Origin of the sequence: Thermus brockianus (assembly GCF_021462505.1) — a bacterium.
GTDB lineage: Bacteria > Deinococcota > Deinococci > Deinococcales > Thermaceae > Thermus > Thermus hydrothermalis.
In genome coordinates, this window is sequence record NZ_JAKEDV010000001.1 from 1 (window position 1) to 108,916 (window position 108,916).

Annotated in this window: 109 protein-coding genes, 2 tRNA genes, 1 rRNA gene, 1 pseudogene and 1 riboswitch (1 of these 114 cut by a window edge); of the genes and pseudogenes, 51 read left to right on the forward strand and 62 right to left on the reverse strand. The window is 67.5% G+C overall.

From position 1 onward, the window contains the following. Positions 1-63: ribosomal RNA gene (locus tag LXN00_RS00005) — 16S ribosomal RNA — on the forward strand; the annotation flags it as partial. A 128-nt stretch (positions 64-191) separates the two neighbouring features. Further along, positions 192-1,676 carry an IMP dehydrogenase gene (guaB, locus tag LXN00_RS00010; RefSeq protein ID WP_234502918.1) on the forward strand — a complete coding sequence of 495 codons (1,485 nt, stop codon included), beginning with the start codon at positions 192-194 and terminating at the stop codon, positions 1,674-1,676. Here guaB and LXN00_RS00015 read toward each other — a convergent pair. Then, positions 1,673-1,903 carry a hypothetical protein gene (locus LXN00_RS00015; RefSeq protein ID WP_234502920.1) on the reverse strand — a complete coding sequence of 77 codons (231 nt, stop codon included), beginning with the start codon at positions 1,901-1,903 and terminating at the stop codon, positions 1,673-1,675. The two genes, guaB and LXN00_RS00015, sit on opposite strands and share 4 nt — an antisense overlap. A gap of 39 nt (positions 1,904-1,942) precedes the next feature. Between LXN00_RS00015 and LXN00_RS00020 the strand changes: the two genes are divergently transcribed. The 3 genes from LXN00_RS00020 to LXN00_RS00030 all read left to right on the forward strand — a co-directional run bounded on the left by LXN00_RS00020 (position 1,943) and on the right by LXN00_RS00030 (position 7,640). After that, a complete protein-coding gene (locus tag LXN00_RS00020; RefSeq protein WP_234502924.1) occupies positions 1,943-2,404 on the forward strand; it encodes a hypothetical protein in 462 nt (153 codons plus the stop codon). Positions 2,405-2,515: 111 nt separating this feature from the next. Continuing rightward, positions 2,516-6,994: a glutamate synthase-related protein gene (locus LXN00_RS00025; RefSeq protein WP_234502928.1), complete on the forward strand. Its 4,479-nt coding sequence runs from the start codon at positions 2,516-2,518 to the stop codon at positions 6,992-6,994. A 100-nt stretch (positions 6,995-7,094) separates the two neighbouring features. Next, positions 7,095-7,640, forward strand: a complete 546-nt coding sequence (locus LXN00_RS00030) for a protoglobin domain-containing protein (protein WP_234502931.1) — start codon at positions 7,095-7,097, stop codon at positions 7,638-7,640. On the opposite strand, the gene dnaB is transcribed toward LXN00_RS00030, so the two are convergent. Beyond that, on the reverse strand, positions 7,637-8,992 hold the full coding sequence (dnaB, locus tag LXN00_RS00035) for a replicative DNA helicase (protein ID WP_234502934.1): 1,356 nt from the start codon (positions 8,990-8,992) through the stop codon (positions 7,637-7,639). The two genes, LXN00_RS00030 and dnaB, sit on opposite strands and share 4 nt — an antisense overlap. A gap of 107 nt (positions 8,993-9,099) precedes the next feature. Here dnaB and LXN00_RS00040 point away from each other — a divergent pair, with 107 nt between their 5' ends. After that, on the forward strand, positions 9,100-10,713 hold the full coding sequence (locus LXN00_RS00040) for a transglycosylase SLT domain-containing protein (RefSeq protein ID WP_234502937.1): 1,614 nt from the start codon (positions 9,100-9,102) through the stop codon (positions 10,711-10,713). On the opposite strand, the gene LXN00_RS00045 is transcribed toward LXN00_RS00040, so the two are convergent. The 19 genes from LXN00_RS00045 to dnaK form a co-directional block, all read right to left on the reverse strand. After that, positions 10,703-11,866 (reverse strand): cation:proton antiporter, encoded by a 1,164-nt coding sequence (locus LXN00_RS00045; RefSeq protein WP_234502940.1) that lies wholly within the window; start codon positions 11,864-11,866, stop codon positions 10,703-10,705. The two genes, LXN00_RS00040 and LXN00_RS00045, sit on opposite strands and share 11 nt — an antisense overlap. After that, positions 11,866-12,318 (reverse strand): HPP family protein, encoded by a 453-nt coding sequence (locus LXN00_RS00050; protein ID WP_234502942.1) that lies wholly within the window; start codon positions 12,316-12,318, stop codon positions 11,866-11,868. Before LXN00_RS00050 ends, LXN00_RS00045 begins: the two co-directional genes overlap by 1 nt. A gap of 10 nt (positions 12,319-12,328) precedes the next feature. After that, entirely contained in the window at positions 12,329-12,961 is a 633-nt protein-coding gene (locus LXN00_RS00055) for a rhomboid family intramembrane serine protease (protein WP_234502945.1), read from the reverse strand. Positions 12,962-12,963: 2 nt separating this feature from the next. Then, entirely contained in the window at positions 12,964-13,800 is an 837-nt protein-coding gene (locus tag LXN00_RS00060) for an SDH family Clp fold serine proteinase (protein ID WP_234502947.1), read from the reverse strand. 59 nt (positions 13,801-13,859) lie between these two features. Next, positions 13,860-14,987: a cation:proton antiporter gene (locus LXN00_RS00065; protein WP_234502949.1), complete on the reverse strand. Its 1,128-nt coding sequence runs from the start codon at positions 14,985-14,987 to the stop codon at positions 13,860-13,862. Then, positions 14,987-15,460 (reverse strand): cation:proton antiporter regulatory subunit, encoded by a 474-nt coding sequence (locus tag LXN00_RS00070; RefSeq protein ID WP_234502953.1) that lies wholly within the window; start codon positions 15,458-15,460, stop codon positions 14,987-14,989. The genes LXN00_RS00065 and LXN00_RS00070 overlap by 1 nt, the downstream gene beginning before the upstream one ends. Next, complete coding sequence (locus LXN00_RS00075; RefSeq protein WP_234502956.1) at positions 15,457-15,873, reverse strand: phosphate-starvation-inducible PsiE family protein; 417 nt, start codon at positions 15,871-15,873, stop codon at positions 15,457-15,459. Before LXN00_RS00075 ends, LXN00_RS00070 begins: the two co-directional genes overlap by 4 nt. Before the next feature lie 2 nt (positions 15,874-15,875). After that, positions 15,876-16,322 carry a DUF1931 family protein gene (locus LXN00_RS00080; RefSeq protein WP_326491112.1) on the reverse strand — a complete coding sequence of 149 codons (447 nt, stop codon included), beginning with the start codon at positions 16,320-16,322 and terminating at the stop codon, positions 15,876-15,878. Positions 16,323-16,416: 94 nt separating this feature from the next. Continuing rightward, positions 16,417-16,827: an Hsp20/alpha crystallin family protein gene (locus LXN00_RS00085; RefSeq protein WP_234502960.1), complete on the reverse strand. Its 411-nt coding sequence runs from the start codon at positions 16,825-16,827 to the stop codon at positions 16,417-16,419. A 12-nt stretch (positions 16,828-16,839) separates the two neighbouring features. Further along, positions 16,840-17,262, reverse strand: a complete 423-nt coding sequence (gene trxA / locus LXN00_RS00090) for a thioredoxin (protein ID WP_234502962.1) — start codon at positions 17,260-17,262, stop codon at positions 16,840-16,842. After that, positions 17,262-17,948, reverse strand: a complete 687-nt coding sequence (locus tag LXN00_RS00095) for a metallophosphoesterase (RefSeq protein ID WP_234502964.1) — start codon at positions 17,946-17,948, stop codon at positions 17,262-17,264. The genes trxA and LXN00_RS00095 overlap by 1 nt, the downstream gene beginning before the upstream one ends. 11 nt (positions 17,949-17,959) lie before the next feature. Then, positions 17,960-18,376 (reverse strand): Hsp20/alpha crystallin family protein, encoded by a 417-nt coding sequence (locus LXN00_RS00100; RefSeq protein WP_234502966.1) that lies wholly within the window; start codon positions 18,374-18,376, stop codon positions 17,960-17,962. Between the two features lie 14 nt (positions 18,377-18,390). After that, positions 18,391-19,575: a VLRF1 family aeRF1-type release factor gene (locus LXN00_RS00105; protein WP_234502968.1), complete on the reverse strand. Its 1,185-nt coding sequence runs from the start codon at positions 19,573-19,575 to the stop codon at positions 18,391-18,393. Further along, positions 19,572-19,961 carry a ferritin family protein gene (locus LXN00_RS00110; RefSeq protein ID WP_234502970.1) on the reverse strand — a complete coding sequence of 130 codons (390 nt, stop codon included), beginning with the start codon at positions 19,959-19,961 and terminating at the stop codon, positions 19,572-19,574. The genes LXN00_RS00105 and LXN00_RS00110 overlap by 4 nt, the downstream gene beginning before the upstream one ends. A gap of 12 nt (positions 19,962-19,973) precedes the next feature. After that, the gene (clpB, locus tag LXN00_RS00115; protein WP_234502971.1) at positions 19,974-22,538 is read right to left on the reverse strand and encodes an ATP-dependent chaperone ClpB; all 2,565 of its coding nucleotides are present in this window, start codon (positions 22,536-22,538) and stop codon (positions 19,974-19,976) included. A gap of 168 nt (positions 22,539-22,706) precedes the next feature. Further along, a complete protein-coding gene (locus tag LXN00_RS00120; RefSeq protein ID WP_234502973.1) occupies positions 22,707-22,943 on the reverse strand; it encodes a chaperone modulator CbpM in 237 nt (78 codons plus the stop codon). Continuing rightward, positions 22,930-23,757 (reverse strand): DnaJ C-terminal domain-containing protein, encoded by an 828-nt coding sequence (locus LXN00_RS00125; protein WP_234502975.1) that lies wholly within the window; start codon positions 23,755-23,757, stop codon positions 22,930-22,932. The genes LXN00_RS00120 and LXN00_RS00125 overlap by 14 nt, the downstream gene beginning before the upstream one ends. Before the next feature lie 3 nt (positions 23,758-23,760). Then, positions 23,761-24,294, reverse strand: coding sequence for a nucleotide exchange factor GrpE (gprE, locus tag LXN00_RS00130; RefSeq protein ID WP_234502977.1), 534 nt, complete (start codon positions 24,292-24,294; stop codon positions 23,761-23,763). Between the two features lie 57 nt (positions 24,295-24,351). Beyond that, the gene (gene dnaK / locus LXN00_RS00135) at positions 24,352-26,199 is read right to left on the reverse strand and encodes a molecular chaperone DnaK (protein WP_234502980.1); all 1,848 of its coding nucleotides are present in this window, start codon (positions 26,197-26,199) and stop codon (positions 24,352-24,354) included. 124 nt (positions 26,200-26,323) lie between these two features. Here dnaK and ftsH point away from each other — a divergent pair, with 124 nt between their 5' ends. Next, the gene (ftsH, locus tag LXN00_RS00140; protein ID WP_234502982.1) at positions 26,324-28,201 is read left to right on the forward strand and encodes an ATP-dependent zinc metalloprotease FtsH; all 1,878 of its coding nucleotides are present in this window, start codon (positions 26,324-26,326) and stop codon (positions 28,199-28,201) included. Between the two features lie 44 nt (positions 28,202-28,245). Here ftsH and LXN00_RS00145 read toward each other — a convergent pair whose 3' ends face one another. From LXN00_RS00145 to LXN00_RS00160, 4 genes are all read right to left on the reverse strand, one after another. After that, positions 28,246-28,539 (reverse strand): HU family DNA-binding protein, encoded by a 294-nt coding sequence (locus LXN00_RS00145; RefSeq protein ID WP_039456547.1) that lies wholly within the window; start codon positions 28,537-28,539, stop codon positions 28,246-28,248. Positions 28,540-28,661: 122 nt separating this feature from the next. Then, positions 28,662-29,297: a lysophospholipid acyltransferase family protein gene (locus LXN00_RS00150; RefSeq protein ID WP_234502983.1), complete on the reverse strand. Its 636-nt coding sequence runs from the start codon at positions 29,295-29,297 to the stop codon at positions 28,662-28,664. A gap of 6 nt (positions 29,298-29,303) precedes the next feature. Then, positions 29,304-29,984, reverse strand: coding sequence for an endonuclease V (locus LXN00_RS00155; protein WP_234502985.1), 681 nt, complete (start codon positions 29,982-29,984; stop codon positions 29,304-29,306). Further along, positions 29,984-30,856 carry an SIS domain-containing protein gene (locus LXN00_RS00160; protein ID WP_234502987.1) on the reverse strand — a complete coding sequence of 291 codons (873 nt, stop codon included), beginning with the start codon at positions 30,854-30,856 and terminating at the stop codon, positions 29,984-29,986. The genes LXN00_RS00155 and LXN00_RS00160 overlap by 1 nt, the downstream gene beginning before the upstream one ends. A gap of 19 nt (positions 30,857-30,875) precedes the next feature. Here LXN00_RS00160 and LXN00_RS00165 point away from each other — a divergent pair, with 19 nt between their 5' ends. After that, a complete protein-coding gene (locus LXN00_RS00165) occupies positions 30,876-31,637 on the forward strand; it encodes a class I mannose-6-phosphate isomerase (RefSeq protein ID WP_234502990.1) in 762 nt (253 codons plus the stop codon). Here LXN00_RS00165 and LXN00_RS00170 read toward each other — a convergent pair. Next, a complete protein-coding gene (locus LXN00_RS00170) occupies positions 31,618-34,224 on the reverse strand; it encodes a BTAD domain-containing putative transcriptional regulator (RefSeq protein WP_234502992.1) in 2,607 nt (868 codons plus the stop codon). The two genes, LXN00_RS00165 and LXN00_RS00170, sit on opposite strands and share 20 nt — an antisense overlap. Positions 34,225-34,304: 80 nt before the next feature. On the opposite strand from LXN00_RS00170, the gene aroA reads away from it, so the two are divergent. The 6 genes from aroA to LXN00_RS00200 are packed head-to-tail and all read left to right on the forward strand — an operon-like array spanning position 34,305 to position 39,041. After that, complete coding sequence (gene aroA, locus LXN00_RS00175) at positions 34,305-35,594, forward strand: 3-phosphoshikimate 1-carboxyvinyltransferase (protein WP_234502993.1); 1,290 nt, start codon at positions 34,305-34,307, stop codon at positions 35,592-35,594. After that, complete coding sequence (gene cmk / locus LXN00_RS00180; protein WP_234502996.1) at positions 35,579-36,202, forward strand: (d)CMP kinase; 624 nt, start codon at positions 35,579-35,581, stop codon at positions 36,200-36,202. Before aroA ends, cmk begins: the two co-directional genes overlap by 16 nt. A gap of 2 nt (positions 36,203-36,204) precedes the next feature. Next, entirely contained in the window at positions 36,205-36,987 is a 783-nt protein-coding gene (locus LXN00_RS00185) for a CDP-alcohol phosphatidyltransferase family protein (protein WP_234502998.1), read from the forward strand. Further along, positions 36,942-37,358, forward strand: a complete 417-nt coding sequence (locus tag LXN00_RS00190; RefSeq protein WP_234503001.1) for an NUDIX domain-containing protein — start codon at positions 36,942-36,944, stop codon at positions 37,356-37,358. The genes LXN00_RS00185 and LXN00_RS00190 overlap by 46 nt, the downstream gene beginning before the upstream one ends. Then, positions 37,349-38,053, forward strand: coding sequence for a bifunctional dihydropteridine reductase/dihydrofolate reductase TmpR (gene tmpR / locus LXN00_RS00195; RefSeq protein ID WP_234503004.1), 705 nt, complete (start codon positions 37,349-37,351; stop codon positions 38,051-38,053). Before LXN00_RS00190 ends, tmpR begins: the two co-directional genes overlap by 10 nt. Before the next feature lie 10 nt (positions 38,054-38,063). Then, entirely contained in the window at positions 38,064-39,041 is a 978-nt protein-coding gene (locus LXN00_RS00200; RefSeq protein ID WP_234504103.1) for a DHH family phosphoesterase, read from the forward strand. Here LXN00_RS00200 and LXN00_RS00205 read toward each other — a convergent pair. Together LXN00_RS00205 and LXN00_RS00210 are read right to left on the reverse strand one after the other, a co-directional pair. Then, on the reverse strand, positions 39,019-39,567 hold the full coding sequence (locus tag LXN00_RS00205) for a Uma2 family endonuclease (protein ID WP_234503013.1): 549 nt from the start codon (positions 39,565-39,567) through the stop codon (positions 39,019-39,021). The genes LXN00_RS00200 and LXN00_RS00205 overlap by 23 nt on opposite strands. A 9-nt stretch (positions 39,568-39,576) precedes the next feature. Then, positions 39,577-40,733, reverse strand: a pseudogene (locus LXN00_RS00210) (phosphoglycerate mutase). Between the two features lie 32 nt (positions 40,734-40,765). Between LXN00_RS00210 and proS the strand changes: the two are divergent. Both proS and LXN00_RS00220 read left to right on the forward strand, forming a co-directional pair. Next, positions 40,766-42,199: a proline--tRNA ligase gene (gene proS / locus LXN00_RS00215; RefSeq protein WP_234503016.1), complete on the forward strand. Its 1,434-nt coding sequence runs from the start codon at positions 40,766-40,768 to the stop codon at positions 42,197-42,199. Position 42,200: 1 nt separating this feature from the next. Beyond that, positions 42,201-43,937 carry a GNAT family N-acetyltransferase gene (locus LXN00_RS00220; RefSeq protein ID WP_234503019.1) on the forward strand — a complete coding sequence of 579 codons (1,737 nt, stop codon included), beginning with the start codon at positions 42,201-42,203 and terminating at the stop codon, positions 43,935-43,937. On the opposite strand, the gene LXN00_RS00225 is transcribed toward LXN00_RS00220, so the two are convergent. Further along, positions 43,903-44,268: an ASCH domain-containing protein gene (locus LXN00_RS00225; protein ID WP_234503022.1), complete on the reverse strand. Its 366-nt coding sequence runs from the start codon at positions 44,266-44,268 to the stop codon at positions 43,903-43,905. The two genes, LXN00_RS00220 and LXN00_RS00225, sit on opposite strands and share 35 nt — an antisense overlap. 23 nt (positions 44,269-44,291) lie before the next feature. Here LXN00_RS00225 and nth point away from each other — a divergent pair, with 23 nt between their 5' ends. Together nth and LXN00_RS00235 are read left to right on the forward strand one after the other, a co-directional pair. Then, positions 44,292-44,945 carry an endonuclease III gene (gene nth / locus LXN00_RS00230; RefSeq protein ID WP_234503024.1) on the forward strand — a complete coding sequence of 218 codons (654 nt, stop codon included), beginning with the start codon at positions 44,292-44,294 and terminating at the stop codon, positions 44,943-44,945. A 16-nt stretch (positions 44,946-44,961) separates the two neighbouring features. Then, on the forward strand, positions 44,962-46,104 hold the full coding sequence (locus LXN00_RS00235; RefSeq protein WP_234503027.1) for an MFS transporter: 1,143 nt from the start codon (positions 44,962-44,964) through the stop codon (positions 46,102-46,104). 13 nt (positions 46,105-46,117) lie between these two features. Here the strand turns inward: LXN00_RS00235 and LXN00_RS00240 are convergent, their stop codons facing one another. Next, the gene (locus LXN00_RS00240) at positions 46,118-47,269 is read right to left on the reverse strand and encodes a hypothetical protein (RefSeq protein ID WP_234503030.1); all 1,152 of its coding nucleotides are present in this window, start codon (positions 47,267-47,269) and stop codon (positions 46,118-46,120) included. A 183-nt stretch (positions 47,270-47,452) separates the two neighbouring features. On the opposite strand from LXN00_RS00240, the gene LXN00_RS00245 reads away from it, so the two are divergent. From LXN00_RS00245 to LXN00_RS00265, 5 genes are all read left to right on the forward strand, one after another. Continuing rightward, on the forward strand, positions 47,453-49,117 hold the full coding sequence (locus LXN00_RS00245) for a tetratricopeptide repeat protein (RefSeq protein WP_234503032.1): 1,665 nt from the start codon (positions 47,453-47,455) through the stop codon (positions 49,115-49,117). Positions 49,118-49,126: 9 nt separating this feature from the next. Continuing rightward, positions 49,127-50,476 (forward strand): S8 family peptidase, encoded by a 1,350-nt coding sequence (locus LXN00_RS00250; protein ID WP_234503035.1) that lies wholly within the window; start codon positions 49,127-49,129, stop codon positions 50,474-50,476. 10 nt (positions 50,477-50,486) lie between these two features. Beyond that, positions 50,487-51,707 carry a gephyrin-like molybdotransferase Glp gene (gene glp / locus LXN00_RS00255; protein WP_234503038.1) on the forward strand — a complete coding sequence of 407 codons (1,221 nt, stop codon included), beginning with the start codon at positions 50,487-50,489 and terminating at the stop codon, positions 51,705-51,707. Positions 51,708-51,783: 76 nt separating this feature from the next. After that, positions 51,784-53,319 carry a DEAD/DEAH box helicase gene (locus tag LXN00_RS00260; RefSeq protein WP_234503041.1) on the forward strand — a complete coding sequence of 512 codons (1,536 nt, stop codon included), beginning with the start codon at positions 51,784-51,786 and terminating at the stop codon, positions 53,317-53,319. A gap of 56 nt (positions 53,320-53,375) precedes the next feature. Then, positions 53,376-54,419 (forward strand): LLM class flavin-dependent oxidoreductase, encoded by a 1,044-nt coding sequence (locus LXN00_RS00265; protein WP_234503045.1) that lies wholly within the window; start codon positions 53,376-53,378, stop codon positions 54,417-54,419. Here LXN00_RS00265 and LXN00_RS00270 read toward each other — a convergent pair. Genes LXN00_RS00270 through LXN00_RS00300 form a run of 7 tightly spaced genes read right to left on the reverse strand, consistent with a single transcriptional unit; the run spans position 54,397 to position 60,711 of the window. Continuing rightward, the gene (locus tag LXN00_RS00270; RefSeq protein WP_234503048.1) at positions 54,397-55,446 is read right to left on the reverse strand and encodes a sulfate adenylyltransferase; all 1,050 of its coding nucleotides are present in this window, start codon (positions 55,444-55,446) and stop codon (positions 54,397-54,399) included. The two genes, LXN00_RS00265 and LXN00_RS00270, sit on opposite strands and share 23 nt — an antisense overlap. A gap of 3 nt (positions 55,447-55,449) precedes the next feature. Then, positions 55,450-56,169, reverse strand: coding sequence for a uroporphyrinogen-III C-methyltransferase (gene cobA / locus LXN00_RS00275; RefSeq protein ID WP_234503051.1), 720 nt, complete (start codon positions 56,167-56,169; stop codon positions 55,450-55,452). Next, positions 56,162-56,902 (reverse strand): sulfite exporter TauE/SafE family protein, encoded by a 741-nt coding sequence (locus LXN00_RS00280; RefSeq protein WP_234503053.1) that lies wholly within the window; start codon positions 56,900-56,902, stop codon positions 56,162-56,164. Before LXN00_RS00280 ends, cobA begins: the two co-directional genes overlap by 8 nt. A 1-nt stretch (position 56,903) precedes the next feature. Continuing rightward, positions 56,904-57,572: a phosphoadenylyl-sulfate reductase gene (locus LXN00_RS00285; protein WP_234503056.1), complete on the reverse strand. Its 669-nt coding sequence runs from the start codon at positions 57,570-57,572 to the stop codon at positions 56,904-56,906. Then, on the reverse strand, positions 57,560-58,204 hold the full coding sequence (locus LXN00_RS00290; RefSeq protein WP_234503058.1) for a precorrin-2 dehydrogenase/sirohydrochlorin ferrochelatase family protein: 645 nt from the start codon (positions 58,202-58,204) through the stop codon (positions 57,560-57,562). Before LXN00_RS00290 ends, LXN00_RS00285 begins: the two co-directional genes overlap by 13 nt. Beyond that, positions 58,201-58,962 (reverse strand): uroporphyrinogen-III synthase, encoded by a 762-nt coding sequence (locus LXN00_RS00295; protein ID WP_234503062.1) that lies wholly within the window; start codon positions 58,960-58,962, stop codon positions 58,201-58,203. Before LXN00_RS00295 ends, LXN00_RS00290 begins: the two co-directional genes overlap by 4 nt. A gap of 18 nt (positions 58,963-58,980) precedes the next feature. Beyond that, positions 58,981-60,711, reverse strand: coding sequence for a nitrite/sulfite reductase (locus tag LXN00_RS00300; RefSeq protein WP_234503066.1), 1,731 nt, complete (start codon positions 60,709-60,711; stop codon positions 58,981-58,983). Between the two features lie 132 nt (positions 60,712-60,843). After that, positions 60,844-60,953, forward strand: a riboswitch (TPP riboswitch). A 69-nt stretch (positions 60,954-61,022) separates the two neighbouring features. Between LXN00_RS00300 and thiE the strand changes: the two genes are divergently transcribed. From thiE to thiD, 7 genes are read left to right on the forward strand one after another with little or no spacing between them, the layout of a single operon-like run. Further along, positions 61,023-61,643: a thiamine phosphate synthase gene (gene thiE / locus LXN00_RS00305; protein WP_234503069.1), complete on the forward strand. Its 621-nt coding sequence runs from the start codon at positions 61,023-61,025 to the stop codon at positions 61,641-61,643. After that, positions 61,630-61,824, forward strand: a complete 195-nt coding sequence (gene thiS / locus LXN00_RS00310) for a sulfur carrier protein ThiS (RefSeq protein WP_234503072.1) — start codon at positions 61,630-61,632, stop codon at positions 61,822-61,824. The genes thiE and thiS overlap by 14 nt, the downstream gene beginning before the upstream one ends. Positions 61,825-61,843: 19 nt before the next feature. Next, entirely contained in the window at positions 61,844-62,626 is a 783-nt protein-coding gene (locus LXN00_RS00315; protein WP_234503075.1) for a thiazole synthase, read from the forward strand. Further along, entirely contained in the window at positions 62,623-63,552 is a 930-nt protein-coding gene (locus tag LXN00_RS00320; RefSeq protein ID WP_234503078.1) for an NAD(P)/FAD-dependent oxidoreductase, read from the forward strand. The genes LXN00_RS00315 and LXN00_RS00320 overlap by 4 nt, the downstream gene beginning before the upstream one ends. Continuing rightward, a complete protein-coding gene (gene thiC / locus LXN00_RS00325) occupies positions 63,549-64,856 on the forward strand; it encodes a phosphomethylpyrimidine synthase ThiC (protein WP_234503081.1) in 1,308 nt (435 codons plus the stop codon). Before LXN00_RS00320 ends, thiC begins: the two co-directional genes overlap by 4 nt. A gap of 4 nt (positions 64,857-64,860) precedes the next feature. Next, positions 64,861-66,162, forward strand: a complete 1,302-nt coding sequence (locus LXN00_RS00330) for an MFS transporter (RefSeq protein WP_234503083.1) — start codon at positions 64,861-64,863, stop codon at positions 66,160-66,162. Further along, positions 66,159-66,935, forward strand: coding sequence for a bifunctional hydroxymethylpyrimidine kinase/phosphomethylpyrimidine kinase (thiD, locus tag LXN00_RS00335; protein WP_234503086.1), 777 nt, complete (start codon positions 66,159-66,161; stop codon positions 66,933-66,935). The genes LXN00_RS00330 and thiD overlap by 4 nt, the downstream gene beginning before the upstream one ends. 34 nt (positions 66,936-66,969) lie before the next feature. Here the strand turns inward: thiD and LXN00_RS00340 are convergent. Next, positions 66,970-67,046 (reverse strand) — tRNA-Arg (locus LXN00_RS00340). 164 nt (positions 67,047-67,210) lie between these two features. On the opposite strand from LXN00_RS00340, the gene tkt reads away from it, so the two are divergent. Genes tkt through rpe form a run of 3 tightly spaced genes read left to right on the forward strand, consistent with a single transcriptional unit; the run spans position 67,211 to position 70,324 of the window. After that, positions 67,211-69,166, forward strand: a complete 1,956-nt coding sequence (gene tkt, locus LXN00_RS00345) for a transketolase (protein ID WP_234503088.1) — start codon at positions 67,211-67,213, stop codon at positions 69,164-69,166. Between the two features lie 55 nt (positions 69,167-69,221). Further along, a complete protein-coding gene (locus LXN00_RS00350) occupies positions 69,222-69,653 on the forward strand; it encodes a phosphate-starvation-inducible PsiE family protein (RefSeq protein ID WP_234503090.1) in 432 nt (143 codons plus the stop codon). Positions 69,654-69,673: 20 nt separating this feature from the next. Next, positions 69,674-70,324: a ribulose-phosphate 3-epimerase gene (rpe, locus tag LXN00_RS00355; RefSeq protein WP_234503093.1), complete on the forward strand. Its 651-nt coding sequence runs from the start codon at positions 69,674-69,676 to the stop codon at positions 70,322-70,324. Between the two features lie 30 nt (positions 70,325-70,354). On the opposite strand, the gene LXN00_RS00360 is transcribed toward rpe, so the two are convergent. Next, positions 70,355-70,431 (reverse strand) — tRNA-Pro (locus tag LXN00_RS00360). Positions 70,432-70,677: 246 nt separating this feature from the next. Here LXN00_RS00360 and LXN00_RS00365 point away from each other — a divergent pair. From LXN00_RS00365 to LXN00_RS00375, 3 genes are read left to right on the forward strand one after another with little or no spacing between them, the layout of a single operon-like run. Next, positions 70,678-71,832, forward strand: a complete 1,155-nt coding sequence (locus LXN00_RS00365) for a thiolase family protein (RefSeq protein ID WP_234503096.1) — start codon at positions 70,678-70,680, stop codon at positions 71,830-71,832. A 9-nt stretch (positions 71,833-71,841) separates the two neighbouring features. After that, on the forward strand, positions 71,842-72,570 hold the full coding sequence (locus LXN00_RS00370) for an SDR family NAD(P)-dependent oxidoreductase (protein ID WP_234503099.1): 729 nt from the start codon (positions 71,842-71,844) through the stop codon (positions 72,568-72,570). After that, positions 72,542-73,375 carry a CoA transferase gene (locus LXN00_RS00375; protein WP_234503102.1) on the forward strand — a complete coding sequence of 278 codons (834 nt, stop codon included), beginning with the start codon at positions 72,542-72,544 and terminating at the stop codon, positions 73,373-73,375. Before LXN00_RS00370 ends, LXN00_RS00375 begins: the two co-directional genes overlap by 29 nt. Here LXN00_RS00375 and LXN00_RS00380 read toward each other — a convergent pair. Further along, positions 73,372-73,893 carry a Uma2 family endonuclease gene (locus LXN00_RS00380; protein ID WP_234503105.1) on the reverse strand — a complete coding sequence of 174 codons (522 nt, stop codon included), beginning with the start codon at positions 73,891-73,893 and terminating at the stop codon, positions 73,372-73,374. The two genes, LXN00_RS00375 and LXN00_RS00380, sit on opposite strands and share 4 nt — an antisense overlap. Positions 73,894-73,915: 22 nt before the next feature. Between LXN00_RS00380 and LXN00_RS00385 the strand changes: the two genes are divergently transcribed. From LXN00_RS00385 to greA, 3 genes are read left to right on the forward strand one after another with little or no spacing between them, the layout of a single operon-like run. Then, entirely contained in the window at positions 73,916-75,766 is a 1,851-nt protein-coding gene (locus LXN00_RS00385) for a chorismate-binding protein (protein ID WP_234503108.1), read from the forward strand. Continuing rightward, positions 75,763-76,503, forward strand: a complete 741-nt coding sequence (locus LXN00_RS00390; RefSeq protein WP_234503112.1) for an aminotransferase class IV — start codon at positions 75,763-75,765, stop codon at positions 76,501-76,503. The genes LXN00_RS00385 and LXN00_RS00390 overlap by 4 nt, the downstream gene beginning before the upstream one ends. A 57-nt stretch (positions 76,504-76,560) precedes the next feature. Next, complete coding sequence (greA, locus tag LXN00_RS00395) at positions 76,561-77,028, forward strand: transcription elongation factor GreA (RefSeq protein ID WP_234503114.1); 468 nt, start codon at positions 76,561-76,563, stop codon at positions 77,026-77,028. On the opposite strand, the gene recO is transcribed toward greA, so the two are convergent. Next, positions 77,023-77,682 (reverse strand): DNA repair protein RecO, encoded by a 660-nt coding sequence (gene recO / locus LXN00_RS00400; protein WP_234503117.1) that lies wholly within the window; start codon positions 77,680-77,682, stop codon positions 77,023-77,025. The two genes, greA and recO, sit on opposite strands and share 6 nt — an antisense overlap. 22 nt (positions 77,683-77,704) lie before the next feature. On the opposite strand from recO, the gene LXN00_RS00405 reads away from it, so the two are divergent. From LXN00_RS00405 to queA, 5 genes are all read left to right on the forward strand, one after another. Next, positions 77,705-77,938 carry a hypothetical protein gene (locus tag LXN00_RS00405; protein WP_234503120.1) on the forward strand — a complete coding sequence of 78 codons (234 nt, stop codon included), beginning with the start codon at positions 77,705-77,707 and terminating at the stop codon, positions 77,936-77,938. A gap of 104 nt (positions 77,939-78,042) precedes the next feature. Then, positions 78,043-78,801, forward strand: a complete 759-nt coding sequence (locus LXN00_RS00410) for a TIGR00282 family metallophosphoesterase (RefSeq protein ID WP_234503123.1) — start codon at positions 78,043-78,045, stop codon at positions 78,799-78,801. Next, positions 78,798-81,371, forward strand: a complete 2,574-nt coding sequence (locus LXN00_RS00415; RefSeq protein ID WP_234503127.1) for a phosphoenolpyruvate carboxylase — start codon at positions 78,798-78,800, stop codon at positions 81,369-81,371. Before LXN00_RS00410 ends, LXN00_RS00415 begins: the two co-directional genes overlap by 4 nt. A gap of 14 nt (positions 81,372-81,385) precedes the next feature. After that, positions 81,386-81,922, forward strand: coding sequence for an NYN domain-containing protein (locus tag LXN00_RS00420; protein WP_234503130.1), 537 nt, complete (start codon positions 81,386-81,388; stop codon positions 81,920-81,922). Further along, positions 81,919-82,968 carry a tRNA preQ1(34) S-adenosylmethionine ribosyltransferase-isomerase QueA gene (queA, locus tag LXN00_RS00425; protein WP_234503133.1) on the forward strand — a complete coding sequence of 350 codons (1,050 nt, stop codon included), beginning with the start codon at positions 81,919-81,921 and terminating at the stop codon, positions 82,966-82,968. Before LXN00_RS00420 ends, queA begins: the two co-directional genes overlap by 4 nt. On the opposite strand, the gene LXN00_RS00430 is transcribed toward queA, so the two are convergent. Then, entirely contained in the window at positions 82,946-83,338 is a 393-nt protein-coding gene (locus LXN00_RS00430; protein WP_234503136.1) for an inorganic diphosphatase, read from the reverse strand. The two genes, queA and LXN00_RS00430, sit on opposite strands and share 23 nt — an antisense overlap. Next, positions 83,335-84,684 (reverse strand): magnesium transporter, encoded by a 1,350-nt coding sequence (mgtE, locus tag LXN00_RS00435; RefSeq protein WP_234503138.1) that lies wholly within the window; start codon positions 84,682-84,684, stop codon positions 83,335-83,337. The genes LXN00_RS00430 and mgtE overlap by 4 nt, the downstream gene beginning before the upstream one ends. 207 nt (positions 84,685-84,891) lie before the next feature. On the opposite strand from mgtE, the gene ffh reads away from it, so the two are divergent. From ffh to rimM, 4 genes are read left to right on the forward strand one after another with little or no spacing between them, the layout of a single operon-like run. Continuing rightward, positions 84,892-86,196: a signal recognition particle protein gene (ffh, locus tag LXN00_RS00440; RefSeq protein WP_234504106.1), complete on the forward strand. Its 1,305-nt coding sequence runs from the start codon at positions 84,892-84,894 to the stop codon at positions 86,194-86,196. A gap of 7 nt (positions 86,197-86,203) precedes the next feature. Further along, positions 86,204-86,458, forward strand: a complete 255-nt coding sequence (gene rpsP, locus LXN00_RS00445; protein WP_071676349.1) for a 30S ribosomal protein S16 — start codon at positions 86,204-86,206, stop codon at positions 86,456-86,458. A 56-nt stretch (positions 86,459-86,514) separates the two neighbouring features. Then, positions 86,515-86,733: a KH domain-containing protein gene (locus LXN00_RS00450; protein WP_071676348.1), complete on the forward strand. Its 219-nt coding sequence runs from the start codon at positions 86,515-86,517 to the stop codon at positions 86,731-86,733. 9 nt (positions 86,734-86,742) lie between these two features. Then, positions 86,743-87,240, forward strand: a complete 498-nt coding sequence (rimM, locus tag LXN00_RS00455; protein ID WP_234503140.1) for a ribosome maturation factor RimM — start codon at positions 86,743-86,745, stop codon at positions 87,238-87,240. A 5-nt stretch (positions 87,241-87,245) separates the two neighbouring features. Here rimM and LXN00_RS00460 read toward each other — a convergent pair whose 3' ends face one another. The 6 genes from LXN00_RS00460 to LXN00_RS00485 all read right to left on the reverse strand — a co-directional run bounded on the left by LXN00_RS00460 (position 87,246) and on the right by LXN00_RS00485 (position 93,860). After that, positions 87,246-88,136, reverse strand: coding sequence for a DUF72 domain-containing protein (locus LXN00_RS00460; RefSeq protein WP_234503142.1), 891 nt, complete (start codon positions 88,134-88,136; stop codon positions 87,246-87,248). Between the two features lie 147 nt (positions 88,137-88,283). Continuing rightward, entirely contained in the window at positions 88,284-88,838 is a 555-nt protein-coding gene (locus tag LXN00_RS00465) for a DOMON domain-containing protein (RefSeq protein WP_234503143.1), read from the reverse strand. Positions 88,839-88,850: 12 nt separating this feature from the next. After that, positions 88,851-89,294: a hypothetical protein gene (locus LXN00_RS00470; protein WP_234503145.1), complete on the reverse strand. Its 444-nt coding sequence runs from the start codon at positions 89,292-89,294 to the stop codon at positions 88,851-88,853. Positions 89,295-89,304: 10 nt separating this feature from the next. Beyond that, positions 89,305-89,676 (reverse strand): hypothetical protein, encoded by a 372-nt coding sequence (locus tag LXN00_RS00475; RefSeq protein ID WP_234503146.1) that lies wholly within the window; start codon positions 89,674-89,676, stop codon positions 89,305-89,307. A gap of 148 nt (positions 89,677-89,824) precedes the next feature. Continuing rightward, positions 89,825-93,010 carry a molybdopterin-dependent oxidoreductase gene (locus LXN00_RS00480; RefSeq protein ID WP_234503160.1) on the reverse strand — a complete coding sequence of 1,062 codons (3,186 nt, stop codon included), beginning with the start codon at positions 93,008-93,010 and terminating at the stop codon, positions 89,825-89,827. Between the two features lie 10 nt (positions 93,011-93,020). Continuing rightward, a complete protein-coding gene (locus LXN00_RS00485) occupies positions 93,021-93,860 on the reverse strand; it encodes a 4Fe-4S dicluster domain-containing protein (protein WP_234503163.1) in 840 nt (279 codons plus the stop codon). 141 nt (positions 93,861-94,001) lie between these two features. On the opposite strand from LXN00_RS00485, the gene LXN00_RS00490 reads away from it, so the two are divergent. The 3 genes from LXN00_RS00490 to LXN00_RS00500 are packed head-to-tail and all read left to right on the forward strand — an operon-like array spanning position 94,002 to position 97,140. Further along, positions 94,002-94,829 carry a PhnD/SsuA/transferrin family substrate-binding protein gene (locus LXN00_RS00490; RefSeq protein ID WP_234503165.1) on the forward strand — a complete coding sequence of 276 codons (828 nt, stop codon included), beginning with the start codon at positions 94,002-94,004 and terminating at the stop codon, positions 94,827-94,829. Then, the gene (locus LXN00_RS00495; protein ID WP_234503167.1) at positions 94,826-96,514 is read left to right on the forward strand and encodes a sensor histidine kinase; all 1,689 of its coding nucleotides are present in this window, start codon (positions 94,826-94,828) and stop codon (positions 96,512-96,514) included. The genes LXN00_RS00490 and LXN00_RS00495 overlap by 4 nt, the downstream gene beginning before the upstream one ends. Then, positions 96,511-97,140, forward strand: a complete 630-nt coding sequence (locus LXN00_RS00500) for a response regulator transcription factor (RefSeq protein WP_234503169.1) — start codon at positions 96,511-96,513, stop codon at positions 97,138-97,140. The genes LXN00_RS00495 and LXN00_RS00500 overlap by 4 nt, the downstream gene beginning before the upstream one ends. Here LXN00_RS00500 and LXN00_RS00505 read toward each other — a convergent pair. The 13 genes in view from LXN00_RS00505 to LXN00_RS00565 are tightly spaced (at most 33 nt apart) and all read right to left on the reverse strand, a layout consistent with a single transcriptional unit that may run on beyond the window. Continuing rightward, positions 97,137-97,637, reverse strand: coding sequence for a crossover junction endodeoxyribonuclease RuvC (locus LXN00_RS00505; RefSeq protein ID WP_234503172.1), 501 nt, complete (start codon positions 97,635-97,637; stop codon positions 97,137-97,139). The two genes, LXN00_RS00500 and LXN00_RS00505, sit on opposite strands and share 4 nt — an antisense overlap. A 1-nt stretch (position 97,638) precedes the next feature. Beyond that, a complete protein-coding gene (gene ftsZ / locus LXN00_RS00510) occupies positions 97,639-98,694 on the reverse strand; it encodes a cell division protein FtsZ (RefSeq protein ID WP_234503182.1) in 1,056 nt (351 codons plus the stop codon). Between the two features lie 26 nt (positions 98,695-98,720). After that, on the reverse strand, positions 98,721-99,962 hold the full coding sequence (gene ftsA, locus LXN00_RS00515; protein WP_234503184.1) for a cell division protein FtsA: 1,242 nt from the start codon (positions 99,960-99,962) through the stop codon (positions 98,721-98,723). Then, positions 99,959-100,543, reverse strand: a complete 585-nt coding sequence (locus LXN00_RS00520) for an FtsQ-type POTRA domain-containing protein (RefSeq protein WP_234503186.1) — start codon at positions 100,541-100,543, stop codon at positions 99,959-99,961. The genes ftsA and LXN00_RS00520 overlap by 4 nt, the downstream gene beginning before the upstream one ends. A 33-nt stretch (positions 100,544-100,576) precedes the next feature. Then, positions 100,577-101,374, reverse strand: coding sequence for a UDP-N-acetylmuramate dehydrogenase (locus LXN00_RS00525; protein WP_234503188.1), 798 nt, complete (start codon positions 101,372-101,374; stop codon positions 100,577-100,579). Then, positions 101,364-102,704, reverse strand: coding sequence for a UDP-N-acetylmuramate--L-alanine ligase (murC, locus tag LXN00_RS00530; RefSeq protein WP_234503198.1), 1,341 nt, complete (start codon positions 102,702-102,704; stop codon positions 101,364-101,366). The genes LXN00_RS00525 and murC overlap by 11 nt, the downstream gene beginning before the upstream one ends. After that, on the reverse strand, positions 102,701-103,720 hold the full coding sequence (locus LXN00_RS00535; protein ID WP_234503200.1) for a UDP-N-acetylglucosamine--N-acetylmuramyl-(pentapeptide) pyrophosphoryl-undecaprenol N-acetylglucosamine transferase: 1,020 nt from the start codon (positions 103,718-103,720) through the stop codon (positions 102,701-102,703). Before LXN00_RS00535 ends, murC begins: the two co-directional genes overlap by 4 nt. Continuing rightward, entirely contained in the window at positions 103,708-104,766 is a 1,059-nt protein-coding gene (locus LXN00_RS00540; protein WP_234503203.1) for an FtsW/RodA/SpoVE family cell cycle protein, read from the reverse strand. Before LXN00_RS00540 ends, LXN00_RS00535 begins: the two co-directional genes overlap by 13 nt. After that, positions 104,745-105,998 (reverse strand): Mur ligase family protein, encoded by a 1,254-nt coding sequence (locus LXN00_RS00545; protein ID WP_234503205.1) that lies wholly within the window; start codon positions 105,996-105,998, stop codon positions 104,745-104,747. Before LXN00_RS00545 ends, LXN00_RS00540 begins: the two co-directional genes overlap by 22 nt. After that, positions 105,995-106,852, reverse strand: coding sequence for a phospho-N-acetylmuramoyl-pentapeptide-transferase (locus tag LXN00_RS00550; protein ID WP_234503208.1), 858 nt, complete (start codon positions 106,850-106,852; stop codon positions 105,995-105,997). The genes LXN00_RS00545 and LXN00_RS00550 overlap by 4 nt, the downstream gene beginning before the upstream one ends. After that, positions 106,843-107,538 (reverse strand): hypothetical protein, encoded by a 696-nt coding sequence (locus LXN00_RS00555; RefSeq protein WP_234503211.1) that lies wholly within the window; start codon positions 107,536-107,538, stop codon positions 106,843-106,845. The genes LXN00_RS00550 and LXN00_RS00555 overlap by 10 nt, the downstream gene beginning before the upstream one ends. Further along, complete coding sequence (locus LXN00_RS00560) at positions 107,526-108,836, reverse strand: UDP-N-acetylmuramoyl-tripeptide--D-alanyl-D-alanine ligase (RefSeq protein WP_234503214.1); 1,311 nt, start codon at positions 108,834-108,836, stop codon at positions 107,526-107,528. Before LXN00_RS00560 ends, LXN00_RS00555 begins: the two co-directional genes overlap by 13 nt. After that, on the reverse strand, positions 108,820-108,916 hold the final stretch of the coding sequence (locus tag LXN00_RS00565; protein ID WP_234504109.1) for a peptidoglycan D,D-transpeptidase FtsI family protein. The gene runs 1,223 nt beyond the window's last position; only the last 97 of its 1,320 coding nucleotides appear in the window; its start codon lies off the right edge, out of view — the gene reads right to left on this strand; it ends in the stop codon at positions 108,820-108,822. Before LXN00_RS00565 ends, LXN00_RS00560 begins: the two co-directional genes overlap by 17 nt.

Here is a 108,916-nt window from a genome sequence, read left to right on the forward strand (position 1 = left end):
GTGACTGGGGCGAAGTCGTAACAAGGTAGCTGTACCGGAAGGTGCGGCTGGATCACCTCCTTTCTAAGGAGCAAAGATGCCTGTTCCCGCGCTCCTCCCCACCTGCGCACCCCCCTTTTAGGGGGGTTATTTTTTTGCGCCTTTTCCCCTACCTCTGGACCAATGCCCTTAAAGGGTATACCCTGGGAAGGATGTACGAGGGGAAGATCGTGTACGAGGGGTTAACCTTTGACGACGTCCTCCTCTTGCCGGACTACTCCGAGGTCCTGCCCAAGGAGGTTTCCGTCAAGACCCGGCTCACCAAAAGGCTCACGCTCAACATCCCCATCCTCTCCGCCGCCATGGACACGGTGACGGAGGCGGAGATGGCCATCGCCATGGCCCGGGAGGGGGGGCTTGGGGTCATCCACAAGAACCTCTCCATAGAGGCCCAGGCGGCCATGGTGCGCAAGGTGAAGCGCTCCGAGGCGGGCATGATCCAGGACCCCGTGACCCTGCCCCCCACGGCCACCCTCGAGGACGCCGAACGCCTCATGCGGGAGTACCGCATCGGGGGGCTTCCCGTGGTGGACCTTTACGGGAAGCTCTTGGGCCTCGTGACCAACCGCGACCTCCGCTTTGAGCGGGACCTCAAGCGCCCCGTCACCGAGGTCATGACCCCCTTGGAGCGCCTCATCACCGCCCCGCCCGGTACCACCTTGGAGGAGGCGGAGGAGATCTTGCGCCGCCATAAGGTGGAGAAGCTTCCCCTGGTGGACGAGGCGGGGAGGCTTAAGGGGCTTCTCACCCTCAAGGACATCGTGAAGCGCAAGCAGTACCCGAACGCCGCCAAGGACGCCCTGGGCCGGCTTCTGGTGGGGGCGGCGGTGGGGGCGAGCAGGGACCTTCCGGAAAGGGCTCAGGCTCTGGTGGAGGCGGGGGTGGACGTGCTGGTCCTGGACTCGGCCCACGGGCACTCCAAGGGGATCCTGGAAGCCCTCCTATACCTGAAAGAGACCTTCGGGGACAAGGTGGAGGTCATCGCCGGGAACGTGGCCACCCGGGAAGGGGCCCGGGCGTTGGCGGAGCGGGGGGCGGATGCGGTGAAGGTGGGCATCGGCCCCGGTTCCATCTGCACCACCCGGGTGGTGACGGGGGTGGGGGTGCCGCAGATCTCCGCCATCCTCGAGGCGGTGGCCGGGGTGGAGGGTTTGGACGTCCCCATCATCGCCGATGGCGGCATCAAGTACACGGGGGACGTGGCCAAGGCCATCGCCGCCGGGGCCCACACGGTGATGCTCGGGAGCATGCTGGCGGGCACCGACGAGGCCCCGGGGGAGGAGGTGCTCAAGGACGGCCGGCGCTACAAGCTCTACCGGGGGATGGGCTCCCTGGGGGCCATGCGCCAAGGGTCCGCCGACCGCTACTTCCAAGACCCCGGCAAGGGCGGGGAGACGGAGGCCAAGAAGCTCGTCCCCGAGGGGATTGAGGGCATGGTGCCCTACAAGGGACCGGTGGCGGACGTGCTTTACCAGATCGTGGGGGGGTTGAGGAGCGCCATGGGCTACGTGGGCGCCCCGGACATAGAAACCTTCCGCAAAAAGGCCCGCTTCGTGCGCATGACCATGGCCGGCCTCATTGAGAGCCACCCCCACGACGTGGTGGTCATCAAGGAGGCCCCCAACTACTCCCGCTAGTCGCCGAAGAGCCTCTTCAAGGCCTCGGCGCCCCCCTTTTTGCGGGCCAGGCGGTAGGTGCCCTCTTTTTCCTCCAAAAGGCCCTTGGCCACCAGGGCTTTGAGGGTGTCCTCCAACTCCTTCTTGGAAAAGGGCTCGCCTTCCTCGTCCAGGTAGCGCTGGATGTCCTTGAAGCTGGCGAAGCGCAACGCCTCCACCGCCCGCATGACCCAGGCCTCGCGGTCCATGGCACCATCCTACCCCGGCCCGCGTGGCATCCTGGGCGCATGGACCCTTACCGGGAGTACCAGGACTACGTGGTGGCCTCGAGGCTCCTCATCGCCCGGGGTCTTTCCCGGGAGGTGCTCGGCCTCGCCCAGTACGCCAGGCTCCGCTTGAAGCGCCTAGAGCTTGCCGCCTCGGGGAGGCTTTTGGCCCTGGAGCACCTGGACCAGAGGCTCCGCTTTGGCTTCTGGAGCAACCCCTTGCGCCTCAAGGAGGCCCTGCGCTGGCTTGGCGATGCCCCCTACCTGGAGGGCCCCTTGGCCTTTGAGGCCCTCCTTTACCCCGAGGAGCGGGGGAGGCTTCGGTACCCGGGCCAGGCGGGGGCCTACTACCTGGGCTGGCTCCGTCTGCCCGCCCTCCTCATGGACCCCGTGGCCTTTGAGGAAGCCCTAAAGGAGCAGGAGGAGCGGCAAAGGGAGCTTCCCCTCTTCCTCAACGCCTTCCACCGGGTGCCCGGGGTCTAGTGCCGCGTTTCCCAAGATCCTTGACCCTCTCGCCTAGGGCGTGTATAATCCGGGGAACGACGTGCATATCTTTGCCTACACCGTTTCCCCAGTCCAATGAAGGAGCCGAAGATGACCTGGAAGGAAGCTTACCCGGATATCCCCCTAGGCCAGGACGCCTGTGGCATCATCGCCATGGTGGAGAAGAGCGGCAAGCCTTCCCACCGCATCGTGCGGCGGACCCTAGAGAGCCTCTACCGCATGGCCCACCGGGCGGGGGCCATCCGAGGAGAAGGGGACGGCACGGGCATCCAGACCGATATCCCCCGGGAGCTTTGGGCCCGCTTCCTGGAGGAGGCGGGGCTAGAGCCCGAGCTTGCCTTCAACCCCCGCTTCTTCGTGGGCCACTTCTTCCTCCCCAAGGGGGAAGAGGCCCGGGTGGAGGAGTTTTTCGCCCTCCTAAAGCGGGAAGGGCAACGGCTTGGCGTGCGCCCCGTGCACTTCCGCCGAGGGGAGGTGGTGAGCGGGGTCCTGGGCCCCGTGGGGCGGCGCACCGAGCCCATCTTCCTCCAGGTGGCGGGGCTCAGCCCGGACGGGGATGGCCCTTTGTGGGAGCTCGGGCTTCGCCTCGAGGCCCTCTTCCCCGTGCACGTGGTCTCCCTTTCCACCCATAGCGTGGTCTACAAGGTGCGGGGGGCGGCGGAGCTTCTGAAGCGCTACTACCCCGAGCTTTCCCGTCCCGAGTTCAAGAGCACCATCGCCCTAGGGCACAACCGCTACTCCACCAACACCCTCTCCACCTTTGAACAGGTGCAGCCCTTTGGCCTCTTGGGCCACAACGGCGAGATCAACACCATTGAGCGCCTGAGGCGGGAGATGGACTACCTGGGCATCCCCCGCACCGGGGGCTCGGACTCCCAGGACCTGAACCGCATGCTGGAGGGGCTCATCTACCGCTACGGCCTCTCCCTGCCCGAGGCCATGGACCTGGTCTTCCCCCCGGTTCTAGGGGAGGTAAAGGCCCTGCCGGAGGAGCTCCAGGACCTCTACCTGGCCCTGAGGCAACGCTTCGGCCCCTTGGCCCAAGGGCCCGCCGCCATCGTGAGCCGCCACCGGGACGAGGCCGTCTTCGCCACGGACGCCATGGGCCTGAGGCCCCTTTGGCAGTTTGAAACCCCTTACGAGATCGTCTTCTCCTCGGAGCGGGGCGTTTTCAACGCCGAGGAGTTCGTGAGCGAGCCCAAGCCCTTGGCCCCGGGCGAGAAGGTCTACCTCCGCCTCACCCCGGAAGGCCCCAAGGTCCTGCCCTTTGACCGCCACCAGCGCCAGGTCCTGGAGAGGACCCTGGCCCGCACCCCGGTGCAGGGCTACCGGGTTCACCTCAAGGGGCCCATCCGCCAGGCACCCCCCCCGGTGGCGGGGGGAAGCGGGGTGGAGGTGGAGGAGAAGCCCGCCCCGCCCCCCTTGGGCCTGGAGAGGGCCTTCGGCTGGGACCGCTGGGACGGGGCCTACCTGGAGGCCCTGGCCAAAACGGGCAACGAGCCCATCGGCTCCTTGGGCTACGATGGCCCCTTGGCCGCCCTCAACCCGGAGAAACCCAACCTCTCCGAGTTCTTCAAGGAGACCGTGGCGGTGGTGACCAACCCCGCCATTGACCGGGAGCGGGAGATTGAGCACTTCTCCACCCGCACCCTCCTGGGCCGCCGCCCCTTGCCCGATGGGCGGGGCGGGGGAGAGGTGGTGGAGCTCCTCCTTCCTATCGTCCTGGAGTCCGACCCCGGCCTGGCGGAGGCCTTTGGCACCCTGACCCTGGCGGAGGTGCGCGCCCGCTTTAAGACCCGGACCCTGGTGCCCCAGTTCACCGTGGAGGAGGGGCTCCTCGCCGGGCTCAAGCGCTTGGAGGAGGAGGCGGTGAAGGCGGTGGAGGAGGGGGCCGAGGTCCTCATCCTCTCCGACCGGGAGGCCTTCCAGGGGGGGGTGTGGATTGACATCGGCCTGGCGGTGGCGGCGGTGAACCGGGCCCTCCTCAAGCGGGACGCCGAGGGCATCGCCTTAAGGCGGCGCACCTCCCTCCTCGTCCACTCCGGGGGCGTGCGCAACCTGCACGACGTGGCCTTCCTCCTGGGCCTGGGGGCGGAGGCGGTGGCGCCTTGGCTTCTTGAGGAAAAGGCGAGGGCCCTGGAGGGGCGCAAGGGGGTGGCGAACGCCCTCGAGGCCCTCCGCAAGGGCCTGGAGAAGGTCATTTCCACCATGGGCATCCACGAGCTCCGGGGCTACGGGAGGATCTTCAGCTCCATCGGGCTTAAGCCTGAGCTGGCGGAGTACTTCGGCACCCGCAACTTCCTGGGCTCGGAGGCCGCAGGCTACGGCTTTTTGGAGCTGGAGCGCACCCTTTTGGAGCGGGAAGGCTTCCTGCGGGCGGAAAAGGTCCTGCCCGCCAAGGACTTCCGCTTCAACCCGAGGATTTACAAAGCGGCCCAGGAGGTGGCCTCGGGCCAGGCCCCCTACAGCCATTTCCAGGAAAAGGTTCGCTCCTTGGAGCGGGAAAGCCCCGTGGCCGCCCGGCAACTCTTGGAGGTGCGCTTCCCCGAAAGGAGCGAGGTCTCCCCGGAGGAGGTGGACCTCTCCGTGGGGGGGCATTCCCTGCCCTTCCTCATCAGCGCCATGAGCTTTGGCTCCCAGGGGGAGGCCTCCTTCCGCGCGTACGTGGAGGCGGCCAAACGCCTCAACATGCTTTGCATCAACGGGGAAGGTGGAGAGATCCCGGACATGCTGGGCAAGTACACCCACTGGCGGGGGCAACAGGTGGCCTCGGGCCGCTTTGGCGTCCACGCCTACATGCTGAACTCCGCCAGCGTCATTGAGATCAAGATCGGCCAGGGGGCCAAGCCCGGGGAAGGGGGCCACCTGCCCGGCAAGAAGGTCTCCCCCAAGGTGGCGGCCGCCCGCAACGCCGTGCCCGGGGTGGACCTCATCAGCCCCTCCAACAACCACGACCTCTACTCCATTGAGGACCTGGCCCAGCTCATTGAGGAGCTCAAGACGGTGAACCCCAAGGCCCTCGTTTCCGTGAAGGTGCCCGTTATTCCGGGCATCGGCACCATCGCCGTGGGCATCGCCAAGGCGGGGGCGGACGTCATCACCCTCTCCGGCTTTGAAGGGGGCACGGGGGCGGCAAGGCTCCACGCCCTCAAGTACGCTGGCCTTCCCGTGGAGCTCGGGGTGCGCCGGGCCCACCGGGCCTTGGTGCGGGCGGGCCTAAGGGACAAGGTGGAGATCTGGGCCGACGGCGGGCTTAAGACCGCCTACGATGTGCTCCGGATGGTCCTCCTGGGGGCGGACCGGGTGGGCATGGCCACCATGGCCATGGTGGCCATCGGCTGCACCATCTGCCGCGGCTGCCAGCTGGACACCTGCCACGTGGGCATCACCACGCAGATAGAGACGGTGGAGGAGGCCCTGGCCCACGGCCTCAAGCGCTTCGTGCCCCAGGACCTGGAGCGGGCGGTGGAGCAACTCACCCGCTTCTTCGGGGCCATGGGGGAGGCCCTTAGGGAGATGGTGGCCGCCTTGGGGGCCCGTTCCCTGAGGGAGCTTCGGGGGCGCTCGGACCTCCTCTACCAGCGGGACCACCTGGAGGAGCTGGACCTGAGCTACTTCTTCGCCCCTGTGGAGGAGCCCGAGTGGCTCAAGGACACCTCGGCCCACGTGCTCAGGAAGCCTCTCAACCAGCTCACCCGCACCATCACCGAGGTGGTCATGGGGGCCTATGCGGAAGGGGGCAGGCGGCTTTTGTTCCAGGAGGGTCCCGTGGACTCCACGGACCGGGCCTTGGGCGCCCATTTGGCCGGGGAGATCGCCCGCAGGCGGCTTTACGGCAAGGGCTTTGAGGCGGAGGTGGAGCTCCGCTTTGACGCCGGGAGCATCGCCGGAAACGGCCTGGCCGCCTTCAACGTGGATGGGATGAAGGTGGTGGTGGAGGGCGGGGCCCAAGACGGGGTGGCCAAGAGCGCCTTTGGCGGCACCGTGGCCGTCCTGAAGGGGCGCAACCCCTACGGGGCCTACGTGGACGGTTCCGTGGGCAAGAGCTTCGCCTACGGGGCCATTGGCGGCCTCCTTATCGTGGAGGGGGTGGCCGATAGCCGCTTCTGTATCCGCCTTTCCGGGGCGGACGTGATCCTGGGTGGGGAGCCCGAGCGCCCCTTGAGGGACGATCTCGGCAACCTGGCCGCTCGGGCGCAGGCCAAGGGCTTCGCCTTTGAGTACATGACCCGGGGTCGGGCCTTGGTCCTGGGGGACCCGGGGCCTTGGATCTGCTCGGGGATGACGGGGGGAAGGGTCTATCTGCGCCACTGGCCGGAGATGGGCCTTACCGAGGAGGCCATGAAGCGCCGCTTGGCCAAGGGGGCCAAGGTGGCGGTGAAGCCCTTGGACGCTAGGGGCGTGGAGGACGTGCGGGAACTCCTTTCCGCCTACATCGCCGTGCTTCGGGAAGCCAAGCGGGAGGAGAAGGCCAAGCGGTTGGAGAAGCTCTTGGAAGACCCGGCGGCCCACTTCCGCATGGTGGAGCCGGTGAGCCAGCAGGTGGAGCAAGGGGTGAGCACGGAGTAGCGCGCTTCTGGGCTTCCGTCCCGGAAAAGCAAGGGCCCCCGGGAACCCCGGGGGCCTCGCCTTATGGACAGGGGGGCCCCCAAGGAGGTACATTTGTCCCGTGCATCCTGGGGCGCTCTTGGACCTCCTGAAACGCCGCACCGGCTTTACCGAGGCCCATGCCCGGCTCCTCGCTGACCTGGGCCAGGTGATGACCCCCATCGCCCCCGAGGTGGCCCTGGCCTTTTACGATTACCTAGGGCGGGACCCCGAGCTTTCGGAGATCCTCCATGCGGTGCCGGGGAGGGTGGAAAGGCTTTACGGCACCTTCGCCCGTTGGTATGGCGACCTCTTCTCGGGGGTGTACGACGGGGCCTATGCGGAAAGGCGTCGGCGCATCGGCCTGGTGCACGCCCGGCTGGGGATTGGGCCCCGGGCCATGATCCCCGCCATGGGCATCGTGCAGGAGCTTTCCCTGGAGCACCTGCGCACCGCCCTTAGGGGCCCTGAGATTTTTAGCGCCGTGGAGGCCTTTGAGAAGATTATCGCCATAGAGATCGGGCTCATTGAGGAAAGCTACCTCGAGGCCCTCTCCCTGGGGCTTTCCCTGGGCTACCGGGACCTCAAGGAGGCTCTTTCCCAAGGGGCGGCGGCCCTGCTCTCCTAGGGCTCCTTGGCCAGGTCGTTGAAGCGCACGTGCTGGGCGTGGAACTGGAGCTCCACCGTGCCCGTGGGGCCGTTTCTTTGCTTGCCCACGATGATCTCTGCCACCCCCGCTTTCTCCGAGTGGGGGTTATAGTACTCGTCCCGGTAGATGAACATCACCAGGTCGGCGTCCTGCTCAATGGAGCCCGACTCCCGGAGGTCCGAGAGCATGGGGCGCTTGTTGGGCCTGGCCTCTACTGCCCGGGAAAGCTGGCTTAGGGCGATGACGGGCACGTTGAGCTCCCGGGCCAGGGCCTTGAGCCCCCGGGAGATGGCGGCGATTTCCTGCTGGCGGTTTTCCCCCTGCTTGCCGCCCCCGGGCCCGGCCATGAGTTGCAGATAGTCAATGATGAGAAGGCCCACCCCGTACTGGCTCTTAAGCCGCCGGGCGCGGGCGCGGAGTTCCATCAGGGTCAGGTCGGGGGTGTCGTCAATGTAGATGGGGGCTTCGGAAAGGCGGCCCGCCACGTCCACCAGGCGGGAGAAGTCCCGGTCGGAAAGCTGCCCAAGGCGCACCCGGTTCATGTCAATGCGGGCCTCGGAGCACATCATGCGCAGGGTGAGTTGGGCGGCGGGCATCTCCAGGGAGTAGATGCCCACCCCCACCCCCTCCTTCAGGGCGGCGTGTTGGGCGATGGTGAGGGCGAAGGCGGTTTTGCCCATGGCGGGGCGGGCGGCGATGATGTTTAGGGAGCCCGGGGAGAGGGTGCCGATGAGCTGGTCCAGCTCCTTGAAGCCCGTGCGCACCCCCGCCACCTCGCCCTTGTTCTGGAAGAGGGCCTCAATGTGCTCAAAGGTTTCGTGGACCAGTTCCCGCATAGCCCGGGCCTCGGTGTCCGTCTGGGTGAGGGCCACCTCGAGGATCTTCTTCCCGGCGGTGTCCAGGATCTCGTCCAGGCTCCCCGCCTCCTCATAGGCCAGGCGCATGGCCTCCCCCGCCGCCTGGATGAGCTTGCGCAGGGTCCACTTCTCCGCCACGATGCGGGCGTAGTGCTCGGCGTAGGCGGCGGTGGGGGTGGCCTCGGAAAGCTGCACCAGGTAGCTCAGCCCCCCCACCCCCTCCAGCTCGTTCCTGCGGGAGAGTTCCTCGGCCAGGGTGACCAGGTCCACGGGCTTCCCCTGGCCCCTTAGGGCCTGCATGGCGGCGTAGATCTTGCGGTGGGCCTCGGTGTAGAAGGCCTCGGGGGAGGGGAGGAGGCCTTCCAGTTCGTCCAGGACGTCCGAATCCAGGAGGATGGCCCCAAGGACGCTCTGCTCCGCCTCGAGGCTATGGGGTGGAATACGTCCTTCGGGATAACCCGGCAACTGGGCCATAAGCCTTCCTAGGCTACGCCTAACCCCCCGCCGGATGCCAGGGGGCTTTCCTTGGGGGAAGGATTGCCTCTTTTCCGCCTCTCAGGGGGGTGGGGTAGGGTAGGGACGTGCGCTGGCTTGCCCTCTTCTTCCTCCTCGCCGCCTGCCAAGCCCAGGGGCTTCCCCCGGACTACGCCCGCTTGGAGAGGGGAAGCCTGGCCGAGCTCCGGCAGGTGGCCCTAGCGGGGGAAGGGTATGCCCGGATGCTCGCCGGCTGGCAGCTGGTGGAACGGGAAGAGGTGCCCTTGGCGGAAAGGGCGGAGTACGCCTGGCGCTACGCCCTCTTCTTGGAGGGGGTGAGGGCCTTTGAGCCGGGCTGGGAGGCCAAGGCCGCCTGGCGGGTGGCGGCGCCCCTTTTGGAGGCGGCAAGGGATCCCAGGGCCTTTTCCGCTTGGGAAAGGCTTCTGCCCGAGGAGGAGGCGGTGGCGGCCCTCTTGCGCCTTGGGGAGGGAGAGAGGCTTTGGGAGGCCCTCTTCCGGGGCCGGGCCTACGAGGCGCTCCTCCAGGTCCTTCCCCCGGGGGCGAGGCCGGACCTGCGGGCCCAGGCCCTTTACCGCCTAGGGCGCTACCGGGAGGCGTTGCCCCATTACCGGGCCTGGGCGGAGGCGGAGCCTCGAGGGCTATTGGGGCTCGGCTACGCCCTTTGGCGCCTGGGGCGGCGGGAAGAGGCTTTAGAGGCCTTTTCCCGCTATCCCCACCCGGAGGCCCGGTACGCCCAGGGAAGGGTTCTGGAGGAAATGGGCCGGGTGGAGGAGGCCTTGGCCCTCTATGAGGAGAGCACCCCTGAGGGCCTTTGGCGGGCCACGGCCCTCCTGGAGCGGCTTGGGCGCAAGGGGGAGGCCCTTGTCCGCTACCTAAAGCTTGCCCGCACGGAAAGCCCCTACGCCGACGACGCCGCCCTGCGGGCCTATTTCCTCGCGGGAACCCTGGGGGACGTGGGGGTGCAGGAGGCGGCCTTGGCCCTTCTCCAAGGGGGCTTGGGGCTCCTCTTGGGCAAGCGCCCAAGCCCGCCCCCTCCTCCACCCCCTGCGCCCCCCGTGCCGGAGGCCTCCCGGGTGGAGGCCCTCCTCATGGGGGGCCGGGAGGCCTGGGCCCGGGGGGAGGCCCGCTACCTCCTTTGGCAACGGCCCGAGGCCTGGCCCGAGCTCGTTCCCCTCTTCTACCGCCTCGGGATGTACCGGGAGGGGATCCGCGCCGCCTGGCCCACCGCCTTGGCCTACCCCCGGGCCTACCGGGACTGGGTGGAGGCCTACGCCCAGAGGGAGGGATTGGACCCCAACCTACTTTTCGCCCTCCTCCACGTGGAAAGCCGCTTTGACCCCCGGGCGGTGAGCCCCACGGGGGCCCTGGGCCTGGCCCAGTTTCTACGGAGCACCTGGGCGGACGTGGCCCGGATGCTCGGGGAGCCCCCCGCCGACCCCTTTGACCCGGAAAGCGCCATCCGCTACGCCGCCCGTTACCTGCGCTGGCTTGGGGAACGGTGCGAGGCTTTGGGCCTAAAGGACAGGGAAGGGCTCGTCTGCGTCCTCACCGCCTACAACGGGGGCATCGGCTACACCGCCCGGGGCATCGCCCGGGAGGGCAACCTTTGGGCCTTCCTCCGCTTCCAGGAGCGGGACGAGCCCCGGGAGTACCTGGGCCAGGTCCTTTCCGCCTACGCCGCCTACCAGGCTATTCCTTAGCCTGGCGGAGCCCCCGCTCCGTCCAGGCGATGAGGGGCTTCAGGGCGAAGGGGGCGAAGAGGGTGGTGAAGACCACCATGAAGAGCACGATGGCGTACTCCTCCTCGTTCACCGCTCCCGCTGCCAGGCCCAAGGCGGCCACGATGAGGCCCACCTCCCCCCGGGGGGCCATGCCCACCCCCACGGTGAGGGCGCTCCGGACCCCCTGGGTGAGGGCCCCCAGGAACCCCCCGAGAACCTTGCCCAGGATGGCGATGACCGTGACCACGCTTCCCGCCACCAAAACGGCGGGGGAGAAGAGGGCGGAAAGCTCCAGCCGCACCCCCACCATGGCGAAGAAGAGGGGGGCGAGGAAGCTTTCCACGGCGAAGATGGGCTCCTCCAGGCGGTACTTCTCCCGAACCTCGGAAAGGAGCATCCCCCCCAGGAAGGCCCCCACAATGGGGGCCAGGCCGATGCTGGCGGCCAGGGCGGCCATGCCCACCCCGAGGGCCAGGGCGAAGCCCAAGGGGCTTCCCACCGGCAGGCGCTCCAGGGGGAGCCGGACGAAGAGGGTGGAGAGGAGGATGGCAGCCCCCACGAAAAGGACGGAGAGGAGGATGAGTTCTAGGATGGCCCCCGTTTCCACCTGCCCGGTCTTGGCCACCCCGTTCACCACCGCCAGAACGATGAGGCCTAGAACGTCGTCAATCACCGCTGCCCCCAGGATGATGCGGGCGTAGGGGCGGGAAAGCACCCCAAGCTCCTGGAGCACGCGGGCGGTGATGCCCACGCTGGTGGCCACCAGGGCGGTGCCCAGGAAGAGGGAGGGGAGGGTGGCGAAGCCGATTTGAAGGCCAAAGAGGTAGCCCCCCACAAAGGGAAAGGCCACGCCCAAGACGGCCACCAAAAAGGCCTCCTTGCCCACGGCCAGGATGTCCCTTAGCCGGGTTTCCAGTCCCACCATGAAGAGGAGGAAGATGGCCCCGAGTTCGGCCAAAAACTCCAGGATCTCCCCCTCGTGTACCAGGCCCAAGAGGGAAGGTCCCACCAGTACCCCCGCCAGGACCTCCCCGATGACCACGGGCTGGTTGAGCCGCCGGAAGAGGAAGGCCATGACCTGGGCGGCGAGGAGGAGGTAGAAGACCTCGAGCAGGTGCCCTGCCCCGTGCATCAGCCCCTCCTTAGGAAAAGCTTGAGGAAATCGCTCCGGGTGAGGATGCCCACCACCTTGTTCTCCCGGTCCACCACGGGGAGGTGGCGCACCTCGGTGGTGAGGAGGACCCCTAGGGCTTTACCGGCGGGGTCCTCCGGGTGGACGCGGGGGATATCCGTGCGCATGACCGCCTTTACCGGGGTTTTTTGGTAACGGCGGTAGATGTCTTCCAGGAAGCTTTCATCTACCCACTCCCCAAAGAGTTGCAAAGCCTCCACGTCGGAGAAGGGGATGTTCTCGGGCCGGGGTAGGAGCTCCTCCACCTGGAGAAGCCCCAGGAGGTATCCTTCCCGGTCCACCACGGGAAGGCTCCCGTAGCGCTTTTCCAGGATGCGCCGGGCGGCTTCCTCGAGGGTGGCCTCGGGCCCGATGGTATCCGGGCTTGGGGTCATGAGCTCGGCTACCTTCATGGGCCAGAGTTTACCAGCGCCGCCACCTCCGGGCCAAGCGCGGGGCCAGGAGGACCCCGTAGAGGAAGCCTCCCAGGTGGGCCCACCAGGCCACCCCGGGGAGGCCCAAAAGCCCCTGGATGAGCTGGAGGAAGGCCCAGTACCCCAGGTAAAACCCGGCGGGGAAGGTGACGAACAAGGGGAAGATGAAGAGGACCAGGGAAACCACGTACGCCCTGGGGAAGAGGGCGTAGTAGGCGCCGAGCACCGCGGAAACGGCCCCGCTCGCCCCTATCATGGGTACGGGGGAGAAGGGGGTGAGAAGCCCCTGGGCCAGGGCAGCGGCCACCCCGCCCAGAAGGTAGAAGAGGAGGAAGCGCCCGTGGCCCATGCGGTCTTCCACGTTGTCCCCGAAGACCCAGAGGAACCACATGTTGGAAAGAATGTGGAAAAAGCTCCCATGGAGGAACATGCTGGTGAGAAGGTGGTACCCTTCCCCCAGGGGGTCGGCGAAGAAGCGGGCGGGGATGAAGCCTAGGGCGTAGGCGCTTTCCTCTAGACCCACGGAGAGCTGCCAAAGGAAGACCAGGGCGTTGGCCAAAACTAGCCCCTTAACCACCAGGGCGGGCCTGCGGGCCTGGTTCAGGTCGTAAAGGGGAAACAAGCTTAGGACCTCCCGGCTTTGGGCTCCTGGCGGTAGGGGAGGGGCACGTACTGGACGCTGGGCTTGCCGCCTTGGGCCTGAGGGTAGAGGTCCATGAGCTCGTAGACCTCCAGGGGCATGTCCGTGGAAACGTTGAGCCCCAAGCCCCTGGCCTGGGCCACGTCAATGGGGTAGTCGTGGGTCCAGGTCCCTTGGGATAGGAGGTGGGCCACTTCCTCCGCCTTCTCCTCGGGCATGTGCTTGAGGAGGAGGTTCTTCACCGTGGCCTTCACCTGCTTGAGGGCCTTTTCCGCTATGTCCGCCAGGATGAGGGTCTGGTCGTCAATCTCCGAGAGGGGCTTCTTTTCCAGGACCTTGAGGACGCTCGCCGCCGGGTACTGGCCGAGCTGGGGGTCCACGGGGCCTAGTACGGCGTTTTCGTCCATGACGATCTCGTCGGCGGCCAGGGCGATGAGGGTACCCCCCGACATGGCGTAGTGGGGGACGAAGACGGTTACCTTGGCCGGGTGGCGCAGAAGGGCCTCGGCGATCTGCTCCGCCGCCAGGACCAGGCCCCCTGGGGTGTGGAGGATGAGGTCAATGGGCATGTTCTTGTCCGTGAGGCGGATGGCCCGGAGGACCTGCTCGGAGTCGTCAATGTTGATGAAGCGGCTGATGGGGATGCCCAAGAAGCTCACCGCCTCCTGGCGGTGGATGAGGGTGATGACCCGGCTACCCCGCTTCCTCTCCAGCTCGGCGATCTTGCGGGCCCTGGCCCCCAAGAGCATCTGCTGTTGGAAGTAGGGGGAGAGGGCCGAGAGGATAAAGAAGAGCCAGAAAAGCTGGAAGAAAATGTCCATAGGTGACCTCCAAGGAGGAGTTTACCAGTCTAAGCCTTTCCCAAGGCCCCTATCCGGGCCTAGGAGCTTACCCGCCTGGGCCTGGGGGCCCTTGGGTAGAGGCGTTCGCCCAGCTCCGGGGCGTAGCGGATGAGGAGGGCCCCCAAGGGGATGGAGAGAAGCACCAAAAGCACCGCCACCTGGGCCACCAAGGGGTAGCCTTGGGCCAGGGCCAGGCTTCCCAGGACCAGGTTGAACTCGCCCCGGGGCACCAGGTAAAGGGCGCTATAGAGCCGCCGCTTGCGGCCAAGCCCGGCCTGGGCCCCGCCCAGGTGGTTGAGGGGGAGCTTGAGGAAAAGCCCCAGGACCACAAGCCCCACCGCCAAGGGGCTAAGCCCCTTAAGGAGCTTCAGGGCCTCGGCCCCCACCACCAGGAAGAAAAGGGCCACCCCCAGGTCCCTCACGGGGCCAAAGAGGTGCTCTAGCCTTTCCCTAAGGCCAAGGCCAGCGGCGATGACCCCGGAGAGGAAGGCCCCCACGCCTTCGGAAGCGCCCACGGCGTGGAAGAGAAGGGCGGTGCCGGCGGTGAAGGCGGCGCCCAGGAGGAGGACCAGCTCATCGGAAAGCCCCTCCATAAACCGGACAAGCCTCGGGCCCAAGTACCGGGCGAAGAGGAGGTAAAGGGTGGCGAGGGCGATCCCGCCCAGGAAGCCCGCTGCCCCGTGTCCGCCCAAGAGGGCGAGGAGGAAGGCCACCACCAGGTCCTCCAGCACCAAGACCCCCAGGACCACCTCGCTTTCCGGGTTGGCGGCCCGGCGCAGGTCAATGATGAGCTTGACGATGACGGCGCTGGAGCTTATGTAAATGACCCCCGCCAAAAGGGCGGCCCCCCGCAGGTCAAGCCCGGCGAGAAGCCCCAGGAGAAACCCCAGGGGCAGGGCCAAGGCGTCGTAAAGCCCGGCCCGGGTGGCCTTGCCGGAAAGCTCCCTAAGGCGGTCTGGTCCAAACTCCAAGCCCACGGAGAAGAGGAGGAGCAATAGCCCCAAGGAGGGCAGGGGCTCTAGCTCCTCCACGGGAAGCCCTTCCCCCACCGCAAGCCCTGTGAGGAGGTAGACGGGAAGGGGAGGAAAGCCAAAGCGGTGCACCAGGGCTGCCCCCAGGGCGAGAAGCCCTGCGGCTAGGGCGAAGGCCTCCACCGAGGGGTGCATCAGAGGCTCCTCTTCAAGGCTTCCACCGCCTCGCGGCTTCCCGCTACCACCAGGGTGTCCCCCACCTCCAACATCACTTCGGGGTCCGGGTTGGGGATCAAGGGAGCCCCGGGCCGGTCCACGGCCAGGAGGTGGGCTCCGGGCGGCAAGGGAAGCTCTCCCACCTTGCGACCGGCAAGCTTCGAGCCGGGGAGGACCTTGATCCACTCAATGACCTTGGCCCCCAGCTTGCTCTGGGTATCCCCCACCGCCTCGGGGTGGAAGAGGACCCCGGCCAGGATGGCCCCGAGTTCCCGGGCCTCCTCGTCGGTGAGGTCCAGGGTGGCGGTGGGCTCGTCCTCCTCCCCGGCCTCAAAGTACTGGAGTTCCCGCTTGCCCGAGTGGTGGACCACGATGACGAGCCGGTCCCCACTGCCCACGGTGACGGTGAACTTGCGCCCTACGCCAGGAAGCACCACTTCTTCCACCTTCATCGCGCCCTCCTTGGGGAAAACTGGACGGCCAGGGTGCGCCCCGCCACCAGGGCGAGGATTCCCAGGGCCCAGAGGAAGAGGTCTAGCCCCCCTATCTTCTCCGCAAAGAGCAGGAGGAGGAGCTCCCTTAGGGCTAGGGCCACGCCGATCTCCAGGAGGACCTCGAGGCGCACCCGCTCAAACTCAAAATATTCCACAAAAACCCGGACTAGCTCCAGAACGATAATCAGGCTTAGGACGTTGGTAACGAGCTCTTTCAGGCCCAGGCGCACCGTGGGCTCGCTGAGGGTGAGCCCAAGCTCCAAGAAGGTGCGCCCTACCCCCACGAAGAGGCCCACCAGGAGGGCCACCACCACCAGGTTGAAGACCAGGCGGGTGGCCCTCCGGTAAAGGGCGAGGAGGGCTTCCTGCATGGCTAGAGGAGGAGGTTGAAGACCCGCTCCGCCCGTTCGTGGTGGGAGGTTTCCGGGTTCTTGAGGGCGGGGTCCAGCTCCTTGAGCACCCGGGCGTAGGCCACCACCAAGGCCCCGGCGAGCTCGGGGAGGAGGTTTTGCACGTCCTCCGACACCGCTAGGTCCAGAGGCGGCAAAGCGGCTAGGGCGTCCAGGACGGGCTTGAGCTCCAGCTGGGTGTCCATTTGGCGGAACGCCCTAAGGGTTTCCTGGAGGCCCTTGGTCACGGGCAGGTCGGGTTCAAAGATGATGTCCCGCCCGTTGTACTTGGCGTTCCTTTCGGCCACCACCAAGAGGTCGTAGAGCTTGTTCCTGAGGAAATCGGAAAGCCGCTTGAGGTCGTTTTTGTCCACGTCCAGGCCTGCGGCCAGGCGGAAAAGCTTCTCAAACTCGGCTACTTTCATCAGCATAGCCATCCCTCCGTGTGTCATGGTAAAGAATTGCGCATGTGCTTGTCAAGTTAGTTGATAAAAGAAGGCCCCGCCGTGGGAGGCGGGGCACCCTCTAGGCCTCCTTCACGGGGATCTTCACCGGGGGCTCGGCGGGGCGCTTTTCCCGCGGGATCCTCACCTCCAACACCCCCTTGCGGAGGCGGGCCTCAATGCCCTCCTTCTTGGCGTCCTTGGGCAGGAGGTAAGCGCGGTAGATCCTGCCGTAGACGATTTCCGCCAGGTGCTTGGTGCGCTTTTCCTCCCGCTTCTCCCCCTCCACCACGAGCTGGTCCCCCTCCAGGCGCACCTCGAGGTTCTCGGGGCCGAGCCCGGGCACCTCCACCCGGAGGAGGTAGTGGTCCTCGTGCTCCTCCAGCTCGGAGAGGGGTTCCAAAACCTCGGTTTCCTGGAAGGCCTTCTCCAGGGCCTCTTCAAAGGCCTTGCGCACCCGGTTCTTGCCAAAGGGCCAAAGCTTTTCCAGCATCTTCCACCTCCTTCAGGCCAGGTAGGGCTTAAGGCGCTCCACCAGGACCCGCTTGGGGCTTGCCCCCACCCAGGTGGCCACCGGGTGGCCTCGTTGGAAGAGCACCAGGGTGGGGATGCTCCTCACCCCGTACCGGGCGGCAAGCCCCGGGTTAAAGTCGGTGTTCACCTTCACCACCTTGAGCTTGCCGGCGTGCTCCTGGGCCAGGGCTTCCAAAAGGGGGGCCACCATCCGGCAGGGTCCGCACCAGGGCGCCCAGAAGTCCACCAGCACCAGGGGCGCCCCCGCCACCTCCTCCGGGAAGCTCCGCTCGTCCGCCTCCACGATCCAGGGCAGGGGAGACTTGCAGGCCCCGCAAACAGGTACCTGGCCGGGCGGGGGCGTCCCAAGCCGGTTCTTGGCGCCGCAGTTGGGGCAGACCACCACCTTGTCCATCAGCGCACGTTGCCCGTTTCCAGCTTGCGGGCGCGGAGGTCTAGGAGGCTATACTCTCCTTCGGAAAGGTCCCCGGGGACCACCACCCAGCTTGCGCCCAGCATTTCGTGCTTCTGGCCCCTACCGGCCACGATGGCGAGGAGGGGGTTGTGGGTCTTGATGAGGTGGGCCACCTCGTGGGAGCCCCCCTCGCCCAGGCCCTTGTGGTAGGGGGCGGTGTGGAAGAGGAAGATCCGGGGGTAGTCCTTAAGCTCCCAAAGGGCCTTCAGGTGGTACTCCGCCACCCAGGCAGGGTAGCGCAGGGCCTCGTGCTCCTCGGGCTCCCCGTCCTCGGTGATGGTACCGCCTAGCCCCGCCACCAGGTAGGGGCCTTTCCAGAAGGTGAAGGTTTCGTGGACGCTCCGCATCTCGGGCCGGACCAGCTCAATGTTGGCCGCCTCCCGCAGGTACTCCCAGATGGGGGCGTCCTCGGGGCCGGGGATGTAGACGGTGGGGAGGTGCGCCTCGGACAGGATGCGGAAGAAGGCAGCGTAGTCGCGGCTTTTGGCCGTCTTGGGCATGAGGTTGCCGATGACGGCGATGGCGTCCGCCCCCGTGTCCGGGGCCACCTTGACGAACTTCTCCAGGGCCTCGAGGTCTCCCATGGGGTTAGAGGTGGCCAGGATGTACCTTACCGTGCGCCGCATACCTCACCTCCTTACTCCACCTGGACCTGGATCTTTTTGGGCTTCGTGGCCTCCGCCTTGGGCACGAGAAGGTGCAAGACGCCGTGGCGGAACCGGGCCTGTACCCGGGAGAGGTCGTAGGTGCTGGGCACGTTGAAGCTCCGGGCGAAGGTGCCGTAGGGGCCCTCGAGCCGGTGGTACGCCACCCCCTCTTGCTTCTCCAGGGGCCGCTCCGCCTTCACGGAGAGGACGCCCTCTTCCGCCACCACCTCCACCTTGGCAGGATCCACCCCCGGGAGGTAGACGAGGAGGTGGAGCCCTTCGGCGTCCTCCATCACATCCACCGGCGGGGCGTAGACCCGGGGGCCCTGCTGGGCCTGGGGAACGAAGGCCCGCGCCAGCCTTTCCTGAAGCTCCTCCAGCTCCCTAAAAGGATCAAACCGCAACATCTCCCATCACCTCCTTACCACCTCAAGAGCGCGGCCATCCCCCCGCGCTCAAGAAGCCTTTTTTCCGCCTCGCCGCGCACGAACTCCAGCTTGGTGGCGTAGCCTGCGGCGAGCTCGGGCAGCACCACGGCCAAGGGCTTGGCCTCGGGGCGCTCGCAGAAGGCCAGGACCTTGGCTTCCTCGGCGAAGTAGAGGCCATCGCAGGCGTAAACCCCCTGGTCCAGGGTCCAGGGCAGGACCCAGACCTCCACCCGCCCTTCCTGCACCCTCTCCAGCACCTCAGGGCCGAAGACCGCCTTGGGGTAGGCCTCTTCCAGGCTCTTGAGAAGCTCCACCTCCTTGGCCCGCTCAATGGCGGAAAGCTCCGGCTCCAGGCGCTTTAGCACCTGGCCGGGGGTGGCCCCGGGGTGGGGGAGGGAGGGGAGGAGGGCCACCACCTTCTCCTTCAGGCGCTTGGGCAGGTAGCCCAAGAAAAGCTTGGTGTGCTCCTCGGGGCCCATGAGGACAAGGCGGGTGAAGCCCCGGCCCTCCACGAGCTTTTCCAGGTCATGGGCCAAGGCCTTGTAAAACCGCTCTTCCCAGGCCTCGAGGCGCTTGGCGAAGAGGTCTTGCCCCGCCCCGCCCCGGGCGATGCCCCCCAGGTTGAAGCGGCGGCCAGGGGCGTCCAGGCTGAGGCGGCGCCAGGCCTCGGTGTCCAGGGCCAAGAAGGCGTCCTGGACCTCCTCAATCTCCCCCAGGAAGACCTCAAAGACCCGCCAGCGCTCCTGGTCCACGTAGACCACCCCGTAGCGCTCGTACTCGTCCAGGGCGTAGACCAGGGGGAGGAGGAAGGGAGGGCCGTAGTGGGCCAGGACGCCGCCGCTAAGGAGGCGGCTTTCCTTTTCGTCCAGGAAGTGGGTCTTCAGAGCGCTCACCAAGGGGAGTTCCACCTGCAGGAGAAGGACCTCAAAGAGGTCTTCCCCGGCGAAGAAGACGGCGGTCTTGGCCTCGAGGACCTGGTTCTTAAGGACCTCCAGCACCTTCTCCGCCAGGTCCTCGGGGACCTTAAGGGCCTTCATGGCGTCCTTGGCCCTCAGGGCGTAGGCCCTGGAAGCGTTTTCCGGCTTGGCCGGGTTCACGTCCAGGTACAGGGAGAGCACGGGACCTTCCGCCTTGCCGATGGCCTCGCGTAGCCGTTTGACTTCTTCCTTAGAGATCATAGGTTACCTCCGATAAGCGCCACCGCTTTCCGTACCGCTTCCTGGTTCAACCGCTCCTCCTGGCCGAGGCGGGTGAAAAGGCTTTCCAGCTCGGGGTCGGGGAAGGTGCTCTCCAGGTAATAGGCCCGGTCAAACCCCTCCTCGGAGAGGAGGCGGAGCATGGCCTCCCAACCCTCCTCCCCGGCCTTGGGGGCGGGGGGCAGGGAGGCCCCCCGCTTCCGCAGGGCCTCGGCCAGGGCCTCCGCGTGGGCCCGCTCCCGGGAAGCCACCTCCTGGAGGAGGGCCCGGACGTGGGGGTAGGGCACCCCTTCCGCCGCCCGCTCGGCCCTTAGGGCGTCCAGGAGCTCGTCCTGGTAAGCCTGCCGCAACACCTCCAGCACGTCCATCTTCTCCCTCCTTTAGGCCTCTACCCGGGTGGCGGTGTGGAACACCAGGCCTTGGGGCGTGGCGTCCACCACCACCCGGTCCCCCTCCTTCACCTCCCCGGCCAGGATCTTCTTGGCCAAGGGGGTTTCCAGCTCCCGTTGGATCACGCGCTTCAGGGGCCGGGCGCCGAAGACGGGGTCGTAGCCCCTTTGGGCCAGGAAGTCCTTGGCCGCCTCGGTGAGCTCCAGGGTGATGCGCTTTTCCGCAAGCCGGGCCCGGAGGTTCCCAAGCTGGATCTCCACGATGGCCCGAATTTGCTCCTGCGAGAGGGGCCGGAAGACCACGATCTCGTCCAAGCGGTTCAGGAACTCGGGGCGGAAGTGCTTCTGCAAGACCCCGAAGACCTCCTCCCGGATCCTCTCGTAGGGCAGGCCCTTCTGGATGCCCTCGAGGATGAGGGGGCTACCCAGGTTGGAGGTGAGGATGATGACCGTGTTGCGGAAATCCACGGTGCGCCCGTGGCTGTCCGTGAGGCGGCCATCGTCCAGGATTTGCAGGAGGATGTTGAAGACGTCGGGGTGGGCCTTCTCAATCTCGTCAAAGAGGATGACGGTGTAAGGCCTGCGCCGCACCGCCTCGGTGAGCTGGCCCCCCTCCTCGTAGCCCACGTAGCCCGGCGGGGCCCCGATGAGGCGGGAGACGGCGTGCTTTTCCATGTACTCGGTCATGTCAATGCGCACCATGGCCTCCTCGGTGTCAAAGAGGGTGGCGGCCAGGGTCTTGGCCAGCTCCGTCTTGCCCACCCCCGTGGGGCCCAGGAAGAGGAAGCTCCCGATGGGGCGGTTCGGGTCCTTGAGCCCGGCCCGGGCGCGGCGGATGGCGTCGGCCACGGCCCGTATGGCCTCCTCCTGGCCCACCACCCGCTTGTGGAGCTCCTCTTCAAGCCGCAAAAGCTTTTCCCGCTCGCCCTCCAGGAGCTTGGCCACGGGGATGCCGGTCCAGCGGGAGACGATCTCGGCGATGTCCTCCTCCGTGACCTCCAGGCGGACGAACCTGGCGCCCCTTAGCTTCTCGGAAAGCGCCTCCACCTCGGCCTCGAGGCGGGGCAACTCCCCGTAGCGGAGCTCCGCCGCCCGGTTCAGGTCGTACTGCCTTTCCGCAAGCTCTATCTGCCGCCGCACCTCGTCCAGGCGTTGCTGCGCTTCGCGGAGCTTCTTCAGGATTTCCCGCTCCGCCTCCCACTCCGCCCGGAGCTTTTCTATCTCCTTGGTGAGCTCGGCGATCTCCGCCTCAATGGCCTTAAGGCGCTCCAGGGAGTCGGGGTCCTTCTCCTTTTTCAAGGCCTCCCTTTCAATCTCCAGCTGGAGCTTCTTCCGCTCCAGGGTGTCTATCTCCTCCGGGGCGCTTTCCAAAGCCATGCGGAGCCTCGCCGCCGCCTCGTCAATGAGGTCAATGGCCTTGTCCGGGAGGCGCCTTTCCGTGATGTAGCGGTGGGAGAGGACGGCCGCCGCCACGATGGCGGGGTCGGAGATGCGCACCCCGTGGTGCACCTCGTACTTCTCCTTGATGCCCCGGAGGATGGAGATGGTGTCCTCCACGCTGGGCTCGTCCACGTATACGGGCTGGAAGCGCCGCTCCAGGGCGGGGTCCTTCTCAATCTCCCGGTACTCGTCCAAGGTGGTGGCCCCGATGAGCCTGAGTTCGCCCCGGGCCAAGGCGGGTTTGAGCATGTTCCCGGCGTCCACGGCGCCCTCCGCCTTGCCCGCCCCCACCACGGTGTGGAGCTCGTCAATGAAGAGGATGATCTCCCCTTGGGACTGCACCACCTCCTGGATCACCGCCTTCAGGCGCTCCTCAAACTCGCCCCGGTACTTGGCCCCGGCCAGGAGGGAGCCCATCTGCAAGGAGATGATGCGCTTGCCCTTGAGGCCTTCGGGCACGTCCCCCTTGACGATGCGCTGGGCTAACCCCTCCACGATGGCGGTCTTCCCCACGCCGGGCTCGCCGATGAGGACCGGGTTGTTCTTGGTGCGCCGGAGGAGGATCTGGATGACCCGCCGGATCTCCTCGTCCCGGCCGATCACGGGGTCCAGTTTCCCCTCGGCGGCCATCTGGGTCAGGTCAATGCCGTACTGCTCCAAAGCGTTGTAGGTGCTTTCTGCGTGTTCCGTCTGCACGGTCTTCCCTCCTCTTAGGTCTTGTAAGGCTTTTTTCAGGGGCTCTAGGCCGGGAAGCCCCGGGGTGGCCTCGCTCAAGGCCAGGACCAGGGTGTCCAGGGCCACGAAGCGGTCCTTGAGCTCCGCCATCAGGGCCTCGGCCCGGTGGAAGGCGCCCGAGAGGCGGCTCGTGAGGTACTGCCCCCCTTCCGCCCCTTCCACCTTGGGTAGCCGGGCGAGCTCCCTTTCCTGGAGTTCCTTAAGGGCCTTGGGGTCGGCCCCCGCCTTTTCCAGGAGGCGCCAAGCCAGGCCCTTGGGGTCTTTGAGGAGAACCACCCAGAGATGGGGCAGGTCAATGGCCTGGTGCTTCATCTCCCGGGCCAGGACCTGCGCCTGGGCCAGGGCTTCGCGGGCAGCTTGCGTCCAGCGTTCCAGGTTCATGCCCCTTACCTCCTGCTAAGCTAAGCATATCACTTGACATAAATTGTGTCAAGAAGATTGAGAAGCGAAAACCCAAACCCGATCGGGCCGGCGTCGGGGATACGGAGAGAAGGGAGCGCTTTGTCTGGAGTTTAGCAGGAAAAGGGGGGTAAGGATGTCCCAGCGGACCTACCGCCTCTCTAGGATCTCCACCACCAGGGCGGCCCCGATGAGGTTGGCCCCGAGGTCCTTACGGATGCGCTCAGCCTTGGCCATGCGCTGGAGGTCTTCTTGGCGGAAGTACCAGGTATCCCCCACCACCAAAGGCTCCACGAAGCCGATCTCCACGTAGGCCTGCACGGCGCTTAGGGTGAGGCCGTACTCCGCCAAGGCGTCCAGGGAAATCCACCCGCTACGCACGAGCATAGTACGCCTCCGCGAGCTTTTTCCAGAGGGCTTCTTCCTCGGGGGTGAGGCGCTCGGGGATGGTGAGGCGCACCTCCAGGTAGAGGTCGCCCCGGCCTGAAGGTCCGGGGAAGCCCTTGCCCCTTAGCCGTAGCTTCCGCCCCGCCTGGGTCCTTGGGGGGATGGTGACCTCCACGGGGCCTTCCAAGGTCTTTGCCCGCACCTTGCCCCCCACCACGGCGATGGGGGCGGGCACGTCCAAGGTGGCGTAGAGGTCTTGGCCCTCGAGGCGGAAGTAGGGGTGGGGGAGAAGGCGCACGTGGAGGAGGAGGTCCCCCGGGGGCTCCCCAGGGCCGCCCATCCCCGGCAGGCGGATCACGCTTCCCTCCTGCACCCCGGGGGGGATGCGCACGGAAACCCGGCGCCCCCCCACCTCCAAGACCTTTTCCCCCCCGTGGAAGGCCTCTTCCAGGGTGAGGGGAAGCTCGGCCCGCACGTCCCGGCCCCGCCTGCGTCCCCTACGGCCGAAAAGCCCCCCGCCGAAGAGCTCTTGGAAGAAGTCGGAGAAGTCCTCCACGTCAAAGCCCGAGAAATCGTATCCGCCGGGGGGTGGGGGTGGGGGGGCTTGGGTGGTGCCATAGGTATCGTAAAGCTTCCGCTTTTCCGGGTCGGAGAGGACGGCGTAGGCCTCGTTGATCTCCTTGAACTTCTCCTCCGCCTCGGGGCTCTTGTTGACGTCGGGGTGGTACTGGCGGGCCAGGCGCTTGTAGGCCCTCTTGATCTCCTCCTGCGTGGCGTTTCTCGGGACGCCCAAAATGGCGTAGTAGTCCTTCATGGCTTACTCCACGCCCTCTGCCTCCGGGCTTTTCTCCTCGCCCACCGCCACCCGGGCCGGGCGCACCAGGGCCTCCCCCAGGCGGAAGCCCCGCTGGAAGACCCGGGCCACCTTGCCGGGCTCCCCGGGCAGGAGGCCGATGGCCTCGTGGTACCGGGGGTCAAAGCGCTCGCCTTCCCCAGGCACCTCCTCCACCCCAAGCCCGGCCAGGATGCGGAAAAAGCCTTCCCGCACGGCCTTCACCCCTTGGAGGATGCTTTCTGGCCTGGCCTCGGCGAACTCCAGGGCCCGTTCCAGGTCGTCCAGGATGGGGAGGAGCGCCCGCACCGCCTTCAAAACCCCTTCCCGTTCCCGAAGCCTAAGCTCTTCCTCCATGCGCTTGCGGTAGTTGTCAAAGTCGGCGAGGAGGCGGAGGTACTGGTCCTTGAAGCGCTTAAGCTCTTCCTCCGCCGCTTGGAGGCGGCTTTCTAAAGCTTCCGCCTCCTTCTCCATCGCCTGGAGGTCTTGTTCTAGAGCGCTTTCTTTCCTCTCTTCCATCTTTCCTCCCGAGGGTGGGGGGCCCCGCCCGTGGGGGCGGGGCCTAGCGGTTTACCCCTACTCCGCCGGCTTGTAATCGGCGTCAATCACGTCGTCCGGGCCCTTGCCGCTTGCCGCCGTGGCCCCCTTCTCGTAGGCCTCCACCGCCTTCAAGAGCTCCTCCGTGGCCGCCTTGAGCTCGGGGTCGGGGGCGTCCCGCTCCACCAGTTCCTTGGCCTTTTGGATGGCCGCCTCGAGGCGGGCCTTGGCCTCGGGGGTACCCTGCTTCTCGGAGAGGACCCTTTCTGCTTGGACGCGGGCGGAGTCCAGGGTGTTCTTGAGCTCGGCGTGCTCCTTGCGCCGCCGGTCCTCCTCGGCGTGGCGCTTAGCCTCCTCAATGATGCGCTGGATCTCCTCTTCGGAGAGGGTGGTGGTGTTCTGGATGGTGATGGAGGCTTCCTTGCCCGTGGACTTCTCCCGGGCCGTGACGTGGAGGATGCCGTTGGCGTCAATGTCAAAGCAGACCTCAATCTGCGGCACCCCGGCGGGCATGGGGGGGATGCCCTCGAGGCGGAAGCGGCCTAGGCTCTTGTTGTCGGCGGCCATGGGGCGCTCGCCCTGGAGGACGTGGATCTCCACGGCGGTCTGGTTGTGCTCCGCCGTGGTGAAGATCTCGCACTTGCGGGTGGGGATGGTGGTGTTCCGGGGGATGAGGACGGTCATCACCCCGCCCTTGGTTTCCACGCCCAAGGACAGGGGGGTGACGTCCAGGAGGACCACGTCCCGCACCTCGCCCATGAGCACGCCCGCCTGGATGGCGGCCCCCATGGCCACCACCTCGTCGGGGTTCACGGAGCGGTTGGGCTCCTTGCCCAAGAGCTCCTTCACCACCCTTTGCACCGCGGGCACCCGGGTGGCCCCGCCCACCAGGATCACCTCGTCAATCTGGTTCGGGGAGAGGCCGGCGTCCTTCAAGGCCTGCTCCACGGGGCCCCGGAGGCGCTTCAGGAGGGGCTCAATGAGCTCCTCAAACTTGGCCCGGGTGAGCTTCTTCTCCAGGTGCAGGGGGGTCTTGCTGGCGGGGTCCAGGGCGATGAAGGGGAGGCTGATGGTGGTTTCCGTCATGCTGGAGAGCTCAATCTTGGCCTTCTCCGCCGCCTCAATGAGGCGTTGCAGGGCCTGGCGGTCCGCCCGCAGGTCCACCCCGTACTCCTTCTTGAACTCCTCCGCCACCCAGTTGACGATGGCGTGGTCCATGTCGCTCCCGCCCAGGTGGGTGTCCCCGGAGGTGGCCTTCACCTCAAACACGCCCTCGCCGATCTCCAGGATGGTGACGTCAAAGGTGCCGCCCCCCAGGTCAAAGACGAGGACGGTTTCGTTCCCCTTCTTGTCCAGGCCGTAGGCCAGGGCGGCGGCGGTGGGCTCGTTGATGATGCGCAGGACCTCGAGCCCGGCGATGCGCCCGGCGTTGGCCGTGGCCTCCCGCTGGGCGTTGTTGAAGTAGGCGGGTACGGTGATCACCGCTTTGGTGATCCTCTCCCCAAGCTTCTTGGAGGCGTCCTCCACCAGCTTGCGGAGGATCATGGCGCTGATCTCCTCGGGGGTGTAGAGCTTGCCCTTCACCTCCACCCGCACGCCGCCATCGGGCCCCGGGACCACCTTGTAGGGGACCCGCTTGGCCTCCTCCTGCACCTCCTCCCAGCGGCGGCCGATGAAGCGCTTGATCTCAAAGATCGTCCCCTCGGGGTTCAGGACCGCTTGGCGCTTGGCCATGCGGCCCACCAGGGTTTCCCCGTCCCGGAAGGCCACCACGCTGGGGGTCACCCGCTCGCCTTCGGCGTTTTCCAGCACCACGGGCTTGCCGCCTTCCATCACGGCGATGACGCTGTTGGTGGTGCCGAGGTCAATGCCCACTGCCTTTGCCATAGCTCACCTCTCAACCTCAAGCATAAGGCCTCCATTCTTTTCAGTCAAGAGAGTTGAGCAAGGTTTTGTCATAGTGCCGCGGGCTACCCTGAAGCCGGGCCTTGCGTGTACCCTAGGAGAAGACATGTCCCGGCTTCCTTTGAATTTCCTGGTTTTCGTCCTGGGCTTGCTCCTCCTGGCCTGGGCGTTTAGCTTGGCGGGCACCATGGGCAGCGCCGGCGGGGCGGTGAACTACACCACCTTCCTCGAGGACCTGCAGGCGGGCCGGGTCAAGGAGGTGGTGGTGCGCGCCGGGGACACCCGCATCCAGGGGACCCTGGTGGACGGGTCCACCTTCACCACCTACGCCGCAAGCCCCCCCGACAACGACACCTTGGAGGCCTGGATGAAGCGGGGGGTGAGCGTGCGGGTGGAGCCTCCCCAGGGGCAAAGCCCCTTGGGCTTCCTCTGGCCCTTGTTGCTGGTGGGCCTACTCATCGGGGCGCTTTTCTACTTCTCCCGCACGGGCAGGGCGGGGCCTTCCGATTCCGCCTTTAGCTTCACCAAAAGCCGGGCCAAGGTGCTCACCGAGGCCCCCAAGGTGACCTTCAAGGACGTGGCTGGGGCGGAGGAGGCCAAGGAGGAGCTTAGGGAGATCGTGGAGTTCCTGAAAAACCCGAGCCGCTTCCACGAGATGGGGGCCCGCATCCCCAAAGGGGTCCTCCTGGTGGGGCCGCCCGGGGTGGGGAAGACCCACATCGCCCGGGCGGTGGCGGGGGAGGCCAAGGTACCCTTCATCACCGCCTCGGGGTCCGACTTCGTGGAGATGTTCGTGGGGGTGGGGGCGGCCCGGGTGCGGGACCTCTTTGAAACGGCTAAGCGCCACGCCCCCTGCATCGTCTTCATTGACGAGATAGACGCCGTGGGCCGGCGGCGGGGCGCCGGGGTGGGCGGGGGGAACGACGAGCGGGAGCAGACCCTAAACCAACTCTTGGTGGAGATGGACGGCTTTGAGAAGGACTCCACCATCATCGTCATGGCGGCCACCAACCGCCCGGACGTCCTGGACCCCGCCCTTCTCCGCCCCGGCCGCTTTGACCGGCAGGTGGCCATAGACGCTCCGGACGTGCGGGGGCGGGAACAGATCCTGCGCATCCACGCCCGGGGTAAGCCCTTGGCGGAGGACGTGGACCTGGCCCTCCTGGCCAAGCGCACCCCCGGCTTTGTGGGGGCGGACTTGGAGAACCTCCTGAACGAGGCGGCCCTCCTCGCCGCCCGGGAGGGGCGGAAGAAGATCACCATGAAAGACCTCGAGGAGGCGGCGGACCGGGTGATGATGGGCCCCGCCAAGAAGAGCCTGGTCCTCACGCCCCGTGACCGGCAGATCACCGCCTACCACGAGGCGGGGCACGCCCTGGCCGCCCACTTCCTGGAGCACGCCGACGGGGTGCACAAGGTGACCATCGTTCCCCGGGGGCGGGCCTTGGGCTTCATGATGCCCCGGCGGGAGGACATGCTCCATTGGTCCAGGAAGCGGCTTCTGGACCAGATCGCCGTGGCCCTGGCCGGGCGGGCGGCGGAGGAGCTCGTCTTTGAGGACGTGACCACGGGGGCGGAGAACGACTTCCGCCAGGCCACGGAGTTGGCCCGGCGCATGATCACGGAGTGGGGCATGCACCCCGAGTTCGGCCCCGTGGCCTACGCCGTGCGGGAGGATACCTACCTCGGGGGGTACGACGTCCGCCAGTACTCCGAGGAGACCGCCAAGCGCATTGACGAGGCGGTGCGCCGCCTCATTGAGGAGCAGTACGCCCGGGTGAAGCGCCTTCTAGAGGAAAAGCGGGAGGTCTTGGAACGGGTGGCGGAAACCCTCTTGGAGCGGGAAACCCTCACCGCCGAGGAGTTCCAAAAGGTGGTGGAGGGCCTGCCCCTGGAGGAGGAAAAGCCCCAGGAACGGGAGGAAAGGGAAGCGCCCAGGGTGGTGCCCAAGATCAAGCCGGGCGGGGCCCTGGGCGGAGCGTAAAGGATAAACCCAGGGGGCTAAAGCCCCCTGGGGGAAGGGAATACTTACTTCTTGACCTTCTCCTTGAGGGCCTTGCCCGGCTTGAAGGCGGGGTACTGGGTGGCGGGGATCTTGATCTTCTCCTTGGTGCCGGGCTTCACGCCGGTGCGGGCCTTCCGCTTGCGCACCTCAAAGGTGCCGAAGCCGGTGAGCTGCACCTTGTTGCCGGCGGAGAGCGCCTCTTCCACCTTGGCCAAGAAGGCATCCACCGCCGCCTTCACGTCCTTCTTCTTGAGGCCCGTGGCCGAGGCCACCTGGTCCACCAGATCCGCTTTGGTCACCGTTTTCTTTGCTGCCATTCCTCACCTCCTTCCTCTTTTCCCTTCCGCAGGGACTATATCACGCCTCAAAGCTTTGGTGCAATAGCCTGACCTATTTCTATCGCCATATATAGCAATGTGTGATAACGAAAGCATTGGCTCTAGCGGTACTCGGGGGGGAGAAGTTCCCGTACCCTAGCCTCTATCTCCCGGGTGAGGGTTTCTAGCTCCTGGCGGGAAATCCTCTCGGCCCTTGGAACGGGAATGGGGTTGCCGTAAACCACCCGGATGGGGCGGCGCAGGCGGAAGAGCTTGCGGCCCACGGGCCAGGCTTTATCGGTGCCGATGACCGCCACGGGCACCACGGGGCTCCCCGTCCTTAGGGCGATGGCCGCTACCCCGGTCTTGAAGGGCTGGAGCTTGCCCGTGCGGCTTCGGGTGCCCTCGGGGAAGATGCCGAAGGCCATGCCCCTTTCCAAGGCCCGGAGGGCGCTCTTGATGGCGGAGAGGTCGCTCTGCCCCCGTTCCACGGGGATGGCGTAGAGCCGGGGGAGAAGCCAAGCGAGCACGGGAAGCTGGAAGACGTCGGCCCGGGCCAGAAAGCTCACGGGCCGCCGCACCCCGGCCCCGATGGCGATGGGGTCCAGGATGGAGAGGTGGTTGGCGGCCAGGATCACGGGGCCTTCCTGGGGCACGTTCTCTGCGCCCTCCGCCCGGTAGCCGAAGAGGGCGTGGAGGAGGAAGCGGCCCACATACCAAGCGGCCCGGTAGACGGGGTTGGGCTTGGAGGCTTCCACAGGGCTCTAGTCTAAGGCGGCCAGGGCCCGGCCCGCCTCCAGGTGGGCGAGCCGCAAGGGTTCGGGTAGGCGGAAACGGGTGGGTAGGCGGCGCACGAAGGCCAAGGCCTCTTCCAGGCCCACGCGGTGGCCTGGGGAGATGTAAAGGGGCTTTACCCCAGTGCGGCTCCGGTAGGCGTAGCCTATGGGGCGGCCATCGGGGGCGAGGAGGCGCACGGCGCTTCCCGCCTCCTGAGGGAGGGGTTTTTCCAGGCGGCCAAAGAGGAGGCTTTTGGCCACCCCCACGCTGGGGAGGTCCAGGTGGACCCCCAGGTGGCTGGCGATGCCCAGGCCCCGGGGATGGGCGATGCCCTGGCCGTCCACCAGGAGGACCTCGGGGGCCTCGGGGAGGGATTTTAGGGCCTCCAGGTAGGCGGGGGCCTCGCGGAAGGAAAGGAGGCCGGGCACGTAGGGGAAGAGCGCCTCTTCCGGTACCAGGCCCTTACCCACGAAAAGGGGGCCTTTTTCCAAATGGTAAAGGAGCGCCACGGCCACCAGGGGCCTCCCCCGCTTGTGGGAGGCGTCCAAGGCGGCGAGGAGCTTCGTGCCCTCCAGGCTTCCGGAAAGGACCACGCGCTTCGCGAGGGCCTTTTGCAGGGCGATGGCCGCCTCGAGGCTCTCCGGCCTGGGAAAGGGGGGCACCTCCATCAGGTGATCTCCCGGAGCCTTTCCAGGACCTCCTGGTCCGAGGGGTCGGTGCCGTAAAGGAGGGCGAGGTAGTAGGCGGTCCAAGCCAGGCGGTACCAGAGGGCCATGGCCTGGGCCAGGCGGCTTCCTTCGGGGAGGGGTACCTCGGCGATGGCGTCCACCCGGGTTTCCAGGATCTCCTTGGCCAGGGCCGAGGCCTCCCCTCCGCCCAAGAGGACCGCCGCTAAGGGGTCTCCCTGCTCGTGGCGGGCCTCGAGGCCCGTGAGGAAGAACTCCAGGGCGCTAAAGGGCGGGGTTAGGGAGAGGCTTTTCCCGATGCGGGCGAGGAGGCTTTGCGCCGCCTCCTCCAGGGGGCGGAAAAAGGGGCAATAGAAGAGGGGAAGCCTCTCCAAGAGGGTGTAGGCCAGGAACTTGGCGGGGTTTTCCTCCAGGGGCACCTCGGGGGTGAGGCGGCGCCTTTCCAGGAGGAGGGCCTCGTCCACCTCCTTAAGGGCCTTTTCCTCCCCCATGGCGAGGAGGAGGAAGCGCAGGTAGCGGTAGGGGCTCAAGGGGCTTGGGGGCAGGTAGACGTCCACGCCCGGGCGGAAGCCCACCCGCACCACCCTAACCCGCCCCGACTCCGCCAAAAGGCCCATGGCCGAGGCCTCCCCGAGGTCGTAGCCGCCTTCCAAGAGGAAGAGGGTGCCCGTTTCCGTCCAGTCGGGCAGGCCCAAGGCCTTGGCAGCGAAGTGGCCTTCCCCGTAGGCGAGGGCGGCGAAGGGGGCGGGGTAGGCCTCCTGGGGCACGGGCCCGGAGCCCACCAGGTCCCTAAGCTCCAGGGCTAGCCCTTGTCGGTCCACCAGATAGGTTTCCTCCCGGTCCAGGTCGCGCATACCCCTTATGCTAACCCCCATGCGGCCCTGCCCGCCCAAACCCGTGGCCCGCATCTGGGGGGGAAGCGCCTTGGGCTTCGGCCCTGGGATCGGGGAGGTGTGGCTTTGCGAGGCGCCCCTTTTGGTGAAGCTCTTGGACCCCGAGGCCTGGCTCTCCGTCCAGGTGCACCCGCCCCACGCCTACGCCCTGGCGGTGGAGGGGAAGCCGGGCAAGTACGAGGCCTGGTACGTGCTCGCCCCGGGGGAGATCGTCTACGGCTTCCGCCGTCCCGTGGCCCCTGCGGAGGTGGCGGCGAGGGCCAAGGAGGGCACCCTGGACGAGGTCCTGAACCGGGTACAGGTGCGGCCGGGGCAGGTGGTCTACCTCCCCGCCGGCCTGGTCCATGCCTTGGGGCCCGGGGTGCGGGTCTACGAGGTCCAGACCCCCTCGGACCTCACCTACCGGCTTTACGATTACGGCCGCCCCCGGGAGTTGCACCTGGAAAAGGCCCTGGCCGTGGCCCTCCTGGAGCCCGTGCCGCTTCCCGAGGTACGGCCTGAACCCGTGGAGGGAGGGGAAAGGCTCCTCGCCACCCCCTTTTTTGACCTCTTCCGCTATCCCTTGGCGGGGCGGCTTTCCTTGCGGGCGGAGGCCCCCCTCGTCCTTACCCTGCTTGAAGGGGAGGCGAGGCTTGGGGGTGAGGTCCTGAAGCCTCCCGCCACCCTCCTCCTCGAGGCGGGGGAGGAGGCCGGTTGGGAGGGGGAGGGGCTTCTCCTTGGGGCTAGCCCAAGAGGCGGCTAAGGAGGGCTTGTAGGCGGGGCGAAGGCCTTTCCCCAAGCTCCTCCCATAGCCGCTTGCGGTAGCTCTCCAAAAACCTTAGGGCCCGGGCCCTCTGCCCCCTTTGGAGGCAGGCTTCCACCAAGGGAAGGAGGGCCTCCTCGTCCAGGGGGTCTAGCTCCAGGAGGCGCTCCAGGTAGGGGGGTTCGCCCTTTTGCAGGAACAGGGCCCGTACCCGGTGATAGACCTCCTCCCGCTTCCGGTCCAAGAGGGGGTGGTCCAGGCCGGGGAAGAGGGGTTCGCGGTAGAGCCTGAGCGCCTCCTCGGCCCTTTCCTCCGCCAAAGCCCTTTCCAGGGCGAAGAGGTCCGCCTCCACCCGAACGAGGCCCTCCTCCTGGAGGTAGGTGGCCACCCCCCAGGGCTCCAGGGTTTTGCGAAGCCGGGCAAGCCACACGTACAGGTTGTTGAGGGCGGCCTCCTCGGGCAGGTCGGGCCAGAGGGCGAAGGCCACCTCCTCCCGGGGAAGCCCTAGGAGGAGGAGGGCGAAGACCTCCTTGGCCTTCCCCTTGAGCTCCACCGGCCCCAAGGGGCCTTCTATGCGGAACCTTCCCAGGACCTCCACCCGTAACGGGGGGATCTCGGCGTGGCGGAGGAGGAGGGCCTCCTTCCACCCCGAGCGCAGGACCTCCTCCAAGGGGTAGGCCCGGGCGAGTTCGGGCTGGTTCCGGGGAAGGCGTTCTAGGGGGATGAGCCCGGGAAGGAGGCGCCCTCCCGCTTGGGTGAGGGCGAGGAGGGCTTGGAGGTCCTCCTCCTTCCCCAAAAGGCGATAGCGGGCGGCGTGCCAGTAAAGCCGCTCCTCCCGTTCCTCGGGATAGGGGGGGAGGAGGCGGGCATCCCCCTTCAGGAGGGCCAGGGTGAGGCGGGGGAGGAAGCCCTCCAGGCCCTCCACCAGGCCCGGGTCCCCCTGGACCTCCGCCCACAGGGCCCTTCCCCGGGCCACCAGGTAGGGGTTTTCCCATAGCTCCGCCTGGGCTACCAGGCGGGCCAGGGTTTCCGCATCCCCTTCCAGGTGGGCGAGGAGCATCTGGGCCTCGAGGGCGGCCAAGGGGTTCCCGGGGGCCTCCGCCGCCTGGCGGAAGTAGGCCTTGGCCCTCTCCCGTTCCCCGAGGAGGAGGTAAAGCCGCCCCAGGTCCCGCAGTTGGCCGGGGCGGTTGGCGGGGTGGGCCTTCTTCAGGGCCTCCTCCAGGGCGGCCATGCGCCCCAGGAAGTCCCCTTGGAGCTCAAAGCGGAGGAAGGCCAGGTTGGTGAGGGGGGCGATGCGGTAGGGGCTTTCGGGGGGCAGGCGCCTTAGGGCCTCCTCCAGGAGCCCCATGGCCTCCTCGGGCTTCCCCTCCTCGTAGGGCACGCGGGCCACGTCGTTGAGGAAGCGCCCCGCAAGCTCCCCGGGCACCCTTTCCAAAAGGGCGAGGCCCCTCTCCAGATAGGCCCGCGCCCGGGGGAGGTCCTTTCCCAGCATGGGCTCGGCCAGGTAGTAGGCGAGGTGGCCCATGGCGATTAGGGCGAGCCTGGGGTCTTCCGCCTCCACAAGCGCTTCCAAAAGGGGGAACCCCTCCTTCTTGCCGCACTGGAGGAGGGCTTCCCCCAGGCGTAGCCTCGCCCGCTTTCCCCCCTTGCGCAAAAGCCCCTCCCAGGCGACGAGGCGCTCCGCCGGGAGGTTGATGGGGATGGGCTTTTCCATAAGGGCGAGGAGGTCTTCCGTGAGGCCCGAGGCGAAGTAGGCCTCGGCCAAAAGCTCTGGGGGAAGCCTTCCCTCTGCCTCCCGCACCGCCTTCTGTACCTCGGGGAGGAGGCTTCGCAGGGCCATCTCCCGCATGAGGTCGTGGAGGCGGAACCCCTCTGGGGTAAGCCGCAGAAGCCCTTTTTGGAAAAGGCTTTCCGTTTCGGGGGTGGCGTGGGCTTGGGGGAGGAAGGGGAGGGCGGCCAGGAGAAGCCCTTCGCGGAACTCCCCTTCGCTCAGGCTTTCCCTTAGGCCCTGGAGGAGGGCCTCCGCCTCCGGGGGCTTCCCCGTGAGGGCGGAGAGGAAGAGGGGCAGGGGCCACCCCCCCGTGGCCCGGTGGGCCTCCTCCCAGGGCCCCCGGCCCCCAAAGAGGGCCTTGGCCTCCTCGAGGGTGAAGGCGAGGTCCTCGGGCCCCAGGCGCAGAAGCCTGCCCTCGGCCAGGAGCTTGGGGAGCTCGGGGTAGGGGAGGGGCTTGCGGCTCGCCAGGACCAGGAGGCAGGGGAGGGTGCGGAGGAGGGGGGAGAGGGCCTCCTCCCCGGTGAGGTCCTCGAGGACCACCAAGGTAGGCTCGGCCCTTAAGGCCTCCAGGATGACCCCCCAAGGGGCCTCTTCGGGTAGGCCCAGGCCCCTCGCCAAGAGGGCCCGGGGTTCCCCTAAGAGGGCGCTTCCCCAAAGGGTGCGCATCCCAAGCCGTGCGGAAAGTTGCCCGGCCAAGACGCTTTTGCCGAAGCCCGCCGGGGCCTGCAGGAGAACGGCGAAGCCCACCTCCTCGGGGAGCAGGTCCAAAAGGCGGGCCCTTTCCAGGTACACCGGGCTTTGCCAGGCCAGGGCCATGCTTGTCCCCCATTCTAGAAAAGCCCCCCCTTTCTTCCAAGCCTTGACCGAAGGCCCCCTCCCGCCCAAGACTAGGGGGCATGGACCGCGCCCACCTGGACCTTAGGCCCTGTGGCCCCTTGCGGGGGGCCTTGAGGGTGCCCGGGGACAAGTCCGTGACCCACCGGGGCCTCATGCTCCTCGCCCTGGCGGAGGGAGAGGGAAGGCTTTTTTACCCCTTGAAGGCCGGGGATACCCTCTCCACCGCCCGGGTCCTGAAGGCCTTGGGGGCGGAGATCGTGGAGGAAGGCCCGCACTTCCGCGTGCGGGGCCGGGGCCTTCGCCTCAAGGAGCCCGAGGACGTCTTGGACTGCGGGAACGCCGGGACCCTCATGCGCCTCCTCCTGGGCATCCTGGCGGGGCAGGAGGGGGTCTTTGCCGTCCTAACCGGGGATAGTTCCCTCCGCCGCCGCCCCATGGGCCGGGTGGTGGAGCCTTTGCGGGCCATGGGGGCCCAGGTGGACGGGCGGGAGGGGGGGAGAAGGGCCCCTCTGGCGGTGCGGGGCGGTCCCTTGCGGGGCATCCGCTACGCCCTTCCCGTCCCCAGCGCCCAGGTAAAGAGCGCCCTCCTCCTCGCCGGCCTCTTCGCCGAGGGGGTCACGGAGGTGGAGGAGCCGGTCCCCACCCGGGACCACACGGAAAGGCTCTTCCGCCATTTCGGCCTGCCCCTGAGGGTGGAGGGGAACCGGGTCCAGACCGAGAAGGCCTCCCCCTTTCCCGCCAAGGACCTCCTGGTGCCGGGGGATTTCTCCTCCGCCGCCTTCTTCCTGGTGGCGGCCCTCATCGTCCCGGGCTCGGAGGTGGTGGTGGAGGGGGTGGGCCTAAACCCCACCCGCACGGGGCTCTTGCAGGTGCTTTCCTCCATGGGGGCCGACCTGGAGTGGCAGGTCCTGGAGGGGGAGGCGGGGGAGCCCGTGGGCTACGTCCGGGCCCGGTATAGCCCCCTCAAGGGGGTTTCCGTGGACCCTGGCCTCATTCCCCTCATGGTGGACGAGGTGCCCGTTCTGGCCGCCGCCGCCGCCTGGGCGGAGGGGGAGACCTTTATCCCCAACCTTTCCGAGCTCAGGGTGAAGGAGTCGGACCGGGTAGCCGCCATCGCCCACAACCTGCGGGCCTTGGGGGTGGAGGTGGAGGAGGGCCCGGACTGGCTCCGCATCCGGGGGGGTGGGGTGCGAGGGGGAGAGGTGGAGCCCTTCCACGACCACCGCATCGCCATGGCCTTCGCCGTGGCGGGCCTCCCCGTGGGCGTGCGGGTCCACGAGCCCGAGTGGGCGGAAATCTCCTATCCCGGCTTCTTCCGGGACCTCCTTGGGCTATGCGGGGGATCGTGACCCTAGACGGGCCTTCCGCCTCCGGGAAGAGCTCCGTGGCGAGGCGGGTGGCGGAGGCTTTGGGGGTGCCCTACCTCTCTAGCGGCCTCCTCTACCGGGGGGCGGCCCTTTTGGCCCTGAGGGCCGGGGTGGACCCCAGGGACGAGGAGGGGCTTCTGCGGCTTCTTGGGGCCCACGAGGTGCGCCTCGTGCCGGGGCGGGAAAACCGGGTCTTGGCGGACGGGGAGGACCTCACGCCCTTCCTCCACACCCTCGAGGTGGACCGGGTGGTCTCGGAGGTGGCCCGCCACCCGGGGGTGAGGGCCTGGGTGAACGCGAGGCTCAAGGAAGTGCCCCCGCCCTTCGTGGCCGAGGGGCGGGACATGGGCACAAAGGTCTTCCCCGAGGCCCCCCACAAGTTCTACCTCACGGCAAGCCCCGAGGTTAGGGCGAGAAGGCGGGCCAAGGAGCGGCCCGAAACCTACGAGGCGGTGCTCAAGGACCTCCTGGAGCGGGACGAGAAGGACAAGGCCCAAAGCGCCCCCGCTCCCGACGCCTTGGTCCTGGACACCAGCGGGATGACCCTGGACGAGGTGGTGGCCTGGGTCCTGGAGCACCTTAAGGACTAGCCATGGTGCCAGGGGCGAAGGAAAGGCCGGTGCAGGAGTTCTTAAACGCCCTCCTCTTCCGCCCCCTGGCCCACCTCCTGGTCCGCCTCCTCCTCCCCACCCCGGTGCGCCCCCACCATTTGGTCCTCCTCCACACGGGCCTCGTCCTCCTGGCCGCCTGGCTCCTTTACCAGGGCGAGGACCTTTGGGCCGCCTCTCTCCTCCAGCTCAAGACCGTTCTGGACAACGCCGACGGGCAGCTTGCCCGGCTTAGGGGGGAGGTGAGCGCCTTGGGCCGCTACCTGGACACGGAGATGGACTTCCTGGGCAACCTCGCCCTCTTCCTCGCCCTGGCCCTGCGCACGGGGGAGGTGGAGCGAGCCGTCCTCGCCTTCCTCGTCTTCACCCTGGTCCAGTCCTTTGACTTCAACCTGGAAAGGCTTTACCGGGAGGCGCGGGGGCTTCCCCTTCCCCTTGAGCCGGAGGGCCCGGAAACCCCCTTCCTCCGCCTTCTCCGGGGGGTTTACGCCCTCCTCTTCCTTCCCCAGGACCGCGCCATCCGGGCCTTGGAGGTTTCCCTGCAAAGGCGCTTGGGCCTGGACCCCGTGCGTTTTTGGGACGAGGGGGCTTTGGCGGGGGTGGTGAACCTGGGGCTTACCACGCAGCTCCTCTTCCTCGGGGTTTTCCTCGCCTTCCACCAGCCTGGGGCGTACCTCACCTTTGTCCTCCTCCAGGCCCTGTATCTTGGCCTTGGGTACGTATGGAGGATCGTCCGCAGTATCCCATCCCCACGGTGGGGGCCTTAGTGGCGCAAGGGGACAAGGTGCTCTTGGTGCGCACCGCCAAGTGGCGGGGGCTATGGGGGGTGCCGGGGGGAAAGGTGGAGTGGGGCGAGCGCCTGGAGGATGCCTTGAGGCGGGAGATACGGGAGGAGGTGGGGTTAGCGCTCCAGGAGGTCCGGTTCCTCCTGGTGCAGGAGGCCCTCTTTAGCCCGGAGTTCCATAAGCCCACCCACATGCTCCTTTTCAACTATGTCGCCCAGGGGGAAGGGGAGGTGCGGCCGGGCGAGGAGATCCTGGAGTGGGCCTGGCTTCCCCCGGAGGCGGCCCTCGCCTACCCCCTCAACACCTTCACCCGGAGGCTTTTGGAAAGGTACCTGGAGGGGCCATGCGGGTAGCCCTGGTCACGGGAAGCGCCAAGGGGATTGGCCGGGCCATCCTCCTGGCCTTGGCCAAGGAAGGGTTCAACGTGGCCGTGCACTACCGCACCTCCGAGGGCCTGGCGGAGGCCACCCGGAAGGAGGCGGAGGCCCTGGGGGTAAAGGCCATCAAGGTGCGGGCGGACCTCACCCGGGAGGAGGAGGTGGCGGGCCTGGTGGAGGAGGTGCGCTACCACCTGGGGGGGATTGGGGTCTTGGTGAACAACGTGGGGGACTACCTCTACAAGCCCATTGAGGAGGTGGGCCTCGAGGAGTGGCGCTGGATCATGGACACCAACCTCACCGCCACCTTCCTCCTCACCCAAAGGGTCCTCCCCCTCATGGTGGCCCAAGGCTACGGGCGCATCGTGAACTTGGGCTACGCCGGGGCCACCAACCCCATCGCCCGGCCCCACATCACCCCCTACGCCATCGCCAAGATGGGGGTGGTTCTTTACACCAAGGCCATCGCCAAGCGCTTCGCCCAGGCGGGGATCACCGCCAACGTGGTGGCCCCCGGGGTGGCGGAGAACTCCGTTTCCAAGCCCCTCCAGGAGATCCCCATGGGGCGGCTCGCCCTCCTAGAGGAGGTGGCCCGGGCGGTGCTCTTCTTCGTCCGGGAGCCCTACCTCACGGGGCAGGTCCTCGAGGTGGCGGGGGGGTGGAACCTGTAGGATGGGCTTCGTGGACGGGAACGCTCCTGACCCCAAGTACTGGGAGAAGATGCGGCTTGTGGCCGAGGTCCTGAAAGCGGTGGAGGGCCCCATCTACATCGCCACCCACGTGGACCCCGATGGGGACGCCATCGGTAGCTCCTTGGGGCTTTACCGGGCCCTCAAGGCCTTGGGTAAGGACGCCCGCTGGGTGGCCGAGCCCCCCCGCTTCCTCCGCTTCCTCCCCAAGGAGGAGGAGTACTCCGACCCCGTGGAGAAGCTTCCTCCCGGGGCCACTTTGGTGGCCTTGGACAGCGCCGAGCCCTCGAGGGTGGTGGGGGTGCCGGTGGAGGGCTTCGTCATCAACATTGACCACCACGGCACCAACCCCCGCTTCGGCCACCTCCACGTGGTGGACCCCTCCAAGGCGGCCACGGCCCAGATGGTCAAGGACCTCATTGACCTCCTGGGAGTGGCCTGGACGGCGGAGATCGCCACCCCCGTGCTCACCGGCATCCTCACGGACACCGGCAACTTCCGCTTCGCCAACACCACCCCCGAGGTGCTCCGGGTGGCGGCGGAGCTCGTGGGCTACGGGGTGAAGCTCGCCGAGCTCACGGACCGCCTCCAGTTCCGCCCCCCCTCCTACTTCCGCCTCATGGGCCAGGTGCTCTCCACCGTGGCCTTCCACTTCGGGGGGCTCCTCGTCACCGCCCACCTCCCCGAGGAGGCGAAGCGGGAGGAGGAGGACTCCGACGACTTCGTGGGCCTCATCCGCTACGTGGAGGGGAGCGTGGTCTCCGTCTTCCTGCGCAAGCGGGAGGAGGGGGTGAAGGTGTCCATCCGTTCCCGGGGCGGGGTTTCCGCCCAGAACATCGCCCTGAAGCTTGGGGGCGGCGGGCACGTGCCCGCCGCCGGGGCCACGCTTAAGGGGGTAGACCTGGACCGGGCCTACGAGCTCGTTTTGGAGGCAGTCCAGGAGGAGCTTAGGCGGGCGGGGTACCTCTAGGAGGATCAAAGGGGAAGGGTGGGTCGCCCAGGAGGAGGGGCGCCACCGCTTCCCCCAGCTCCAGGAGGAGGCGGAGGCGGTAGCGGCTGCCCTTGGGCTCCCGGTGGACCTCCAGGGTATCCGTTCCCACCAGCCAGACCTCGGGGATGCCGGCCTGGGCGTAAAGGGGGAGCTTCACCCCTTCGTCCAGTTCCCGGGTGGAGGGGCTTACCTCCACCAACAATAGGACGTCCTCGGGCTGGGGGAGACGGGTTCGGTAGAAGTCTTCCCGGGGACGGAGGAGGGCCAGGTCGGGTTGGGGCAAGGAGGTGGGGGAGAGAAGGAGAGGGTTTTGCACGTAAACCAGCGCCCGGTCCCCGTAGTAAAGCTCTAGGCGTTTGGCTAGGTAAGTGACCAAGCCGGCGTGTTCGCTACCAATGGGGGCCATCTCGTACACCTCGCCGTCCAGAAGCTCCAACCGCACCCCTTCCGGAGCCTTTTCCAGAAGGGCTTGGAACTCCTCGAGGCTCAAACGGTGCCGGATCACCCTTCCATTTTAGGCCCCATACTTCAATAGCCGCCCGGCGTGGGCCAGGAGGAGGGGCATGAGCTCCACCCCCCTTAGGTGGCCGAGGCTTCCCTTCAGGGCCTCGGCCTCCGTGAAGCGCCTCGCCTCGTCCCGCCGCAGGTAGGGGGCCTTGAGGAGGAGGGGCACGGGGTGCCAGGAGTGGGCCTTGAGGAGGGCGGGGGTGGAGTGGTCCCCGGTGAGGGCGAGGACCTCGGGCTTTAGGGCGAGGAGCTCGGGCAGGAGGGCGTCAAAGCGCTCAATCTCCCGCACCTTGCCATAGAAGTCCCCGTCCTCCCCTTTGGCGTCCGTCTTCTTGAAGTGGAGGTAGAAGAACTCGTACCGCTCCCAGTTCTCCCGCAGGGCCTTGATTTTCCCCTCGTGGGCGTCCCCTTCCCCCTCCACGGGGAGGACCTCCATGCCCACCAGGGCGGCGAGGCCCTTGTACATGGGGTAGCTGGCGATGGCGGCGGCCTTTAGACCATACACCTCCTGGAAGCCGGGGAAGCGGGGGCCCTTGGGGGGNAGAGGAGGTTGAGGACGTGGGCGGTCTTCTGGGAGGCCTCGTCCAGGGGCTTGGCCTCCAAGGGGGGAAGGCCCGCCTTCTGCGGGTCGGTGTCCGTCACGCCATCCCCCAGGCCCTCGCCCCGTAGGATCACCAAGAAGCGGTGCTCGCTTTCCGTGTAGAAGTGGACCTCCACGTCCTCTATCCGGGGGATGGCCTCCTTTAGCTTGGCGATGACCCTTTGGTTTTCCTCCGTGGAGGGCCTGCCCGCCCGGCGGTCCACCACCTTCCCCTCGGCGTCCAAGGTGGCGAAGTTGCCCCTTAGGGCGATGTCCCCTTCCCGGAAGTCCGCCCCCAGGCCCAAGGCGCTCAGGGCCCCCCGGCCTACCAGGTAGCGGAAGGGGTCGTAGCCGAAAAGGGCCAGGTGCCCGGGGCCCGAGCCCGGGGCGAGGCCCGGGTGGACGGGGGTGAGAAGGCCCAGGGCGCTTTCCTGGGCTAGCCGGTCCAGGTTGGGGGTTTGGGCTGCCTCCAGCTCCGTGGGGCCTCCCAGCTCCAGGGGAAGCCCCCCCACGCCGTCCAGGACCACGAGGAGGATCTTGCCGCCGGGTTGGTGAAGCTCCTTGAGAACGGGGATAAGGTCCATGGGGCCATTTTACTGGGGTATGATGGGCGGGTATGGCGAAGGAGAAGGGCCTAACCCCTCAGAGCCAAGACTTCAGCGAGTGGTACCTCGAGGTCATCCAGAAAGCGGAGCTCGCCGACTACGGGCCGGTGAGGGGCACCATCGTGGTCCGCCCCTACGGCTACGCCATTTGGGAGAATATCCAACAGGTCCTGGACCGCATGTTCAAGGAGACGGGCCACCAAAACGCCTACTTCCCCCTCTTCATCCCCATGAGCTTCCTCAGGAAGGAGGCGGAGCACGTGGAGGGGTTTTCCCCCGAGCTTGCCGTGGTGACCCATGCCGGGGGGGAGGAGCTGGAGGAGCCTTTGGCGGTGCGGCCCACCTCGGAAACGGTCATCGGGTACATGTGGTCCAAGTGGATCAAGAGCTACCGGGACCTGCCCCAGCTCCTAAACCAGTGGGGGAACGTGGTGCGTTGGGAGCTTCGCACCAGGCCTTTCCTGCGCACCAGCGAGTTCTTGTGGCAGGAGGGCCACACCGCCCACGCCACCCGGGAGGAGGCGGAGGAGGAGGTGCGAAGGATGCTCGGCATCTACGCCAAGCTCGCCCGGGAGTACGCCGCCATCCCCGTGGTGGAAGGGAGGAAGACGGAGAAGGAAAAGTTCGCCGGGGCGGTCTACACCACCACCATTGAGGCCATGATGCGGGACGGGAAGGCCCTGCAGTCGGGCACGAGCCACTACCTGGGGGAGAACTTCGCCCGGGCCTTTGACATCAAGTTCCAGGACAAGGACCTCCAGGTGAAGTACGTGCACACCACCAGCTGGGGGCTTTCCTGGCGCTTCATCGGGGCCATCATCATGACCCACGGGGACGACCAGGGCCTCGTCCTTCCTCCCCGCCTGGCCCCCATCCAGGCGGTCATTGTTCCCATCTACCGGGAGGAGAGCCGGGAAAAGGTCCTGGAGGCGGCCCATGACCTCAGGCGCCGCCTCTTGAAGGCGGGGGTGCGGGTCCACCTGGACGACCGGGACCAGTACACCCCGGGGTACAAGTTCCACGAGTGGGAGCTCAAGGGGGTGCCTTACCGGGTGGAGCTCGGCCCCAAGGACCTCGAGGCGGGCGAGGCGGTGCTGGCAAGCCGCCTGGGAGGGAAGGAGAGGGTTTCCCTGGAGGCCTTGCCCGCCCTCTTGCCCCAAAAACTGGACGAGTTCCACGAGGCCCTCTACCAAAGGGCCCTGGCCTTCCGCGAGGCCCACACCCGCAGGGTGGACACCTACGAGGCCTTCAAGGAGGCGGTGCAGGAGGGGTTCGCCCTGGCCTTCCACTGCGGGGACAAGGCCTGCGAGCGGCTCATCCAGGAGGAAACCACCGCCACCACCCGCTGCGTGCCCTTTGAGGGGGAGCCGGAGGAGGGGGTCTGCGTGCGGTGCGGGAAGCCTGCGGCCTACGGCAAGCGGGTGGTCTTCGCCAAGGCCTACTGACGTGCGGGTCCTGGGGCGCAGGGTCTACTGGCGCTGGTACGGGGAGGTGCTCCTGGAAGGGGGCACCGTCCTCCGCATGTCGGGGGACGCCGCCAAGTGGCTTCGCCCGGGGGACCGGGTGCGCCTAAGCACGGAGTTCAAGAAGCCCCTCCTGGGCTTTGACGAGTACGCCCTGGAGGGGGCCTTCCCCATCTGGCCCCCCTTTAGCCGGGAACTCGTGCACGTGCGGGAAAGCCCCTTGGGCGGGGAGGCCTACCGCTACCGCCTTAGGGTGCGGGAGGCCACGTACGAGGGGGACTTTGAGGCCATCGCCGAGCTGGAGCAGTTCCACTACGCCTCGGAGAAGGAGGTGGTGGCCCTTTGGGTCTGCACCCGGTGCCAGAAAACCCTTCTGGCCAACACCAAGCCCGTTTGCGACTGCGGGGGAGAGGCGCGGCTTAAGGAGATTCGGGGCTCCACCCCGGCAAGCCGCTTTCTGGTGCTGGAACTCTTGGAGCGCCTCCCCTTTGAGCCCAAAATCCTCGGCTACCTGCGCCTAGACCCGCCCATCCCCCGCATGCACCGCAAGACCCCCGAAGGGGTGGAGCGGGACATCCGGGAAAGGATTTTTCCCAAGGACTGGTTCCACCCCACCTACGAGGGGGGAGGCGACTGGGAGGAGGCTTTAGACCGGGTCAATACCGCCGCCGCCCGCATCGCCCGGGTGGTGGTCCACCCCGACTACCGCTCGGAGGGCTTTGGGAAGCTTCTCGTGGAGATGGCCTTGGCGTGGGCCAAGGAGCGGGGTGCCCCCGAGGGGAGGCGGGAGAAGCACCTCGTCTACACCATCGCCCAGATGGCCCGCTACCACCCCTTCTTTGAAAAGGTGGGCTTCCGCTACCTCTTTGAAACCGCCTCGGGGCGGCCCGTGCTCTTCTATCCCCTAACCGAGGAGGCGAAGGCCTACTTGGAGTGCTTCCTCCGGGAGGACCCCTACGCCCGGGCCCACGGGGGGCGGCTCTTCCGGCCCCGGTTTGGGCGGGTGGCGGGGCTAAAGGGGCCCATAAGGCTCCAAGGGGTCCACAAGGCCTACCGGAGCCACTTAGACCTGGAGGGCCTCCCTCCGGAGGTGCAGGAGGCCTTGGCCGCCTTCGGGGTAAGGGCCCGGGTGGTGGAGCGGGCGGTGCTAAGGGGTGCGGATTTGGAAATCCCCCCGGGAAGCCTGGTGGTCCTGGCGGGGGCGAGCGGGGCGGGGAAGACCACCCTGCTCCGCCTCCTCCTGGGCGAGCCCCCGGACCTGGGCCGGGTGGTCCTTCCCCCGGGCAGGCGCGTGGCGTACATCCCGGGGGAGCGGGAGGTGGCGCTGGGGGAGGGGGCGGTCCTCGAGGCGGTCTACCGGAAGCTCGGGGACGTGGGGGCGGCCATTGAGGTCCTGAACCGCGTGGGGCTTTCCGACGCCGTGCTCTACCGGGCAAGGCCCAAGGAGCTTTCCACGGGGCAGAGGGAGCGCTTCCGCCTGGCCCTCCTCTTGGCTGAGAGGCCCGACCTTGTCCTCATAGACGAGTTCGCCGCCCACCTGGACGTGCCCACCGCCCGGCGGGTGGCCCTGGGCCTAGGGAAGTTGTGCCGGGAAGCGGGGATCACCTTGGTGGCCGCTACCCACCGCCCCGAGGTCATCGCTGCCTTGGACCCCGACCTTCTGGTCTTCGTGGGCTACGGGGGGCTCACCACGGTACCTCGGACAGGTCCACGAACATGACCCGGCCCTTGCGCCGGGGAACCCAGAGGGGCTTCTCGTAGCGGAAGGCGTTCTCCAAGACCCAGGCGTAGAGGGGGGCATCTTCGGCGTAGGCCCGGAGGAAGGCCTCCTCCGCTTGGTGCTTGGCGAAGTGGGGCAGGAGCTCTTCCACGCTGAAAGGGCCTTCCACCCCCACCAGGTCCGCCTGGCCAATGAGCCTCCCTCCCGTGACGATGCCCAAGGGACCTCGGTGGCGGGCGTAGCGCTTGCGGATCTCCCAGGTCTTCTTGCCGTCCACGATGAGGCTGGCGTAGGGCTCGCGCACGATGAGCCCGATTTTGGGCCTTTCCACGGCCCCATTGTAGAGTAGGGGGCGTGGGTTGTCCGAGGGAAGGCGAAAAGGAGAAGAAGGCTAGGGCCCTCGCCATCCTGAAGGCCCTCAAGGAGGCCTATCCCGGTGCCCGCACGGAGCTTCGGCATAATAGCCCCTTCCAACTCCTCGTGGCCACGGTCCTTTCCGCCCAGGCCACGGACAAAAGCGTGAACGAGGCCACCCCGGCCCTCTTCGCCCGCTTCCCCGACGCCCGGGCCCTGGCGGAGGCCACCCCGGAGGAGGTGGAGCCCTATATCAGGCGCATCGGGCTTTACAAGACCAAGGCCAAGAACCTGGTGGCCTTGGCGAAGCGGCTTGTGGCGGAGTATGGGGGCGAGGTGCCTAAGGACAAGGAGGCCCTCATGCGGCTTCCCGGGGTGGGCTGGAAGACGGCCACGGTGGTCCTGGGGGCGGCCTTCGGCATCCCCGGCATCGCCGTGGACACCCACGTGGCGCGGCTAAGCCGGAGGCTTTGCCTCACGGAAGCCAAGCGCCCGGAGAGGATCGGGGCTGACCTGGAAAGGCTTTTCCCCAGGGAGGACTGGGTTTTCGTCCACCACGCCTTGGTCCTCCACGGCCGCTACGTGTGCACGGCGAGGAAGCCCCGTTGCGGCGCCTGCGTCCTCGCCCCCTTTTGCCCAAGCCGGGAGGCTTAGGCCAAGGAGGTATTCGTTGAAGGGGCTTTCCCCCGCGTACCGCTTTGTGCTGGCGAGCTTTCTTTGGTCCTTCGGGGCCAACCTGGTTTACTTTTTCCTGAACTTTCACCTCGAGGCCCTGGGGTACACCCGGGCCCACATCGGCTACGCCCAGGCACTCCTCCTCCTCGTGGGGGTGGTGTCCGCCCTGCCCCTTGCCTACCTCATCCCCCGCCTGGGCTACCTGAAAAGCCTTTACTTGGCCTTCTTCCTGGCGGCGGGGAGCGGGGTGCTCCTCGGGCTTGGCCTTTTGGTCTTTCCCGCCCTCGGGGGGTACGGCCTGGCGGGGGCGCTCTTGCAGGGGGCGGCGGCCCCCCTCATGGCGCGGCTCGTGCCCCCGGAAAGGCGGGTGGCCCTTTTCAGCCTGCAGGCGGCCCTCACCACGGCGAGCGGCTTTTTCTCCACCCTGCTCGCCGGCCTCCTCTCCGAGTGGGTGGGGGCCAGGCACGTCCTCCTTTTCGCCCTGCCCTTCTTCCTCCTGGCCGTGCCCTTGGCGCTGGGCTTGCCGGAAGGGGAGGGGAAGGTCCCGCGGCTAAAGGGGCGGTTTGGGGTGTGGCTTCGCCTCCTCGTGCCCCAGGTGGTCATCGGCTTTGGGGCGGGGCTCGTCATCCCCTTTTTGAACCTTTACCTGAAGGAGAAGTTCGGGCTCACCTACGGGGCCACGGGCCTCGTCTTCGCCCTTTCCTCCTTGGCCACGGGCGGGGCCATGCTCCTCCAGCCCCTCTTGGTCCATAGGGTGGGGAAGCTTGGGGCCATCGTCTGGGTGCAGGCCCTCTCCCTTCCCTTCCTCGCCCTTTTGGCCTGGGCCCCTTGGCTTCCCGTGGTCACCTTGGCCCTTTTGGTGCGGGGGGCCCTGATGAACGCTGCCGGGCCCGTCTACGCCGCCTTGGTCATGGACTACTTACCCGAGGAGGAGCGCGCGGGCTTCTTCCTGGTGGAGTCGGCCCTTTGGAGCCTCCTCTTCGCCCTAGGAAGCGCCCTTTCCGGCAAGCTCCAGGCCGCCCTAGGGCTTGGTGCCTTCCACTACCTCTTTGGGGCCACCTTGGCCCTTTACGCCCTGGGCATCGCCCTCTGGCCCTGGGCCTTCCGGCAAAAGGCCCCGCCTGGAGGCGGGGCCTAGGGGAGGGTGCCGCCTAAGGTTGGGTGTAGGAGCCGCCTGCGCTTTCGGCTTCTAGCTCCAGGGCGGTGCCGCGGTCCACGAGGTCAAAGCCAAACCCTTGGGGAATGGGGTCGGCGGCCAGGAGGTGGCCAAGGGGTTGGTCCACACCCAGGGCTACCGCTTGCCAGTTGACCGGGTCTCCGCTTGCGGGCTTGAGGGCGCTAAGCCCAGCGATGCTTGTGGGGTCAGGCAGGGCGTAGTTGGTTCCTCCCAGGGCCCCCTGGCTCACGAAGTGCTGCCAGGAGGACCCGGTGGGCCAGCTCAGCACCAGGAGGTAGCCCCGGAGGTCTATTCCCCCGGAGAAGCCGCTTGCGGAGAGGGCCTGGAAGGTGGGAAGGTCTCCTGGGGCCGGTGTGGGCACGGTGGGGGTGAAGGTGAGGCTTGGCGCGCTGATGTTCACCGTGGAGGGTAGGTTCGGGGCGGGGATGCGCTTCAGAGCGGCGCTAGAACCGCTAAAGGTTAGAACCTGGTAGAGGTCGCTTGAAAGGGAGCTAGGTTTGGGGAAGGAGGAGCCTGTACCCAAGAAGATGTTCACCTCCCTGCCCAGAAGGTTGGCCTGGGCGGGGCTGGAGGTGGTGAAGGTTGCGCTCACCGGGCTCACGTTGATCGGGGGGATGCCCGTGGTGGTGGGGGTGATGTTGAAGAAGCCCCGTCCAAAGTAGTAGGTACCTCCCACTTCCCCGAAGATGGCCACTTCCCGGTTCTGGCCCACGGGGACACGGAAGGCGTTATCAATATCGTTGATTGAGCCGTCTGTTCCTTCGTCCGAAAGGGACGCCATTGTTGTGGCTGAGTAAGCTGTGGCGTACCCTCCGCTAAAATCCCGGCTGCTGGTGTTGTCGTCGGGTTGGTTTAGATTGGCCTCCGGGCCCGCGTACCCCCCGTAACAGCGCACTTTGAAAGAGGTGGCTTCCTGCAGGGTAAGCTCGTAGCTTACGGCCTGTACCTGCTGGGAGCTTAGCGTGCCAAAGGTAGGGCAACGGAAGACCACGGTGTAGCGGTCCTGCCCTGCGGGGACGGTGAAGGTGTAGATGCCGAGCCCGCTGGGATTTAGGGGTTGGAAGGGGCCGTTGCCCACCCGGTAGGCGGCGGCGGTGGCGTTGATGGGCTCGCTAAGCCCGTTCACCAGCTGGACCTGTACCTGGGTACCGCTGGGCCCTCCCCCATTGCAAGCGGCAAGGAGGGCGCTTCCAAGAGCCAGTGCCTGCCAAAGCCTTTGCACCTGGGATCACCTCCCGGCTTTTAGGAGAGCAAAGGGGGCGTGAACGGCGCCTGAGCGGAGGGTGAACGGGTTGGGTAGCATGGGGGCATGCCCCTTCTCCGCACCTTGGGAGGGCCCGAGCTTGAAGGGATGCGGTTTGGCCGGGAGAAGCCCCTGCTCCTCCTGGCCTACCTGGCGGTGGAGGGCCCTAAGCCCCGCCGCCACCTGGCGGAGCTCTTCTGGCCCCGGGCCCGGGATGCCCTCAACAGCCTGGCCGTGGCCTTGTTGCAGCTTCGCCCGCTTGGGGTGGTGGTGGGGGAGGAGGTGTTGGCCGCCCGGGTGGACCTAGACCTGCCCCTCGTCTTCCAGGCCCTTAAGGAGGGGAGGGTAGAGGAGGCCCTGCGTCTTTACCGCGGGGCTTTCCTGGAACGCCTTACCCTAAGGCTTCCGGAGGAACTGGAGGAGTGGGTGTGGCGCAAACGGGAAGCGGTGGCGCGAAAGGTGGCCCAGGGGGTCAAGCGCGCTGCCACGGGTTTAGCCGCCCTAGGCTTTTGGGAGGAAGCGGAGGCCCTTTGGGAGCGCCTCGCTTCCCTACCCGGGCTGCTTGAGCCCCCGCGCCTACCCCGCTTGGCGCGGTTCCTCTTGCCTGAGGAGGACCGGCGGGCCTTCTTCCGCCTACTCCTTGGTGGGGAGATACCTGGGGGGGAAACCCTGGTCCGGCTGCGGCTTCGGGGCCTTGTGGACGCCAGGGGCAGGCCTCTCCTGGAGCCCCCTTTAGGCCTCGAGGCCCGGGAAGAAGCCCTCGTGTTGGCGCGAAGGCGCCCGTTGAGGGAGGCGGCGTACCTGTACCGCCTGGCTTCGCCCTTGCTCCGAGGAGAGGACCTGGGGCGGGCGGTGGAGGCCTTTTTGGCGGAGGCCCAGGCCCTTCTCTCCCGCAATCCCAAAGACGTGTTGCGCCTTTTGGAGGGCGCCCCCGACCTTCCTCCCATCCGCCTTCAGCGCGCCCGGGCGTTGGAGCGGCTTGGGCGCTTCAGGGAAGCCCTGGAGCTCTTGAGGGGCCTTCCCGAAACCGAAGAGGTGCGCCTCTTGAGGGGCATCATCGCCTTCCGTCTGGGTCGGCGAGAAGAGGCCTGGCGGGTCCTGGAGGGTGCGAAGGAGGGCTCGGCGGAGGCTTGGAACCTAAGGGGGTATCTCCTCCTTGGGGAAGGCAGGTTCCAGGAGGCGGCGGAGGCCTTTGCCCGGGCGGCGGTGCGTTTCCTGGCCCAGGGGGAGGAGGAGCGCTATGCGGGGGCTTTGGGCAACCGCGCCCTGGCTCTGGCCGAGGGCCAGGTGGCGCGCGAGGTGGTAGAACGGGCCTTTCAGGAGGCGCTTTCGGGGGCCAAGGGGGCCTTGGCCCGCGCTAGACTCCTCCTCAACCTGGGGGTTTTCCGGGAGCGGCTGGGCGACGTTGCCGTTGCGGAAAGCCTCTACCGTGAGGCTTTGGAACTTGGGGAGGAGGGGGGAAGCCTCGAGGTGCTGGGCCGGGCCTCGAACAACCTGGGCGCCCTCTACCATCGCCAGGGGCGCAGGGAAGAGGCGGAGGATGCCTACCAAAGGGCCCTTCTCCTAGCCCGGGAGGCGGGGGAGGTGGTGCTCACGGCGGCGGTGCTGGCGAACTTGGCCGAGCTACGGGGGGAGGGGGCTTTCCTGGAGGAGGCGGTGGCCCTCCTGGCGGAAGCGGGGCACGAGGCCCTTGCCGAGCGGTACCGGGAGCGCATGGCCCGCCTTGGATAAAATTCCCCTATGGAGACCAAACCTGCCCCCGATGTGCCCTGGGGCTTGTTGGGGGGGTTGCTGCTGCTTTTGGGCGGGGCCTTTCTTTTCGCCCTAGGTCTTTTCCAGGAGAAGGTTGCCTCCTTGCCTCCGGGGGTCCTTTATCCCCGCAGGGCTATGGTGGGGGAGGAGGTGCGCCTGGGTATTGGGGAGCTTTCCCCAGAGAGGGTCCGCGTGACCGTGGATGGGGTGGAGGCCGCGGTGGTGGAGCGGCGGCCCGGGGAGGTGCGTTTCCGGGTTCCAGGGGTTCCCGGGGGAAAGCGGCGGGTCCGGGCGCAGGGGAGCCCCGCGGTGGAGGCGGAGCTGGTGGTCTTGGGCCAGGTGGTGCGGGAAGAGGCGCTCCTCTTCCTGCCGGAGGGGAAGCCAGTGAGCCTGCCCCCTGGCTTTCGGGTGTTGGAGGAGGGAAGCTTAGGACCGTGCGGCCTGCGGTTCTACCGGTTGGGTGTGGGGGGCCTTCCCTTGGGCCTTGCCCTAGAAACCCTCGAGGCCCAAGACCCCATGTACAAGGCGGATCCGGAAAGCCTCTGGTCGTTGGACCTGGAGGGGGTTGAACCTGTTGGGGCAGGCGGCTTTTGGGTGCGGGGCTTCCGAGGGGGAAGCGTGGCGGTGGCGGTGCTGGACACCGGGGTGGAGGCTCTTCCCGAAGGGCGGTTCCTCCCCGGGTACGACTTCGTGGAAGGGGATGCCCTCCCCCAGGACGCCTTTCCCGGTGGGCACGGCACGCAGGTGGCCTCCCTGGTCCTGCGGGTGGCCCCGGAGGCCCAAATCATGCCCGTGCGGGTGTGCGACAGCCAAGGGGTATGCCGGGCAAGCCGCGTGATCCAGGGGATCTGCTACGCCCTTGGGGGGCCTAGGCCCCTGGTCCTCAACCTGAGCCTAGGGGGAGACACGCCGGTGGAAGCCCTGGAAGGCCTGTTGCGCAGGGCCTTGGCGGAAGGGGTGGGGGTGGTGGCGGCGGGGGGCAACCAGGGGCCTCGGGGCCCCGCCCACTACCCCGCCGCCTTTGACCTCCCAGGGCTTTTGGCCGTGGGCGCCTTGGACGCCCGCTTCCAAGGGCCTGCGGCCTTCAGCACCTGGGGGCCATACCTGGACCTCCTTGCCCCGGGGGAAGGGTTGGCTTGCCGGGGGCCGGGGGGCAAGGAGGCGGTGTGCCGGGGAAGCTCCTTTGCCGCGCCTTGGGTAGCGGGAGCCTTGGCCCTCCTCATGGAGGAAAGGCCAGGCTTGCCTCCTAGAGCCTACGAGGAGCTTCTCAAATCCTGGGCCAAGCCCCTTCCCTATCCCGAGGAGGCGGTGGGGGCGGGGGCTTTGCGCCTACCTTAAACTTTGGGTTATGCGCGCGAACCTCAGCGTGGAGGAAGCCCTAGCCCTGGTGCTTTCGGAGGCCAAGGCGCCTTTGCCCGTGGAGGAGGTTCCCTTAAGGGAGGCCTACGGCCGGGTCCTGGCGGAGGACCTCGCCTCCCGGGTGGACCACCCGGACCAGGACGATACCGCCGTGGACGGCTACGCCTGCCGGGAGGAGGACACCCTTGGGGCTTCGCAGGCGAACCCCGTGCGCCTTCGGGTCATCGGGGAGTCCCCGGCGGGGCGGCCCTTCGGGGGCAGAGTGGGGAAGGGGGAGGCGGTGGCGGTGTACACGGGAGCCCCCATTCCCCAGGGGGCCAACGCCGTTGTTCGGGTGGAGGACACGCGGCGGGAAGGGGAGGACGTCCTCCTCTTCGCCCCGGCGAGCCCCAAGGACATCCGGCCCAAGGGGGATGACCTGAAGCGGGGAGAGGTCTACCTGAGGCGGGGGGATTTCCTCACGCCCGGGAGGCTGGGCCTGGCGGCGGCCATGGGCTACCCCCGCCTCAGGGTCTTCCGCCGGCCCCGGGTGGGGATCCTCTCCACGGGGGACGAGGTGGTGGAACCGGGGGAGCCCTTGCCCTTTGGTGGGGTGTACAACTCCAACGCCTATAGCCTCCTGGGGTTGGTCCTCGAGGCGGGGGGCGAGCCCGTCCTCCTGGGCAAGGTGGCGGACCGCCCCGAGGAGGTGCTGGCCCGCTTGGAGGCGGCGGGGCCTTTGGACCTCCTCCTCACCTCAGGCGGGGTTTCCATGGGGGAATACGATGTGGTGCGCAAGGTCTTGGAGGAAAGGGGGGAGGTGGTCTTCTGGAAGGTGAAGCAGCAACCCGGAGGGCCCTTGCTCCTTGCCCGGCTTGGGGGCCTGCCCGTCTTGGGCCTCCCGGGCAACCCCGTGTCCAGCATGGTCACCTTCTTCCTCTACGGGAGGCCCTTCCTCTTCCGCCTCCAGGAGCGCACCGACCCCCCTTACCGCTCCCTGAAGGCCAAGGCCCTCACCCCCTTCAAGGGGGCCAAGGGGAAGAAGGTCTTCCGGCGGGGGGTGCTCTCCTTTGAGGAGGAGCTCGTGGTGCGCACCACGGGCAACCAAAGCAGCGGGGTCCTCCGCTCCATGGCCTTCGGCAACGCCTTGGTGGTCCTCCCCCCGGACCAGGACGCCCGGGAGGGGGAGGTGGTGGAGGTCATCCCCTTGACATGCGTGCTCGTGCTTTAGTTCACTAAACTCAAAAGGTTTTACGGGCTTTACCCCTCCTTTTCGGGCGCGGGTGGGGCCCGGGAAGCGAGCGAGAATGGAGTTCAAAGACTTTCCCCTGAAGGAAGAGATCAAGGAAGCCTTGGCCCGGCGGGGCATTACCGCCCCTACCCCCATTCAGGCGGCCGCCCTCCCCTTGGCCCTGGAGGGCAAGGACCTCATCGGCCAGGCCCGCACGGGCACCGGCAAGACCCTGGCCTTCGCCCTGCCCATCGCCCAGGCCCTGGAGCCGAGCCCCGTGCGGGGAAGGAAGCCCAGGGCCCTCATCCTCACCCCCACCCGGGAGCTTGCCCTCCAAGTGGCGGGGGAGGTGGCGGCGGTGGCCCCCCACCTCAAGGTGGTGGCGGTCTACGGGGGCACCGGCTACGGCAAGCAGAAGGAGGAGCTGGCCCGGGGGGCGGACGTGGTGGTGGCCACCCCGGGGCGGGCCCTGGACTACCTAAGGCAAGGGGTCTTGGACCTTTCCGAGGTGAAGATCGCCGTCTTGGACGAGGCGGACGAGATGCTTTCCATGGGCTTTGAGGAAGAGGTGGAGGCCATCCTTTCCGCTACCCCTCCCGCGCGGCAGACCCTCCTCTTCTCCGCCACCCTGCCTTCCTGGGCCCGGAGGCTCGCCGAGCGCTACATGAAAGCCCCCGTGGTCATCAACGTGGTGCGGGAGGAGGGGGTTACCTACCAGGAGGAGGCCATCCTGGCCCCGGGGGACCGGCTGGCCCTGCTTTCCGACCTCCTTTACGTGAAGGCGCCCAAGCGGGCCATCGTCTTCACCCGCACCAAGGCGGAAACCGAGGAGGTGGCCACGGGGCTCCTGCGCCTGGGCCATCCGGCCCGGGCCATCCACGGGGACCTTTCCCAGACGGACCGGGAGCGGGTCATGCGGGCCTTCCGCGAGGGGGAGGTGCGGGTTCTGGTGGCCACGGACGTGGCCGCCCGGGGCCTGGACATCCCCGAGGTGGACCTGGTGGTCCACTACCGCCTGCCCGACAAGGTGGAAACCTACCAGCACCGTTCGGGACGCACGGGCCGGGCCGGGCGAGGGGGCGAGGTGGTGGTCCTTTACGGGGCCCGGGAGAAGCGGGAGCTCTCGGAGCTGGAGCGGGCGGTGGGCCGCACCTTCAAGCGGGTGAACCCCCCCACCCCCGAGGAGGTGCTGGAGGCCAAGTGGCACCACCTCCTGGCCCGCCTGGCCCGGGTGCCGGAGCGGGACTACAAGCCCTATCTGGACTTTGCCGGGAGGCTTTTCGCCGAGGGGCGGGTGGAGGTGGTGGCCGCCATCATGGCCCTCCTCTTGGGCGGGGCGCCCAAGGAGAAAAGCCTCCTCACGGGGGAGGAGGGCTGGCTCACCTTCAAGGCTACAGGGCCCCGGCTTACCCTGCCCCGGCTTGTGGCCCTCTTGAAGGAGCGGGGCCTCGAGGTGGGGAAGATCGCCCAAGGGGAGGAGGGTTTCTACGTGGACCTCCGTCCCCAGGACCTGCCCCGGCTGGCCGAGGTGCAGGGGATCAAGCTGGAAAGGGCCAAGCGGGTGGAGGCCTTGCCCGAGGCCGCACCCAGCCGGCGCCGGGCACGGGCGTAGGGCCCAGGGTGGCCTAGGGCGCTTTCAAAAATAAAGCGTTCGCCTATCCTCAGGGCATGGAGCTGGGCCTTTACACCTTTGGCGAGCGCACCTTTGACCCCGGGCTGGGCCGCCCTCCCACGGCGGAGGAAAGGCTAGAGCGCCTTTTGGAGGAGGCGGAGCTGGCCGACGAAGTGGGGCTTTCCCTCTTCGCCGTGGGGGAGCACCACCGGGAGGACTACGTGGTTTCGGCCCCGGCGGTGGTGCTGGCCGCCCTAGCGGCCCGCACGCGGCGCATAAGGCTTGCCAGCGCCGTGGTGGTCCTTTCCTCCGAGGACCCCATCCGGGTATTTGAGCAGTTTGCCACCTTGGACCTCCTCTCGGGGGGCAGGGCGGAGCTTTGGGTGGGGCGGGGTTCGTTTGTGGAGTCCTTCCCGCTTTTTGGGTACGACCTCCGGGACTACGAGGCCCTTTTTGAGGAGAAGCTTGCCCTTCTCCTGAAGCTCCGGGAAGAGGAAAGGGTCTTTTGGCCCGGGGGGCGCTTCACCAAGCCCATCCCCGGCCTTGGGGTGTACCCGAGACCCAAGCAGAACCCCCTGCCCCTTTGGGTGGCGGCGGGGGGGAGCCCCGAGTCGGCGGTGCGCGCCGGGAAGCTCGGGCTTCCCTTGGTCCTCGCCATCATCGCCGGAAGCCCCAAGCGCTTCCTGCCCTTCGTGGAGCTTTACCGGAAAACGGCCCTGGAACACGGCCACACCTCCAGGCTCGCCCTTGCGGCCCACGGCTTCTTGGCCGAGGACGACGCCGAGGCCTTCCGCCTTGCCGCTCCCGCCTTCCTGGAGGTGATGAACCGGATCGGGCGGGAGCGGGGCTGGCGGCCTGTGGACCTCAGCTACTTCGCCTGGTCCCGGGGCCTCGAGGGGGCCGACTTCATCGGCGACCCCCTTAGGGTGGCGGAGAAGGCCCTTTACTGGTACGAGCTCTTCCGCCCTGAAGGGCTCGTGCTCCAGCTCACCGTGGGCACCCTGCCCCACACTAAGGTGCTTCGGGCCATTGAGCTTTTGGGCGGAGAGGTCCTGCCCCGGGTGCGGAAAGCCCTCGCTACACCCCCTGCCGCAGGATAGGGAGGAGTTCGGGCCGCACCAGCTCGGGGGGTGGAGCCTTCCCTTCCCGCAGGAGGGCGCGCACCTTGGTCATGCTGATGGAAAGGCGCTTTTCCCGGTGCGCTTCGGGGCAGGTCCTTTCCGAGGCGATGCCGCCGCAGAGGGCGCAATGGAAGACGGCCCCCACCCGGAGGATCTCTATGCCCAAGGGGGGAAGCTCGTCAAAGATGCGGTGGGCGGCGTAGGGATCGTAGAAGTCCCCCACCCCGGCGTGGTCCCGGCCCACCAGGAAGTGGGTGGCCCCGAAGTTCTTGCGCACCAGGGCGTGGAAGACCGCTTCTTTGGGCCCGGCGTAGCGCATGGGGGTGGCGAGGCCGAAGAGGGCCACCCGGTTTTGGGGGAGAAACCCATGGATGAGGGCCTGGTAGGCCTGGAGGATCACCTCCGTGGGGAAGTCGTCCGCCTTCTTGGCCCCCAGGATGGGGTGGACGAGAACCCCGTCCGCCAGCTCCAGGCCGAGCCGGATCAGGTACTCGTGGGCCCGGTGGGGGGCGTTGCGGGTCTGGAAGGCCACCACCCGCCTCCACCCCCATTCCCGGAAGAGGGCCTTGGCCTCCTCGGGGGTTTTCTCCAGAGGGCTACGCGCCCTGAACTTTAGGACTTCCACCTTCCCCCCCAGGGCATAAGGGCCTTTGGCGTAGAGCCGGGCCACCCCGGGGTGGGCCTCGCTTTCCGTGCCGAAGACCTGCTTGGCCAGGCGCCTCAGGTCCAAGGCGTACACATCCTGCACGTGTAGGAGCGCCACCCGTTCCCCTCCGTGGACCAGGGCCACGGTGTCCCCTGGGCCCACCCGGGGTTTCTCGGGGGTCTGCAGGAGGATGGGAAGGGTCCAGACCTCCCCCGTGGGCAGGCGCATGGTTTCGGCCACGCTCAGGGCCTCCTCCCGGGTCAAGAAGCCTTGGAGGGGGGCGAAGGCCCCCGTGGCCAGGTTTTCCAGGTCCAGGCGCTCGTCCTCGCCAATCTCCAACGTGGGAAGCGTATCCACCATGGGCTACCTCCGTAGAAGCGCTTCGGCTTCTAAGCGGGCCTCCTCAAAGACCCGCACCGCTTCTCCCAGGATCCAGAGGGCGGGGGCTTCCACGGCCACCTTGCCTTGGGCTACCTCGCCCAGGCGGGCGGGGATGCGGCGCTCCTTAGGCGTGGTGGCCTGTTCCACGAAGAGGGTGGGCTCTTCTGGATTCCGGCCTAGACGTAGGAGTTCCTGGGCGATCCAGACCCGCCTTTTTACCCCCATGAGCACCACCAGGGTGGGAGCCTGGGCGAAGGGCCGGAGGTCGGGGTAGCCGCCCCCTTCCACCACGCCGGACACGGCGGCGAAGCCGTGGGCCAGGCCCCGGTGGGTGAGGGGCAGGCCCGTAGCGAGCAGGCTGCTCACCCCCGGTACCACCTCCACGGGGATCCCGTGCCGCAGAAGGAAAAGCGCTTCCTCCCCGCCCCGGCCGAAGACGAAGGGGTCCCCGCCCTTCAGGCGCACCACAAAGGGGTAGCGGCGGGCGTAGTGGAGGAGGAGGCGGTGGATGGCGGCCTGCTTCCCGCTTTCCCCCTCCTCCTTCCCCACGTAGACCTTCTTCCCCGGGGCGAGGTCCAGGATGCGCCCGTCCACCAGGCGGTCGTGAAGGACCACGGGGGCCTCCTGGAGGAGGCGGTGGGCCTTGAGGGTGAGGAGCTCGGGGTCCCCCGGGCCTGCCCCCACCAGGTAGACCTTACCCATGCGCCACCCCCCGGTAGATGAGTTGCCCCCCGATGAAGAGGAGCCAGAGGAGGAGGGCGAGCCGCAGGGGCTCCCGGGGTAAGCGGGTGGCGAAGAGGGCCCCCAGGGTGGCGCCCAGGATGCCCCCGGTGCCCAAGGCGAGGAGGAGGCCTGGGTCCACCTGGCCGAAGAGGAGGTGCACCCCGCCCCCCAGGAGGGAGAGGACCAGGCCGAAGAGGAGGTCCGTGCCCACCACCTGCTGGGGGGAAAGCCGGGTGGCGTAGAGGAGGAGGAGGGTGCCCAAGGCCCCGGCCCCGGCGGAGGAGAAGCCCACCTCGAGGCCAATCCCGAAGGCCGCGGGGGGAAGGAGCTTGGGCCTTTCCCTGCCCGCAGCGTGCTTCCGGAAGCTCCGCCAAAGCCCCAAGGCGGCGGAAGCCACCACGGTAAGCCCCACCAGGAGGAGGACGAGGTCCTTGGCCCCTTTGAGCCCGGTGAGGAGGAGGCTTCCCAGGAGCACCCCGGGTACCCCCCCGAGGAGGAGGAGCGCAAGCGCCCTAGGCGCCACCTGCCTCCGGGCGAGGTAAACCCCGCCTGCCGGGATCTTCACCAGGAAACCGAAAAGGAGGGCGGTGCCCACCGCCACCTCCGGGGGGAGGCCTAGGGCCAGGATGAGAAGCGGGGCGGTGATGGTCCCCGCGCCTACCCCCGTGACCCCGATGGCGAAGGCGATGAGAAAGCCCAGGAGAAAGGCCATGCTACCCCTCCTTCCCGTGCAGGTGGATGCCGCACTCCAGCTTGCCCTTGCCCGCCCAACGCCCCGAACGCGGATCGTTTGGATCCAGGGGCTTTGCGGTGCAGGGGGCGCAACCGATGGAGAGGTAGCCTTGGTCGTAGAGGGGAAGGTAGGGCAGGTCCTGCACCGCCAGGTAGGCGAAGACCTCCTTGAGCGTCCAGTCGTAGAGGGGGCTCACCTTCCTAAGCCGGTGGCCCGTAGGGAGCACCGCTTCTTCCAAAGGTTGGAGATTGGCCCGGGTGGGGGACTGCTCCCGCCTAAGCCCCGTGAACCAGGTGTCGTACCCTTCCAGGGCTTGGAAGAGCGGCTCCACCTTGCGGATCTGGCAGCAGCGGTGGGGGTCGCTCTCGTAAAGCCGCCCAAAGCGGGCTTCTTGTTCCTCTCGGGAGAGGGCGGGGGTCAGGTTTACGAGGCGAAAGCCGAGAAGCTTTTGCATCTCGTCCCGGTAGGCGTAGACCTCGGGGAAGTGGTAGCCGGTGTCCAGGAAGAGGACGGGGATGTCGGGCTTGGCTTCCAGGAGGAGGTGGAGCACCACCACGTCCTCCGCTTGGAAGCTGCAGGTGAAGCAAGGGTTTTGGCTATGGGCCAAAGCTTCTTGAACCAAGCTCTTGGCAGCCCTTACCTTGTCCATACTTCCTCCAGGGTTTCCTCTGCTTTGGCTTTGGCCTTGGCCAGGCCGTCCTTGGGGTCCAGGTCCAGTTCCTCCAGGGCCTGGTCCACGATGCGGTACCAAAGCCGCTTCCTTTCCTCAAAGCTCGGGATCTGGGCGATTTTAGGCCTTAGGGTGCGGAGAAAGGCCACAAGTTCCCCATAGGTTTCGGGGAAAAGCTGGGCAAGGCGCTCTTTAAGGCGCACCGCTAGGGCCGGGGCTGCGCCGGAGGTGGAAAGGGCCACGAGGAAATCTCCCCGGCGGAGGACGGCGGGGAGGATGGCGCTGGCGTGTTCTGGATCGTCCACCGCCACCAGGAAGATGCGCCTTTCCTCCGCTTCCCGGCGCACCCGGGGATGGATGGCCTTGTCCTTGGGGTGGCTTACGACCAGGAAGTAGCCCTCGAGGTCCCCCTCCCGGTAGCCCCGCCGGAGCCAGCGGATCCTCCCTTCCCTTTCCAAAGCGGCGAGGCCCCAGGCGTCCTCCTCGGCCAGGACCGTGACCCGGGCCCCGGCCTGGAGGAGGGCGTGGAGCTTGGCCTCGGTCTCGGGACCCCCGGCGATGAGAAGGACAGGGCGGTCCTTGAGGTCTAGCATCAGGGGGAAGTAGGTCATACCGCCTCCTGGAAAAGGGCTTTCTTGAAGCCCTGGAGCATGCTCCCTAAGCGCTCGGTTTCGTCCACGTAGAAGGGCTTTACCCCCCATTCCCTCAGGGCATCCCCCGTGACCCGGCCCACGGCCACCGCCTTCACCTGGGCGTTCAGGGCTTCCCGGAGCGCTTCGGGGTTCTCCGCGCCCTCAAAGAGGAACTCCACCTGGATGGCGGCCACGAAGGCCACGGCGTCCACGGCCCTTTCCCGGATGGCCTCCTCCAGGGCCCGGATGCCCTCAGGGTTAGGCAGGTGGCGGTAGGGCAGGAGGGGGAGGACCTGGTACCCCCTTTCCTCCAGGGCAGCCTCTAGGAGGGGTAAGGGTTTGCCGTAAAGCTGCAGCGCTGCCCTGCCTGGGCCTTGGGGGATTAGGGGGATGAGGCTTGGGCTCGTGCCGTCCCCCGTGGCGTGGGGGGGGAGGCCTTCCTCCCGCAGGATGCGGGCCGCCTTGGCGCCCCGGGCCAGGCGGTGGGCTTGGGCCAAGGGGTCTTTGAGGTCCAGGCCCAGGGCTTTGCCCGCTTCCAGGAGGTCCCGGACCCCAACCCCGGTGGTGGCGAGGAAAAGGTCCACCCCTCGGGAAAGCTCCCGGAGGCGGTCCTGGTACTCGGGTACGGGTACCTTCTCCGTGGTCTGGGCAGGGAGGAGCAGGGGGGTGAAGCCTAGCTTTTCCGCCAGGGCCTTGAACTCCTCCCTCCGCCTTAGGCCAGCGTAGGCGATGCGCATGGTGGCCTCCTATGCCGTCTACACGGCGCATTCCCCGCGCCCAAGCTGCACGCTGAAAGCTTCCCCTTCCGCCCCCAGGTCTTGGTAGAACTCTGGAGCCTCCTCGTAGGGAGGGATGTCTTGGAATTGCTCCAGTAGAGCCTTGAAGGAGGCTCCTCCCACCCGGTCCAGATAGGCTTGGAAGCTCTCCCCGTTTTGCCGTTCCTCCAGGTAGCGTCGGAGCACCGCTTCCACCGCCTCGGGGACCCGGCGGGCGGGAATGCGGCCCACCACCTGGCCGAAGCGGGCCTCCCCTTCCCGGGTCCGCCCGCCCAGGAGGAGGACGTAGTGGGGCACCTCCCGCTCCCCTACCTTGCGGCTAGAGCCGTAGAAGCCGATGTCGGCGATGTGGTGCTGGCCGCAGGAGTTGGGGCAGCCGGAGATCTTGACGCTTATGGCCTTCACCCCTGGGTCCTGGGCCAAGGGGAGAGCCTGGAGCTTCTCCCCCAGGGCCTGGGCCAGGCCCCGGGAGCGGGTGATGGCCAGGTTGCAGGTGTCGGCCCCGGGGCAACGGGTGATGTCCAGGAGGGTGTGGGCCTCGCCGTGGGCGAGCCCCGCTTCCAAAAGGGCCTCGTAGAGCCCGCCCAAGGCCTCCTCGGGCACAAAACGCAGGAGGAGGTTTTGGCTGATGGCGCTCCGGACCTCCCCGGCGTAGGTCTCGGCGATCTCCGCCAGGGCCCTTAGGCCTTCAGGGGTGATGTCCCCTAAGGGGAGGCGGACGGTGACGGTGTAAAAGCCCTCCTGCTTTTGCTTGAAAAGGTTGGTCCGCCGCCAGGCGTCAAAGCCGGGGGCGAAGGAGAAGGGTTTCCTGGGGGGAGAGGGCAGGCGGGGGGGTGGGGCGTCTTCGGGTGGGGCCCAGGCCTCGAGGTCGGCCCCGCTCGCCGTGAGCTTTACCAGGCGCCTTTCCTCCCGCACCGCCTCCCGGAAGGCGGCGATGCCCCACTTCTTCACCAGGAACTTGAGCCGGGCCTGGGTCAGGACCTTGCGGTTCCCGTAGCGGTCAAAGAGGCGGATGATGGCGAGCATGGTGGGGAGGAGGTCCTCCTCGGGGGTGAAGGCTTCCAGGAGTTCGGCGCTCATGGGAGCAGCGCCTAACCCCCCGCCCACGTAGATGCGGAAGCCCCGTTTGCCCCCCTCCACCGCCGCCACCACCCCGATGTCGTGGATGGGGGTGCGGGCGTGGTCCGTGGCGCACCCTTCAAAGGCCACTTTGAACTTCCGGGGCAGGTTCTGCCCCACGGGGTGGCGGAGGAAGTAGCGGTAGGCCCTTTCCGCATAAGGGGTGACGTCAAAGGGCTCCTCGGGGGAGACCCCAGCGTAGGGACAGCAGGTGATGGCCCGGATGGAGTGGCCGCAGGCCTCGCGGGTGGTGAGCCCCACGGCGTTCACCGCCCGGAGGACCTTGGGCACGTCCCGGCGGTGCACGTGGTGGAGCTGCACCGCCTGGCGGGTGGTCACGTGGGCCAGGCGGTTTTCCGTATAGCGTTCGGCCACCTCCGCCAGAACCCGGAGGCCTTCCGGGGTGATGCGGCCCACAGGGAGCTTGATGCGGATCATGTGGTGCTCCGGCCGCCCTCGGATCCCGTAGATCCCGTTCTTGAGCCGGTAGACCCGGAAGTCCTCGGGGTCTTCCTCCCCGGCCTCGAGGCGGGCGATCATCGCCTCCAGGTACCGGATTTCCGCTTCCACCACCTCGGAAAGCCCTGCCATCTTCGCCTCCTCGTCCCCTCCCGGAGGGAGGGTTGCCCGGCATGGTATACCATTGAGCCCATGAATGTCAAGGGTATAAGGCCCTTTGTGCCCCCCCTTCCATTCCCTGGGACTCCTCGTGGTAAAGTAACCCTTGCAGGCTAGGGGTGCCCCAATGGAGGGGCTGAGAGCTGGGTCCTTCCCAGCAACCCTTGGAACCTGATCCGGGTAATGCCGGCGGAGGGAAGCCTATGCGGAAGATCCCCAATCCCCAAAACCCAACACCCCTTGGGCCGCGTGGGCCTTTTCCGCTGGCCTAAGGGGGTGAAAGGTTGCTCGGCAGGCTCTACCTGGTGGTGACCCCACGGCCTTCCTGGACGTGGGAGGAGGTCCTTTCCCGCACCGAGCGGGCCCTGGCGGGCGGGGTGGAGGTTTTGCAGCTCAGGGCCAAGGACTGGGAGGCGAGGCCCATTCTGGAGCTAGGGGAAAAGATGCTGGCCTTGGCCCGGCGCTACGGGGTCCCCTTCTTCCTCAACGATCGCCCGGACCTTGCTGCCCTCCTGGGGGCGGATGGGGTGCACCTGGGCCAGGGGGACCTCACGCCCAGGGAGGCCAGGCGCTTCTTTCAGGGCCTGGTGGGCCGCTCCACCCACGCTCCCGAGCAGGCCCTAAAGGCCCTGGAGGAGGGGGCAGACTACCTGTCCGTGGGGCCGGTGTGGGAAACCCCTACCAAGCCCGGGCGTAAGGCGGCGGGGCTTGGCTACGTCCGCTTTGCCGCGGAGAACCTCGGAGAGAAGCCCTGGTTCGCCATCGGGGGCATTGACCTGAAGAACCTGCCGGAGGTCCTCGAGGCGGGGGCCCGGCGGGTGGTGGTGGTGCGCGCCATCCTGGATGCGGAGGACCCCGAGCGGGCGGCCCGGGCCTTCAGGGAGAGGCTTTATGGTGTGGCTTAACGGCGAGCCCAAGCCCTTGGAGGGGAAGACCCTAAAGGAGGTGTTGGAAGCCTTGGGGGTGGAGCCGGAACGGGTGGCCGTCCTCCTCAACGGGGAGGCTTACCCCGGCAAGGAGCTTCCGCCCCGTGTCCTCCAGGAGGGGGACGAGGTGGAGGTGGTGGCCCTGGTGCAAGGGGGGTAAAGGGGGTAAAGGAGGAGGGATGGACGCTTGGCAGGTGGGACCCATAACGCTCACGAGCCGCCTCATCCTGGGCTCGGGGAAGTTTCGCGACTTCGGGGTGATGCGGGAGGCCCTAAAGGCGGCGAGGGCGGAGGTGGTGACGGTTTCCGTGCGCCGGGTGGAGGTGGGGGCCCCGGGACACGTGGGGCTTTTGGAGGCTTTAGAGGGGGTGCGCCTCCTCCCCAACACCGCCGGGGCACGCACGGCGGAGGAGGCGGTGCGGCTGGCCCGGCTCGGCCGCCTCCTCACGGGGGAGAACTGGGTGAAGCTGGAGGTCATCCCCGACCCCGCCTACCTCCTCCCCGACCCCGTGGAGACGCTGAAGGCGGCGGAGATCCTCCTCCAGGAGGGCTTCTTTGTCCTGCCCTACATGGGGCCGGACCTGGTCCTGGCCAAAAAGCTCGCCGCTTTGGGCACGGCCACGGTGATGCCCTTGGCCGCGCCCATCGGCTCGGGATGGGGGGTAAAGACGCGGGCCCTTTTGGAGCTCTTCGCCCGGGAGCGCCCAAGCCTCCCGCCCGTGGTGGTGGATGCGGGGCTTGGGCTTCCCTCCCATGCGGCGGAGGTCATGGAACTGGGGCTGGACGCCGTTTTGGTGAACACCGCCATCGCCGAGGCCCAGGACCCGCCCGCCATGGCCGAGGCCTTCCGCCTGGCGGTGGAGGCGGGCAGGAAGGCCTACCGGGCGGGGCCCATGCGGCCTAGGGAGGGGGCGAGCCCCTCAAGCCCCACGGAAGGGGTGCCCTTGGGGAGGCCGGGGTGAGGGCCGAGGTGGCGGTGGTGGGGGCGGGCATCATCGGAACCCTCGCCGCCTATGAGCTTGCCAAGCGGGGCCTCGAGGTCCTCCTCCTGGATGCGGAGAAGCCCGGGGCCGCCACCCTGGCGAGCGCCGGGATGCTCGCCCCTTACCCCGAGGGCCTTTCGGGGGAGCTCTTGGAGGCGGGGCTTTTCGCCCTGGAGTATTACCGGGACCTCTTGGCGGAGCTTGGGGAGAAGGGCTTTGCCGTAGAAGCGGGCTTTTCCGGCACCTACGTGGCCGCCTTGAGCCCAGGGGAGAAGGAGGCCTGGGAGGCAGAAGGCCCCCCGCCCTACCCGGTGCGGGGAGCTTTGGGGGCCAGGGCTTTCCCCGGGGGGTATGTCCACCCACGGGCCCTTAGGGAGGCCCTTTTGGCCTCGCTTCGGGGCATGGGGGTGCCCTACCTGAAGGCCGAGGCCCAGGGGGTGCGGGAGGGGCGGGTGGTCCTTCCCGAAGGGGAGGTGCGGGCCCGGCGCATCCTCCTCGCCGTGGGGGCCTGGGGGGAGCGGTTTGGCCTCGGGGTGCGCCCCCTCAGGGGGGAGGCCCTCCTCCTCCAGGGACCTCCTCCCCCCGGCCCGCTCTTCGCCGGGGAAGGGTACCTCCTGCCCCGGGAGGGTGGGGTCTACGTGGGGGCCACGGGCCGGGAGGGGTGGGGGGCAGGGGTGGACCTCTTCGGGCTTCGGTGGCTTGCGGACTACGCCCACGAGCGCTTTCCCCTCCTGGAGGGGGCCCGCTTCCGGGAGGCGGTTTGGGGGTATAGGCCCATGGGGGAGGTCTTCGTGGGGGAGGTGGGGGAGGGGGTCTACGCGGCCACGGGGCATGGCCGCAACGGGGTCCTCCTCGCCCCTTGGACGGCGAGGCGGCTTTTGAAGCTCATGGAGGTGGAAGGATGACGCAGTTGGAGGCGGCAAGGAAAGGGATCGTCACCGAGGAGATGGCTTACGTGGCGGAGCAGGAGGGGGTTTCCCCCGAGTTCGTGCGGGAAGGGGTGGCGGCGGGAAGGATCGTGATTCCGAGGAACCCCAACCACCGCACCCTGAGGGACTTCAAGGGGATCGGGGAGGGGCTTTCCGTGAAGGTGAACGCCAACCTGGGCACCTCCTACGATTACGTGGACGTGGAGGAGGAGGTGGAGAAGGCCCGGGTGGCCATCCGTTACGGGGCGGACACCGTCATGGATCTCTCCACCGGGGGGGACTTGAAGGAGATAAGGCGGCGCATCCTCGAGGTGGCCACCGTTCCCCTGGGCACCGTGCCCATCTACGAGGCGGAGTTCCGGGCCGCCAAGCGCAAGAACTTCTTTGACATGTCCCCCGATGAGCTCTTTGAGGTCATTGAGGAGCACGGGAAGGAGGGGGTGGACTACATCACGGTGCACGTGGGCGTCACCCTAAAGAACCTAGAGGTCTACCGGCATGCCCCCCGCACCACGGGCATCGTAAGCCGGGGCGGGGGGCTCATGGCCGCCTGGATGCTCCACCGCGGGGAGGAGAACCCCCTTTACGCCCGCTTTGACGACCTCTTGGACATCGCCCGCACCTACGATATGACCCTCTCCCTGGGGGATGGGCTTAGGCCGGGCTCCCTGGCGGACAGCACCGACCGGGCCCAGATCGCCGAGCTCCTCACCATCGGCGAGCTGGTGGAAAGGGCCAGGCGGGCTGGGGTCCAGGCCATGGTGGAAGGGCCAGGCCACATCCCCCTGAACGAGGTGGCCACCAACGTCCAGATCCAGAAGAAGCTCACGGGGCATGCCCCCTTTTACATCCTTGGCATGCTCCCCGTGGACACCGCCGCCGGCTTTGACCACATCGCCGGGGCCATCGGCGGGGCCTTGGCGGGCTGGATGGGGGCGGACATGCTCTGCTACCTGACCCCGGCGGAGCACCTGGGCCTGCCCACGGCGGAGCACGTGAAGGAAGGGGTGATCGCCTTCAAGATCGCCGCCCACGCCGCCGACGTGGCCCGGGGGAACCCGAGGGCGCTGGAGCGGAACCGGCGGATGTCCGAGGCCCGCTACCGCCTGGACTGGGAGGCCCAGTTCGCCCTCGCCCTCTTTCCCGAGGAGGCCAGGCGGCTTAAGGAGGAGCGGGGAAGCCGCACCAAGGCCTGCAGCATGTGCGGCCCCTTCTGCCCCATGAACCTGGTGGAGGCGGTGCTGCGGGGTCGGGAGCGCCTCGAGCTTCCGGTAGCCTAAGGGCATGGACGTGCTTTCCCGTTTGGAGCGCCTGCCCCTGGGCAGGCCCCATTACCGTTTGCTCTTCCTCCTGGGCCTGGGCTGGGCCTTGGATGCCATGGACGTGGGCCTCATCAGCTTCACCCTGCCCGCCCTTTCCCGGGAGTTTGGCCTTAGCCCTGTCCAGGCGGGCCTTTTGGGGAGCGCTGGGCTTTTGGGCATGCTCCTGGGGGCCGCCCTGGGCGGACGGCTTGCCGACCGTTTGGGGCGTAAGGCGGTGGTGGGGTATAGCCTTTTTCTGGCGGGTCTCGGGAGCCTCTTCACCGCCTGGGCTCCGGGTCTTGGGTGGATCTACCTCTTCCGCTTCCTCACGGGGGTCGGCCTGGGGGCGGAGCTTCCCGTGGCGGCAAGCCTCATGGGGGAGTTTAGCCCCCGGGTCCACCGGGGGCGGATGGTGGTTCTCTTGGAGGCCTTTTGGGCGGTGGGGTGGCTTCTTGCTGCCTTGGTGGGGTACCTTTTGGTGCCGGACCTGGGTTGGCGGGCGGCCTTTTTGGTGGGGGCCCTCCCTGCCCTCTACGCCGCCTACCTGCGGCTTTCCTTGCCCGAGTCCCCCCGCTGGCTTGTGGCCCAGGGGCGTTTGAAGGAGGCGGAGGCCCTGGTGACCGCTTGGGAGAGGGCCTTTCCCCACCCCTTGCCTCTGCCGTCCCCTGTCCCCGCCCCGAAGGCTTACCCTTACGCCGCCCTCTTCCGCCCGCCCCTTCTCCGCCGCACCCTTTTCCTCTCGCTGGCTTGGTTCGCCTTAAACGCTGGCTACTACGGGGCCTTCATATGGCTTCCCTCCCTGCTCGTGGCCCAGGGGTATACCCTGGTGCGCTCCTTGGAGTATGTGCTCCTCATGACCCTGGCCCAGGTGCCGGGCTACTTGACGGCCGCCTTCCTGGTAGAGCGTCTGGGGCGGAGGCCCGTTTTGGTGGGCTTCTTGGCCCTGTCGGCCCTCTCCGCCTACCTCTTGGCCCAGGCCTCCTCTCCCGGAGAGCTCCTTCTTTTTGGAAGCCTTCTCTCTTTCTTCAACCTGGGGGCTTGGGGGGCCATCTACGCCTATACCCCTGAGCTTTCCCCCACAACGTTGCGGGGAAGCGGAGCGGGGCTAGCCGCTGCCGTAGGCCGGGTGGGGGGTATCCTGGCGCCCTACGCCACCGGGGCCCTCCTCCCCGCTTGGGGGCCGGGCGGGGTGCTTGCCCTTCACGGGGGGCTCCTCCTTCTGGCGGGACTTTTTGCCTTGGGGGTGGGGGTAGAGACCCGGGGAAGGCCCTTGGAGGAAACATGAGGGTGGCCCTTAGCATCGCCGGCTCGGACTCTGGGGGCGGGGCGGGGGTGCAGGCGGACCTCAAGGTCTTCTTCCGCTTCGGGGTCTACGGGACGAGCGCCCTCACCTTGGTCACGGCCCAGAACACCCTGGGGGTGCAGGCCGTCTACCCCCTGCCGCCCGGCCTGGTCTACGCCCAGATCCAAAGCGTGGCCCAGGACCTGCCCATCCATGCCGCTAAAACCGGGGCCTTGGGGAATGCCGAGATCGTCCAGGCAGTGGCGGAGGGGGTGCGGCGCTTCGGCATCGCTCCCTTGGTGGTGGACCCGGTGATGGTGGCCAAGGGCGGGGACTCTCTCCTCGCCCCCGAGGCGGTGGAGGCCCTGAAGGTAGCGCTTTTTCCCTTAGCCCTCCTCATCACCCCAAACCGCCTCGAGGCCGAAGCCCTCTTGGGAAGCCCCATCCGGACCCTAAAGGAAGCGGAGGAGGCTGCTAGAGCCCTTTTGGCCCTAGGGCCCAAGGCGGTCCTCCTCAAAGGGGGGCATCTGGAGGGGGAGGAGGCGGTGGACCTCCTCGCCACCCGGGAGGGGGTGCGGGCCTACCGGGCCCCGAGGGTGAACACCCGGAACACCCACGGCACGGGCTGTACCCTTTCCGCCGCCATTGCTGCCCTTCTGGCCTTGGGCAAGCCCCTCGAGGAGGCGGTGGCGGAGGCCAAGGCCTACCTCACCCGCGCCTTAAAAACGGCCCCTCCCGTGGGCCACGGGCATGGGCCCCTCAACCACTGGGCCTAAAAAACTCCCCCCTCCTGGGAGGGGGGAGGCCTTCTGGTGCGCCCGGAGGGATTCGAACCCCCGACCTAGGGCTTAGGAAGCCCCCGCTCTATCCTGCTGAGCTACGGGCGCCCACGCCCTTGGGATTTTAGCACCCCTTGGAGGCCATGGCAACCGCCCCCGGTCCGGTATAGTCTTTCGCGGGGGATGAGGGGCGTTCCATAAGTCCCCCTTTATGCACGAATGCCCCAGGCTTCCTTGCGCTCGCGCTTTGGGGAGCCTACCCTGGAGGGAACATGACCAAGACCCAGGACCTCACCGCCCTATCCGTGAACGCCATCCGCTTCCTGGCCATAGATGCCGTGGAAAAGGCCAAAAGCGGCCATCCGGGTATGCCCATGGCCATGGCCCCCTTGGCCTACCTCCTCTTCCGGGAGGTGATGCGGCATAACCCCCTGGACCCCGCCTGGCCCAACCGGGACCGGTTCGTCCTTTCCGCCGGCCACGGGTCCATGCTCCTTTACGCCGCCCTCCACCTCACGGGGTACGACCTCCCCCTGGAGGAGCTTAAGCGCTTCCGCCAGTGGGGCTCCAAGACCCCGGGCCACCCCGAGCGGGGCCACACTCCTGGGGTGGAGGTGACCACGGGGCCCCTGGGCCAGGGGATTGCCACGGCGGTGGGCCTGGCTCTGGCGGAAAAGAAGCTTGCCGCCGAGTTCAACCGCCCGGGCCATCCCGTGGTGGACCACTACACCTACGTCCTGGCCTCGGACGGGGACCTGATGGAGGGGGTTTCGGGGGAGGCGAGCTCCTTGGCAGGGCAGTGGGGGCTTTCCAAGCTCATCGTCTTCTGGGACGATAACCGCATCTCCATAGACGGCCCCACGGACCTGGCCTTTAAGGAGGACGTCCTCCTGCGTTACCGCGCCTACGGCTGGCAGACCCTCAGGGTGGAGGACGCCAACGACCTCAACGCCCTCCGCCACGCTCTAAGGCTCGCCCAACTGGACGAGCGCCCCACCCTCATCGCCGTGCGGAGCCATATCGGCTACGGCTCGCCCAAGCAGGACTCCCACAAGGCCCATGGGGAGCCCTTGGGCCCGGAGGCGGTGGAGGCCACCCGCAAGAACCTGGGCTGGCCCTACCCGCCCTTCGTGGTGCCCGAGGAGGTCTACCAGCACATGGACATGCGCGCCCAGGGCAAGGCCTGGCAGGAGGCGTGGGAACGCGCCTTAGAGGCCTACGCCCGGGCGTACCCGGACCTGTACCAAGAGCTTCTCCGCCGCCTCCAAGGGGAGCTTCCCCCGTTGCCGGAGGAGCCCCCTACCTTTGACAAACCCCTGGCCACCCGGGCGGCGAGCGGCAAGGTCCTGGACCTCCTCGCTCCCCGCATGCCCGAACTCCTGGGGGGTAGCGCCGACCTTACCCCCTCCAACAACACCAAGGCCGAGGGCATGGAGGACTTCTCCCCGCAAAACCCCACGGGGCGCTACCTGCGCTTTGGGGTGCGGGAGCACGGGATGGGGGCCATCCTGAACGGGCTTAACCTCCACGGGGGCTACCGGGCCTATGGGGGCACCTTTCTGGTCTTTTCCGACTACATGCGCCCCGCCATCCGCCTCGCCGCCCTCATGGAAACCCCCACGGTGTTCGTCTTCACCCACGACTCCATCGCCTTAGGGGAGGACGGGCCCACCCACCAGCCCATAGAGCACCTGATGAGCCTTAGGGCCATGCCGGGGCTTTGGGTGGTCCGTCCCGCCGACGCCTACGAGACCTTTTACGCCTGGCAGGTGGCCCTGAAAAGGAAGGAGGGCCCCACCGCCTTGGTCCTCACCCGCCAGGCGGTGCCCCTCCTTTCCCCCGAGAAGGCCAAGGGGCTTTTGCGGGGCGGGTACGTCCTGGAAGACGCCGAGAAGCCCCAAGGGGTGCTTTTGGCCACGGGGAGCGAGGTCCACCTGGCCTTGAAGGCGAGGGACCTTCTGAGGGAGCAGGGCGTTGGGGTGCGGGTGGTGAGCCTGCCTTGCCTGGAGCTCTTTGAGGCCCAGCCCGAGGCGTACCGCAGGGCGGTCCTGCCCCCGGGCCTCCCCGTGGTGGCGGTGGAGGCGGGGGCCTCCTTGGGTTGGGAGCGGTACGCCCACAAGGTGGTGGGCCTGGACCGCTTCGGGGCCAGCGCCCCTTACCCCGAGGTCTACGAGCGCCTGGGCTTTACGCCAGAGCGGGTGGCGGAAGCCCTTCTAGAGCTGGTGTAATCACACGAGCTTCTCCCTCCTAGGTGAAGGGTGTCCTCGAGGCTATCCTTTCTCCATGGAGGGGTTTTATCGCTTTTTCCCCCGCGCGGAGGCAGTGATTTACCTCTTTGCGGGGGTATTGGTCGTTTTGGGTGCAGCCTACCTTTTGGCCGCAGCGGTGGTGGAGGGGGTTGCGCTTCTCCTGGGTGGTGAAGGGGGCAAGCTGGCTGTTTTTCTTTTGGACCGCGTTCTCCTCGCCCTAATGATGGCGGAAATCCTTTACACCCTGGTGCGTTTTGCCAAGGAAGGTCAACTTCAGGTGGAACCCTTCCTTATCATCGGGGTGATTGCGGGGGTACGGCGCATCTTGGTGGTGACTGCCGAGGGGCTCCAGAAGTTTCCCTTTTCCCTGGACCATCCAGGTTTTCAGGCGGTTTTGGCGGAGCTCCTCTTGCTTTCGCTAATGATTTTGGCTTTGGCCTTGGCGTACCGTTGGGTGCGTCGCTGAGGAGGGGGTATAGTTTTTTCGTGCGCTTCGCCGTTTCTATTCTCACAGCCGATTTCGGTAGGTTGAAGGAGGTCGTCCAGGAGGCGGAGAGGGCTGGGGTGGACTGGATACACCTGGACGTGATGGACGGGGTTTTCGTCCCCAACCTCACCTTTGGCCCCCTTGTGGTGGAGGCGGTGCGCCGGGCGACCTCCTTGCCCTTGGATGTGCACCTTATGATCGTGAACCCCGAGCGCTACCTCGAGGACTTCGCCCAGGCGGGGGCGGACCACATCACCGTCCACGTGGAGGCCACCTACCACCCCCACCGGGCGGTGGAGCGCATCAAGGAACTGGGCAAGAAGGCCGGGCTCGCCATCAACCCCGGAACCCCCCTCGAGGCCTTTGAACCCCTTCTCCCCTACCTGGACCTGGCCCTCCTCATGAGCGTGAACCCGGGGTTTGGCGGGCAGAAGTATATCCCCACCTCCACCGAGCGGCTTAGAAGGCTCAAGGCCCTTAGGGATAGGCTGAACCCCGCCTGCCTCCTCGAGGTGGACGGAGGGGTGAACCCAAAGACCGTGGGGGAGGTGTACCAGGCAGGTGCCGACGTGGCGGTGGCGGGGAGCGCCCTCTTCAACGAAAGGCCTGTGGCGGACAACCTGCGGGTTTTGCGCGAGGCTTTGAAATAAGCTTGGGCCCCGCCCTTGGGCGGGGCCTTTTGGTCGGGGAGGCCGGATTTGAACCGACGACCACACGCACCCCAAGCGTGTGCGCTACCAGGCTGCGCTACTCCCCGGCGCGCAAGGGTTAGTGTAGTACCCGAGGCAGGGAGCGTCAAGAGGTGGGCGCATCCAGGGGTTGAGAGAAGGGGTTGGTTCACTGGCATTCCTAAAAACTCTAGGCGGGCTAGGGGAGGGGCTGATCGGGGGATTTTAGTTCAAGGTGCTCCGGGCGGGCTTCTGGTAGACTGGGCTCCTAAGTAGGGCAGCTTTACAGGCGGATGTTGGGCATATAGAGGAGGGGAGGGGCATAGGAGGCGGACATGAGGGAAGCGGTGATCCTCGAGGCGGTGCGCACCCCCATCGGCAAGCGGAACGGGGCCCTTAGGGAGTGGCGGCCCGATGCCCTGTACGCCGAGGTCCTGAACGCCCTCCTGGCGCGAAGCGGCCTGGACCCCACCCGGGTGGAGGACGTGGTCACGGGGTGCGTGACCCAGGCGGGGGAACAGGGGGCCAACGTGGGGCGGCTTGGGGTGCTCCTTTCCCGCCTGCCCAAGGAGGTGCCGGCGGTGACCCTCAACCGCATGTGCGGCTCAAGCCAGCAGGCGGTGCACTTCGCCGCCCAGGCCATCGCCGCCGGGGACCTGGACTTCGCCATCGCCGGTGGGGTGGAGAGCATGACCCGGGCCCCCATGTTCTCGGACATCGGGGGCGGCTTCCACACGCTAAACCCCGCCCTTTTCCAGAAGTATGCGCTCATCCACCAAGGGGAAAGCGCCGAGCGCATCGCCCGGCTTTACGGGTTTTCCCGGCGGGACCTGGATGAGTGGAGCCTCCTCTCCCACCGCCGGGCGCAAAGGGCCACGGAGGAGGGCCGCTTCCTTGGGCAGCTGGTCCCCCTCACCGGCCTGGACCCCGAGGGAAAGCCTTTTCTCCTAGATCGGGACGAGGGCATCCGCCCGGACACGAGCCTGGAGAAGCTCTTAGCCCTCAAGCCCGCCTTCCTGGAAGATGGCCTCATCACCGCTGGCAATAGCAGCCAGATCTCCGACGGGGCGGCGGCCCTCCTCCTGGGGGAAAAGGAAAGGGCCCAGGCCTTGGGCCTTAGGCCCCGGGCCCGCTTCCTCGCCCGGGTGGTGGTGGCGGGGGACCCCACCCTGCAACTTTTGGAGATCCTCCCCGCCACCCGGAAGGCCCTGGAGCGGGCGGGGCTTTCCCTCCGTGACCTGGACGTGATAGAGGTGAACGAGGCCTTCGCCAGCGTGGTCCTGGCCTTTCTCAAGGAGTTCAACCCGGACCCCGAGAGGGTGAACCCCAACGGGGGGGCCATCGCCTTGGGCCACCCCCTGGGGGCCACGGGGGCTATCCTCATGACCAAGCTCCTCCACGAGCTGGAGAGGCGGGACGGGGAACTCGGCCTCCAGGTGATGTGCATCGGCCACGGCCAGGCCACGGCCACGGTGATCCAGAGGCTTTAGGAGGCGGGTATGGAGCGGAGCGCCTTGGTGACGGGTGGGGCCTCGGGGCTTGGGCGGGCCGCCGCCTTGGCCCTGAGGGCGAGGGGCTACCGGGTGGTGGTCCTGGACCTCAAGCGGGGGGAGGAGGACCTCCTCTATGTGGAAGGGGACGTGCGGGAGGAGGCGGACGTGGCGAGGGCGGTGGCCCTGGCGGGGGAGGGCGGGCCCCTTTTCGCCGTGGTGAACGCCGCGGGCATCGGCCTTGCCCAGAAGATCCTGGGCCGGGAGGGCCCCCATGACCTCGAGGCCTTCCGGAAGGTGCTGGAGGTGAACCTGGTGGGCACCTTCAACGTCCTCCGCCTGGCGGCCTGGGCCATGCGGGAGAACCCGCCCGACGGGGAGGGGCAACGGGGCGTCATCGTAAACACCGCCAGCGTGGCCGCCTACGAGGGGCAGATCGGCCAGGCGGCCTACGCCGCCAGCAAGGGGGGCGTGGTGGCCCTCACCCTGCCCGCCGCCCGGGAGCTCGCCGAATGGGGCATCCGGGTGGTGGCCATCGCCCCGGGCCTCTTTGACACCCCCCTCCTTCAGGGCCTTCCCGAGAAGGCCAAGGCCTCCTTGGCGGAGCAGGTGCCCTTCCCAAGGCGCCTGGGGCGCCCGGAGGAGTACGCCCTTCTGGTCCTCCACATCCTGGAAAACCCCATGCTGAATGGGGAGGTGGTCCGGTTGGATGGCGCCTTGCGCATGGCCCCCCGGTAAGGTCCTGGACCTCACCCGCCTCCTGCCGGGGCCTTTGGCGGGAAAGCTCCTCCTAGACCTGGGCTTCCCCGTGGTCAAGGTGGAGCCCCCGGGGGGCGACCCCTTGCGGGCCCTGGCCCCCGAGGCCTACCGCTTCCTGAATGGGGGGAAGGAGGTGCGGGTCCTGGACCTGAAGGCCGCGGAGGGACGGGAGGCGCTCCTTGCCCTGGCGGCGGAGGCGGCCATCCTCTTAGAGTCCAACCGCCCCGGGGCGATGGAGCGGCTCGGCCTGGGCCCGGAGGTCCTCCTCAAGCGGAACCCACGCTTGGTCTACGCCCGGCTTCGCGGCTACCCGGAAGGCGAAGATCCCGGGCACGACCTCACCTATCTGGCGGAGGCGGGGCTTTTGGGCCGCTTTCCCTGGCGGGCCTTCCAGTTCGCCGACCTGGCCGGGGCCTACGCCCTGGCCCTCGCCGCCCTCAAGGGGCTTCTCCTGGGGGGCGGGGTGTACGAGGTGGCCCTCTCCGAGGCGGTGCGGGCCGTGGCCTACCCGCCCATCCCCTTCCTGGACGGCTCGGTCCTCTGCTACGGCGTCTACCCCGCCCAAGGGGGCGAGGTGGCCCTGGCCGCCCTGGAGCCCCACCTTTGGGCGCGCTTTTGCGAAAAGGCAGGGCTTCCGGAGCTCTTGGGCATGGCCTTTTCCCCCGCTACCCCGGAAAACCCGGCTTATCGGAAGCTTTTGGACTTTTTCCGGGAGAAGTCCCCTGAGGCCTGGGAGGCCTGGGCCAGGGCGGAGGGGCTTCCCTTGCGGGCGGTGCGGGGCTAAACCCACCAGGCGAGGGGCCTCTTGGGGAAGGCCTTGGGGGCTACCCTCTCCCCTTTGGGGTAACGCTCTTCCAAGTAATGGGGGAAGGCGAAGACCTCCAGGACCTCCTCCACCAGGTTCACGATCCAGATTTCCGGCACCCCTGCCTTCTGGTAGAGGGGAAGCTTCAGGGTGCGGTCTTGGACCAAGGTGGTGTCGGCGATTTCCACCACCAAGAGGGCATCCTTGGCGGTAGGGGGGCGGCGGTCGTAGCGGTCTTCGGGGGGCATCAGGAGCAGGAGATCGGGTTCGGGTTCCGACACCTCGGAGAGTTGCAGGGGTATTTGGGAAACCACCAAGGCTTCCTCGCCGAAGGTTTCGCTGAAGACCTTGGTCAGGTGAATAAGGTAACGGATGTGCTTTTTCCCCATGGGCGACACGGCGTAAACCTCCCCCTCCAGAAGTTCCACCCGTTCGGGAAGCGCCCCCGCCTCGTAGGCTTTGTGGTAGGCCTCTAGCGTGAAGCGGTGTTTGACCATCTCCTTGAGTATACTCGGGGCCGTGCTGGCCCTTTACCAAGCGGCGCGGGAGGAGGGGCTTCGCCCTGCCCTTTTGGAGTCCTTGGGTTTCCGCACCCCTTTCGCCCGCCTCTCCCTCCTGGGCGTAAGGCCCCGGCACCGCCTCGAGGTCCTGGAGGGCCGGCTTTACCTGGACGGGAAGCGGGTGGGGGAGGCCCTGGACCTCTTCGGCTACCTGGAAAGGGGTTTGGGGAAGGGGTTTTTCCCCGCTTGGGTGGGCTTTTTCGCCTACGAGTTCGCCCGCCACCTGGGCCTGCCCGCCCACGACCCCTTGCCTGGCCTCCCCGAGGCGGCCTTCTTCTACTACCCCGAGGGGTACGCCCTTTTGGAGGGGCGGCTTGTGGAGCGCCCCTCTTTCCCCTTACGCCCCTCTCCTTACACCCCGCCGCCCTTGCCCCACCACCCCCTGGTCTCGGACTTCCCCAAGGCGGCTTTCCTTAAGGGGGTGGCGGAGGTGCAGGAAAGGATCCGGGCCGGGGTGGTCTACCAGGTGAACCTTTCCCACCGCTTCCGCCTCTTGGGCCCCGTGGACCCCCTCCTCCTCTACGCCCGACTCCGGGCCCTGAACCCTTCCCCTTTCATGGGCCTTCTGGAGGGGGAAGGGTGGGCCGTGGTCTCGGGGAGCCCGGAACGGCTATTCCAGAAGGTGGGAGGCCGCCTCCTCGCCCGGCCCATCGCCGGCACGCGGCCTAGGGGAAGGACGGAAGCGGAGGACCTGGCCTTGGAGGCGGAGCTTTTGGCCTCGCCCAAGGAGCGGGCCGAGCACGCCATGCTGGTGGACCTCCTGCGCAACGACCTGGCCCGGGTGGCCCTGCCGGGGACGGTGAGGGTGCGGGAGCTTTTCACCGTGGAGCGCTACGCCCACGTGATGCACCTGGTTTCCGAGGTGGAGGGGTACACCCGCGCCCCCTTGGGGGAGGTCTTCCGAAGCCTCTTCCCCGGGGGCACCATCACCGGGGCCCCCAAGGGCACGGTGATGGAGGCCATCCGGGACCTGGAGCCCGTGCCCCGGGGGGCCTACACGGGAAGCCTGGGCTACGTTTCGGGCCGGGGGGCGGACTTCAACATCCTCATCCGCTCCTTCCAAAGGGTGGGGGAAGAGGTCCTCTTTTCCGCCGGGGCGGGCATCGTCATCGCCTCGGACCCCGAAAGGGAGTACGAGGAAACCCTCCACAAGGCGCAAAGCCTCCTCCTGGCCCTGGAGCGGGGGAAGCCGGGGAAAGCCCCTAGGCCCCCTAAGCCCCAGGCCGCCTGGAGCCCTCCCCCTCCTCCCCGGCGGCTTCGGGCCCGGGTGCTCTTTTTGGAAAACCGGGATTCCTTTAGCTACAACCTGGTGGACTACCTCTCGGCCCTGGGGGCGGAGGTCCACGTGGTGGACCAGGAGGAGGCCCCCTGCCTTTCGGGCTTCACCCACCTGGTGGTGGGCCCGGGGCCCAAGGACCCCTATACGGCGGGCCAGGTCCTGGCGTGGACGGAAAGGGCTTTGGCGGAGGGTATTCCCTTCCTCGGGGTCTGCCTCGGCCACCAGGCCCTGGGGGTGGTCCTGGGGGCGGAGCTTTACCGGGAGGCCCCGGTGCACGGGGAGGCCCACGCCGTTTTCCATACTGGGGAAGCCCTCTTTCAGGGCTTCCCCAACCCCTTGCCCTTCGCCCGCTACCACTCCTTGGCCCTCAGGCGCCTTCCCCCCCGCCTCCGCCTCCTCGCCTGGACGGAAGACGGCGTGCCCATGGCCCTTTGGGACGGGAGGAGGGCCTTTGGCGTCCAGTTCCATCCGGAGAGCATCCTCTCCCCTTGGGGGATGGAGCTTTTGGCGCGTTTCTTGGAGGTGGGATGAGGCTTTTAAACGGCGAACCCTTCACCGGCCCCTTGCCCGAGGCCTTCTTCTACCACGGGGCGAGCGTCTTCACCACCCTGCGGGTGGAGGGGGGTGTGCCCCTGTGGCTGGAGGCGCACCTCTCCCGCCTCCGCCGCCACGCCTCGGCCTTGGGGCTCCCCTACCCGGGCGACGAGGCCTTCCTCCAGGATCTTGAGGAGCTCCTTGCGGCGTTTCCCCAAACGCCCTGCCTCCGGGTGCGCCTGACCCTGGGGGAGGGGGTGCGGCTGGCCGAGGCCCGGCCCTTTGCCCCTCTGCCCCCAAGCCTCTACCGGGAAGGGGTGAAGGTGGTCCTCACCCCCTACCGCGTCCACCCCGACCTCGCCCGCTACAAGACGGGGAACTACCTCCCCTACCGCCTGGCCCAGGCCTGGGCGGCGGCGCAGGGGGCCTTGGAAGGCCTCCTCTTGGACGCCTGGGGGCACGTGGTGGACGGAAGCCGCACGAGCCCCCTCCTCTTCCGCGAGGGCACGCTTTACGTGCTGGAAGGGGGTCTCGAGGGCATCACCCGGGAGAAGGTGGCCGAGAAGGCGAGGGAGCTAGGCTTTCGGGTGGTGCGGGCCTACCTTCGGCCAGGGGAGCTTTTGGGCACCCTTCTCCTTGCGGGAAGCGGGGTGGGCCTTTTGCCCGCAGGGAAGCCCGAGGAGGCCCTTCTCCCCCTGGTGGAGGCGTTTCTTCCCGCCTGCTATACTAAATAGCGGTACCGCCAGCCCAAGGCCTTGGGCTGGTGCCCCTTTTTACCCGGAGGGATGCGCATGAAGAAGCCGGTTTACCTCACTCCCGAAGGTTTTAGGCGCCTTCAGGAGGAGCTACACCACCTGAAGACCACCAAGCGGCAGGAGATTTCCGCCGACTTTGAGCAGGCCCTCGAGGAGGGCGACCTTAGGGAGAACGCCGGGTACGACGAGGCCCGCAGGGCCATGTGGCAGAACGAGGCCCGCATCGCCCAGCTGGAAGACCTTCTGGCCCGGGCGGTGGTGGTGGAGAATGGCTCCTACGACCAGGTGGCCCTCGGCTGCCAGGTGGAGCTGGAAACCGAGGCGGGGGAGAGGCTTTCCCTGGCCATCGTGGGGAGCCACGAGGCGGACATCTTCAGCGGGAAGATCTCCGACGAATCCCCCCTGGGCCAGGCCCTTTTGGGCAAGAAGGTGGGGGACGTGGTGGAGATCCGGGGCAAGAAGGGCGCCCAGGTCTACACCATCCTGGAGATCAAGCCCCTATAGGAGGTCCGCGCTCCTCAGGGGGCCGAGGGTTTCCTCCGCGTGGTGCTTGAGCGCCAGGAGAAGCCTCTCCAAGGGGGCTTCTTCCAGGTAGGTTAGGGCTTCCCCCCCGGGGAGGTGGAGGATGGCCCTTAGGGCCTCCACCCCCTTTTCCCCCAGGTACACCCCCTCCTCGGCCAGGCGCCCCTCCTTCAGGTGGAGCCCGGGGCCCAGGAGGTGAGGGGCAAGCCCCCCTGCCTTCACCACCCGCCACCCCGCCCAGACCAGGGGCAGGAGGGGGTTTTCGTGCTTGGCGATGCCCCTTAGCCCGGAGACGAAAAGGGGGTAGACCTTGGGGGCGGCCTCCGGGGAGGCCAAGCGGTAGGCGAGCTCGGCTAGAAAAGAGGCGTAGAGGTAACGGCGGGGTTCTTCCAGGCCAAAAAGCTTTCCCAAAAGCTCCGCCTGGGTCAGGGTGGGGAGGCCTTCCTTTTTGGCATAGACCTGGAAGCGCACGTGGTGGAAGAGGGAGAGCCGCCCCGAGCGCCCCGTGGGCCTGAGGCCCTTCTTGGCGATGGCCTCGAGGCTCCCCTTGGGCGTGACGAAGCGGAGGAGGAGGTCCCCTTGGGGCAGGGCTTTGCGGCCCACCACCACGCCCTCTTCCAACCGGTAGCGTTCCACCTTTCCAGTGTATGCTTAGGGCATGGAACGGAGCCTGCGGGACATCCTGGAGTGGGTGGTTTTGGGCCTTTTGGTGGTGGTGGGGGTCCTCCTCGCCCTCTGGGTGGGGGGGTGGGTCTTCTCCTTCCTGGGCAAGGTCTTGTTGGCGCTTTCGGGGCTCATCTGGACGCTCCTCGTCTACGCCATCCCCCTTCTCATTCTGGCGGGGATCGGTTACGCCGTGGTCTACTTCTTGCAGAAGCGAAGCGCCGCCTGACCCCTTGACACCGGGAGGGCAAGGCCTTCCTTCTCCCCCCAACCCACGGCTACATCAAGGTAGGTTAGACCTCAAAGACCGCATGGGGGCCATATAATGCCCCCATGCGGGTTTTATTCATCGGGGACGTGATGGCGGAACCGGGCCTGCGGGCGGTGAGCCTCCACCTGCCCGATATCCGCCACCGGTACGACCTGGTCATCGCCAACGGGGAGAACGCCGCCAAGGGAAAAGGCCTAGACAAGCGCGCCTACCGCCTTTTGCGGGAGGCGGGGGTAGACCTCGTTTCCTTGGGGAACCACGCCTGGGACCACAAGGAGGTCTACGAGCTTTTGGAAAGGGAGCCCGTGGTGCGGGCCCTCAACTACCCTCCGGGCACCCCTGGGCGGGGGTGGTGGCGGCTTGAGGTGAACGGGGAAAGCCTCCTCTTCGTTCAGGTCATGGGCCGGGTCTTCATGGACCCCCTGGACGACCCCTTCCGCGCCCTGGACGCCCTTTTGCGGGAGGAGAAGGCGGACTATGTCCTTGTGGAGGTGCACGCCGAGGCCACCAGCGAGAAGATGGCCCTGGCCCACTACCTGGATGGCCGGGTGTCCGCCGTCCTCGGCACCCACACCCACGTCCCTACCCTGGACGCCATGCGGCTTCCCAAGGGGACGCTTTACCAGACCGACGTGGGGATGACCGGCACCTACCAGTCCATCATCGGGGGGGAGATAGAAACCTTCCTGGCCCGCTTCCTCACCGGCCGCCCCCAGCCTTTCCGCGCCGCCCAGGGCAAGGCGCGCCTCCACGCCGCGGAGCTCGTCTTGGAAGGCGGCAAGCCCGTTTCCCTAAGCCCCTACGTCTGGGAGGAGCCGTGAACGACCCCTTTGAGCTCCTAAAGGCCGAGGTGGACCTCCTGGGCCGCCTCCTTGGGGAGGCGATAAGGAAGGTTTCCGGGGAGCGCTTCTTCGCCTTGGTGGAGGAGGTGCGCCTCCTTTCCAAGGCCAGGCGCCAAGGGGACAGGGCTGCGGCCGAGGCCCTTTCCCGGCGGGTGGAGCGCATGCCCGTGGAGGAGATGGAGGCTTTGGTGCGGGCTTTCACCCACTACTTCCACCTGGTGAACCTGGCGGAGGAACGCCACCGGGTGCGGGTGAACCGCCTGAGGGCGGAAGGGGAGACCTTGGAAAACCCTAGGCCCGAGGGCTTTTTGGCCCTGGCCAAGGCCCTGAAGGAGCGGGGCCTCTCCCTGGAGGAGGCGGAGGCCCACCTGAACCGGCTGGAGCTCCTCCTCACCTTCACCGCCCACCCCACGGAAACCCGCCGCCGCACCCTCCGGCACCACTTGGAAAGGCTTCAGGAGGAGTTGGAAGGAGGGGACCGGGAGCGCCTTCTGGCCCGGGTTGTCCTCCTCTACGCCACGGAGGAGGTGCGCAAGGCGCGACCCAGCGTGGAGGACGAGATCAAGGGAGGGCTTTACTACCTGCCCACCACCCTGTGGCGGGCCATTCCCAAGGTGGTGGCGGGCCTCGAGGCTGCCCTAGAACGGGTCTACGGCAAGCGCCCCCGGCTCAAGAGCCCCGTGCGCTTCCGTAGCTGGATAGGTGGGGACCGGGACGGGAACCCCTTCGTCACCCCCGAGGTCACCGCCTTCGCCAGCCGCTACGCCCGGGAGGTGGCCAAGGGGCGGTACCTGGAGGAGTTGGAGGCCTTGGTGCGGGACCTCTCCCTTTCCGAGGCCCGCATTCCCGTGCCCAAGGAGGTGCGGGAAGGGGGGGAAGGGGTGGAGCGCTTTCCCGGGGAGCCTTACCGCCGCTACTTCGCCGCCCTTTACCGGGCCTTGGAAGGGGAGGCCCTTTCCACCGAAGGGCTTTCCCGGGCCCTAAGGGTGGCGGAAAAGGGCCTGGAGGGGGTGGGGCTTACCCAGGTGGTGCAGGCCTTTTTGCAGCCCTTGGAGGCGCGGCTTTCCGCCTTCGGTCTGGAGCTTGCCCCCTTGGACCTGAGGGAGGAGTCGGGCAAGCTCCTGGAGGCCGCCGCAGAGCTTCTCCGCCTGGGCGGGGTCCACCCGGACTTCCTGGCCCTCTCCCCGGAGGAAAAGGAAGCCCTCCTCACCCAAGAGCTCCAAACCGCCCGCCCCCTTCTGCCCGTGGGGGAGGCGCCGCAAGGCGAGGCGCTAAGGGTGGCCCTGGGGGCCCTTCGGGCCTGGGGGGACAAGGGGGCCCACGTGGTTTCCATGACCCACCACCCCGCCGACCTCCTCGCCGTCTTCCTCCTGGCCCGGGAGGTGGGGCTTTACCGCCCCGGGAAACCCCTCCCCTTTGACGTGGTCCCCCTCTTTGAAACCCTGGAGGACCTGGAGCGGGCTCCTGAGGTCTTAAGGCGCCTCTTGGCCAACCCCGTCTTCCGGGCCCACGCCCAGGCGAGGGGCGGGGTGGAGGTGATGATCGGCTACTCCGACTCCAACAAGGACGCCGGGTTTCTCATGGCCAACCTGGCCCTCTACCAGGCCCAGGAGGCCCTCCACGCCGTGGGGGAAGCGGAAGGGATCCCCGTCTTCTTCTTCCACGGGCGGGGCACCTCCACCGCCCGGGGCGGGGGGCCGGCGGGGCGGGCCATCGCGGGCCTCCCGCCCAAGAGCGTGGGCCACCGCCTGCGCCTCACGGAGCAGGGGGAGGCCTTGGCGGACCGCTACGCCCACCCGGACCTGGCCGTGCGGCACCTGGAGCAACTCCTTTACCACTTCGCCCAGGCCGCCTTGGGGGACGGGGTGGAGCCCAAGGCCCATTGGCGGGAGGCGCTTTGGGAGGCGGGGGAGAGGAGCATGGAGCGCTACCGGGCCCTCCTCTCCCAGGAGGGGTTTTTCCCCTTCTTTGAGGCCTTTACCCCCATTCGCGAGATCGGCGAACTCCCCATCGCCAGCCGGCCCGTCTACCGCCACGGCCGGGTGCGGGACATCCGGGACCTCCGGGCCATCCCCTGGGTCATGGCCTGGACCCAGGTGCGCCTTCTCCTGCCGGGTTGGTACGGGCTCTCCGCCTTGGAGGCCTTACCCCTTTCCCTGCTCCAGGAGATGTACCGGGAGTGGCCCTTCTTCGCCACCACCTTGGAAAGCGCCGCCATGGCCTTGGCCAAGGCGGACTTGGGCATCGCCGAGCTTTACCTCAGGCTGGTGCCCGAGGGGCTCCAGGGCTTGTACCACCACCTGGCGGAGGAGTACCGCAAAACCGTGGCGCTCCTGGAGGCCATCTTTGAGGCCCCCCTCCTCCACAACCAGAAGACCCTGGACAGGCAGATCGGCCTCAGGAACCCCTATGTGGACCCCATCAACTTCGTGCAGGTGGAGCTCCTTGCCCGCTACCGGGCCCCCGGGGGCCGGGAGGACGATGCCCTTAGGCGGGCGCTTCTCCTTTCCCTCCTCGGGGTGGCGGCGGGGCTTAGAAACGCCGGCTAGGTATGATGGAGGCGATGGAGCCCCTTGGCCACCACCCCGAGCAGCGGGTCGGCGTCTTCGTGGACACGCAAAACCTCTACCACTCTGCCCGGGACTACTACGAGCGGAACGTGAATTTTGAAAGCCTCCTCCGCTTCGCCGTGGGGGGAAGGCGCTTGGTGCGGGCCACCGCCTATGTGGTGGAAAAGGAGGGGGACACCTCCGCTTGGCCCTTTATTTACAAGCTTTCCACCATCGGCTACCGGGTGCGGCGCATGTACCTCACGGTGAAGGAGGTGGGGGAGGGGGGCAAGCCCATCTACGAGGGGAACTGGGACATGGGCATCGCCGCGGACATGGTGCGGCTCATGCCCTATCTGGACGTGGTGGTGCTGGGGAGCGGGGACGGGGACTTCGTGGAGATCCTCGAGGTCCTCATGGAGCGGGGGATCCGGGTGGAGGTCATCGCCTTCCGCGAAACCACGGCCCAGAAGCTCATTGACGCCGTGGACCGCTTCGTCCACCTCCCGGACATCCCCAACCCCTTCATGGAGCCTAAAAACGCAGGATGAGCGAGCTTGACCTCTACGATTACCACCTGCCCCCCGAGCAGATCGCCCAAGCGGGGGCGGAGCCCCGGGACGCCGCCCGGATGATGGTGGTCTACCGGGAAGGCCCTTTTAGCGTGGAGCACCGGCGGGTGCGGGACCTTCCCGAGTTCCTGCGGCCCGGGGACGTCCTGGTCTTCAACGAGAGCAAGGTGATCCCCGCCCGCCTCCTCTCCCAGAAGCCCACGGGGGGCCGGGTGGAGATCCTCTTGGTGCGGGAAAAGGCCCCGGGCCTCTGGGAGGCCCTCTTGGGCCCCGCCCGCAGGGCGCCCGTGGGCACAAGGCTTCGCCTCCTTTCCCCCAAGGACCTAAGGCCCGTGGAGGGTTTGGAGGCGGAGGTGGTGGGGGTAGAGCCCGATGGGGTGCGGCTTCTCCGGTTCCAGGGGGACCTCGCCGCCCACCTTTTGGAGGTGGGGGAGGTGCCCCTGCCCCCCTACATCAAGGCCCAGATCCCCCTGGAGCGCTACCAGACCGTGTACGCCAAGCGCCCGGGGTCGGTGGCCGCCCCCACCGCTGGGCTTCACTTCACTCCCGAGCTTCTGGCCCGCTTGGAGGCCATGGGGGTGGAGCTTTGCTTCCTTACCCTCCACGTGGGCCCCGGCACCTTCCGCCCCGTCAAGGGGGACGTGGCCAAGCACGAGATGCACGCCGAGCCCTTTGAAATCCCCGAGGAAACGGCCCGGGCGGTGAACCGCGCCAGGGCCGAGGGGCGGCGGGTGGTGGCGGTGGGCACCACGGTGGTGCGGGCCTTGGAAAGCGCTTGGCGGGAGGGGGATGGGGTGGTTCCGGGAGCGGGGGAAACCCGGCTCTTCATCCGCCCCCCTTACACCTTCCGGGCCATAGACGCCCTCTTCACCAACTTCCACCTGCCCCGCTCCACCTTGCTCATGCTGGTGGCCGCCTTCTTGGGGCGGGAGCGGACCCTAGAGGCCTACCGCTTGGCGGTGGCCGAGGGGTACCGCTTCTACTCCTTGGGGGACGCCATGCTCATCCTTCCCCAAGCCCCCTGAGCCAGGCCCAAGCCTCCTCGTCCCCCAGGAGGGTGGGCCTGCGCTCGGGCGCAAACCAGGCGAGGAGGGGCGCTAACGCTTCTTGGTCCAGGGCGCTTGGTTCAGGCGCAAGCACGAGCTTGTGGTCCCCGTCGGAAAGGGCCACCATGCCTAGGAGGAACCCTTCCGCCTCGGTGCCTGGGGAGAGGGGTGGGCCCAGGTAGCAGGCGTCCACCTCCTCCCCGTCGGCGGGGTTGAGGAGGCCCGGGATGAAGCCGTAGTTCACCGGGGCCGGGGCGTCTTGCCCCACGGGGACAAGCTTTCCTTCTTTGAAGGCATAGCGCAGGGGGCTTCCCCTGGACCACTCCACCACCATGCGAAGCCGCCTCATTCTAGGTTCAAGAGGAGCCGGGCCACGGAGAGGTAGATGAGGAGCCCGGAGATGTCGGAAAGGGTGGCCACCAAGGGGTTGGAAACCAGGGCGGGGTCCACCCCAAGCCGCCTTAGGACCACGGGGAGCATGGCCCCCACCAGGTTGGCGAAAAGCACCAGGAGAAAGAGGGCGAGGCCCACCACCGGGGCCAGGGCGGCGTGCCCGTCCAGCACCACCTTGCCGAGGAGCAAAGCGGCCAGGGTGAGGCCCAGAAGGCTTCCCACCAGGCTCTCCTTGAGGAGCACCTTCCGCCAGTCCTTGAGGTCCAGGTCCCGGGTGGCCAGGGCGCGGATGATGAGGGTGGCCGACTGGTTGCCGGTATTCCCCCCGGTGCCCAGGAGCACGGGCACGTAAAAGGCCAGGGCGGTCACCGCCTCCAGGAGGCTTTCAAAGCCTTGGAGGATGGAGCTCGTCACCATCCCCGTGAGGATGAGGATGACGAGCCAACGCACCCGGGCAAGCCACAGGGCGATGGGGGAGGCTTGGCTGTAGACGAGGTCGGGCACGTCCACGGCGGCGAGCTTGTGGATGTCCTCCGTGGCCTCCTCTTCCAACACGTCCAGGACGTCGTCCACCGTGACGATACCCACCAGGCGCCCTTCCTCGTCCACCACGGGCAAGACGGTGAAGTCGTAGTCGGCCATGAGGCGGGCCACCTCCTCCTGGTCGGTGTCCGTGCGCACGTGGACCACCTTGGGGTTCATGATCTCCCGCACCCTGGTCCTGGGGTCAGCCACGATGAGGTCCCGCAGGGAGAGCACCCCCTTGAGCCGGCCCGACTCGTCCACCACGTAGAGGTAGTAGATGGTTTCGGCATCGGGTGCCGCCCGGCGCAGGAAGCGGAGGACCTCCTCCACCGTCATCCCCTCCCGCACCGCCACGTACTCGGGGGTCATGAGGCCGCCCGCCTCGTCCTCCTCGTACTGGGTGAGCTCCTCCACCTCGGCCCGGGTCTTGGGGTCCAGCCCCTCCACGAGCTTGCGGTAAAGCTCGGGGTCCTCCTCCTCCACCGCCTGGAGGGCGTCGGCCAGGTCGTCTAGGGAGAGCTCCTCCAGAAGCTCCCGGGTGCGCCAGGGGGGGAGGGTCTTGAGGTACTCCGCCTGGGTTTCCGGGGGAAGGTTGGAGAAGACCTCCGCCGCCTTGTCCTTGGGCAAGAGGGTGAGGAGGACGTAGCGGTGCTCGCCCTTGAGCTCGTCCCAAAGGGCCAGAAGGTCCTGGGGGTGGGCCTCTTCCAGGAGGCTTTTGAGCTTCAGGGTATCGCCCTCTTCCAGGGCTTGAAGCAGGGGGGAAAGGGTGGTTTCCACAGGCGGCCTCCTTTCCGGCTGAAGGCCGCCCGTGGGCGGCCCTCAGCGCCAAGGACTCGAGGGCAAGGGCCCTAACATAACCTTTTCCAGGGTATTCCCTGGCCCCCGCCCCGTCAACCTAGCCCGCTAGAAATGTAGGAAAAATTGAGGTTGACACGCTCAAGGGGCATGGCCTATCCTGGAGCCCGGCCTGGGGGCCGCCACGCCATGTTTGCCCAGCTAGCGGCAAGACTGCAAGAAGCCATAGACCGGCTCCGGGGCCGGGGCCGGATCACGGAGGAGGACCTCAAGTCCACCCTCCGGGAGATCCGCCGGGCCCTCATGGACGCCGATGTCAACCTGGAGGTGGCCCGGAGCTTTGTGGAAATGGTCCGGGAAAGGGCCCTGGGCCAGCAGGTCCTGGAAAGCCTCACCCCGGCGGAGGTCATCCTGGCCACGGTGTACGAGGCCCTGAAGGAGGCCCTAGGGGGTGAGGCGAGGCTCCCTGTCCTCAAGGACAGGAACCTATGGTTCCTGGTGGGGCTTCAGGGCTCGGGCAAAACCACCACCGCCGCCAAGCTCGCCCTCTACTACAAGGGCAAGGGGCGCCGCCCCCTCCTGGTGGCTGCCGACACCCAGCGTCCCGCCGCCCGGGAGCAGCTCCGCCTCCTAGGGGAAAAGGTGGGAGTGCCGGTTTTGGAGGTGATGGACGGGGAGTCCCCCGAGTCCATCCGCCGCCGGGTGGAGGAGAAGGCCCGCCTCGAGGCCCGGGACCTGGTCCTGGTGGACACCGCCGGCCGCCTCCAGATTGACGAGCCCCTCATGGCCGAGCTCTTCCGCCTCAAGGAGGTCCTGCGCCCGGATGAGGTCCTCCTGGTCCTGGACGCCATGACCGGCCAGGAGGCCTTGGGGGTGGCCAAGGCCTTTGACGAGCGCATCGGGGTCACGGGCCTCGTCCTCACCAAGCTGGACGGGGACGCCCGGGGCGGGGCGGCCCTTTCGGCGAGGCACGTCACGGGCAAGCCCATCTACTTCGCCGGGGTTTCCGAGCGCCCGGAAGGTCTGGAGCCCTTCTACCCGGACCGCCTGGCGAGCCGCATCCTGGGCATGGGGGATGTGGCCACCCTGGCGGAAAGGGTGCGGCAGGCGGGCCTCGAGGCGGAAGCTCCCAAGTCCGCCAAGGACCTCACCCTGGAGGACTTCCTCAAGCAACTGCAAAACCTTCGGCGCTTGGGCTCCTTCTCCGAGATCCTCGGCATGCTCCCCGGTATGGGGAAGGCCCTCCCCCCGGGGGTCCAGGTGGACGAGAAGGCCATCAAGCGCCTGGAGGCCATCGTCCTCTCCATGACCCCGGAGGAGCGCAAGGACCCCCGCATCCTGAATGGCTCCCGGCGCAAGCGCATCGCCAAGGGGAGCGGCACCACCGTCCAAGAGGTGAACCGCTTCATCAAGTCCTTTGAGGAAACCAAGGCCCTGATGAAGTCCCTGGAAAAACGCAAAGGCCGGGGACTCATGGGAATCTTCAGGAGGTAAAAGAAGCATGGTCAAGATCAGGCTTTCCCGGTTTGGCTCCAAGCACAACCCCCACTACCGCATCGTGGTCACCGATAGCCGCAGGAAGCGGGACGGGGCGTACATTGAGAAGATCGGCTACTACGATCCCCGCAAGACCACCCCGGACTGGCTCAAGGTGGACGTGGAGCGGGCCAAGTACTGGCTTTCCGTGGGGGCGCAGCCCACGGACACCGCTCGCCGCCTCCTGCGCCAGGCGGGGGTTTTCCGGCAGGAAGCGTAGGGTAGGCCCCTTCCGAGGGCGGGGACTCCCCCGCCCTTTTCCCGTACCATGGAGCCATGAAGGACCTGGTGGAGTACCTGGCAAGGAGCGTGGTGGACCACCCGGAGGCGGTGCGGGTCCAAGAGCGGCGCACCCGGGAGGGCCTCGTCTACCTGGTGGAGGTGGCCCAGGAGGACAAGGGGCGGCTTATCGGCAAACAGGGCCGGGTGATTGAGGCCATCCGCACCCTGGTGCGGGCCTACGCCAAGCGCAAGGTGGGGGTGGAGGTGCGCTAAACTAGGGGTATGCGCCTGGTGGAGATCGGTCGGTTCGGCGCGCCCTACGCCCTTCAGGGAGGGCTAAAGTTCCGGGGGGAGCCCGTGGTGGCCCACCTGGAACGGGTCTACGTGGAGGGGCAGGGTTGGCGGGCGGTGGAGGACCTCTACCAGGTGGCCGGGGAGGTGGTGGTCCACCTGGCGGGGGTCACCACCCGGGAACTGGCGGAGGCCTTGGTAGGCCTCAGGGTCTACGCCAAGGTGGAAGACCTCCCTCCCTTGGAGGAAGGCCAGTACTATTACTTCGCCCTCATGGGCCTTCCCGTTTTCGTGGAGGGGAAGCAGGTGGGGGAGGTGGTGGACATCCTGGACGCCGGGGCCCAGGACGTCTTGGTGGTGCGGGGGGTGGGGGAGAGGCTGAGGGACCGGGCCGAAAGGCTCATCCCCCTGCAGGCCCCCTACGTCCGCGTGGAGGCGGGAGGGATATACGTGGAGCCCATCCCCGGCCTTTTTGAAGAGGAGGTCTAGGGGGCCTAAGGGCTTGTGCCGAGGCCTAAAAGCCGCTTAAGCCCCAAGGCAGCCTCCACCCCTTGGGTGCCGTAGTTGTTGTTGAAGATCACGAAGACCTTCTCGGCCCTTTCCGCCAGGGTCCGGGTGGCCTGGGCCAGGTCCTGGAGCTCATCCTCGGAATAGCGCCAGTTGAAGCGCTCGTAGGGCTTGGCGTGCGGGCCCTTCCAGGTTTCGGCGTTCCGGCCGTGGCAGCGAAGGACGCTCACGGGGTGGGTGGGCTCGAGGACCCTCGGGGGAGCCTCGGGGTGGGGCGGGGCGTCCACGCTCACGTGGATGAGGCCCAGGCGCAGGAGCTCCTTCTTCACGAACCCCCAGGCCACGTACCACTTGGGGTTGCGGAACTCCACCGCCACCCAGTAGCCCTGGGCCCTTTCCGCCAAGCGCTCTAAATACTGAAAGCTCCTCGGTTTGGGCTCCGTCCACGGGGGGAGGCCAAAGTGGAGGTAGCCCAGCTTGCCCGCCCGCCTAAGGGGTTCTATGGCGGCGAAAAAGCGGTTCCAAGCCTCCTCCACCACCTCCTCGGGTACCTCCCGTTGGGCCAGGTGGCCTTCTTGGCGGGGTAGGAGGGCGCGGAGGTCCTTGGGGAGGGCCTGGGCCTCGAGGCCGTGCCCGGTGAAGGCGGAGTAGGCCTTGATGTGAGAGAGGAAGCCTTCTGGGGTCCTCTCCGCCCACTTCTGCACCACCTCGGGCCGGGGCAGGGCGTAGAAGGTGCTGTCCACCTCCACGGTGTCAAAGTGCTTTGCGTAGTAGCGGAGGCGCTTTTCCGGGTTTCCCCGCACCTCGGGCGGGTACCAGCCCGAGGCCAAGAGGGTTTCGTCCGTCCAGCTGGCGGTGCCCACCCGGATCTCCGCCATGCCCCCATGGTAAGCCCTATCAGGGAACCTTAGGGCTTCCCTAGCGGTATGCGGCTTTAAGCGCCCTGGACCCTAGGGCGCGAGGGGCGCGGTAGAAGCCCAAAAAGGAACAACCCGGGGAACCCCCCGGGTTGTTTTCCGCCTAGCCTAGAAGGCGAAGTCTTCCAGGTACCAGCGCTCCGTCTTCTTGTGCTCCTCCTTGGGGTCCATCTTCTCCGAGTGGGCCAAGAGGACAAGGAGCTTCCGCCCCGGGGCGATTTCCACGTCCGTGGGCTCCCCGGTCTTCAGCTTCCGGCTGAACTCCACGGTCCACTTGGTGCCCTCGTAGGTGGCGCTGGCGGCCAGGATGGAGTTCTTCCCGCCCTCCTTCTCGTCCGGGGAAGGGGCGCCGGTGCGCTTCACCTGGTACATGTCCAAGGCCACCAGCTTGCCGCCCTCCATGTAGAAGAGGTACTGGTCAGCGCCCTTCTTCTTGTCGCTCTTTTCTGGCAGGAAGCCGATGCCAATCCAGCCCTTGCTTTCGCCCTCGAGGGCCAGGTAGAGCGTGTCCCCCACCACGCTCCAGTAGAGCGTGATCCCGCTCTTTTCGTGCTTGTAGCTCTTGGCGTATTCCCCAGGGGCGATCTTCCCGTCCACCTTGGGCGCCTGCGCCAACGCCACGCTTAGGGCCAAAACCATGAGTCCTACGATGCCTCGCCTCATCCTGCACCTCCCTTAGTCCCTTATGGTGATTCCCACCACGAAGGCCACAGCGCCCACGTGGGTATGGGCCAACGCCGCTAGAACCGGCCGACTCCCCTCAAAGGCCTCCAAGAAGCCCCGAAGGGTGAAGAGGTTCACCTCCGCATCCTGCGCATTCCAAAGCAGGTGAAAGTAGGCCCCCGCCACCCCGGTGGCCACGCTCACCAGCATCCAAAAGAGGAAGGGATAGCGCACCCACTTCCCTCGGTGGAAGAACATGAGGAGGGTGAGGGGGAAGCCCACCAAGGATACGAAAAAGGGGATTTTGCTCTGCCAGCTTTCCGTCCAGTGGTCCAGCACCCAGTGCTCCATGCCGTAGAAGGCAAACCCCACCAGGGCGATCAGGAGGAAGGTGGAGCGCAAGAACTCCAAAACCCGCTCCTCCTCGGTTTTGGCGCGGATCAGGGCTTCAATCACGGCACACCTCCTAACGGGCCCGGTAGACGGAAAGGAGCCCCGTCACCCCCATGTGGGTGAAGGCCAGGGCCGCCAGCACCGGACGGCTTCCCGCCATGGCCTCCATGGCCGCTTCAAACTCCCAAACCACCTCGCCCTCAAAGTTCCAAAGCAGGTGGAAGTAGGCCCCGAGAATTCCCGTGAAGACCGAGGCCCACATGGTGAGGATGAAGGCAAGGCGCACCCACGGGGTCTTGCGGTCAAAAAGCACCCAAAGGGTAAACACAAAGCCCGGCACGGCCACCAAGAAGGGGATCTTGCTCTGCCAGCTCTCCGTCCAGTGCCCCAAGAGGAGGAGCTCTAAGGGGTACATCACCCAGCCCACCAGGCAGAGGAGAAGCATCGCCAAGCGGATGAACTCTAGCGCCCACTGGGTCGGGTTGCTTGCGCTTCTAAAGGCGGGTATCACCCTTCACCTCCTTACCCCCATCATGACCTTATCACAGGTATTCGGGAGGTTTGTCCCCCCGGGGTAACCCGGGGGGACGGCCTCACACCGGCAAGAGGTTCACCTTGGTTTCGTAGAAGACCACGCTCCCGCCCACCACGTCCGTCAGGGCGGTGTCCTTGAGGTACGGGTCAAGGCGCATGGCGGCGTTGGCGTGCACCCCTGCAGCCCGCCTGGGGTCGCCCTTCACCACCTGGCCGTTGATGACGAGGTCGCTCGCCCCATACGCCCAGTGGCCCCAGCCCAAGGGGAAGGCCACGCACCCTGGCCTCAGGCCCTGTACCACCTTCACCCGGCCCACCATGGGCTTCTTGCCAAAGGGGCCCAGGTCCCACTCGCCCTTGGGGTTGGTGGCGGAAACCACCTTGACCCTCTGCCCGTCCTTAAGCCCAAGCCGCTCGGCGTCCAGGGCGCTCACCAGGATCTCGTTTTCCGGCTTCACCGCCAGGAGCCAGTAGTTGCTGATGGTGCGGCTCTTGGTTTGCAGGATGCTCCGGTGGGTCAGGAGGGTTAGGCCGTAGCCGGGGTCCCGGAGCTGCCGCCCCAAGACGTCCTGGTAGGGCGGGAAGTAGGCGGGAAGGGGCCAGTAGGGCTTCCCGGTCATGGGGTGGAGGGAAAGCGCCTGCTTTTCCAGGAAGAGGTTAATCTGCCGGCCATACCGGTTCGCCACCAGGTCGTTGGCGGCGTAGGCCTTGGCAAACTCCTGGAACCGGCCGCCCCGGTTCAGGAGGTAGACGGTACGGCGGAAAAGCCCCTCGTCCCCCACCGCCTCCCGCCAGCGCTTCTCGTCAAAGACCGAGGGAGGAAGGTGGCGGCGGGCCTGGCGGAAGACGGCGAGCTCCCTCTCGTCCGCCTCAGGCAGGGCCTCGGAGCCGTCGGCCTTCTCCCCGTAGGCCAGGTTGGCGGCGAGCTTCAGGTAGAAGTGGTCGGGGTGGGTGAAGGGCATCCCGTTGGCAAAGCCCTTGGGCCCAAAGCCGGGTAGGCCCAGGTGCTCGGCCAAGGCCAGGAGGAAGCTTTCCAGGGAGATGGGCATCCTTTGCCCGAAGACCTCCACCTCCTCGGGGATGGGCGGGATGGCGGGCTGCCGCACGGGCTGCACCTTCCAGAGGATGGAGGGGTGGCTTCCGTGGAACTCCCAGCGCTCCAGGTAGGAAAGGTCGGGGATGATGTAGTCGGCGTAGAGGTACGAGTCCCCCACCACGATGTCAAAGGCCACGATGAGGGGGATTTTGTCCGGGTCCAGCATGGCCCGGATCTGTTCGTGGCCGCCCGGCAGGGCGTAGGCGGGGGAGCCCATGTAGTGGAAGAGGATCTTGATGGGGTAGGGGTAGCCTTGGGCGGCGGAGGGGAGGATCTCCTGGTAGACGTCGGAGGCGTGGGGGTACCAGGGGCGCTTGGCGGGGAAGCCTTGGAAGAGGGTGGTGTCCTCGTACTTCACCTCGTGGCGGATGATGGAGATGCCAAAGGGGCTTAGGGGCTTGGGGTGGAGCTTGCTGAGGACGAAAGGCCCTCCCGCTTTGCCACCGGTGATGTCGTAGGTGCTGGCCTGGACGAAGCCGCCCTGGTGGTCCACGTTGCCCAAGAGGACGTTCACGGTGAACCAGGCGAAGCAGTTGTAAAAGCCGTTGGTGTGCTGGCTGGCCCCCCGGTGTACATCCACCACCGCCTTCTTGCCGTACTGGGCGAGCTTCTCCGCCAGGAAGCGGATGTCCTCCTCGCTTACCCCGGCCAAGGCGGCCCAGGTCTTCACCTGGTGGCGGAAGGCCTCCTCCTTGATGAGCGTGAGGGCGCTCTTCACGGGGATACCCTGGAGGACCGTGTCCACAAAGAGGTCGCCGAACACCGCCTGGTTTTCGTCGTTGGGGTTGAAGGCCACGGGCTTGCCCTGGACCAGGACCACCGGGGCGTCCAGCTCCACCTCCTTGTCCCCCACCTTGGCCTTGGGCTTGGGAAGGCCCAGGTCGCTTGCCCGCACAAGCCTTTCCGGCTTGCCGTCTTTCAGCTTCACAAGCCAAGCGGCGTTGGTCCAGCTGGCCTCGCCGATGGCCTTGGCGGCGGCCTTGTTGGCGGCGGAGAGGAAGCGGGTGTCCACCTTACCCCACTCCAGGAGGAGGCGGATAACCCCCAAGGCGATGGCGGCGTCGTGCCCCGGCTTGGGGGCGATCCAGCGGCTTGCGCCCTTCACCGCTTTCTGCGCCCGCGGGTCAACCACGGCGTACTCCAGCTCGCCGCGGCTTGCCCGCTCCGTGATCCAGCCCACGCGGAGGGGCGGCCCGTAGTTGCCCTCAAAGACGTTGGCCCCTACGAAGACCACGAAGCGCGCCTTGGAGAGGTCCGCCTGCCAGTAGAACTTGGCCCCGCCCGACCAGGAGAGCTTGCCCGTGGCGTCAAAGGTGGGCTGCTCGCTCATGGCCTTGCCGGTGAAGTACATGGAGCCCTGGCAGACGGTGGTGTGGCCGTGGAGGTTGACGGTGCCGAAGCTTTGCCCGAAGAACCAGCGGATGAAGTCGGAGCGGCCCGCCTTGAGCCGGCCCCAGGCGAAGACCACCTGGTTGTTCTTGGGGCCCAGGTCGGGGTGGTCGGGGTCAATGAGGGCGGGGAGGTAGTCCTTGAAGTCTTCCTTGAACTTGGCCACCAGGGCCTTCTTCTTTTCCTTATCCTTTTCCGCCCAGATGGCCCGCACCGCCTGGGCCATGCGGCTCATGACCTCGGGGTCCTTAAGGGCCCAGAGCTCTTTGAGCCCGGGGTAGTGGCGCTCGTCCCCCAGGTGGGCGAAGAGCTTGCCCCCCTCCACGATCTCCTTCACCGCCTGGTGGAAGGGGATTTCCTCCCACTTGCCGCTTCCCCGGGGCCCGGCCCGCTTGAGCACCTTGCGGATGCGGTAGGGATCGTAGGCGGTTTGGATGCCCGCCTGGCCCTTGGGGCAAAGGGCCCCGTCCACCTTGGCCACCACGTCCACGGGGGTATTCAGGGGCAGGTGGGGGCGGAAGGTCCAGGGGGAGAGGGGGTTGCCGTCAATCTTGCTGGCCACGCCCTCGTAGAGCTTCACCTTGATGGGGCAGCCGGTGTTGCACTGGAGGCAGGAGGAGTAGATGGTGTTTTCGGGAAGCTGGATCTCGTAAGCCTCCATGCCCTGGGCGCTGGCCTCCTGAAGGCCCAGGGCCAAGGGGCCCAACAGGGCGCCTGCGCCGGAAAGCTTCAAGAGTTCACGCCGGGAAAGCTTTTCCATGAGGCACCTCCTACACCAGGTAGTAGACCCGGGGCTTGGTCCCCGCCTCTTCCTTGAGGCGCATGACGTTGGGCTTCTTAACCAGTTCGGCCACCAGGGAGTTGGGGTCTTCCAGGTCGCCGAAGTAGGTGGCCCGGCCGATGCAGGTCACCACGCACTGGGGCAAGAGCCCCTGTTCAATGCGGTGCAGGCAGAAGTGGCACTTGCGCACCTTGTCCATGGGGCCCGCCTCGTCTTCCCGGTCCACCTTTTTGCCCCACTCGTAAACGGGAAGGGTTTCGTAGGGCATCTTGCCTTGGCCCGGGGTGTTTTCCGTCCAGAAGTAGCCGTCGTCCTTGTGGCGGGAGTTGTAGGGGCAGGCGGGCACGCACTTCTCGCAACCCACGCAGAGCTCGTAGTCAATCTCCACGATGCCGTCTTTGCGCTTCCAGGTGGCGTCGTAGGGGCAGGCGGGCACGCACGGGGGCTCGTCGCACTGCATGCAGGGCCGGGGAACGAAGCGGTAGGTGACGTTGGGGTAGGTGCCCACCTCCTCCTCGCTTACCGGGCGGTAGACCACGCCCGGGGGCAGGCGGTTTTCCGCCATGCAGCTCACGGTGCAAGCGTGGCAGCCCACGCACTTCCTGAGGTCAATGACCATGCCCCACTTGCGGTTGGGGTTTTTGAGCGCCCGCTCCAGGTCTTTCTGCATGCGCAAAAGCACGTCCTCCGCCGCCCCGTCCTCGGGCGGGGCCGCCTGGGGCACGCCCTGGGCCAGGCCCGGGGCCACCATGGAGGCGAAGATGGCGCTTGCCATTTTGGCGAGAAAGCGCCGGCGGTCCTCCGCGCTGGTGAGGGGTTCTTTTTCCATCTGCCCCACCTCCTTTCGCCTCCCAAACTAGGACCCCGGTAGGGCGACGGGTAGCGGTAGGGTGGCGGACGGGGCTGTCGGAAAACCTCCCGACAGGGCCTGGGACATCTATACCCCTTGGCCTTACCTATCCTGGGGTAGATGCGAAAGCTCCTGGCCCTCCTTCTCCTTGCCGCCTGCGCCAGGCCACCCGAGGTGGCCCTCGGGCCTCCCTACGCCAAGGAGGCGGAAAGGGGTGGGGTGCGCATCGTGGTGGCGGGGATGCGTTCCCCCGTGGAGGCGGGGCCATACCGGGAGTTCTTGCAGGGCCTCGAGGCCCTTTTGGGCGAGCGGGTGGAGGTGTTTGGGCGCCGCACCTACTGGGAGGTCTTGGAGACCTTGCGCCAGGGAGAGGCGGACCTGGGCTTCCTTTGCACCCTGGCGGCGGGGCTTGGGGTGGAGGAGGGGTTTTTAGAGGTGCTTTTGGCATCGGATACGGCGGTGCCTTACCAGAGCCTCATCGTGGTGCGGGAGGACGCTCCTTACCAAAGCCTGGCTGAGCTAAAGGGGCGCCCCTTTGCCTTCACGGACTCCCTATCCAACACCGGCCATGCCTGGCCTCGCCTTTTGGCCAGGGATTTAGGGGAGGGCTTCTTTGCCCAAGCCTTCTTCACCTACAGCCACGACCGGGCCCTTGGGGCTGTGCGGGAGGGGTTGGCGGAAGGGGCGGCGGTGGATGGGGTGGTCTACGCCACGTTGGGCGTGAAGGGGCTTAGGGTCCTGGCTAGGGGTCCCGCCGACCCCCCTCCGCCCGTGGTGGCACGCAAAAGTCTTCCCGAAAAGGAAAGGCTCATGCAGGCGCTCCTTGCCCTGGTGAAAAAACCGGAAAACGCAAAGGCCCTAAGGGCCTTGGGCCTAAAGGGGTTCCGCCGGTCGGAAGACGCTCCTTACCGGGTCGTCTACCGGAGGGCGCGGGAGGTGTTGCCGTGAGGCTTGGGACCCAGCTTCTTCTCACCGTCCTCCTGGCGGCGACCGCCACGGGCGGGGCCTTGCTTTTGGGCGGGGGTGCCTTTCTCTACGCCGAGGGGGAACGGGCCTTGTGGCAGCAAACCCGCTCGGCCGCCTGGGACCTCGCCACCCTGCTCACCGATGACCTCCTGCTCCAGGACCGCTTGGCGGTGTGGGAGAAGCTGGGGGCCGCCAAGGAACGCTATCCGGGGTTCGCCTACGCCTACGTCCTCTCCCCGAAGGGGGAGGTCCTGGCCCATACCTTCGCCGAGGGGGTGCCGGAAGCCCTTCTGGCTTTGGGGGGCGAGAGGACCCTGCGGTTAGGGGGAAGGCTGGTGTACCAGGGGGAGGCCCCGGTGTATGGGGGGGCGGCGGGGGTGGTGCGCTTGGCCCTGGCCCAGGACCCCTTAAGGGAGGAACTGGCCCAGGTCCTGCGCACCGGGGCTTTTGGCTTGCTTTGGGCCGTGGGGCTTGGGGTGGGGCTCGGCTACCTTCTCCTGGAGCGGGTCCTGGAACCCCTCAAGGGGATGGCGGAGCGGGTTGCCCTCCTGGGGAAAGGGGGGAAGGTGGCGTTTCCGGAGCCCAGGAACGAGCTCGGTGCCTTGGGTCGGGCCCTCAACCGCATGGGGGAGGAGGTGGAAAGGCGGGAGCGGGAACTCACCCTCCTAAACCGCCTCCTGGCGGAAAGCCAGGCCCTGAGGCTGGAAGAGCTGGCGGAGCGGGTGCTTTCCCTGTTGGTGCGGGAACTCGGCTTTACCTGCGGCGACCTGTGGGTGGAGGGGCGGGTCGTCCACTGCCGCGCCTGCCAAGCCGCTTGCCCCTTGGGGGGTGTGAAGGGGTTGGCGGAGGAAGCCTTGCGGGAGGGGCGGGTGGTGGTGGCCCAAGGGGGGGTGGGGGTGCCGGTGCCCCCTCGAGGGGCCCTGGTCCTCTACGGAAAACCCAAGGTGGAGGAGGCGTGGCTTGTGGGCTTCCTGAAAGCCCTTTCCGGCCCCTTGGCCACCGCCTTGGAGAACGCCCGGCTTTACAGCCTCCTGGAGGAAAAGGAGAGGCAGCGGGCAGAACTTTTGAAGGCCTGGCTTCGGGCCCAGGAGGAAGAAAGGGCGCGCATCGCCCGGGAACTCCACGATGAGGTGGGCCAGGCCCTCACCGGTCTGATCCTGGGCCTGGAAGGCCTTCCGGGGGACGCGGCCCAGGCGCTCAAGGAGCTGGCCCGCTATACCCTGGCCGAGGTGCGGCGCCTGGCCCTGGACCTTAGGCCTTCCGTGCTGGACCACCTGGGTTTGGAAGCCGCCTTGGTGCGGTATGTGCGGGAGTTCGCCGACCGCACGGGGATTGAGGTGGACCTTTCCTTCCACCTCCGCCGGCCCTTGTCCAAGGAGCTGGAAACCGTGGTCTACCGGGTGGTGCAGGAGGCCCTCACCAACGTGGCCCGGCACTCGGGAAGCCCCCGGGCGGCGGTGGGGGTCTTGGAGGCGGAAGGGGAGGTGCGGGTTTTCGTGGAGGACGAGGGCCGGGGCTTTGACCCCAAGGCGGTGGGCCCCGGGCACCAGGGCCTTTTGGGGATGCGGGAGCGGGTGGAGCTTTTGGGGGGAAGGTTTTTCTTGGAAAGCGCCCCTGGCGAGGGCATCCGGGTCCAGGTTAGGCTTCCTTTAGAGGTGGTGGCGTGATCCGGGTGGTTTTGGTGGAGGACCACATCCTGGTGCGCTCGGGCATCCGCCATCTTCTGGAAGCCCGGGGGCCCATCCGGGTGGTGGGGGAGGCGGGAAGTGGCCGGGAGGCTTTGGCCCTTTTGGAGGGCCTCGAGGCCGACCTCGCCATCCTGGACGTTTCCCTACCCGACTGCACCGGCATTGACCTCTGCCGAACCCTTAAGGCCCGTTTTCCCCGCCTGCGCCTCCTCGCCCTTTCCATGCACGAGGACCCCGAGTACGTGCGGGGCTTTTTGCAGGCGGGGGGCGAGGGGTACGTGAGCAAGGCGGCGGTGGACCACGAGCTTTTGGACGCCGTCTTGGCCGTGGCCCGGGGGGAGCGGTACCTAAATCCGAGCCTCGCCATGCGCCTTGCCATGGAGATGGTCCAGGGAGAGGTGAAGGAAGAGGGCCTCTCCCCCAGAGAGGAGGAGGTCTTGCGCCTTCTCGCCCAAGGCCTTTCCCACAAGGAGGTGGCCGAGCGCTTGGCCATCTCGGAGAAGACCGTGGCCACCTACCGGGAGCGGGGCATGGAAAAGCTCGGCCTCAAAACCCGGAGCGACCTCTTGCGCTACGCCGTGCGCCGGGGCTGGCTTTCGGGCTAAAGGGGCTTGGCGGCCTTGAGCCGGGCGTAGAAAGCGTGGGTGAGGGCGATGGCTAAGGCGTCCGCCAGGTGGCTTGGGCTTGGGGGTTCCTTGAGGCCCAAAATCCCCCGCACCATCAAGGCCACCTCCTCCTTGGCGGCGTGGCCGTGCCCGGCCAGGGCCTGCTTCACCTGCATGGGCCCGTAGGCGTAGACGGGCACCCCGGCCTCAAAGGCCGCCACCAACACCGCCCCCAAGGCCCAGCCCACCTTGTAGGCGAGCTCGTTTTGCCGGTAGAAAAACTGCTCCTCCACCGCCAAGGCCTCGGGCTGGAAGCGGAGAAGGGCTTCTTTGACCCGGGCGTGGATCCGGCCCACCCGCGCCTCCGCCTTTTCCTTGTGGGAGGTCTTCACCACCTCCCCGTGGAGGAGATGGGCCTTGAGGGCTCCCCTTTCCTCCACGGCCACCACGCCAAGGCCCAGGTGGGTGATCCCCGGGTCAATGCCCGCCACCACCACGTCAGTTGCCCCGCTTGGGCGGATAGTCCCCGTCCCCGTAGCGGATGAAGGCGGGGATGTCAAAGTTGTAGGGGTCGGCGTGGGTGGGGAAGTCCACGGGGCGGATGGGCTTGGGCACCACGGTGCTTTCCCCGAAGCCCGCGGCGATGAGGATGACCCTAAGCTCGTCCTGGGCACGGTCGTCGTAGGTGACGCCGTAGAGGATGTCCACGTCCTCGTTGCCCGTGGCCTCGCGGATCCTCTCCACCACCTCCGCCGCCTCCATGAGGGAAAGCTCCTCCGAGCCCACCACGTTGAGGAGGAGCCTCCTCGCCCCTTCAATGGAGCGTTCCAGCAGGGGGCTGTGGGTGGCGGTTTTGGCCGCCTCCTCCACCCGGTTTTCCCCGCGGCCGGCGCCGATGCCCATGAGGACCTGGCCGGCCCCTTCCAGGAGCGCCTTGACGTCGGCGAAGTCCACGTTGATGAGGCCGGGCAGGTTGATGACGTCGGTGATGCCCTTGACGCCGTGGTAGAGGACCCGGTCGGCGATGAGGAAGGCGTCCTTCAGGGTCATCTTCTTGTCCACGGCGGAGAGGAGGCGGTCGTTTTGCACCACCACCATGGCGTCCACCCGTTCCTTGAGGCGCCGGATGCCCTCTTCCGCCGCCTTTTGCCGCTTGGGGCCCTCAAAGCTAAAGGGGCGGGTGACCACGCCCACGGTGAGGGCGCCTAGGCGCTTGGCGATCTCGGCCACCACGGGGGCGCTTCCCGTGCCGGTGCCGCCCCCCATCCCGGCGGTGATGAAGACCAGGTCCGCCCCTTCCAAAGCCTCGGCGATGAGGTCCTCCGCCTCCTGGGCCGCCTTTTCCCCAATCTCGGGGTTGGCCCCCGCCCCCAGGCCCCGGGTGAGCTTCTCCCCAAGCTGGATGCGCACGTCCGCCAGGCTCTTGGCCAGGACCTGGGCGTCGGTGTTGGCGGCGATGAACTCCACCCCCTGAAGCCCTGCCTCAATCATGCGGTTCACGGCGTTGTTCCCCGCCCCCCCGAGCCCGATGACCTTGATGACCGCTCCCTCCATCTCTGCCTCCTCTCCCAAATTGCGATTCAAAATAGATTGTTGAGAATTTCCTTGATGCGGGCCCAGAGGCCCTCGGATTTGCCGGTTTCTTGCCGTTTTTCCTTTTTCTGCGGGCGTTTGGGCTCCGCCATGCGCACGGGCAAGGTGGCTCCGTGGCGGACCAGGCCCACGGCGGTGGCGTGGGCGGGGGTGGCCACCACGTCGGTGAGGCCGGAGACGCCCTGGGGTTTGCCCAGGCGCACGGGGAGGCTGTACTGTTGCCGGGCCAAAAGGTCAAACCCCCGGAGAAGGGCGGTGCCCCCCGTGAGGACCACGCGGTTCACCTTGATCTCCAAAGGCCCTATGGCTTCGTCCACGGACTGGCGGGCCAGGTGGAGGATTTCCCGGAGCCTGGGCCGGATGATGCGGGCAAGCTCCGGCGCCGGCACCTCGCCCAAGGAGCCCCCTTCCTGGTTAATCTCCAAGACGAGCTCGGGGTCGGCGAGCTCCGGAAGCGCCGCCCCGTACTTGCGCTTGACCCTCTCCGCCTCCTCAAAGGGGATCTTGAGGAGCTGGGCGATGTCCTGGCTCACGTGGTCCCCCCCGAGGGGCAAGACGGCGGAGTGGGCGAGCCTACCTTCCCGGAAGACGGCCACGTCCGTGGTCCCCCCGCCCACGTCCAAGAGGAGGACGGTCATGTGCTCCTCGTCGGGGCCTAGGACGCCCAGGCCGCTCGCCAGGGGCTGGGCCACCAGGGCTTCCACCTCTAGCCCCGCCGCCTCCACCGCCCGGCGGAGGTTGGCCAAAGGCCCCCGCCCGGCGGCGATCAGGTGGACGTCCACCTCGAGGCGCACCCCCGCCATGCCCACGGGGTCCCGGATCCCCTCCTGCCCGTCCACCTTGAACTCCAGGGGCAGGGCGTGGAGGAGTTCCTGCTCGGCGTCAAAGGGGTAGGCCTTGGCCTGCTCCACGGCCCGCTCCACGTCCGCCTCCGTGATGCTCTGCCCGCGGCGGATGGCGGCCAGGCCGTGGCTGGTGACGCTCCTTAGGTGGGGCCCTCCCACGGAGAGGACCACCCGTTCCACCCGTACCCCGGCCACCCGCTCCGCCTGGTGGACGCTTTGGCGGATGGCCTCCGTGGTGCGCTCCAGGTTCACCACCACGCCCCGCCGCATGCCCTGGGAAGGGGCGGTGCCCTCGCCGATAATGTCCAGGACGCCATCGGGGGCGAGCTCCCCGATGACGGTGGTAACCTTGCTGGTGCCGACGTCCAATCCTGCGATAATCATGGGCGTAAACTCACCCCCCAAGAATACAGGTACACGTGGCCCTGGGGCCAGGTCGCTTGCGCATACTCTAGCAGAAGTTCAGCGCTTGCGGCAAAGAGGGTGGTGCCAGGAAGCTCCACGTAAAAGCCTGCCGGGGTATAGCGGATGCGCTTGGCCTTCGGGTAAGCCCGGGCCAGGGCCAAGAGGCTTTGGGTGGGCAAGGGACCCTTTCCCTCCACCCGAGGCCCCGGGGCGTACGGGGCCCCGCCCGGGAGGAGGGTGCCGTCCGTGGCTAAGGCGGCGCCCCCTGCCAGGGGGAGGAAGGGTTCCCGCTCCCGCAGGAAAAGGCGCACCACCCCGGGTTTGGGCTTCTCCAGGCGGGCCTCCGCCACCCAGGGGTCCTGGAGGAGAGGGGAGAGGCGGGAGGGGAGGACCCAAAGCCAGGGGTCTCCCGGGTGGAGGCGGGCCTTGGCCAAAACGGCTTTTTCCTCGAGGTGGCGTAAGCCCACCACCTCCACCTCCTCCACCGGGAATAGGACCAGGCTTCCCACGTGGAGGGTGCCGAGGAGAAGGAGGAGGAAGAGGGCGCGCACTAGCTTCATCTTACCCCCTTGGCCTTACGCAAGGCTTAGCCTTCAAGGCCACACCTCCCACTCCAGCTCCAGGGGAAGCTCTTCCTGGATGCGTTGCACAAGCGCCAGCACGTCCTTGGCCGTGGCCTGTCCCAGGTTGACGATGAAGTTGCCGTGTTCCAGGGATACCATGGCGTCCCCCACCCGTAGGCCCTTAAGGCCCCTTTGGTCAATGAGCCGCCCCGCCGACTGGCCTGGAGGGTTCTTGAAGGCGCACCCCGCGCTCCTCCGCTTGGGCTGCCCTTTGCGGGCGGCGTCCACCTCGGCCATGCGCTTGAGGATTTCCTCCACGGGCCGCTCCTTGAGCCTGAGGCGCACCCGGGTCACGATGCCCCCAGGGGGCAGGCGGCTTTGCCGGTAGCCGAAGCCGAGCTCCTCCGGCCGGTAGAGGTGGAAGGCCCCGTCGTGGAAGATCTCCACCACCTCCAGGGCGTCCGCCATCTCGCCGAAGCGGGTGCCGGCGTTCATCTTCACCGCCCCTCCCACCTGGGCGGGGATGCCGAGAAGCCCCTCTAGCCCCGAAAGCCCGGCCCGGGCTGCCTCCTGGACGAGGAGGGGGAGGAGCGCGCCCGCCCCCACCCATCCCCTTAGGTCGTAGGCCTGGAACTCGCCGGCTAGGCGGATCACCCTTTCCGGCACCCCCTCGTCCATCACCAGGAGGTTGGAGCCGTTGCCCAGGATGCGGTAGGGGGCCTCGGTGGCCCGCTTGAGGTCTTCCCGGGTTTCCACCGTCCAAAGCTCCGCCGGCCCCCCCACGCCCAGGGTGGTGTAGTCCCTTAGGAGCACCCGCTCAACCTTCACGGACGAGCCTCCGGGCAAGTTCGGTAACGTCCCCCGCCCCTAGGGCAAGCCAGAGGTCCTCAGGCCTTGCCGTGGCCTTGGCGTAGGCCAGGGCCTCCTCCGGAGGGAGGAAACGGGCTTCCTTGCCCGAAGCGGCAAGGCGTTCGGCGATCCTTTGGGAGAGGGCTTCGGGGGAGACCTCGCCCCTTTCCCCTGCGGTGTAGACGGGGAGGACCACCACTTCCTCCGCCGCCTCGAGGGCCCTGGCGAACTCCTCCCAAAGCTCCAGGGTGCGGAAGAGGCGGTGGGGCTGGAAGAGGACCCGCACCCGGCGGCCCAGAAGCTTGGCGGCGTTTAGGGTGGCCCGCACCTCCGTGGGGTGGTGGGCGTAGTCGTCCACCACCAAGGCTCCCCGCACCTCCCCCAGGCGCTCAAACCGCCGGCCCACTCCGGGGAAGCGGGCGAGGCCCCGGAGGATGGCCCCTTCGGGCACGCCCAAGGCCAAGGCGGCCAAGGCGGCGGCCAGGGCGTTTTTCACGTTGTGGGCCCCGGGCACCTTGAGCTCCGCTTCCCCCAGGGCCTTTCCCCGGTGGACCAGGCGGAACCGGCTTCCCGTGGGGGAAAGCGCCACCCCTTCCGCCCACAGGTCCCCCCCTTCGCCAAAGCGGAGGGGAGTGAGGCCATGGGCTGCTGCCGCCAGGAGGGGGTCATGGACGGGGAGGACGGCCACCTCCGCCTTTCTCAGGAAGCCCGCCATGGCCGAGAGGAGGGCCTCGAGGCTCTCGTGGTAGTTGGGGGCCTTCTTCCCCTCGGGGGCCACGTGCTCCTTCTCCAGGTTGGTGGCCACCGCTATGCCTACCCGCACCTCCTGGAAGAGGGGGTCCGACTCGTCCACCTCGGCGAGCCGCGGGCCCAGGCCGAAGCGGGCGTTCTCGGGAAGGAGGGAAAGCTCCCCGCCAAGGAGCACCCAGGGGTCTAGCCCAGCCTCCAGCAGGATGCTCGCCAGCATCCCCGTGGTGGTGGTCTTGCCGTGGGTGCCCGTGACGCCCAGAGAGGGTTTTTGCGCAAGGAGGTGGGCGAGGAGCTCCATCCGCCTGAGAACGCGCATCCCCCGCCGCCTCGCCTCGAGGACCTCCGGGTGGTCCAGGGGGATGGGGGTGGGGACGATGAGGGTGTCCTCCGCCCCCAGGTGGGCGGGGTCGTGGCCCGGGTAGACGGGAACCCCGAGGGCAAGGGCGCGCTTCCCCGGGGCCAGGTCGCACCCCGTGACCTCCACCCCTTCCGCCCGGAGGAGCCGGGCTAGGGCGCTCATTCCCACCCCTTCAATGCCCATGACGTGTGCCCGTTTCATAAGAACGCCTCCAGCCAGTCCGCGATGCGGCCCGCCGCCCCTTCGGGGGAGAGGCGGGCCATGCCCCCTTGGTAGGCTTCCCGCCTTTCCAGGACGCCCATCACCTGGTGGGCCAGCCTTCCGTAATCCCCAAGCTCCGCCGCCCCCGCCTTCTGGTAGGCCCGGGCGTTGGCCGCCTGCGCCCCCCCGTCCAGGCTTGGGGGAAGGGGGAAGAGGAGGGCGGGCAGGCGGTGGAAGGCGGCCTCCGCCAAGGTGCCCGCCCCCGCCCGGGAGAGGAGGAGGTCGGCGGCGCTCATGGCCAAAGGGGTATCCACGAAGCCGGCGATGCGGTAGTCCTGGGCCTCCAGGAAGCGGTAGCGCTCCACCCACCGCTCCCCCACCTGGTGGAGCACGGGGAGGCCCAAGGGTTTTAGGAGGGGGGGAAGCTTCTCGTTTAGCTCCAGGCTCCCCTGGCTCCCCCCCAGGACGAGGAGGAGGGGCTTTTTGGGGTCAAAGCCCAGGCGGGCCTTGGCTTCCCCTTGGGGGTAGCGCACCTCCCGCACGGGGTAGCCGAGGACCCGGGCCTTCTTGGCGAGCCAAGGGGGAAGGCCCGTGGGGACGCTTAGGGCGAGGCCCTTGGCCCAGGGGGAAAGGGCCCTTATGGCCAGGCCCAGCTTGGCGTTCTGCTCATGGAGGAGGAGGGGAATGCCCTTGAGCCCCGCCAGGAAGGCCCCAGGGAAGCCGGCGTACCCCCCGGTGGAGAGGACGGCCTTGGGGGGGTGCGCCTTGAGGACCTGCCGGGCGGCCCAAAGCCCAAGGAAGAGCTTCAGGCCTTCCTTGGGCCTCAGGGCGCTCCGGTCCAGTTTCCCCGCGGGGATGAGGGCGTGGGGGATGGAGGTTTGCGGGAGGAGGCGGGCCTCGAGGCCCTCCTCGCTTCCCAGGTAGAAGACGGCATGCCCCCGCCTCCTGAGCTCCTCCGCCAAGGCCAAGGCGGGGAAGAGGTGCCCCCCCGTGCCGCCCCCGGTCAGGAGGACCACGCTTCCACCCCCTTTCCCTTGGCCTCTTTGGCCAGGCGCAGGAGCACCCCTAGGGCGAAACCGGAAACGAGGAGGGAGCTCCCCCCATAGGACACGAAGGGCAGGGGTACCCCCGTCACGGGCAGAAAGCCCACGGTAACCCCGATGTTGATGGCCGCTTGCAGGGTGAGGTAGAGGGTGAGGCCCAAGGCGAGGAGGCTTAGGGGCCCTTTTAGGGCGAGGGCCAGGGCAATCCCCCGCAGGAAAAGGAGGAGGTAGAGGAAGAGGACCACCAACCCCCCAAGCCACCCCGTGGCGAAGACCACGCTGGCGAAGACCATATCGTTGTGGGCCTCGGGAAGGTGGGGCAGCCTCCCCCCGGGGCCCTGCCCCAAGGGCCCCGCCAAGAGGATGGCCTTTTGCGCCTGCAGGACCTGGTAGGCCGTGTGGGCGGGGTGAGCTTCCCCTTGCAGGTAGTCCAGGAAGTTCGTGAAGCGCTCGGAAACATACCGGAAGCGGTTCAGGTAGTAGCCGGAAAAGGGGGCCACGGTGAGGAGCCCGGCGAGCCCCACCATGAAAAGCCTCCGCCAGGGCACCCCCGCCAGGATGAAGAGTAGGGCGGCCAGGGTGACGAGGAAGAGGGCGGTGGCGAAGTCCGGTTCCACCAGAACCAAGCCCGCGGTAGCCCCCGAGAGGATGGCGGCCCCCAGGATGGGGGTATCGCTCCCCTTCCGCCCCACGAAGGAGGCGAGGTAAAACACCAAGGCCACCTTGGCCAGCTCCGAGGGCTGGAAGGCCACGGGGCCCAGGTAGAACCAGCGCCTTACCCCCCCAGGCCCATCCCCCAGGAAGAGGACCAGAAGGAGAAGCCCTAGGGTGAGGGCGAGGAGCAAAAGGGCGTGGCGGAGAAGCCTTTCCGGGGGTAAGAGGAGCCCAAGGAGCATGGCGGCGAGCGCTAAGCCCACCCGCAGGAGGTGGCCTTGGAGGAGGTCGGGCTCCGCCACCCCCACGCCCAAAAGGCCAAAGGCCATGAGGAGAAGGCCGCTTAGGAGGAAGACGGGGTCCACGGCTCACCTCCCAGGGCGAAGACCGCCTCCCGGAAAGCCTGGGCGCGGTCCTTGTAGTCCTTGAACTGGTCAAAGCTGGCGGCTAAGGGGGCGAGGAGGACGCTCCCTTCCTCCAGCCGGGCCAGGGCCTCGGCCACGGCCTGCCGCATGGCCTTATACCCGTCCTTTTCCCCGATGACCACCACCTCCGTGCCGCCGCCCAGGGCTTGGGCCATCTGCGGGCCATCCCGGCCCAGGGCCAGGATGACCCGCACCCGGGAGAGGAGGGGCTTTAGGGGGCCGAGGTCCGCGCCCTTGTCCTCCCCGCCCAGAATCCAGGCGATGGGGGCGGGGGCGGCCCTGAGGGCGGCGGCCACAGAGGGGGTACGGGTGGCGATGGAGTCGTCAATAAAGACCACCTTGCCCTTCCGGGCAAAGGTCTGGAAGCGGTGGGGGGCGTGGGGCAGGGTGCGGAGGCTTTCCCCCAGGGCCTTTTCGTCTAGGAGCTTTCCAAGGAGGTCCAGGTAGGCCCGGGTGGCGGCCAGGGCCGCCCTTAGGTTGCTCTCCCGGGGGTCTTCCGCCGGGTCAAAGGGGTAGAGGCGGGCAGGGCTTTTCTCCGCCGCCTGCCGCACCTTGGGGTCTTGGGCGTTGTAGACCAGGGCGTCCTCTTGGGTGAGGTTCTTGAGGAGGTTGAGCTTGGCGGCGTGGTAGGCCTCGAGGCTCCCGTGCCGGTCCAGGTGGTCCACGCCCAGGTTAAGGAGGACCGCCACCCGGGGGCGGAAGGTGGAAACCCGTTCCAGTTGGAAACTGGAAAGCTCCGCCACCGCCACCTCCGCCTCGTCCACCACGCTCACCAGGGGGGGGTCCACGTTGCCCCCCTCCAGGGCCCTTAGCCCTTGCCCCCTAAGGAGGTGGGCGGTGAAGAGGGTGGTGGAGGTCTTCCCGGCGGTGCCCGTGATGCCCACGATGGGGGTGGGGCTTAGGCGGTAGGCGAGCTCCGCCTCGCCCATCACCTCGGCCCCTTCCTCCCGTAACCGCTTTAGGTGGGGGTGGTCCAGGGGTACCCCGGGGGCGGCCACCACCTGGGCGTAGCGGCCCTTCAGGCCGAAGTCGGGGGAAAACCCCAGGGCCAAGGCGGTTTCCACCTCTGCCTCCTTGGGGCGGTCGTCGTAGAAGCGGGCGGGAAGGCCCCGCGCCTTCAAGAAGCGCAGGACCCCAAGCCCGCTTCGGCCAAGCCCAAAGACCAGGATCACGCCCCACCTCCAAGCCCAAAGGCCAGGGCCGTGGCCAAGGCGGTGAGGATGGCGAAGCGGAAGACGATCTTGGCCTCTTCCCAGCCCAAAAGCTCAAAGTGGTGGTGCAAGGGGCTCATGCGGAAAAGCCTCCTTCCCGTGCGGCGGAAGTAGGCCACCTGGGCCACCACGGAAAGCACCTCCAGCACGGGAACGATGGCGGCGAGGGGCAGGAGCCAAAGGTGCCCCGTTAGGGCGAAAAGCCCCGCCACCATGGCCCCCAGGGCCTGGCTTCCCGTATCCCCCATGAAGACCTTCGCCTTGGGGGCGTTGTGCCAGAGGAAGCCGAGGAGGCTCCCCAGAAGGGTTTGGGCGAAGGGGTAAGGGTAAAAGGGCAGGAGGAGGATGGCGGTGACGCTGGCGAGAAGCCCGTCCAGGCCATCCGTGAAGTTGAACGCGTTGGCAGCCCCTACCACGGCCAGGAAGATGAGGAGGACGTCCAGGATGGGCCAAGGGGTGTAGGCCACCTGCCTTGCGGCGTAGAGGGCGAAGACCAGGGCCATGAGCCCTTGGAAGAAGAGCTTTTCCCGGGCCTTGAGCGGGCGGGCGAGGCTGTTGCCCAGGTCGTCCAAAAGCCCGAGGAGGGCGAAGCCTAGCCCCAAGAGCCAAAGCCCCAGGAAGGGGTCCTTGCCCAAGGCCCAGTAGGCCAGGAAGGCGGCGAGGAGGAAGGCCACACCCCCCATGCTGGGGGTCCCTTCCTTGGCCAGGTGGGACTGGGGGCCGTCCTGGCGCACGCGTTTGCCTAGCCCCAGGCCCCGCATGAAGGTGATCCAGATGCCGGTGAAGAGCCAGGAGAGGAGAAGGGCTAAGGCCATACCACCTCCTTACAGGAGAGGATGCGTTCCCCGGGCACCAGGTAGACCCTTTCCCCAAAGGCGGCGAAGTCCGTGGCCTCGGCCAAGGGCTTCGCCCCTTCTGGGCGCACCAGGTAGACCGCCTTCCCCAAAAGGGCCACCACCCCGCAGGCCCCCGCTTGGGCCTTTAGGGCCGGGGCGGGAAGGGGGAGGGTCTTCCCCTCGGGGTAGAAGAAGGCCTCCTTCCCCAGGGCCACGGCCCCCTCCCAGGCCACCACCTGGCTGTAGGCTCCCCTTTGGAGGAGGGTCCTTTCCCGGTAAAGCCCTTCCCTTCCCACCCAGAAAAGCCCCTCCTCGCTGAGGAAGGCGTCCTGGGCTGGGTAGGGAAGGAGGTTCCCTTCCACCCAGACCGCCCCCTCGAGGCCCACCACGGGCCTCGGGCGGGCGCGGAGGAAGCGGGGGACGCCGGGGAGGGGAAGGCTTTCCAGAGCGCCTCCCTTGAGGACCAAGAGTTGGTAGGGGTAGGCGGCGTAAAGGGCCTCTTCGCTTGCGTCCAGGAAGAGGGGTGGGCCGGGGAGGATGGCCTGGAAGCGGCCCTCCACCAAGCCCCCACGGGCGAAGCCCCCGGGGTAGGGGAGCGTGGGGGCGGCGGCCTGCAAGGGGGCGCAGGCGGCGAGGAGAAGGAGAAGGGGGCTTAGGCGTCCCATAGCTCCAGGATCCTTTCCAAGCCCACGGCCCTCGAGGCCTTCAGGTAGACGAGGTCCCCCGGGGCCACGCGGGCTTTGAGCCAGGCCAGGGCTTCCTCCAACGTTTCCGCCGCCTCGCCCCCAAGGGCGGCCTGGGCCTTGGCGTGGGGGCCCAGGTAGAGGGGCCTTAGCCCCAGCCTGGCCGCTTCCTCCGCCACCTCGAGGTGGAGGCGCTCCGCCAAGCTCCCAAGCTCCCGCATCTCCCCCAGGACCACCCACTTCCGGCCAGGCTGGGCGGCGAGCCAGGCGAGCCCCGCCTTTACGGAAAGGGGGTTGGCGTTGTAGGCATCGTTGAGGAAAACCACGCCTCCCAGGACCCTCCGCTCCATGCGCCCTGGGGGCAGGCACAAGGCGGCAAGCCTTTCCGCCACCCCTTCCAGGTCCTTCCCCAAGAGCTCCGCCACCGCCAAGGCGGCCAGGGCCCCCAAGGCGGGGCCGAGGCCAGGATAGGGAACCTCCACCCGGAGGTGGCGGTAGCGGAAGCGGGTCTTCCCGGCCAAAAGCTCCAGGCTTTCGCCGGAGAAGGTGGCCTCCCCGAAGCCGTAGGTGGGCTCCCCCTTATAACGGCGGAAGGCCAGGAGCACCTCCTTGGCCTGGAGGCTCACCAGGGCCTGGGGAGCCTTTAGGAGCTGGGCCTCTTCCGCCACCACGCCTTCCAGGCTCCCGAAGGCTAGAAGGTGTTCCTCCCCCAGGGCGGTGAGGACGGAAAGGGTGGGCTCGGCCAGGGCCATGAGCTCCGCCATCTCCCCCACCCGGTCCACCCCGAGCTCCACCACGGCTCCCTCCGCCTTGGGGTCTAGGTGGAAAAAGAAGCGGGCTAGAGGCGGGGCGGTGTTCTGGTTGCCGAAGGGGGCGGGAAACCCTAAGCCCTGGGCCAGGGCCTCCTTGGTGGTGGTCTTGCCCGAACTCCCGCCCACCGCCACCACCACCCCTGGGAAAAGCCGCCTCAGGGCGTTCCCCAGGCGGAGAAGCCCTTGGCCAGGGTCTTCCACCTCCACCGTGGCCTCGCCGGGGGTGTCCGCCAGGACGAGGCTTGCCCCCTTGGCCCGGGCTTCGGGGATGAAGGCGCGCCCGTGGGTCCGGGTTCCGGGGAGGGCCACGAAGAGGCTTTGGGGCGTCACCTCCCGGCTGTCCCAGTGGAGGTCCCGCACCGGCCCTCCCCCCGGGTGGAGCCGCCCCCCGGCGGCCTCCGCCACCCACTCCGGCGTCACTTCCCTAACATGAGCAAGATACACAATACCCTCACCGCTCCTCAGCATAGGGGGCGATGCCCCGGTAGGCCAAGAGATGGCTAGCGATCTCCCGGAAGATGGGGGCCGCCACCTGGCTCCCATGGACC

Bases quoted from the DNA above. Each gene is read 5' to 3' on its own strand.
- thiD (WP_234503086.1), top strand. From the start codon at position 66,159: ATGAGGGTGGCCCTTAGCATCGCCGGCTCGGACTCTGGGGGCGGGGCG.
- ffh (WP_234504106.1), top strand. From the start codon at position 84,892: ATGTTTGCCCAGCTAGCGGCAAGACTGCAAGAAGCCATAGACCGGCTC.
- LXN00_RS00480 (WP_234503160.1), bottom strand. From the start codon at position 93,010: ATGGAAAAGCTTTCCCGGCGTGAACTCTTGAAGCTTTCCGGCGCAGGC.
- LXN00_RS00075 (WP_234502956.1), bottom strand. From the start codon at position 15,873: ATGCAGGAAGCCCTCCTCGCCCTTTACCGGAGGGCCACCCGCCTGGTC.
- LXN00_RS00100 (WP_234502966.1), bottom strand. From the start codon at position 18,376: ATGTTGCGGTTTGATCCTTTTAGGGAGCTGGAGGAGCTTCAGGAAAGG.
- thiS (WP_234503072.1), top strand. From the start codon at position 61,630: ATGGTGTGGCTTAACGGCGAGCCCAAGCCCTTGGAGGGGAAGACCCTA.
- LXN00_RS00085 (WP_234502960.1), bottom strand. From the start codon at position 16,827: ATGCTGGAAAAGCTTTGGCCCTTTGGCAAGAACCGGGTGCGCAAGGCC.
- LXN00_RS00070 (WP_234502953.1), bottom strand. From the start codon at position 15,460: ATGAAGGTGGAAGAAGTGGTGCTTCCTGGCGTAGGGCGCAAGTTCACC.
- LXN00_RS00025 (WP_234502928.1), top strand. From the start codon at position 2,516: ATGACCTGGAAGGAAGCTTACCCGGATATCCCCCTAGGCCAGGACGCC.
- gprE (WP_234502977.1), bottom strand. From the start codon at position 24,294: ATGGAAGAGAGGAAAGAAAGCGCTCTAGAACAAGACCTCCAGGCGATG.
- LXN00_RS00160 (WP_234502987.1), bottom strand. From the start codon at position 30,856: ATGCGCGACCTGGACCGGGAGGAAACCTATCTGGTGGACCGACAAGGG.
- tmpR (WP_234503004.1), top strand. From the start codon at position 37,349: ATGCGGGTAGCCCTGGTCACGGGAAGCGCCAAGGGGATTGGCCGGGCC.
- LXN00_RS00050 (WP_234502942.1), bottom strand. From the start codon at position 12,318: ATGAAGGTAGCCGAGCTCATGACCCCAAGCCCGGATACCATCGGGCCC.
- trxA (WP_234502962.1), bottom strand. From the start codon at position 17,262: ATGGACAAGGTGGTGGTCTGCCCCAACTGCGGCGCCAAGAACCGGCTT.
- LXN00_RS00105 (WP_234502968.1), bottom strand. From the start codon at position 19,575: ATGATCTCTAAGGAAGAAGTCAAACGGCTACGCGAGGCCATCGGCAAG.
- LXN00_RS00295 (WP_234503062.1), bottom strand. From the start codon at position 58,962: ATGCGCATCGCCTACGCTGGCCTAAGGCGGAGGGAGGAGTTCAAGGCC.
- LXN00_RS00410 (WP_234503123.1), top strand. From the start codon at position 78,043: ATGCGGGTTTTATTCATCGGGGACGTGATGGCGGAACCGGGCCTGCGG.
- LXN00_RS00270 (WP_234503048.1), bottom strand. From the start codon at position 55,446: ATGGTGGATACGCTTCCCACGTTGGAGATTGGCGAGGACGAGCGCCTG.
- ftsZ (WP_234503182.1), bottom strand. From the start codon at position 98,694: ATGGAGGGAGCGGTCATCAAGGTCATCGGGCTCGGGGGGGCGGGGAAC.
- cobA (WP_234503051.1), bottom strand. From the start codon at position 56,169: ATGGGTAAGGTCTACCTGGTGGGGGCAGGCCCGGGGGACCCCGAGCTC.
- LXN00_RS00465 (WP_234503143.1), bottom strand. From the start codon at position 88,838: ATGAGGCGAGGCATCGTAGGACTCATGGTTTTGGCCCTAAGCGTGGCG.
- LXN00_RS00265 (WP_234503045.1), top strand. From the start codon at position 53,376: ATGGAGCTGGGCCTTTACACCTTTGGCGAGCGCACCTTTGACCCCGGG.
- glp (WP_234503038.1), top strand. From the start codon at position 50,487: ATGCGCGCGAACCTCAGCGTGGAGGAAGCCCTAGCCCTGGTGCTTTCG.
- LXN00_RS00460 (WP_234503142.1), bottom strand. From the start codon at position 88,136: ATGGCGGAGATCCGGGTGGGCACCGCCAGCTGGACGGACGAAACCCTC.
- dnaK (WP_234502980.1), bottom strand. From the start codon at position 26,199: ATGGCAAAGGCAGTGGGCATTGACCTCGGCACCACCAACAGCGTCATC.
- LXN00_RS00300 (WP_234503066.1), bottom strand. From the start codon at position 60,711: ATGGCAGGGCTTTCCGAGGTGGTGGAAGCGGAAATCCGGTACCTGGAG.
- LXN00_RS00080 (WP_326491112.1), bottom strand. From the start codon at position 16,322: ATGCTGATGAAAGTAGCCGAGTTTGAGAAGCTTTTCCGCCTGGCCGCA.
- LXN00_RS00120 (WP_234502973.1), bottom strand. From the start codon at position 22,943: ATGCTCGTGCGTAGCGGGTGGATTTCCCTGGACGCCTTGGCGGAGTAC.
- LXN00_RS00045 (WP_234502940.1), bottom strand. From the start codon at position 11,866: ATGCACGGGGCAGGGCACCTGCTCGAGGTCTTCTACCTCCTCCTCGCC.
- LXN00_RS00060 (WP_234502947.1), bottom strand. From the start codon at position 13,800: ATGGACATTTTCTTCCAGCTTTTCTGGCTCTTCTTTATCCTCTCGGCC.
- LXN00_RS00245 (WP_234503032.1), top strand. From the start codon at position 47,453: ATGCCCCTTCTCCGCACCTTGGGAGGGCCCGAGCTTGAAGGGATGCGG.
- tkt (WP_234503088.1), top strand. From the start codon at position 67,211: ATGACCAAGACCCAGGACCTCACCGCCCTATCCGTGAACGCCATCCGC.
- LXN00_RS00185 (WP_234502998.1), top strand. From the start codon at position 36,205: ATGGTGCCAGGGGCGAAGGAAAGGCCGGTGCAGGAGTTCTTAAACGCC.
- LXN00_RS00375 (WP_234503102.1), top strand. From the start codon at position 72,542: ATGGCGCCTTGCGCATGGCCCCCCGGTAAGGTCCTGGACCTCACCCGC.
- queA (WP_234503133.1), top strand. From the start codon at position 81,919: ATGAGCGAGCTTGACCTCTACGATTACCACCTGCCCCCCGAGCAGATC.
- LXN00_RS00330 (WP_234503083.1), top strand. From the start codon at position 64,861: ATGGACGTGCTTTCCCGTTTGGAGCGCCTGCCCCTGGGCAGGCCCCAT.
- murC (WP_234503198.1), bottom strand. From the start codon at position 102,704: ATGAAACGGGCACACGTCATGGGCATTGAAGGGGTGGGAATGAGCGCC.
- aroA (WP_234502993.1), top strand. From the start codon at position 34,305: ATGGACCGCGCCCACCTGGACCTTAGGCCCTGTGGCCCCTTGCGGGGG.
- LXN00_RS00170 (WP_234502992.1), bottom strand. From the start codon at position 34,224: ATGGCCCTGGCCTGGCAAAGCCCGGTGTACCTGGAAAGGGCCCGCCTT.
- LXN00_RS00370 (WP_234503099.1), top strand. From the start codon at position 71,842: ATGGAGCGGAGCGCCTTGGTGACGGGTGGGGCCTCGGGGCTTGGGCGG.
- LXN00_RS00560 (WP_234503214.1), bottom strand. From the start codon at position 108,836: ATGCTGAGGAGCGGTGAGGGTATTGTGTATCTTGCTCATGTTAGGGAA.
- LXN00_RS00485 (WP_234503163.1), bottom strand. From the start codon at position 93,860: ATGGAAAAAGAACCCCTCACCAGCGCGGAGGACCGCCGGCGCTTTCTC.
- LXN00_RS00250 (WP_234503035.1), top strand. From the start codon at position 49,127: ATGGAGACCAAACCTGCCCCCGATGTGCCCTGGGGCTTGTTGGGGGGG.
- LXN00_RS00260 (WP_234503041.1), top strand. From the start codon at position 51,784: ATGGAGTTCAAAGACTTTCCCCTGAAGGAAGAGATCAAGGAAGCCTTG.
- LXN00_RS00155 (WP_234502985.1), bottom strand. From the start codon at position 29,984: ATGGAGGTGCCCCCCTTTCCCAGGCCGGAGAGCCTCGAGGCGGCCATC.
- ftsA (WP_234503184.1), bottom strand. From the start codon at position 99,962: ATGATTATCGCAGGATTGGACGTCGGCACCAGCAAGGTTACCACCGTC.
- LXN00_RS00095 (WP_234502964.1), bottom strand. From the start codon at position 17,948: ATGCGGCGCACGGTAAGGTACATCCTGGCCACCTCTAACCCCATGGGA.
- LXN00_RS00405 (WP_234503120.1), top strand. From the start codon at position 77,705: ATGGAACGGAGCCTGCGGGACATCCTGGAGTGGGTGGTTTTGGGCCTT.
- LXN00_RS00365 (WP_234503096.1), top strand. From the start codon at position 70,678: ATGAGGGAAGCGGTGATCCTCGAGGCGGTGCGCACCCCCATCGGCAAG.
- cmk (WP_234502996.1), top strand. From the start codon at position 35,579: ATGCGGGGGATCGTGACCCTAGACGGGCCTTCCGCCTCCGGGAAGAGC.
- clpB (WP_234502971.1), bottom strand. From the start codon at position 22,538: ATGAACCTGGAACGCTGGACGCAAGCTGCCCGCGAAGCCCTGGCCCAG.
- thiC (WP_234503081.1), top strand. From the start codon at position 63,549: ATGACGCAGTTGGAGGCGGCAAGGAAAGGGATCGTCACCGAGGAGATG.
- LXN00_RS00550 (WP_234503208.1), bottom strand. From the start codon at position 106,852: ATGGCCTTAGCCCTTCTCCTCTCCTGGCTCTTCACCGGCATCTGGATC.
- LXN00_RS00420 (WP_234503130.1), top strand. From the start codon at position 81,386: ATGGAGCCCCTTGGCCACCACCCCGAGCAGCGGGTCGGCGTCTTCGTG.
- LXN00_RS00475 (WP_234503146.1), bottom strand. From the start codon at position 89,676: ATGCTTCTCCTCTGCCTGGTGGGCTGGGTGATGTACCCCTTAGAGCTC.
- LXN00_RS00125 (WP_234502975.1), bottom strand. From the start codon at position 23,757: ATGAAGGACTACTACGCCATTTTGGGCGTCCCGAGAAACGCCACGCAG.
- LXN00_RS00165 (WP_234502990.1), top strand. From the start codon at position 30,876: ATGCGGCCCTGCCCGCCCAAACCCGTGGCCCGCATCTGGGGGGGAAGC.
- LXN00_RS00555 (WP_234503211.1), bottom strand. From the start codon at position 107,538: ATGGGACGCCTAAGCCCCCTTCTCCTTCTCCTCGCCGCCTGCGCCCCC.
- ftsH (WP_234502982.1), top strand. From the start codon at position 26,324: ATGTCCCGGCTTCCTTTGAATTTCCTGGTTTTCGTCCTGGGCTTGCTC.
- LXN00_RS00520 (WP_234503186.1), bottom strand. From the start codon at position 100,543: ATGAAGCTAGTGCGCGCCCTCTTCCTCCTCCTTCTCCTCGGCACCCTC.
- LXN00_RS00285 (WP_234503056.1), bottom strand. From the start codon at position 57,572: ATGGACAAGGTAAGGGCTGCCAAGAGCTTGGTTCAAGAAGCTTTGGCC.
- LXN00_RS00145 (WP_039456547.1), bottom strand. From the start codon at position 28,539: ATGGCAGCAAAGAAAACGGTGACCAAAGCGGATCTGGTGGACCAGGTG.
- greA (WP_234503114.1), top strand. From the start codon at position 76,561: ATGAAGAAGCCGGTTTACCTCACTCCCGAAGGTTTTAGGCGCCTTCAG.
- LXN00_RS00015 (WP_234502920.1), bottom strand. From the start codon at position 1,903: ATGGACCGCGAGGCCTGGGTCATGCGGGCGGTGGAGGCGTTGCGCTTC.
- dnaB (WP_234502934.1), bottom strand. From the start codon at position 8,992: ATGGCCCAGTTGCCGGGTTATCCCGAAGGACGTATTCCACCCCATAGC.
- guaB (WP_234502918.1), top strand. From the start codon at position 192: ATGTACGAGGGGAAGATCGTGTACGAGGGGTTAACCTTTGACGACGTC.
- LXN00_RS00110 (WP_234502970.1), bottom strand. From the start codon at position 19,961: ATGGACGTGCTGGAGGTGTTGCGGCAGGCTTACCAGGACGAGCTCCTG.
- LXN00_RS00380 (WP_234503105.1), bottom strand. From the start codon at position 73,893: ATGGTCAAACACCGCTTCACGCTAGAGGCCTACCACAAAGCCTACGAG.
- LXN00_RS00190 (WP_234503001.1), top strand. From the start codon at position 36,942: ATGGAGGATCGTCCGCAGTATCCCATCCCCACGGTGGGGGCCTTAGTG.
- LXN00_RS00390 (WP_234503112.1), top strand. From the start codon at position 75,763: ATGAGGCTTTTAAACGGCGAACCCTTCACCGGCCCCTTGCCCGAGGCC.
- LXN00_RS00290 (WP_234503058.1), bottom strand. From the start codon at position 58,204: ATGACCTACTTCCCCCTGATGCTAGACCTCAAGGACCGCCCTGTCCTT.
- rimM (WP_234503140.1), top strand. From the start codon at position 86,743: ATGCGCCTGGTGGAGATCGGTCGGTTCGGCGCGCCCTACGCCCTTCAG.
- LXN00_RS00430 (WP_234503136.1), bottom strand. From the start codon at position 83,338: ATGAGGCGGCTTCGCATGGTGGTGGAGTGGTCCAGGGGAAGCCCCCTG.
- LXN00_RS00020 (WP_234502924.1), top strand. From the start codon at position 1,943: ATGGACCCTTACCGGGAGTACCAGGACTACGTGGTGGCCTCGAGGCTC.
- proS (WP_234503016.1), top strand. From the start codon at position 40,766: ATGGCGAAGGAGAAGGGCCTAACCCCTCAGAGCCAAGACTTCAGCGAG.
- rpsP (WP_071676349.1), top strand. From the start codon at position 86,204: ATGGTCAAGATCAGGCTTTCCCGGTTTGGCTCCAAGCACAACCCCCAC.
- LXN00_RS00350 (WP_234503090.1), top strand. From the start codon at position 69,222: ATGGAGGGGTTTTATCGCTTTTTCCCCCGCGCGGAGGCAGTGATTTAC.
- LXN00_RS00315 (WP_234503075.1), top strand. From the start codon at position 61,844: ATGGACGCTTGGCAGGTGGGACCCATAACGCTCACGAGCCGCCTCATC.
- LXN00_RS00490 (WP_234503165.1), top strand. From the start codon at position 94,002: ATGCGAAAGCTCCTGGCCCTCCTTCTCCTTGCCGCCTGCGCCAGGCCA.
- LXN00_RS00450 (WP_071676348.1), top strand. From the start codon at position 86,515: ATGAAGGACCTGGTGGAGTACCTGGCAAGGAGCGTGGTGGACCACCCG.
- LXN00_RS00065 (WP_234502949.1), bottom strand. From the start codon at position 14,987: ATGCACCCCTCGGTGGAGGCCTTCGCCCTAGCCGCAGGGCTTCTCGCC.
- LXN00_RS00280 (WP_234503053.1), bottom strand. From the start codon at position 56,902: ATGGCCTTTCTCCTGGGCTTTCTCATCGCCTTCGCCATCGGGGTCACG.